Raw genomic sequence first — 94,247 nt, 5'->3', positions numbered from 1 at the left:
ATGCGTTGCGAGTCAAAAAGGCCATGAGCAAGGCGCAAAACGCAGGCGGGGTAGACCCCGCCAAGGCTTTGCAACGCCGCGCAGGGCCTTTTTGATCGCAACCCGAAGGGAATGGGGTGAAAACAGCGCCACTCTGCGTTGCGCTCCTAGCCCAGACGCCCGGTCTGGGCGTCGTCGCGCGCCTTGATTGGCGCTGTTTTCACCCCATTCGCATTTGCATAAATAGCGTTCACAGGCCCTAGTTCCAGCCGATCACGTCAAAGCCCTTTTCGCTCAGGCAGCGCTGCACGAAGCTGCGGTAGGTGGTGTTGGGCCGGTCGCTATGGAACGCACCCGAGACCGCACCGGCCGAGCCGCCCACCGCGGCCCCTGCAGCGCCAGCCCGCAACACGCCCTCGGTGCCGCGACCCGTGATCAGCGCCCCGACCGCGGAGGCGACACCCACTGTGGCCGCGCCCTCGCCGGCCCGGCGGCCCACTTCATTGCTCCGTTGCTCGGGCGTCAGGCCGGCCGACACGGCGCGCGACATGCAGGCGTCGGCCTCGGCCCGGCCTTGCACCTCGCCGACGCGGTTGAGCGTGGCATTGGGATAGAGCACGGGCCTGGCCGACGGGCTACCGGGCCCACTGGTCGCGCAGGCAGACAGCAGGGCCACGGCGGCCGACACGGTGCACACTGCAAAAATTCTGGCCGATGTGTTCATGCGTTCCTTCAACTGCTTCCTTCAACTGATTTGGCAGCCTGAAGATTACCGCAGGCAGGTAATTGCCGCTGCCCGGGCCATAAAGGTAAAATCCCAAAAGTTATCAAGACTTTCCAGGAACCACCATGTCCAGCTCAGCCAATCACACCACCAATGCAGCGCACAGCAGCCCCACCCCTGCCGAAGACCAGGATGTAGTGGATGCGATCGCGCCGCTGATGCCCCTGGTGCTGCCTGTCGTCGGTGGCGTGCTGATGTTCCTGCTGGCTTTCATTGCCGTATTCCTGGCCTGATACGCCCTCTCCCGGGAATATCAAAGTCCGCCGCAGGCGGACTTTTTCGTTAGGCAAGCCAGCAACCCCTTCAGCGCTTCAGCCCTGCCGCACCGGCATGATGTGAACGGCTTGCGGCGGAATGTGCAGGTGCAGCACGCTTCCGGGCTCGGCGCCGAGCTGCCGCAGGGCAGCCGTCGACAGGTTCAGCGTCAGGCATTGCGACGGCAGCTGCGATGGCACCAGGGTGCACAGGCTGATCTCGCCCAGCGGCAAGACTTCCTGCAGGGTGCAGGAAAAGGTGTTAACCGCCTGCGCCGGGGGCGTGACCGACAGGTCCAGCAACTCACCGGCAACCACCCAGGACACTTCGGCGCCATCATCCAGCCGCCCCTTGTCAATCACCGCCAGGCTGACGTCCACGGTACCCGGCAGGCCCTCCGGACTATCGCTGGCCGACGCCTCGCCATGCCAGACCAGGCGGCCAAAACCGGGCGTATCGGCCGGCCTGTTGGAAAAAAACCGTCCCTGGAAATGATTCTGGATACCCACCAGCTCGGCAACCCGGGCGTTGCGGGGGCTGGCAAAGACCCGGGCGGGCGGGCCCACCTGCAGCGACTCGCCGGCATCCAGGATCACCACCCGGTCGGCCAGCCGGCGCGCTTCGCTCAGGTCATGCGTCACCAGGACCATGGGAATCGCCACGCTCTGGCGCAGGGCCGCCAGCTCCCGGTACAGCGTCTGGCGTGTCGGCGCATCCACCGCCGAAAAAGGCTCGTCGAGCAGCAGCACCTGGGGCTCGCGCGCCAGCGCCCGCGCCAGTGCCACGCGCTGCTGTTGGCCGCCGGAAAGCTGGTGGGGCCGCCGGGCCTGCAGGCCGGCCAGCCCCATGCGCTCAAACAGGGCATCAAAATAGGTTTTGGCTCTCGCAGGGTGGGCGGCGAGCGCTACATTTTCAATGGCCGTCAGGTGCGGAAACAAGGCATAGTGCTGAAACACCAGGCCGACGCGGCGCTGCTGCGGCGCCCGGCGTATGCCGCCTGCGCTGTCAAACCAGACGTCCTCAACGCCCGTGCCGACACTGACGCGGCCCTGCAGGCCCGGGCTTCGCAGCAGACCCGCCACCGCGCGCAGCACGCTGGTCTTGCCGCTGCCCGAAGGACCGAGCAGCGCCAGCAACTCGCCAGGGGCGCAGTCAAAGCCGGCATTGAGCCGGATCGGACCGTGGTTTTGAAGTGATACCTGCAGCATGGGGTGTCGGGTGGGAGCGGGCAAGATGACAGCGCCAGGCGCTATCTGTCCTGCAGCGGGTGCGCCTTGCCGGCCGCAAAAACAAGCGCCAGCGCGCCCAGCGAAGCCAGCACCAGGGCCAGCGCCATCACGTGGGCGGCGGGCATGTCAAAGGCCTGCACCCGGTCGTAAATCGCAATCGACAGGGTTTTGGTCTCACCGGCAATGCTGCCGCCGACCATGAGCACCACGCCAAACTCGCCCAGCGTGTGCGCCATGGTCAGGGCCACGCCTGCCAGCAGGCCGGGCCAGGCCAGCGGCAGCTCGATTTTCCAGAAGGCGCGCCAAGGACTCAGGCCGCAAACCCAGGCCGCTTCGCGCAAGCTGCCGGGAATGGCGGCAAAAGCGCGCTGCAGCGGCTGCACCATGAAGGGCAGGTTGACCAGCACGCTGGCCAGCAGCAGGCCCTCGAAACTGAAGACCAGTCGCAGGCCGAGTGCGCGCGCCAGCCAGCCACCCACCGCCGAGCCCTGGCCCAGCGTGATCAGCAGGTAAAAGCCGATGACGGTGGGCGGCAGCAGCAAAGGCAGCATCAGCAGGGCCTCCACCACGGGCCGGCCGCGCCAGGGCGTGATGGCGAGCCAGCGCGCCAGCCACACGCCCAGCGGCAACAGCAGCACCGCCGAACAGACGGCCAAGGTCAGGGATACGCGAGCGGCTTGCCAGTCCATAGCGGCCTATTGTCGCAAACGGTTGCACACGGCAGGAAATGCCGTCAAAGAACACCAGGCAGGACACCGGGCGCGGCAAGACGGCAAAAGGCCTGAAAAGACCTGGTCAGGGCGAGCACCGGCCTCAAACGTAGCCGTAGCGCGAGAGCACGGCCTTCGCGCGCGCTGACTGCAGAAACTCGTAAAACGCGCGGGCGGCGGGCCCGGCATTTTTGAGCAGCACCATGCGCTGGCGCACCGGCGCGTGCAGGTCATCGGGCAGCAGCACATAACGCACGCGTGTCGCCAGCTCGGGCGCCAGCGCCAATGACAAAGCCGTGATGCCGGCCTGCGCGGCGCCTGTGCTGACGTACTGCGTGGTCTGGGCGATGTTTTCCCCGAGCACGATTTTTCCCTGCACGGCGGGCCAGAGGTCCAGCTTTTGCAGCACCTGCACCGCCGCCTTGCCATAGGGCGCCAGCTCGGGGTTGGCAATGGCAAATTTCTGGACCTGGCTCAAGCCGGCTTTGAGTCCGCGCAACTGCGGGTCCAGCGCCAGTGGAGAGTCGGCCGGCACCAGCAGCACCAGGCGCCCGGTGGCATACACCAGCCCGCGGTCCAGCGTCAGCCCGGCATCGGCCAGGCGCAGCGCGAAGTCTTCGTCGGCCGACAGGAAGAGTTCGGCCGGCAAACCCTGCTGGATCTGCCGCACCAGGTTGGCGGACGAGCCGATGTTGATCCTGACGCGGCTTTTCTGTTCACGCTCAAACAGCGGCACCAGTTCCGCCAGCACCGGCTGCAGGTTGGCCGCCGCCGCGACCAAGGCAGGCCTGGAGCCGTCCATGTCCTGCGTATTCTGCGTGTTCTGCGCCGACGCCGGACTCGCCAGTCCAAGCCCCAGCTGAAGCGCCAACGCCAGTTGCAGCAGCCCGGCCGCAGCATGCCGCGCCCGCACCTGAAGAAGCCCGAACCGGGCCCGGAACAAAGCCAGGCGTGCGCGGCCTGGCAGCGCGATCACCGCGTCGGGAAACGGGGGTTTCATGAAACGAATTCTCCTTTTTTTGAAGCATTCACCCGGCCAGGTCACGGCCGCCATGACCCCGGATATTTCACGCATAACCTCATGCAAGTTTTGCATATCTTTTGACCGTAACTTCTAGGTAACCCATCGCGATCTTCTTAAAATGAATTTTTGGTCGGCCCGTGCACCCCCCAAAAGCAGCCCACCAGCCGCTTTTTTGCCGCAGCGCCACCGCAGCTTCGGCTTGCGGTTCCGCTCGCCGACCGAGAGTGTCCGATGGTAGTCGCCGATTGTTTCGGGCCGGAGCCGGTCTCGCCTGAATCTGCAGCCAGCGCCATTTCGACAGACGCCCCGTGTCACAGCAACTGCTGCATTGCGACATCCACCGGCGTTTATCGAAATAGCGCTTTTTAACTTTGGAGTTTTTTCGATGAATCACCCCGTCATGCAAGGACTGGATCTGGGCACGCCCAGCTATGTCAAGAACGCAAAACTGATTGCCTGGGTCGCCGACATGGTAGTCCTGTGCAAGCCTGACCGCGTGTACTGGTGCGACGGCAGTGACGCCGAATACCAGCGCCTGTGCCAGCAACTGGTCGATGCCGGCACCTTTAAAAGGCTCAACGAAGCCAAGCGCCCCAACAGCTTCCTGGCGCAGAGCGACCCTTCCGACGTGGCACGCGTGGAAGACCGCACCTATATCTGCTCGGCCCGCAAGGAAGATGCCGGCCCGACCAACAACTGGATGGCCCCGGCCGAGATGCGCGCCACGCTGCAGCCGCTGTTTGACGGCTGCATGACGGGCCGCACCATGTATGTGGTGCCGTTCAGCATGGGCCCCCTGGGTTCGCCGATTGCGCACATCGGCGTCGAGCTGTCGGACAGCCCCTATGTGGCGGTCAACATGAAAGTCATGACTCGCATGGGCAAGGCGGTGTTCGACGTGCTGGGCGTCAATGGCGAGTTTGTGCCCTGCGTGCACACGGTGGGCGCGCCGCTGGCCGCTGGCCAGAAAGACGTGACATGGCCGTGCAACAAGACCAAGTACATCGTGCATTACCCCGAGACCCGCGAGATCTGGTCCTACGGTTCGGGCTACGGCGGCAATGCGCTGCTCGGCAAGAAGTGCTTTGCGCTGCGCATCGCGTCCAACATGGGCCGCGACGAGGGCTGGCTGGCCGAGCACATGCTGATCCTGGGCGTGACCAACCCCGAGGGCAAGAAATACCATGTCGCGGCGGCCTTCCCGTCGGCCTGCGGCAAGACCAATTTCTCCATGCTGGTGCCGCCCGCCGGCTTTGACGGCTGGAAGGTCACCACCATTGGCGACGACATCGCCTGGATCAAGCCTGCCGCCGATGGCAAGCTGTATGCCATCAACCCGGAAGCCGGCTATTTCGGCGTGGCGCCCGGTACCAACATGCTGACCAACCCGAACTGCATGCGCAGCCTGAACCGCGACACGATCTTCACCAACGTCGCGTTGACCGACGACGGTGACGTCTGGTGGGAAGGCATGGAGCAGGATGCACCCGGCAAGGCGCTGCCGGCCCACCTGATCGACTGGCAGGGCAACGACTGGACGCCGCAAATCGCGAAAGAAACCGGCGCCAAGGCCGCCCACCCCAACTCACGCTTTACCGTGGCCGCGACCAACAACCCGGCGCTCGACAGCGCCTGGGATGACCCGAAAGGCGTGGCCATCGATGCCTTCATCTTCGGCGGCCGCCGCTCGACCACCGTGCCGCTGGTGACCGAAGCGCGCAACTGGGTGGAGGGCGTCTACATGGCGGCCACCATGGGCTCCGAGACGACAGCAGCCGCAACCGGCCAGGCCGGCGTGGTGCGCCGCGACCCGTTCGCGATGCTGCCGTTTACCGGCTACAACATGAGCGACTACTTCCAGCACTGGCTGAACGTGGGCAACAAGCTCGCCAGTTCCGGCGCCAAGCTGCCGAAAATCTACACCACCAACTGGTTCCGCAAGGGCGCGGATGGCAAATTCGTCTGGCCCGGTTACGGCGAGAACATGCGCGTGCTGAAGTGGATGATTGACCGTATTGAAGGCAGCGGCAAAGGCAATGAACACATCACCGGCATCAGCCCCAGCTACGAAGACCTGAACTGGACCGGCCTCAACTTCAGCGCCGAGCAGTTCAGCAGCGTGATCAGCATGGACAAGGCGGCCTGGCTCAAGGAGCTGGAGCTGCACGCCGAGTTGTTCAAGCAGCTTGAGCATCATCTGCCGAAAGAGCTGGGCGAGACCAAGGCGGCGATTGAGAAACGCCTGGCCGCCTGACAGGAACGCCGGATACAAAAAAGCCACCTCGCGAGGTGGCTTTTTTTTTGGGGGCTTACCGCAACAGCGGCCTGACCCGGGGCTCAGAAGTTCAGATGTAGTTGCGCTGGTAAGCGCGCATCACCGAACTGCCCAGTTTCACCGTACGCTCTGCTGCCGTGACCGGTGTCGAAGCGGCGGCCGGTGCAGCTTGCGCGATCTCGGCGTTGGCTTCTTCACGCAGGATTGCGGCCTGCAGGTCGGCCATCACGCGTGGGTCATTCCTGGCCGCAGCCCACATGCGCTGGTCGGCGCGGGCCTGTGCCAGGCTCTGTGACCAGTCAGCCAGACCGGTTCTCAGCTGGGCTGCCAGGCTGCGCGCGGTGCTCGCAAACAGTGCCAGTGCAGCGAAGGCCGCGGCCCAGAGCGCGATCCACATGACCAGCAAATGGCCTTCCGTGACGCTGTCCATCACCTGGTAGGCCACCACCATCACTGCGGCGGCGATGGCGGAGAGCAGCAGCGTGGCGAGGCCGCGCGTGCCGGAGAAACTCTGACGCAGGTGCTTGGCGGCATCAATGGCCGACTCAACACGGGCGACGCCGGGGTGCTGGTTGGAATACTTGATATTGACAAAGCTGGTCATGGTGAACTCCTCCGTTGGTTAACTGCCCCGACTGGCAAGATTGGCAGCGGGTAAGAGGATATTAGGGTAATTACTGATGTTGTTCAACTTTATCTTTATGATAAACATCATTCACAATGGTGATAACCAGGCCCGGCCAAACCAAGCCACACCACCTCGCCCGGCCCGTTAATGAAGGAGCGCCCCTTGAGCCCAACCAACTTCCGTACCCTCGATCTGAACCTCCTGCGCGTGTTTGATGAGGTCATGGCCGAACGCAGCCTGACGCGGGCGGCGCGCAACCTGTCGCTGACCCAGCCGGCCGTGAGCAATGCCTTGCGCCGCTTGCGCGAAACACTGGGCGACGAACTGGTGCAGCGCAGCGGCCAGGGCATGGCCCCCACCCCGCGCGCGCGCGCCATCTGGCCGGCGGTGCGCGAGGCCTTGCAGCAGCTGCAGGAGTCGCTGCTCCCCAGCGAGTTTGTGCCGGGCAATGCCAGCACCACCTTTGTGCTGGCCATGGCCGACGCCACGGCGGCGGAACTGATACCGGGGCTGACCGAGACGCTGGAGCAGGAGGCGCCGGGGGTGTCCATGCGGGTGATACCGCTGACCACGCGCGACCCGCGGCGCCTGCTGGACGAGGAAGCCTGCGACCTGGCGGTCGGTTATTTCCCCTCGGTGCTGGCCGACCTGACGGCCCATGCCCAAAGCGGCGAGCCCATGCCCTTCCAGCACCGGCGACTGTATGACGGCGAGTATGTCTGCGTGATGCGCAAAGGGCATCCGCTGGCCAGCGGCCCCCTGACGCTCAACCGCTTCTGCGCCGCGCGGCACATGCTGGTGAGCTTTTCAGGCCGGCCGTATGGCTTTATTGACGAGTCGCTGGCCTCGCTGGGGCGCGAGCGCCAGGTGGTGCTGACGGTGAACCAGTTCTTTACGGCAGGGCGGGTGGTGGCCAATTCCAACCTCCTGACGGTGTTGCCACGCCATTTTGTCAGCGTCACCGGCATCGCCGAGCAGCTGGTGCTGCGCCCCCTGCCCTTTGACGTGTCGCCGGTGCATGTGGACGCGGTGTGGCATCGCCGCTCGCAGCAGCGCGCCGCCCACGTGTGGCTGCGCGAGGCCGTCTTGCGGGCGGCCGACAAGGCCTTTTCGAGCTGACCGAACTGACCATCGGCCGGCGGCGACCAGACAACTCTTTGGGACAAATCGGCGGAATAGCCCAATAATGTCCGGGAGTTCAGCTACTTTATTGATAGCGACTTGAACCTGACCGGGATGCCCCTTGCTCTGGGGCATGCTTTTTGCACCGCTTGTTGCACACAGTTTTTTCTGCTGTTTTCAGGAGCCTGCCATGCCTCATCCCGTCCTGCCTACCGGCCTCACCTCATCCCACCAGCGCCTGCCGCGCCGCACCGCACTGAAGGTGCTGGCTGCCGGCGCTGCCAGCGTGGCACTGCCGGCACTCGCCGCCTGGCCCGAGAAGCCGATCAAGATCGTGGTCACCTTCCCTGCCGGGGGCGCCAGCGACATCGTGGCCCGGGTCATGGCCGAACAGCTGGGTCGAAAGCTGGGCCAGGCTGTGGTGGTGGACAACCGGCCCGGTGCCGGCGGCAGCGTGGGCGGGCTGGTGGTGACCCAGGCGCCCGCCGACGGCTACACCCTGATGCTGAGCAATTCCACGCCGATTTCCATCGGCCCCTTTGCGCTGGAAAAGCAGCCCTACGACCCGGTGGCGGGCTTTACCCATATTGCGCTGATCGGCAACGCGCCCTGCGTGGTGATGGCCAACCCGGCCGCGCCGATCAAGACCATCACCGACGTGGAAGCACAGGCCCGCAAGGCCGGCCGGCTCGACTTTGGCTCGGGCGGCCCCGCTTCCATCGGCCATATCTATGGCGAGCTGATGAAAAAAGCCATGGGCGTGAACCTGGTGCACATTCCCTACCGCGGGGGTGCGCCCATGACGACCGACCTGATTGCCGGCGTGATCCCCATCGGCATTGATGTGCTGACAGCCTTTGTGCCCTACTTCAAGAGCGGCCAGCTGGTGCCCCTGGCCGTGACGTCGGCGAATCGCTCGCCCCTGGTGCCCGATGTGCCCAGCGTCGTGGAGTTTGGTTACCGCAAGCTGGTGCTGGACAACTTTTTCGGCCTCAGCGGGCCGGCCAACCTGCCCGCCGACATGGTGACGCGGCTCAATACCGCGTGCAACGAGATCCTGGCCAGCAGCGAAGTCAAAAAGAAAATGCTGGACCTGGGCATCACCACCAGCCCGGTCAGCAGCGCGGCCTTCACCGGCTTTGTCCGCGAGCAGGTGTCCGTGCTGGCGCCAGCCGTGAAAGGCGCAGGCGTCAAGCTTTAACGGGCGGTTCGACGCCGCGCGCGGCCCCCGGCGAGATTTACGGACGGCTTCAGCGAATCACGCTGAGGTAGGCACGGGCGGCGTCGCGCAGCTCCTGGGCCTGGCGCGGATGGCGGCCGGCACGGGATTCGGCACGCTCCATCAGGTTGTGCGCCACACCGTTGACCGGGGCAACACCCTGCGCTGAGGGCAAAAAACGGACTATCAGGGAAATCAGGCTGTACATGTCGACACCGCCCAAGGGGGCGAAAAGTTGCAATGAACCTAGATTAAGGGTTTTCCCTAGGTTTACAAGCCTAGACAGGCACGAAAACCATGCAAAACCCGCATAGTTAGGCCGGCAGCCGGACATGACCCCGGCGACGGGGCCCAGTGCCCGTTGACTTGCAGGCGCGGCGGAGGACGGATGTGCGGCCCGGCCAAGGCCTCATGGCCCTTCCCCTATTCCGTGATGCCGAATTGGGGATTCCAGGCGATCTCCCACAGGTGACCGTCCGGGTCCTGGAAATAGCCGGCGTAGCCGCCCCAGAAGGCGGGCTGGGCAGGCTTGACGATCTTCGCGCCCGCCCGATGCGCCTGCTCCATGACAGCATCCACCTCTTCCCGCGTTGCCACGTTATGCCCTATTGAAAACTCGGTGGCGCTGCGCGCCGACTTGGCCACGCCTGTGTCATGCGCCAGGGAATCGCGCAGCCAGATCGCCAACTTGAGGCCGGACTGCAGGTCAAAGAAGGCGACAGCACCGTGTTCGAATTGCTCGCCCACAATGCCTTGCGTGGCCAACCCGAGCCCGTCGCGGTAAAACGCCAGGGACGCCTGGAGGTTGTCGACAGCCAGGGTAATCAGGGTGATGCGCGGTTTCATGGCAGCTTCTCCGGTGATGGTCTGACGCATTCAGGAATGCATCAATGCAAGAGTGCAAGAGCGCATGAACCAGCCTATCACCCGGACAACTTTTTTCAAGCCCCGGTGCGTGGTCGGGGCGCAGGCGGCACGGGGAATGGCGAGGGATAGCGCTCTTCCCGCACAATCACCCTGTGAACATCCAGCTCCTGTCCGACCTGCACCTCGAATCCGATCCACATTTCAGGGCGCGGCCCCTGCCCGGCGCCGACCTGCTGGTGCTCGCCGGTGACATCGGCTCCTACCAGAATGGCTCCCAGCTGGGCAGCCTGAATATCAGCGACTTCGGCCTGGCGCGGTTTTCGCCGCTGCCGGTCAGCGAGGGGGGCGCGGGCTGGCCGACGCCGGTGTTTTTCCTGCCTGGCAATCACGAGTACGACGGGCTGGATTTTGACGAGACAAAGGCGCGGCTGCGCGCAACCTGCGAGCGGCTGGGCCTGATCTGGCTGGAGCGTGAAACCGTGGTGCTGCAGGGTGTGCGCTTTATCGGCTGCACGCTGTGGACCGATTTTGATGCGCTCGCCATCGCTGCGGCGCGGACGGGGACCGTCACCGATGAAGCGCAGCGCAAGGCCCGCGAAAAAGCCTTTCGCGCCGCCAATTTCTACCTGAACAGGCACCATGCGTTTCGCGGCGGCCAGCCCATGCTGGCCGAGGCCGTGCGGGAAGAAGGCCTGAAAAGCCAGGCCTGGTTGCGGCAGGCGCTGGCGGCGCCCTTTGACGGACCCACCGTAGTAATCACCCACTTCGCGCCCAGCCTGCTCAGTGCCGACCCACGCTACGGACTGGTACCGGGCACGGCAGGATTTTGCAATTCGCTGGACGAGCTGTTCGCCGGCGCGGATCTGTGGCTGCATGGCCACCTGCATTGCCCGGTTGATTACGTGAAGGATGGCTGCCGCGTGGTGGCCAACCCGCTAGGCTATGCGCGCAAAGGCGAGCAGCTGGCGTTCAAGCCCGATTTGCTGATCGAAATTGGCGACCAACCCTCCACTTACGGGGACAAGCCGCGACACCACTGACAGCAATCCCAAACAAACAAACAGGCAGGGAGGCAGCCCGGCAGACCCTCTCAGGGCCGGGGATGTGCGAGCGTGAAACAGAAGCTGGCGCCCTGGCCAATGGCCGACTGGGCCCAGATTTGCCCACCATGGCGCGCAATGATTCGGCGAATGTTGGCCAGACCCACCCCGGCACCGGGAAAGTCCATCGGGGAATGCAGGCGCTGGAAGCTGCGAAACAGCTTGCCGGCATGCGCCATTTCGAAACCGACCCCGTTGTCCTTGACCTCATACACCGTCTGGGCCGTCTCACCGACGGCCACCTCGCGCACGCCAAAGCTGATTTCAGCAAAGCTCTGCCGCGACGTGAATTTCCAGGCATTACCCAGCAGCTCTTCCATGACCAGCCTGAGCAGCATGGGGTCGGCCCGCGCCACCAGGCCATCCTGAATGCAGATACTGGCCACGCGCGTACCTTGCTGCTGCAGTTGCAGGTTGTCCATCACGCCGCGCGCGATGGCGCTAAGGTCCACCAGCTGTGGCCGCAGCTGTACGCGCGACAGATTGGCCAACGCGAGCAGGGCCTCGGTCAGCTCACCCGCCTGCTGAACACCCGCCTTGATGCGCGCGAGGTAGTGTTTGCCATGGGGATCGCTCACCATGCGTTCGAGCAAACCGCTGAAGCCGCCGATGGCAATGATGGGCTGGCGCAGGTCATGCGCCACCGAATGGGCAAACTCCTGCAAATCCCGGTTGGACGCTTCAAGCTGCGCGGTACGCCGCTTGACCCGCTGCTCCAGCTCGGTGTTCAGTTCGGTGATGCGCGCTTCCGAGCGCTTGCGCACGGTGATGTCGCGCAGCACAACGTTGGCGCAGGCCTCATTGCCGTGATCGAGGTACATCGACGAGGACAGTTCGCACTCAAAGTGGGAGCCGTCACTGCGCAGCATCCGGAGTTCGCCGTAAGCTTTGCCTTCGCGCTGGCGCTCCTCCAGCAGCGGCTCCAGGCGCGCGTCGTTGGGGTCGACCAGGCCGTGCCGGCCACGCTGCCGCAGTTCGTCCAGGCTCATGCCAAACAGCTCGCAGGCGGCCGGGTTGGCATGCAGCACCTGGCCATCGGGCCGGGTCTGCAAAATGCCGTCGAGGCTGGTTTCGTAGAGCTGGCGGAAATGCTCTTCACTGTTGCGCAGGGCCAGCTGGGCCGTCTGACGCTCGGTGATGTCCATCAGGGTGCCCGCCATCAGGTCAGGCCTGCGCTGACTGGTCCACTCCGATACCCGGCCCCGCGCCAGCACCCAGACCCAGCGGCCATCCTTGTGGCGCAGGCGCGCTTCGAAGTCATAGTAAGGCGTCTGGCCGGCAAAATGCTGCTGCAGCAATGCGTCGGAACGCGCCAGGTCATCGGGATGCACCTGGTTGCGCCAGGTCTGGATGCTGACGGGTTGCAACTCGCCCAGCCTGTAGCCGATGATCCCGGCCCAGCGCTCGTCCAGGCGGAGGTCGCCGGTCTGCACGTTCCACTCCCACGTTCCAACATTGGTGCCTTCCACCATGCTAAGCAGACGCTGCTGCTCATGGGCCAGGCTGAGCATCATGTGCTGGGCCGCAGCCAGGGCCCGCGCCCGGCTGCTTCCGAGCAGCCAGATGCATACCGCGAGCAACAGGCTCAGCGCCACACCGCCCAGGCCCAGCAGGGTCGGCACAGGGCTCGCGGCCTGCGCCTCGAAAGCGGCCGTCGTGCTGACATGCAGCGTGAGGATACGCCCGCCCGCTGAAATGGCGCGTGACGCGTGAATCAGGCGGCCGGTATAGTGCGCCGGGCCAATCTCGCCCTTGCTGGAGGCCAGATGCCCGTCAAAGTCATAAATCAGCTGATCCTTCGTGGCGCTGGCGCCGTCAAAGAGTTCAAAGTCAGCCTGTCCCTGTACGGCCGCGGCCGCACCGTCCATGACCTCGGCAACCACCAGGGGCGCAAACAGCAGCCCGATCAAGGCCGCGCTGCGTTGCGCCGGTGTTGAGGGGTCGGTGCCAGTCCGGAAAACCGGCAGCAGGTAGACAAATCCACGGTCCTGCCGGGAGGCTCCCAACAACAGGACTTCCTTGCTCAATGTCGGCGTGCCGGTCGCCACGGCCCGTTCGATGGCCTCGCGGCGCACGGCATCGGCGCCCAGGTCCTCACCGAGCAAGGGGTAGTTGTCAGCCTCGGGTTCGACGAATTTCGCGACATAAAGATCGGGCGCGTTGCCAGGCGCGTTGACCGAAAAGGCGGGTGCGCCATCGCTCCGTTCTGCGCTGACGAAGCGGCCCAGGTCATCACGCAGCACCCGCGCCAGCAAGCCAAAGCCGCGCACGCCGGGGAACTCGTGCTGGATCTGCGTGGACTCCACATAGGCGCGAAACTCCGCACGCTCCACCGAATGGCTGGCCGCATAAACACCGGCCGCACCCCTGAGGCCCACCAACGGCGCGTTCAGGCGGGTTTCCACATCGGCCTGGAGGCGGTCCACCTGGCGGCCAAAGCGCGCCCTGGCTTCGGCCTGGATACCGTCATTCACCCAGAACACCCCCAGCCCGGTGAACACCAGCCCCACCGCCAGCGCCAGCGCCGCCATGCCCGCGGCGGCACGCTGGCTGGTGATGGAGGGCTGTTCAGCGGGCAATACCTGCCGGCTCATGGCAAGACCAGGATCGGCCGGGGGAGGCGTCTACGGGGGGTCGCTTCGGCAGCAGGCGCCGCCGGAAAGGTTACATGGTGCAACGTGATTCCAGTCAGACGCGGCAGAATTACCGGCTGCTCAGCCCGTCAAAGCAGGTGCCCAGCACCAGCTCGACAATCTCTGCATCGCTGTGCTGTCCGCCTGCCTTCAGAAACTCCAGCACCGGGTCGCAGGCCCGTGCATACAGCGTATAAAGCACCAGCAGCGGTGGCCAGGCCGGGTTCAGGCTGCCATCCTGTTGAGCCCGCTCAATCCAGCCGCCAATCTGGGCGCTGATCACCATCAACCCGTCAAGATAAACCTTGTTGGCCATCAACGCGGCACGCAGGCTGGAGTTCTGGCTGGGCAGCGAGGGCATCTCCCCGGCCAGCTGCATCTGCATCATCCAGCGCACCACGGCCTTGAGCTGATCGAGGGGCCGCGCGCCGGCGGCCAGCCCGGCCAGAAATGTCCGGGCATGGCCCAACACCCGCACCATGGCTGCTGCCGCCAGGTCTTCCTTGCTGGAAAAGTGTTTGTAAAGGCTGGCCTTGGCAATACCCACGTCGGCGGCCACCTGGTCAACCGTCATCAGGTCGAAGCCTTTTTCGGCCAGCAGGCGATTGGCCGCCTGGACAATCGCCTCTTCGCGCGCCTGCAGCATCTGCACCTTGAATGGAACCCGGGCCGGGCTGGCCTTGAGTGCGCTGATTTTGGCTGTGACAGCTGCGGCGCTGCTGGCGATGACGGGACTGCGGGGAGACATGCGGCATTTTAGGCCACATGCGCAGCCACAGGCCGCGAAGCTGGACGCAGCAAATGTTTTGTGAACTTGTTGGCCAAGGTGCTACCCAACGGTAATCACACTTTGTTCCAATTGTTGATTTGCGCAAAGCCTGCGTTTGGATGTAATTTGCAGGAAAGGGATTGGAAAAGGTGCAGCGCAACATAATGTGAACCGGTCCCCAGGGAGAAGCGTGATGAAAAACACAACGTCGTACCTTGGCGCCTGGCTTGGAGCGGCAAGCCTCGCCTTTGCTTTTGCGCTGGTGGCGCCCAACGAGTCCAGCGTGATGGGCCGTTTGCCGGCCGCGATGACGCAGACGCTGCAGCAGCAACCCGTGACGATCCCGGAGGGGCTGCCTTCTGACCGCACCCTGGCGCTGATCACCTTCCAGCGAGGCCAGCGCGCCCAGGTTGAAAGCTGGATCCAGGGACTCGATTTGAGGAACGACCCGTCCATTGCCTGGATGCGCATGCCCGTCCTCCATGACCCGGGAACGCTGACAGGCCGCAGCGCGATCGAAAACAAGTTGCGGCAACACTATCCCGCAGATGCCGAGCGGGCCCGGCTGGTGCCGGTGTTCACCGACCGTGCCAGCTTCGTGCGGGCCGCGGGCCTGAATGGCACCGACCAGGCCTATGCCGTCGTTGTCAACCGCCAGGGAGACGTACTGGCCAGGGTCGAGGGGCAGTTTGATCCCGACAAGGCCCAGACCCTGCGTGAGACGCTGCTGGCGCATGGCCTTTAAGCCCTAAGAGCCGCAAACAAAACCCAGCGAAGCGGTCCTGGCTAGGAGTGCCGCCGCAGACAGTGCTGTAACGGCCAAGGCGGCACAACGACGCCAGGAGGGTTTTGTTAGCGGCTCTAAGCCCCCCGCCCGCAGGCCTGTCCGCTTAAAGCCTCGCCGCGCCCAGCGTGAAGTAAAACGTCGCGCCGCGGCCAAGCGCAGCCTCGCCCCAGACCCTTCCGCCATGGCGCGCGATGATGCGCTGGACCGTGGTCAGGCCGATGCCGGTTCCGGCAAACTCGGACGGCGAGTGCAGGCGCTGGAATGGGCCGAAGAGCTTTTCGGAATAAGCCATGTCAAAACCCGCGCCCTTGTCCCGCACAAAGTAAACCGTTTCGCCGGCGGTGCCGGCCTGCTGGCCAAAGGTGATCTCGGTACGGGCCGCTCCGGCGCTGAATTTCCAGGCATTGCCCAGGAGGTTTTCGAGCACCTGGTGGAGCAGCCGCGGATCGCCCTGAGCCGCCAGGCCCGGCTCGACATGCAGTTGCGCCACCCTGCCGGGTTCCCGGTCCTGCTGGCGGCCCAGCACGTCCAGCGCAAGGGCGCTGAGGTCCACCCGCTCCCAGCGCAGGCTGGCGCGCGACACCTGCGCCAGCGACAGCATGGCATCTATCAGTTCGCCCATTTGCGAGACGCCCGCACGGATGCGCGACAGGTAGTGCCGGCTGCGATCGGCCTGCGGACCAGCGACTGTTTTGGCGAGGGCCTTGTCCAGCAGATCGCTGAACCCGTCAATGGCGCTGAGCGGCGTGCGCAGGTCATGCGAAACCGAATAGGAAAAAGCTTCCAGTTGCTTGTTGGCAAACTCCAGCTGCGCGGTGCGCTGCTGCACGCGCTCTTCCAGGCTGGTATTGAGACGCAGGATTTCTTCATGCGCCCGCTTGCGCTCGCGGATGTCGGTGTTGATGCCGAGCACGCCGTTGACCTGGCCGTGCTCATCGCGCACCACCGTCCAGCGCGCCTCGATGTACACGATGGAGCCATCGCGCGCCACCTGCTCCAGCTCGCCGGTCCACTCGCCATGGTTGGCCAAAGTCCGGTTCATCGCGTTGATGAGCACTTGCGGGTCGCGGTACATGAGCTCCTCCATGGTCTTGCCCAGCACCTCTTCGGCAGTCCAGCCGTACAGCTGTTCCGCGCCCTTGTTCCAGTAACGCAGGGTTCTGTCAAGGTTGCGCACCATGATGGCATCCTGCGCACGGTCGAGCAGCGAGGCCTGTTCGCGCACCTTGGCCGCGACTTCACGCGCGGCCTCCTGCCCCCGCCGGCGCTCCAGCCGGGCACGCAGACTGATGATGCCAAAGGCCAGGTTGTCGGCAAGCTCCTGGAGGAGCTTGCCCTCGTCGCTGGAGAAATGCTGAACCTCGCCGGCATACAGCCCCAGCACGCCAAAAGTATGCGGCCCATCGCACAAGGGCAAAAACAGAGCGCTTCGGTAGCCCCGCTGCAAGGCGGCCGCCTTCCATTTGAAACGATGGTCGGCCTGCGCGATGTCACCAGTCTGCTGGGGCTGCCCACTGCGAATGGCGCGGCCTGCGGGGCCCTGCCCCAGCGCCTCGTTGTCCAGCCAGCTGAGCCGGATCGAGGACAGGTAGCCATCTTCGTGGCCGAAATGGGCCACGGGCAGGATGCTGCCTGCCTCGTCGTCCTGCGCATACCCCACCCAGGCCATGCGGTAACTGCCCGCCTCAACGGCCACGCGGCAAACCTCGGCCAGCAGGCCAGCCTCGTCATCGATCCGGTTCAGGGCCACGCTGGAGCGGCTGAGCATTTGCATCGCACGGTTGGTGCTGGCCAGCGCCAGGTCGGCGAGCTTGCGGTCGGTGATGTCGCGTGCCGTGCCCACCACGCGCTCGAGCTCGCCCGCGGCATTGAACACCGGGTAGGAGTTATCGCGTATCCAGCGCGTCTGGCCATCCGGGGAGGTGATGCGGTACTCCACATCGGAGACCTTGCCGGCCTCTGTGAGCTCGTCAGCGAGCTTCAGCACGGGCCGGTCTTCGGGCAGAACGGCACCGAGATAGGACTTGGGATCGGCGTAGAGGCTCTCGCAGCTATGCCCCCAGATCCTTTCGTAGCCCGGACTGACGTACAGCATGCGGCCGGTGCGGGCGTCGCGGTTGTAAAACACCTCCTGGATGTTGTCCGCCAGCTCGCGAAAGCGCGCCTCGCTGCCAACCAGCGCCGCCTGCGCGCGGGCATGCTCCAGTGCGATGCGGGCCAGGCGGGTTGCGGTATCCAGCAGATCCCGGTCCTTGTCCCGCGGCCGGCGGGGTGTGCGGTGGTAAACGGCGAACGTCGCCAGCACCTCGCCCTCGCCCGACACCACCGGCGTGGACCAGCAGGCCTGCAGGCCGTAAGTCCTGGCCACCTCGCGGAAGTCCTTCATCAGGGGGTCCGTCGCGATGTCTTCCACAATCACCGGCTGCTTCAGGAAAGCGGCCGTGCCGCAGGCGCCCACTCCCGGGCCGACGGGAAGCCCGTTGATCAGCTGCATGAAGCTCTCCGGCAAGCCGCCCGCAGCCCCATGCCGCAGCTGTGGGCCGTCCACCAGCAGGATGGAGCACAGACCGCCGGCCACCCGGCCTTCGATGAGCCGCACAATGGCCTGGAGCGATTTCGACAGTGGGGCGCCTCCGGCGATCAGCGCCAGCACTTCCTGCTGATCGCGGGAAAAACTTTCCGCAGCCTTCAGGTCGGTGATGTCATTGAACACCGCCACCGCGCCTATCAGTTGCTCGTCGCTGTCCCGCAGCGGCCTGGAGCTGACCCTCAAGACGCGGTCTTCAAGGCCCGGTTTGCGAAACAGCACATCCCAGTTATCGACCGTAGCGCCGCGCAGGGCCTGCGTCAGCGGCCGGTCCGCCGATGCGTAGACAGTTTTTCCGTCGAGCGTCAGCAATTCGTGGTCACGGCGCCACGCGTCCAGCGACGTGCCGGGCCCGGCGGTCGAAAAAAGCTTGCCCGCCGTGTCGTTGAAAAGCAGAAAGCGCCCCTCGGTATCGACCGCCGCCACACCCTCGCTCATGCTGTTGATGGTGAGGTCCAGCAAGGCGCGCTCCTTGTCTACCCGGCGCCATGCGGCACCCACTTCATCCTTGCGCGCCTGCAGGGACTCGGCCATGCGGTTAAAAGACGAGCCAATTTCGCCGAACTCGCCAGGGTGCAGCGGGCCGAGCTTGACGCGCGCCTCCAGATTGCCGCCGGTGATCTCGTGGGCTTTTGTCAAAATGGCGCCGGCCGGTTTGACAATCGAGCGGACACCCAGCCACCATGCGCAGCCCACGCCAAACCCCGTCATGCCCAGCAGGGCCAGCAGATTGATGAGAAACGCCTTGCGCGGACCGGCCATGATGACGTCACGCGGCGCGCTGACAGCCACGAACAATCCGTCGCCAGCCGTGCCACCGACCGGCGCATACGCATAGACGCGCTCAACACCGCCCGCATCCGCGGCCTCGCGCATGCCTGACTGCCGGGCCTGCGCGGCGTCCAGCACCACGGCATCGCGCTCCCGGCTGCCCTGCAGGCCGGAGCCGGCGGGGTGCACCGCCACAACGGTGCCGCGCCGGTCAATCAGCCGCAACCGGGCACCCTCCAGAACCGGGCCGGCGGCCAGAGCCTCCGTCATCCTGCCGATGTCCAGCGCGGCAAACGCAACGCCATTGAGGATGCCTTCGCTGCTGTAGACCGGCACGGCAAAGCTGATCCCCGTGCGTCCGCTGGCGCGCCCCGTGCTGTAGTCGCCCACCGAGAACTTCCGGCCGGCCAGCACCTGCCGGAAGAAGGACCGGTCGCCCGCATACACCTCGAAGCCGGCCTCCATCGCATGGCAGGAGACCTTGCCGTCGAGGTCCACCACCCCAAGGTTGACATAGGCTGAATCCTGCGACTGGAGGTTTTTGAGGTACTGCACGCACCCCCGGTTTCGCGTGTCCTTGACCGACGGCCCGCTGGCAATGTCGCCGAGCAGCTGTGCGACCCGGTCCACCAGGCGCTGCTGGTGTGCCGCCGCCAGCAGCACGTCGGACTGCAGCCTGGACCGTGCCAGCTCAAGCGCCGTCTCCCGGCTTTTGGCGGCCGAATAAGCGAAGAGAGCAAATACCGGCACCAGCGCAATCAGCGCCAGCAGCACCAGACGAAAACGAAGCCCTCCCCAACTCAGCATCCCGGTTACCTTGTGCCTTTCGCGGCGATGCAGCGCCACGCACGCATCTTGCCTGAGTGTGCGGAAAGCAGCGATGTTTGTAAATAGGCCGGTCCGCGGGCTATGGCTCGCCGGCTTGCAGACGCGCGCGGGCTACTGTTGCTACTGCTTGCGCTGCACAAACAGGTTGCGCTTGGCGTCCTCGGGGTAAGCAAACGTGACCGCGCCATGTCTCACCATGCCCATCACCAGCATGTTCTGCGTGGCGGCGTCCTTGTCCTGCTTGCTGAAAGGCTGGTCATAGGTAGCCACCACGCTGGTGGCAGGCTGGCGGCTGCCGCCCCGCGCATCAAGGCACCAGCGACAGGGCCGACGCCTGCCGCAGTGCCGCGGTGAGCGCATCCAGCACTTCGGACTCCAGATTCCAGCAATGCCAGTAAAGCTGGATCGGCAGCGTGCAGGTGGGCAGCACATTGACGAGCAGGCCCTGATTGATCAGCCCCTGCGCCAGCAGCCGCGGCACCACGCTGGCGCCCCAACCCGCCAGCACGGCACGCACCTGGCCTTCCGACGACGGCACAAAGAGCTGGTTGAGCGTGACACGCTTGAGCCCGAAGGCCTTGCCGACGAACTCGCTTTGCATGTCGTCCTTGCGGTTGAAGGCCACGAAGGGTATGTCGCGGAAATTGTGGGCGGTCAACGTCGAGTTGGCCAGCCTGTCCCGCGCGAACGCCGGTGCGGCCACGGCGACATATTCCATGGCGCCCAGAGAGACCACCTTGCACCCGCGCAAGGCCTGCCTGAGCGTGGTGACGCAGCCCAGCACCTGGCCTTCGCGCAGCCATTCCTGCGTGAAGTCCTGGTCGTCCGCGATGATTTCCATCGGCAGGCCCTGCTGCGCCAGATCGGTCAGCGCCTGCATGGCCCAGGTGGCAATGCTGTCGGCGTTGATGGCAATGGAGATGCGCTCTTCCTCGCGCGCGCCGCCCAGCGAGCTCGGTGCCAGCTCCTTGAGGTCACGCTCCAGGTCGGCGCGCAACAGACGCAGCATCTTGGTGTGCTTGAGCAGCAACTGGCCCGCGGAGGTCGGCTTGAGTGGCCGGCTCCGCACGATCAGCACGGTGCCGACCTGAGCCTCCAGCGCGCGCAGGCGCTGCGACACCGCCGACTGCGTGATCGACAGGCGCTGGGCGGCGCGCTCAAAACCACCCTCTTCCACAATCGCGGCCAGACACTCCAGCGCGTCCGGGTCAAACGTACTCATGGCAACTCCCTCACTATTAGCCAGGCTGATGTTTTCACTGATAGTTTAATTTTTCTTTTAATTGAAAGCAACATCCTTCACACTCCAACGCACGGAAAGGACGGAAAGGAACGGTCATGAAAGTTGTTGTTTTGGGCGCGGGAATTATTGGCGTGAGCACCGCCTGGCACTTGCTGGAGCGCGGACATGACGTGACCGTGGTGGACCGGCAAGCCGATGCGGCGCTGGAAACCAGTTTCGCCAATGCCGCGCAGATTTCCGTGAGCTATTGCGAACCCTGGGCCAACCGGGATGCGCCACTGAAGGCGCTGAAGTGGATGTTCCGCAATGATGCTCCGCTGCTGTTCCGCCCCAAGCTGGACATCCATCAATGGCGCTGGGGCCTGCAATTTCTGGCCCAGTGCAATGACGCCGCCTTTGAACGCAACGTGCAGCAACTGGTGGCGCTGGGCGCCTACAGCCACGCCGCCCTCAAGGACGTAGTGAACGCCACCGGCATTGAATACAAGCGGCTGGAACGCGGCATCGCGCATTACTACACCGACCAAAAATCGTTTGACACCGCCGGCGACGCCGCGGTGCTGATGCAGAAATACGGCGTGGCGCGGCGCGTGGTGAGCACCGCCGAGCTGCTCGCCATCGAGCCCGCCTTCCAGTCTTTTGCACACCGCATCGTGGGCGGCACCTACACCGCCAGCGATGAAAGCGGCGATGCGCGCATGTTCACCCAGGCGCTGGCCCGGCGCTGCGCCGACCGGGGTGTCCGCTTCCTCTACGGCCACGACATCGACCACCTTGAGAAGGCCGGCGGTGCGATCGAATCGGTCGCGGTTCGCGCCCGTACGGCAAACGGAAAACGCGGAAATATTGTTCACCTCCAGGCCGATGAGGTGGTGGCGGCCTGCGGCTCTTACACGGCGCCGCTGCTGCGCACGGTTGGCGTCGATCTGCCCATCTACCCGGGCAAGGGCTACAGCGCCACCTTCAAGTTGCTCAAGCCGGAGCTGGCTCCTTTCGTCAGCACCATTGATGACGAGGTCAAGTGCGCCATGAGCCGGCTGGGCAACCACCTGCGCGTGGCGGGCACCATCGAAGTGGGTGGTTACAACCTGTCGCTGGACACGCCGCTGGCCAAAGCCCGCTGCAGGATGCTGGCCGACCGCATTGAACAGGTGCTGCCCGGCGTCTGCGACACCCGGCTGGCGGAAGAAGGCGGCGAGCCGAATTTCTGGACCGGCCTGCGCCCTGCCACGCCGACCAACATTCCCTACATCGGCAGGACCAAAGTAGGCCGTTTATGGGTGAATGCCGGCCACGGCACGCTGGGCTGGACGCATGGTGCCGGCTCGGGCAAGGCCATGGCCGAACTGATCAGCGGCGAAACGCCGGCCATGAATTTCGGTTTTTACGGGTTTGACCGTCCCCGCGAGCCGCAAAGAGCCCTGGCCGCCTAGGGCCGGAACAAGCCCCAACGCCCTGGGGCGGCCCGTGCGGACATGGCGTGTCATGCCGCATGCTGGTCCAGCAGCTGTTGCGCCCAGGCACGCAGCGCCTCGCGCAGGGCAGGCGGCTCCTGAATTTCGAAGGCAAACGGCAGCCGTGCCAGCTGCCGCGCAAACCAGGGCACATGGTCGGTCTGGCTATGCAGCAACACCCCCTCTTCACTGGGCTGGAACACGCCGATGCTTTCGGGGAGCGCCTGTTGCGCGCACTGCAAATCCGCGTGCAACAAGACCCGGACCGTGATTGCCCGCGGCATGGTGGCCAGGCCCAGCGCCAGGTGCTGCACCGCATTGAAATCCGCCGGCGGCGTGAACACCGCATTGAGCGGCTGGACCTGCTGCACGCGGTCCAGCCGGAATGAGCGCAGTCCCCCACGCAGGTGGCACAGGCCGACGACATACCAGCGCCCACCACGGTAGGCCAGGCCGTAGGGATCAAAGTCCCGCTCGGTCACCACGCCGTCGGCCGACTGGTAGCTCAGGTGCACGCGCTGCCAGCCATGGGCGGCAGCACTAAGGGCCAGCAGCGCCGTGTTGTCGCCGGGCGCGACCGCCTGGGTGAGGTCCAGCGTCACCGTCTCGCCCAGGGCCCGTATCCGGTTTTTCAGTTTGCCGGGCATCACGCGTTCGAGCTTGGCCTGCGCACTTTGCACGGCAGGCGCCGCTTCGGCCAACCCGAGCCCGCGAGCGGCCACCAAGCCGATCGACAGCGCCAGCGCCTCGTCGTCCGTGAACATCATGGGCGGCAATTTGAAGCCGGCGACAAGGCTGTAGCAGCCATAACGACCGCGCTCCGCCACCACCGGAATGCCCAGGCTCTCGAGCTTTGCGATGTAGCGGCGCAGCGTGCGCCCATCCACCTCCAGCCGCCGGGCCAGCTCGGCGCCGCTCAGCCGGCCGTGGGCCTGCAGCAATTCCAGCACCGTGAGCACACGTGTGGTCGGGGAATACATGGTCAAAAAGTCTACTCCGTAATTAGGACTGAAATCGCCCTATTACTTCTTTAGACTGGATTTTTACGGTGCTTCACGACCAGCACTGCTCACCCACTGCTCACCGCTTCTTTCGGAAAAATCACCATGACGCAAACCGCCAATCCCGCTCAGGCCGCGCAACCCATCCAGCTCACCGATGGACGCCACGACTTCAATTTCATCACCGGGCGCTGGCTGGTCAGCAACCAGCGGCTGCTCAAACGCTTGCAGGGCTGCACCGAATGGGAGAGTTTCGAGGCCGTCCAGGACGGCGCCTTGCTGCTGGGTGGCCTGGGCAACATGAACGACCTGATGGTGGAGGGACAAGGCGTGATCGGCATGGCCCTGCGCTTTTTCAACCCGCAAACGCGGCAGTGGAGCATTTACTGGGTGAGCCGCGGCGACGGCTTGCTGCAGCCGCCTGTGGTCGGCGCCTTTGCCAAGGGCATCGGCCGCTTTGAAGGCGCCGACACGCACGAGGGCCGGCCGGTCCGGGTGCGCTTTCTGTGGTCGGAGATCACGCCGGGCAGGGCCCGCTGGGAGCAGGCCTTCTCGGCGGATGGCGGGCGTCACTGGGAAACCAACTGGGTGATGACCCTGACCCGGCCTGCCTACTACGCAGCCCGTTACTGAATTGCTGATGAATTGCTGATGAATTGCTGCGCTGCTGAAAAAGAAAGGGCACGTCACCCATGGACCACTTCTCCCATCTCTGGCTGTTTTTCCTGATGGTGCTGGGCATCATCGTCCTGCCCGGCATGGACATGGCGTTTGTGATGGCCAGCTCGCTGACCGGCGGGCGCAGGTCAGGCCTCTTCGCGGTCAGCGGCATTGTGGCCGGCGGCATGTGCCATGTGGTGGCCGGCGTGCTGGGACTGGGACTGTTGCTGCAACTCGTTCCCGGCATGGTCCACGTCATGCTGCTGGCGGGAAGCGCCTACATCGCATGGATAGGCTGGTCATTGATTCAAAGCACCTCCGTCTTTGGTGATTTGCCCGCCGTCCATTCGCACTCACCATGGCGCACCTTTCGGCAGGCAGCACTCACCTGCCTGCTCAATCCCAAAGCCTATTTGTTCATGCTGGCCATCTTTCCGCAGTTCCTGCGGCTTGAGTACGGCTCGCTGTGGCTGCAGGCGATCGCGCTGGGGCTGATCATTGCGATCACGCAAACCGGGGTTTATGGCTCGCTGGCGCTGGCGGCCGGCGGCACGCGCCGGTGGCTGGCCAGCCGCCCCGCGGCCAGCATTGCCCTGGCGCGCGCAGTTGGCGCCATGCTGATGCTGAGCGCGGCCTTCACCGCCTGGCAGGGCTGGCGCCAGCTGTGACCGTGCCGATGGTGTTCAGGCGGGCGGGCCTGGGGGGCCTTTCAGTTCCACGGTGTTGCCTTCGGGATCGGTGAGGTAAATCGAAGGTCCCTCGCCTTCCGCGCCGTACCTGGATTCCACCTCGCCCGCCTGCACGCCGTTGGCGGCCAGGTACCCGCGAATGGCAACCGCATCGAAGGGCTCGACGCGAAAGCAGAAATGGTCGACGTTGCGCGCTTGCGCGCCGGGCGCCGCACCACCGGCCCGCCCCAGCTTGCCGTCCACCGGCACCAGGTCCACCAGCGAGCGCCCGGCGCGCAGCTGCACCAGGCCGATGTCGTCCTGCCGGCGTTCAACGGTGCAGCCCAGCACGCCCGTGTAAAACCCGAGCATGCGCTGCAGGTCAATGACCCGAAGGACGATGTGATCAATCTCGCGGATATGGATCATGAAAGCCCCGAAAAAAAATTAAAGAAGGCCTGGATACCGATCGCGGTCATTCTGGCATGCACGGCCAGACCCTGCGCGCGCAAAGACCTGCCGGAGCCAGTACCATGGCCGCCATGCAGCAGAACCCCCATTTTCTTTTTCTGGCCACCTCGACCCGTGAACCCGGCGCGCAGGGCAACACCGAATGGCTGGCGCGGCAGGCCGCCGCCGCGCTGCCTCCCGGCACGCCGCAGGACTGGCATCACCTGTCCCGCATGCAGTTGCCGCTGTTCGTGGACCAGCGCCACACCACCGGGCAGTACGACATGCCGGCAGGCGACATGAAAACGCTGCTCGATGCCACCCTGGCCGCGACCGACATCGTGTTCGTGGCGCCGGTTTACTGGTACAGCATTCCGGCGCCGCTGAAAATTTACCTGGACCACTGGAGCGCGTGGATGCGCGTGCCGGGCCTGCCCTTCAAGGACGAGATGGCAAAGAAGAAGCTGTGGCTGGTCACCACCAGCGGCGACCGCGCCAAGGCGCAGCCCATGATGGACTCGATCAGGCTCTGCGCGCAATTCATGGCCATGGCTTACGGCGGCGAGCTGTGGGGCAAGGGCGGGCCGCCCGACGCGGTCAAGGCCGATGCGGCTGCCGTGGCGCAAGCCGCTACTTTCCTGGCCGGCTGATCCCGGAGCCCGTGCGGCTGCCGATGGTGTGCGGCAATGGCTTCATGCTTCGGCAACGTGGCTTTTTCCTACAGCCGGTGGCTTTTCGGGCTGACAGCAGCGCAACAACAGGGCGTCCAGACTCGGGCATATGCCCAGACACAAACCGGCCGGACCGCCCGGCGAACCTGTCGATCAACCCGCTGCCGGCAAAGGCATGCCCGGCAAATCGCCACGCGCCCAGCGGCCGCTACCCGATCAGCCCATCACACCGGCAGACCGGTCCGTGGAGAGCAGCCTGGAGTTGCCGCATGAGCGTGACGAGGCGGTCAACACGACCGGCGAACAGACCAGCCCCCTCATCGAGCAGGCCGAGCGGGATGTGCGCAAGGGGCTGAAGGACACCAGCAAGGCGCCCGAAATGGACCGGGCCTATAAGAAGCTCAAGTCCTGAGCGCCCGCCGGCGGGCGCCCCCTTCCCTTTCAGTGCACCCCGCACCTCCACCGTCCGCTCCCTCTCCTGCGCCGCCCTCCGGCACTCGGTCTGACCCATCAACCGGGTCCGCTACCCATCGCTTGCTATTGCTTTAATAGCACTCCACATCCTAATTACGCTGCCTATAGGCCATTTTCATCAAGAAACTGGCGCGCTGAACCGTGCCAACCCTCCAGCGCCGGTGTCTGAAGCCCGTCCCTTGAGCGAGGCCATTGCCATCGCCGGACAGCGCATCGCGGGGGTTGGTACCGATTCCAAATGATCAAAAATTTCGCTATCATGAGTCGTTTTGTAAATTTATATACATTCATTTCACGCCTGACCCTGATGACAACTGTTCCCGGCAACCCCTCGATGGCACAGCGCATTGCACGCGTGTTGCCGACGTTGACACGCTCGCACCGGCAGATGGCCGACTACGTGCTCGCCCACCCCTTGCAGGCCGCCACCATGCCCATCGACGAGCTGGCCGCCACGCTGGGGGTTTCGGTGGCCACCGCCAACCGGTTTGCGCGGGCGCTCGAATTTGACGGCTACCAGCAGTTCCGCGCAGCGCTGGTGCTGGGTTTTGAAACCACGCTGGCCCCGGTCGAGAAGCTGCGCAGCACGCTCGAACACCCCGCCACGGTGGCCGACGTATTTGCCACCGCCCTGGCGGAGAGCCAGCGCAACATCGAGCTGACGCGGCAATCGCTCGATGCCCACAGCTGCGAGCAGGCGGTGAATGCCATCCTGAGCGCGCAGCGCATTTACATCGTTGGCTTTGGTGCCAGCAGCTGGCTGGGCGGGCTATTGCTGCGCGGCCTGGATCAGTATTGCGACAACGTCCAGTTGCTGGCCGGCATGGAGGGCTCATCCCACGCCGCGCGCATCCTGACGCGCCTGCAGCCCACGGACTTGCTGATCGCCATCGCCTACCCGCGCTACATCGCCGACACCGTGTTGCTGGCGCGCCGCGCGCGCGACGCCGGCGTGCCGGTGCTGGCGTTGACCGATCGCGTGACGTCGCCGCTGGCGCCGCTGGCCACCGTCTCGCTCTACGCTCACACCGACAGCCAGTACTTTGCCAACTCCGAGACCACGGTCCTGGCGCTGATCGAGGCCCTGTGCAGCGCGGTCGCCCACCGCGCCAAGGGCTCGCTCAAGGCGGCGACGCAGCTGGCCGAATCGGTGCTGCCCTGGCTGCACGGCAGCCATAGCGGCCGGCTGCGCGCCGTGGCCGAGGCCGCAGCGCCTGCGCCCCGCAAGGCCAGCGCCAAATCGAAATCCTCAAAGGCCCCCAAGTGACACCGCCCAAGCCCCTCCCCCTCATTGCCATCCACGGTGGCGCCGGCACCATGAGCCGCAAGCACATCAGCACAGAGCAGGACGCGGCTTACCACGCCGCCCTGCACGGCATCCTGCTGGCCGCGCAGCAATTGCTGGCCGATGGCGGCAGCGCGCTCGACGCCGTCAGCCTGGCTGTTGACCTGCTGGAAGACTGCCCGCTCTTCAATGCCGGCCATGGTTCCGTCTTTACCCATGACGAAACCCATGAGCTGGACGCTGCCGTGATGGACGGCGCCACCCTGCGCGCCGGCGCGGTAGCCTGCGTGAGCCGCGTGCGCCGCCCTTTGCGCGCCGCCCGCGCCGTGATGGAGCACAGCGAACATGTGCTCCTGGTGGGCGCCGGTGCCGAAGCCTTCGCCGAAGGCCTGGGGCTGGAGATGGTTTCGCCCGATTACTTTTCAACCGAGGCCCGTCGCGAGCAACTGCGCCGCGCACTGTCCACCGACAAGGCGGTGCTGGACCATGACGGCGCGGCCCTGGTGTTCCGTCCCTCTGCAGCCGGCGCGGCGCCGCTGGATGATGACCGCAAATTCGGCACCGTGGGCGCTGTCGCGCTCGATGCGCACGGCAACCTGGCCGCCGCCACCTCCACCGGCGGCATGACCAACAAACGGCCCGGCCGCGTCGGCGACACGCCCCTGATCGGCGCCGGCACCTATGCCGACAACCGCACGGCAGCCGTCTCCTGCACCGGCACCGGCGAAATGTTCATACGCACCGCGGCGGCCTACGACATCTGCGCGCGCATGGCCTACGGCGGCCTGTCCCTGGACGCGGCCGCACAGCGGGTGGTGATGGACGTGCTGCCCGCCATGGGCGGACGGGGCGGCCTGATTGCCGTCGACGCGCAGGGCAACCTGAGTCTTCCCTTCAACACCGAAGGCATGTACCGCGGCCATGCCCGCGTCGGCGAGACACCGCAAACCGCGATCTTTCGCTGATCGCCATCTGCGGCACGCTCCTTGCACTTCCAACATATCTCCACACACCTCCACACAAAAGCGCACCGCAATGCAATCCACCGTGGCCGAAGCCTCTCAACCCAGCGCCCTGTACCTGCCCGACAACCGGGTGGTGGCCGTCAACGACCTGTCGGTGCGCTTCACCACCTCCGAGCGCACGGTCGATGCGGTGCGCAATCTCTCCTTCCACGTGGACCGCGGTGAGACCCTGGCCATCGTCGGCGAATCGGGCTCGGGCAAATCGGTCACCTCGCTGGCGCTGATGCGCCTGGTCGAACATGGCGGCGGCCGCATCATCCACGGCAGCATGGCGTTTCGGCGCCGCAGCGGCGAGGTGCTTGACCTGGCGCAGGCGCGCAACGCGACGCTGCGCAGCATTCGGGGCGCCGACATCGCGATGATTTTCCAGGAGCCCATGACCTCGCTCAACCCGGTGTTCACCGCCGGGGACCAGATTGCAGAATCCATCCAGGAGCATCAGGGGAAAAGCGCGAGCGCCGCACGCGCCGAAGCCCTGCGCATGCTCGACCTCGTACGCATTCCCGAAGCGCGCAATGTGCTGGACCGCTACCCGCACCAGCTCTCGGGCGGCATGCGCCAGCGCGTGATGATCGCCATGGCGCTGTCGTGCAAACCATCGCTGCTGATTGCCGACGAACCCACCACGGCGCTTGACGTGACCATCCAGGCGCAAATCCTGCAGCTGATACGCGCGCTGCAGGACGAGATGCGCATGGGCGTGGTCTTCATCACGCACGACATGGGCGTGGTGGCGGAAGTGGCTGACCGCGTGCTGGTGATGTACCGCGGCGACAAGGTGGAAGAAGGCGCCTCCGAAGAAGTTTTTGCCCGCCCTCGCCATCCCTACACCCGCGCACTGCTGTCGGCGGTGCCACGGCTGGGCGCGATGGAAGGCACCGAGCTGCCGCTCAAGTTTGAGTTGCTGCGCACCGAGGAAGCCGATGCCGCACCGCGCGAGGCGGCTCAGCCGCAAGACACGATCGAGCCCGGCAGCGCGCCGATTTTGCGTGTGCAGGATTTGGTGACACGCTTTGACGTGCGCAGCGGACTTTTTGGCCGCGTGGCACGCCGCGTCCATGCGGTGGAAAAAATCAGCTTTGACATCCGGCCCGGCGAAACGCTGGCACTGGTGGGTGAGTCAGGTTGCGGCAAATCGACCACCGGCCGATCGCTGCTGCGTCTGGTTGAAAGCCAGAGCGGCGTGATTGAGTTTGGCGGGCAAAACATTCGCGACCTGCCCACCAGCACGCTGCAAGGGCTGCGGCGCAATATCCAGTTCATCTTTCAGGATCCGTTCGCCTCGCTCGACCCGCGTGTCACCGTCGGCTTTTCCATCATGGAGCCGTTGCTGGTGCACAAGATTGCCAAGGGCAAGGAAGCGCAGGCGCGGGTTGACTGGCTGCTCAAAAAAGTCGGCCTGCCCACCGAGTACGCCCAGCGCTACCCGCACGAGTTCTCGGGCGGTCAGCGCCAGCGCATCGCCATCGCGCGTGCACTGGCGCTCAACCCCAAGGTGGTGATTGCCGATGAGTCGGTGTCGGCGCTCGATGTGTCGATTCAGGCCCAGATCGTCAACCTGATGCTGGACCTGCAACGCGAGCTGGGCATCGCCTTTTTGTTCATCTCGCACGACATGGCGGTGGTCGAACGCATCAGTCACCGCGTGGCCGTGATGTTTTTGGGCCAGATCGTCGAAATCGGCCCGCGTCGCGCCATTTTCGAGAATCCGCAGCACCCCTACACCCGCATGCTGATGGCGGCCGTGCCGGTGGCCGACCCGAGCCGGCGCCACCTCAAGCGCGAACTGTTGTCGGGCGAGATTCCCAGCCCGATACGCGCCGCCGGCGACGAACCCGTGGTGCCGCCGCTGGTGCAAGTCGGCCCCGGCCATTTTGTGGCGCAGCACCGCATTGCCGGCGCCTATTGATCCGCGTATCGACCCGCTTTCCCTCAATCATTTCCCTCAACCTGAACCAGGAGTTTTCCCCATGACAGAACGTATGACACCGCTGCGACCCAAAGCCCTGGCTGCCAGCCTGCTGGCACTGCTGGCTTTGGCGGCCACGGGCTCGGCCCTTGCCGCCAAGGATGTGGTGCTGGCCATTGGCGGCCAGCCCGAAACCCTGGACCCCTACAGCACCAACACCACGCTGACCACGGCCGTCACCAAGTCCTTCTATGAGGGCTTGTTCAAGTTCGACAAGGAGCTCAAGCTGCAGAACGTGCTGGCCGAGAGCTACACCGTCTCCAAGGACGGCCTGGTCTACACCCTCAAGCTGCGCCAGGGCGTCAAGTTTCATGACGGCAGCGACTTCAACGCCGAAGCCGTCAAGGTCACGCTGGACCGTGTCACCAACCCCGACAACAAGCTGCCGCGTTTCAACCAGTTCAACCGCATCGAAAAAGTTGAAGCGGTCTCGCCCTATAGCGTGCGCGTCACGCTGAAGGAGCCGTTTGCGCCCTTCATCAACTCGCTGGCCCATGCCTCGGCCGCGATGATCTCGCCGACCGCGCTCAAAAAATACGGTAACAAGGACATCGCCTTCAACCCGGTGGGCACCGGCCCCTTCAGCTTCGTCGAGTGGAAGCAGACCGATTTCATCAAGGTCAAGAAATTCGACGGTTACTGGAAAAAGGGCTATCCCAAGGTCGACAGCGTGACCTGGAAGCCCGTGCTGGAGAACAACACGCGCGCCGCCATGCTGCAGACCGGCGAGACCGACTTCGCCTTCCCGCTGCCCTACGAGCAGGCCGCCGATTTGCAGAAAAACGCCAAGCTCAATGTCACGAGCGGCCCGTCCATCATCACGCGCTACCTCAGCTTCAACATGCTGCAAAAGCCGTTTGACGACCTCAAGGTGCGGCAGGCCATCAACTACGCCATCAACAAGGAAGCGCTCGCCAAAGTGGCCTTCGGCGGCTATGCCTTTCCGGCCGAGGGCGTGATCCCCCAGGGCGTGAAGTACGCCCACAAGATGGCGCCCTGGCCTTATGACCCGAAGAAGGCGCGCGAGCTGCTGAAGGAAGCCGGCTACGCCAACGGCTTCGAGTCGGTGCTGTGGAGCGCCTACACCACCACCACGGCGCAGAAAACCATCCAGTTCGTGCAGCAGCAGCTGGCCCAGGTCGGCATCAAACTTTCGGTGCAGGCGCTGGAGCCTGGCCAGCGCACCGAGTGGGTGGAAGCCGCACAGGACCCCAAGACCGCCAAGATCCGCATGTACTACATCGGCTGGTCGGCTTCGACCGGTGAAGCCGACTGGGCGCTGCGCCCGCTGCTGGTCACCGAAGCCTGGCCACCCAAACTGAACAACACCGCCTACTACAGCAATGCCACGGTGGACGGCAACGTGATCAAGGCCCTGAAGTCGGTCGACGAAAAGGAAAAGACCGAGCTCTACCGCGAAGCGCAGGAGCAGATCATGAAAGACGCGCCCTGGGCGCCGCTGGTGACGGAAAAGCTGCTGTATGCCACCTCCAAGCGCCTGTCTGGCGTTTTCGTGATGCCTGACGGCAACATCAATGCGGACGAGATCACGGTCGCCGAGTAAGCCTTTCTTTTTGCATGCGTTTTGCACCGCCCCTGCGTGCGCCAGCCTTCGCTGGCGCACGCCCTGACCCGACTCCATCATGCTGAACTATTTTTTGAAACGGCTGCTGGGCCTGACGCCCACGCTGCTGATCGTCGCGGTGCTGGTGTTCCTGTTCGTCCACATGCTGCCGGGTGACCCGGCACGCCTGGCGGCCGGACAGGATGCCGACCAGAAAACCGTAGAGCTGGTGCGCCAGGAGCTCGGCCTGGACCGGCCGCTGCCCGAGCAGTTTGCGAGCTTCTTCACGCGCATGCTCAAAGGCGACTTCGGCACCTCGATGCGCACGCGGCGCCCGGTGTCGACCGAGATCGCCGAGCGCTTCATGCCGACACTGCTGCTGACGCTGACCAGCATGAGCTGGGCGGTGATTTTCGGCATGACCATAGGCGTGGTCTCCGCGGTGTTTCGCAATGAATGGCCGGACCGGCTGGGCATGACGGTGGCCGTCTCGGGCATCTCCTTTCCGGCGTTCGCGCTCGGCATGCTGCTGATGCAGGTCTTCTCGGTGCAGCTCGGCTGGCTGCCCACCGTGGGGGCCGACAGCTGGAAGCATTACGTCCTGCCGTCCTTGACCCTGGGCGCGGCCGTGGCCGCCGTGATGGCGCGCTTCACGCGCGCCTCCTTCGTCGAAGTGATCCAGGAAGACTTTGTGCGCACGGCCCGCGCCAAAGGCCTGAAAGAACGCACGGTGATTTTCAAGCACTGTCTGCGCAACGCGCTGATCCCGGTGGTCACCATGATGGGCCTGCAGTTCGGTTTTCTGCTGGGCGGCTCCATCGTCGTCGAGGCGGTCTTCAACTGGCCCGGCCTGGGTCGCCTGCTGGTCGATGCCGTGACCATGCGCGACTACCCGGTGATCCAGACCCTGGTGCTGCTGTTTTCGCTGGAATTCATCCTGATCAATCTAGCGGTGGACGTGCTCTACGGCTTCATCAATCCCACCATTCGCTACAAATGAGAACAAGCCAGCCATGACACAGACTATCGTCAACGAAGCCGTCGTCGCCCTCACGGCGCCGCCCGTGGCCATGCAAAACACCCGCGTACGCACGCCCTGGAGTGAGTTCTGGCGCAAGTTCAAGAAGCAGCACGTGGCCATGGGGGCGCTGGCCTTCGTGCTGCTGCTGGTGCTGCTGGCCCTGCTCGCGCCGGTCATTGCGCCCTACGACGCCGAAAACTTTTTCGACTACGACAAGCTCAACGCCGGGCCGTCGTGGCAGCACTGGCTGGGCGTTGACCCGCTGGGCCGCGACATCTTCAGCCGCATCCTGGTGGGTGCGCGTATTTCGCTGGCCGCCGGCTTTGCGTCGGTCGCCATCGGTGGCCTGATCGGCACCGCACTGGGTTTGCTGGCCGGCTATTACGAAGGCTGGTGGGACCGCATCGTGATGCGTATTTCCGATGTGCTGTTCGCCTTTCCCGGCATCCTGCTGGCACTTGGCGTAGTCGCCATCCTGGGCAGCAGCATGGTCAACGTGGTGGTGGCCGTGTCGGTGTTCAGCGTGCCGGCCTTTGCGCGGCTGGTGCGCGGCAACACGCTGGTGCTCAAGCAGATGACCTATGTCGAGGCGGTGCGCAGCATAGGCGCTTCGGACTGGACCATCATCATGCGCCACATCCTGCCCGGCACCATCTCGTCCATCGTCGTCTACTTCACGATGCGCCTGGGCACCTCCATCATCACGGCGGCCAGCCTGTCCTTCCTCGGCATGGGTGCGCAGCCGCCCACGCCCGAATGGGGCGCCATGCTCAATGAAGCGCGCGCCGACATGGTCAACGCACCGCACGTGGCGCTGTTTCCCAGCCTGGCGATTTTCCTGACGGTGCTGGCCTTCAACCTGTTGGGTGACGGCCTGCGCGATGCGCTGGACCCCAAAATTGACCGCCAGTAACAAGGCCTTTTCGTGATGCCTCGCCATCTGCTGCCCCGCATTGGCAATCTGCCGCCAGGGCCGCGCAATGCCATCACCGACGTGGCCGGCGTGACCGTGGGCCATTGCACGCTCGACGCGCAAGAAGTGCAGACCGGTGTGACGGTGATCCGCCCCCATGGCGGCGATCTGTTCCGCGACCGGGTGCCCGCGGCCGCGGTCGTGCTCAACGGCTTCGGCAAGAGTGTGGGACTGGTGCAGGTCGAGGAACTAGGCGTTCTGGAAACGCCGATTGCGCTGACCAACACCTTTTCGGTCGCCCCCGTGGCCGAGGCACAAATCCGCCAGTGCATCGCCGCCAACCCCGAAACCGGCCGCAAGCTGCCCACGGTCAATCCGCTGGTGTTTGAATGCAACGATGGGTTTCTCAACGACATCCAGCGCATGGCCGTCACCGGGCAGCACTACCTGCAAGCCTGCGCACAAGCGGGCACGGATGTCGAGGAGGGCTCGGTCGGTGCCGGCCGCGGCATGTCGAGCTTTGGTCTCAAGGGCGGCATCGGCACGGCGTCGCGCCGCGTCCCGGCACCCGGTGGCGGCGAACACACCGTCGGCGCGCTGGTGCTGGCCAACTACGGCCGGCTGCCGCAGCTGGTCATGGCCGGGCAGGCCCTGGGCGCCCGGCTGGCCAGCCAGTTGGCCGGCCCCTTGGCGCTGGAGGCTGACGAACCCGAGAAGGGCTCCATCATCCTGCTGATTGCCACCGATGCGCCGCTCGATGCGCGCCAGCTGCGCCGGCTGGCGCTGCGCGCCGGTGCCGGCCTGGCCCGCACCGGTTCCGTGTTCGGCCACGGCAGCGGCGACATCGCCCTGGCGTTTTCCACCGCCTACACCGTGCCCCAGCAAACCGGCAGACCCATGCCGGCCGTGGCCATGCTGCATGACGGCCTGATCGACCCGCTGTTTCAGGCCGTGGCCGACAGCACCGAGCAGGCCATCGTCCACGCCCTCTGCTGCGCCCGTGCCGTGACCGGCCGCAATGGCCACCACCGCCGCGCACTGGCCGATCTGCTGCCCGGCGGGGCCGCACCGACAGATCAACAAACACCCTGAACGAGTTCCCATGAAAGTTTTGATTTCCACCGACATCGAAGGCGTTGCCGGCGTTTTCCACCACGAGCAGGTGCGCGCCGGCAACCCCGAGTACGAGCGCGCCCGCCTGCTGATGACGCACGAGGCCAACGCCGCCATTGCCGGCGCTTTCGAGGCCGGCGCCACCGAGGTGCTGGTCAACGACTCGCACGGTGGCTTTCGCAACATGCCGCCGGACCTGCTGGACGCTCGCGCCCAGGCCGTCATGGGCAAGCCGCGCTACCTGAGCATGATGGCCGGCGTCGACAACGGCATGGACGCTGTGTGCATGATCGGCTACCACTCGCGCGCGCAGGGTCGCGGCATTCTGGCCCACACCATCAACAGCTTTGCTTTTGCGCGCGTGCGCTTCAACGGCGTCGAGCTGGGCGAAGCCGGCATCTATGGCGCACTGGCCGGCGAGTACGGCGTGCCGGTGGTGATGGCCAGCGGCGACGATGTGTTCATCGAGGAACACCGACCCGTGTTCCCGCATGCCACTTTTGTGCAAACCAAGCGCGCCACCGGCCACACCAGCGGCGTCAGCCTCTCGCCCGCGCAGGCCTGCAGCGCCATCCAGGTGGGCGTGGCGACCGCGCTGGCGCAGCTCGGCGCGGCCCGCCCCTTTGTGCTGGCGGGGCCCATCGCCGTGCGCATCCAGACCCAGACACCGGCGCTGGCCGACCTGTTTTGCCAGTGGCCCACCCTGCAGCGGCTGGATGGCGATGAAGTCGGCTTTGAAGCACCGACGGTGGAAGCTGCGGTGCGCATGGTCAACTGCCTGTCGGCCATGTCAACCCTGCTGCGCTAGCGCATCACAGACACGCCAGCCGGCCTGGCACATCAAGCCTGCTCGCGCAACCACTGCGCCAAGTCCGCCAGCACCTGCGGGCCAATGGAGGACACGGCGCTGAAATGGATGCAGGCGTGGATGGCGCTGGGGTAGTGCTGGTGCGCGACCACAACGCCTGCTGCCTCGGCACGCAGGGCCAGGGCATGGCCTTCGTCACGCAGCGGGTCATGGCCCATGGTGGCGACCCAGGTGGCGGGCAGCGCCGCCAGTTCGGACTTCAGCAGCGCCACATCGGGATGGTCTGGCGGCGTTGGTGATGGCCCGCCCAGATAGCTGGCGGTGAACCACTGCATGACCCCCTTGGTGAGGAACTTGCCTTCATTTTCCTGGTACGACGGGCTGGGCTCGTCCGGGTGCTGCGCCACGGGGTAAATCAGCCCCAGGGCTCGCACCACGGGGGACTGCACCCGCCGCACCGCCACCAGGGCCAGCTGCGCCCCGGCGCTGTCGCCCGCCACGGCGATGCGATGCGGGTCACCACCCAGGGTGTCCGCTTGGACGCAGATCCAGCGCAAGGCCGCTTCCACATCATCAGAGGCTGCCGGGAATGGATGCTCAGGAGCCAGCCGGTAGTCCACCGCCACGACAAGCATGCCCGTAAGGTGGCACAGGGTGCGGCAGACCTCGTCATGCGTTTCCAGGTCGCCCATCACAAAACCCCCTCCATGCACGTACAACAGCACGGGCCACGGCCCCTGGGTCGTGGGACTGTATGCCCGCAAAGGCAGCACGCCACCGGGGCCGGGAATGCTTTTATCTTCCATCTTGCCAATGGCCGGGCCGGGCAGGCCCAGGACGTTGGCCAGGTCCCGGTAGACCTGCCGCGCAATGGGCGGCGGCAAGGCCTCCAGAGGGGGAGCTCCCTGGGCCGCAGCTTGGGCCAAAAAACCTGCAAAGGCGGGATCGAGAGGCGTAGCGTCCAGCGTGGTGCGAACAGGAGATGTAGTCATGGATTTAAAGATTAGATTGATACAGGAATCGCGGCTGGCGCAACCACCGCCACCACTGGTTTGCGCAGCAAAAAGTGCCCCAACGCAGGCAGCAGCACCAGCGCCCCGACCATGTTCCAGACAAACATGAAGGCCAGCAAAATGCCCATGTCGGCCTGGAACTTGATGGGCGAAAAGGCCCAGGTGCCGACAGCCAGCGCCAGCGTGATGCCTGTGAGCATGACGACCCGACCCGTGAACTGCAGCGCATGGTGGTAGGCGTCTGACAGGCTGGCGCCCTCCCGCATGCGGGCCAGGGTAATGCTCAGCACATACAGCGCGTAGTCCACACCGATGCCCACGCCCAGTGCAATCACCGGCAAGGTGGCAACCTTCACGCCCATGCCCAGCCACACCATCAAGGCCTCGCACAAGATGGAGGTCAGCACCAGCGGCAGCACCGCCACCACCACGGCACGCCAGGAGCGGAAGGTGATCCAGCACAGGACCACCACCGCCGCATAGACCCACAGCAGCATCTCGTGCATGGCTTTGCCCACCACGATGTTGGTGGCCGCATCAATGCCGGCGCTGCCGGCGGCCAGCTTGAAAGTGACCTCGGGCGTGTTGTTGGCCGCGGCAAATTTCTCGACCTCGGCCACCACCCGCGACAGGGTTTCGGCCTTGTGGTCCTTCAGGTACACGTACAGCGCCAGGAAGGAGCAGTTCTGGTTGAACAGCTCACGCGGGGCACGGGTTTGCACGCCGCCCAGAGCGCCGTCGTTGGGCAGCAGCTCAAACCATTTGAAGTTGCCTTCGTTGTAGCCCACCATGGCCAGCCTGGACAGCGCGGCCATGGAGTTGGTGGACTCCACGCCCGGCAACTGCTCCAGGCCCCAGGCCAGGCTGTCCAGCCTGGCCAGCGTGCCGTAGCTGGTGCACTGGTCCACCGGCGTGGTCACCATCACGGTCAGGATGTCGGCGCTGGCGGCGTAGTGCGAGATTTGGTAGGCGTTGTCGCGGTTGTAGCGCGAGTCGGCCCGCAGCTCGGAGGCGCCGGGATCCAGGTCGCCAATCTTCAGGTTCAGGCTGACGGCGTAACCGCCCGCCGCCATCAAGCCTGAGACCACGATGGCCGCCGTGGCCCAGCGTTTTTGCGTGAAGTGGTCCAGCAAGGCCCACAGCCAGGGGCGCCTGGCGCCCTCTTGCACGGTTTCTTCGCGCAGGCTGCGCGCCGCTGCCGACGGGGCCACGCCCGTGTAGGACAGCAAAATCGGCAGCAGCACCAGGTTGGTGAAGATCAGCACGGCCACGCCAATGCTGGCGATCAGGGCCAGGTCCTGGATCACCTTGATCTGGATGATGACCAGCACGGCAAAGCCCACCGCGTCGCATAGCAGCGCTGTCAGGCCGGCCATGAAGAGGCGGCGAAAGGTATAGCGCGCCGCCACCACCCGGTGCGTGCCGCGGCCAATGTCCTGCATGATGCCGTTCATCTTCTGCGCACCGTGGCTCATGCCGATGGCAAACACCAGAAAGGGCACCAGCACCGAGTAAGGATCCAGCTCATAACCCAACAGCGCCAGCAGACCGAACTGCCAGACCACCGCCACCAGGGAACAAGCCACCACCAGCGCCGTGCTGCGGCCGCAGCGGGTGTAGGCAAACAGCACCATGGTGGTGATCGCCAGGGCCAGCAGGAAAAACAGCAACACCTGCTGCAGGCCTTCAATCAGGTCGCCCACCACCTTGGCGAAACCGGTCACGCCGATCTCCAGCGTGTCGCTGCCGTACCTGGCGCGCAGCACTTCGATCTGGCGCGACAAATCGCCGTAGTCCAGCGCCTTGCCGGTCTCGGGGTTGCGGTCCAGCAGGGGCACAAACACGATGCTGGATTTGAAATCGCCGGCCACCAGTTGCCCGATCTCGCCCGAGCGTTCCACATTGGCGCGCAGGTCGGCCAGGCTCGCAGGCGAGCCGTCAAAGGTGTCAGGAATCACCGGGCCGCCGTCCAGGCCCTCTTCGGTCACCGCCACCCAGCGGGTGTTGGAGGTCCACAGCGACTTCATGAAAGGCCGGTCCACGCCGGGGAGCAGGAAAATTTCGTCATTGATTTTCTGCAGCGCATCCAGATAGCGCTTGTCGAAAATCGTGCCCTGTTTGGCCTGTACCACCAGCCGCAGCGCGTTGCCCTGGCCCGCCAGGTCGCCCTTGTGCGCCAGGTAGTTGACGATGTAGGGATGCGAGGTCGGGATGGTCTTCTCGAAGCTGGCGTTCAATTTCAGTTTTGTCGCCTGCCAACCCAGCACCAGGGTCAGCAGCAGGCACAGGGCCATGACCCAGGGACGGTGGTTAAAAAAAGCGCGTTCGAGCAGCGTGCCGGAGCGCGTGTCGAAATCTTCAAGCCGCGCGACGACAGGCTGGCTGGATGCGTTGATGGAGGAGGAATCGGCGTGCATAAAAAATCTTCAGTTAACAGAGGGTGCCGAGAGCGCGGGCAGCCGCCGCATGCCACGCAGGCTGGCCAGCACCAGGCTGCCATCGGCGGCAATCGCAACACCGGAAACAGGAACCGGCTCGCGGGCGGGAAGGCGCTTGAGCGCGGGCCCATCGTCACGCCCCACCAATACGTCCCCGGCCTGGCCCATCAGCACAAAACCGCCATCGGGCAAAGCTGTGCCTGCGCCAATAGACATCGGCAGGCCGGTATCCAGTTTTTCCCAATGCGTGCCCGCGTCCGTGGAGCGGTAGGCCGTGCCGCGCAAGCCGTAGGCCAGCCACACATCACCAGCGGTGTGCAGCAAGCCAAAAAAGCTGCCTTTGTACGGCGACTCCAGCGCGGCAAAGCTGGCCCCACCGTCGGTGGAGCGCAGCAGCAAGCCCTGCTCGCCGGTGATCACCAGCGTGTTGCCATGGGCGCGCAGGCCGTATAGATGCAAGGACTTGGGATTGGGCAAACGCGGCCCCATCGCCGCCCAGGTCTTGCCGCCGTCCACGGTGGCGAACATCAGGCCGTAGGCTCCCACGGCAAAGCCGCGCTGCGCGTCGATGAATTCCAGGTCAAAAAACGGTTTGTCCGCGCCCTCTTCCACCAGGCGCCGGGCATTGGCAATCGCCTTTGCATCCCCCGTGCCCTGCGCGCCCTGCAATGCCAGCGCAGCGGCCTGGATGCCGTCGAGCTGCTTGTGCCAGGTGGCGCCGGCGTCAATGCTGCGCAAAATCACGCCCAAATGGCCTGCCGCCCAGCCGGTTTTTTCATCGGCAAAACGCACGCTCGTGAGGGTGGCTTGCACCGGCACGGCGGCCTGCTTCCAGCTGACGCCGTGGTCGTCCGACAGCAGCACGGTGCCGCGCTCGCCGACGGCCACCAAACGCTTGCCGGCGCGGGTCACAGCCAGCGTGGCCGCGCCCAGGGCCTTGGGCGTCATCAGGGCGGCTTGCGACAGCACGGCCGGGGCAGTGGCAGACCACGCGGGCAGCGTGGCCGTGGCCGCCATGCCGAGCAGCCCCAGCAGGGCAGCTCGCCGCGCAACGCCAGCTTGTGCGAATCCGCTCATCAACGCGCGCCTTCGCTGGACAGGGATTCAGCGCTGAAGAAGCTGCGCGGAATCGGAGGCACGATTTCATACTGCTTGGGCATTTCGTTGGAGGCCATGTTCAGGTAGTAAGAACCGTTTTGCATGTCGTAGCCGCCCCACAACACAAAATTCGATACGGCGGGAACATCTGGCAGGGTCAGCATCAGGGCGTAGTTGGTACGCCAGAGCTGGCCCTTGGCATCCCAGCCGTCAAACAGCGCGATTTGCCAGGAGTCCTCGTCAATGTAGTACTTGCGCTTGGGCACCACGTGGCGCTTGCCCGAGGCCAGCGTGGCCTCCACTTCCCACACACGGTGCAGTTCCCAGCGCACCTGGGCCGGGTTCAGCGTGTTGGGCGTCACCAGGTCTTCCACCTTGGCTGACGCAGCACGGTTGTTGTTGTAGGGGATGTACATCTCCTTCTTGCCCACCAGCTTCAGCTCATGCTTGTCGATCGGGCCAAACAGGGTGAAGGCTTCGTCGAACAAACCGATGCCGGAGGTCACCGAGTCCGGCGTGTCATAGGCCACCGAAGGCGCTTTGCGCACACGGCGCTGGCCCACCAGGTACTGCCACAGGCCACGCGGTGCGGCTTCTGAAACACCGTCCAGCGCCAGAATCGCTTCGCCCGCCTTGGAGCCCGGCGCGTTGGCGACGAACTTGCCGAGCGAGTAGTAACCGTCGAACTTCTCCAGGCTGCTGTCCTTGGCATAAAAAGCCTGGCTCAGGGTCTGCGTGCCACCCGAGGCCATGGCACGTCGGCCATCGGCCGTCACCACCCACACCCGCATCGGCAGGGTCACGTTGCCGCCACGCCAGGCGGTGCGCTGGTTCCACATGGCCTCATAGCCGTCCTTGGGGATGGGGAATGGCACGCCGCCAAAAGCACCTTCCATGCCGTAGCCGCCTTCAATGGTCTTGGCGCGGGTGGCGTTCTTGAAGGTGTTGTCGTACACCGACTGGGGGGCCGCAGCGGTGCGGTGCGTGGGGTACACGTCGATGCGGAAGTCAGGGTACTTCTTCATCAGGGCCTGCACACCGTCGCTCAACTTGTCGGCGTGCTGCGCCATGTTTTTGGCGCTGATCGACAGGGTGGGCTTTTCGTTGGGGTACAGGTCAGGGCGGGCATCGCCGCTCTTGTAGCCGGGTGTGGCCTTGCTCAGGCCGCCGTCCCAGGAGGGAATCGTGCCGTCCTTGTTGCCAGCCTTCTCCGCGCCCAACGGGGTCAGCGTGGTCTTGAGTTTGGCGGCCTCGTCCGCGCTCACAGCGGCTTGGGCGGTCAGGGCAGCGGTCAACAGGGCCGCCGCGAGCAATGGGGGTTTTGCAAACTTCATCATGGTGTATGTCTCGGTAATAGGTGTTTTCAGAAAGTGCGGGAAGCGGTGAAGGACAGGTAGTTGCGGTCTTTCAGCGTCTGGCCGTAGGACAGCATGCGGGTGGGCGTACTCGCATCGGTGACGGTGAAGGTGTTCTCCTTGCCGAAGAAGGCGGTGTAGTTCAGGCCCACATTCCATTCCTGGTACTTGCCCTTGACGCCGACGCTGAAGTCGCCCCCTTTGCTGACACCGCCGGCGAAGTTGAAGATGGCCGAGGAGCGGCCCCCAAAGTTGTAGCCCAGGCCGATCGGAATCGACAGGTCCAGGCCGGGCAGTACCTGGAAGTACTGCGGCTCGAAAATCATGCGAAAGGCCGCGGCATCGCGCGTGGTGTTGGGGTCAAGCCCGCCGAAGCCAACGGCGCTGGGGTTCCTGCTCACGCTCAAGACCCGGTTCCAGGCCAGCTCGGCCAAAAGGGCGCCGCCGTCCCACAGGCTGGACTTGGTGAGCACGTAGATGCCCGACAGGTTCAGGTGCGCCGTCTTGCCGATGGCGTGGCAGGGGTTGCTGGCCGATCCGTCGCAGTTGACCGGCGGCATGAAGGGCGCACCGCCCAACACAGCCGGGTCGCTGGCCAGCGGTGCGTCGGTGCGCACCGAGCCTTCCAGCGCCCAGTTGAGCTGCCCGACGGACGACGTGACGCTGGCGCCAAAGGTCTTGATGCCCTTGGCATAAACCTTGTGGACGTTGCCATTGATCAGGTCGAACACCGGTACCGATGGCGTTTTGTCGTTGTAGCGTGCGGCGTAGAGGCCGTATTCAAACGCGCTGCCTGCAGGCGACCAGCGCAGTTGGGCGCCGAATTGGCCGCTGTTGCCCGGCGTCTGGTCCTTGCTGTTGTCGGTGTTGAGTACCGTGGTCGGACCCAGGTAGACGCGGCCGCCGCCGATGTAGTCCTGGTTCGAGAAATAACTGCCCACACCAGGGATCTTGCTGGGCCGCCATTTGAGCTGGTAGTAGCCGCCCAAGGTCACCCCCTCCGCCACCTGCAGCGAGCCGGAAATCTGCTCCACCGGCAGCAGCACTTCCTTGAACTGCCAGTTGGGCACCGAGACGATCTTGGCGATGTCCACCGGGCCTTGCGCATTGGCAATGCCGTTCTGGCCGAAGAACAGGCTTTCGCCGTATTGCAAGGCATGCTTGCCGACGCGGATCGAGGCCGGCATGCTGCCCAGGTTGCCCTTGGCAAACGCAAAGGCATCGAGAAACTCGTTATCGCGGCCATGCTGGGCGCTGGTCGCTGGAATGAACTGGTTGGCGGGCTGGCCGACGAAATTGCTGACCCCCAGCGTGCCGTCGTTCGCATTGGTGCCCCGGTACTTCGAGTCGTACCAGGCGGAATGGCTGATGCGCAGACCGACGTTGCCGTGGGTCACATCGAACTCGGTCAGCAAGTCGACGCGGTTGGAGACGATGCCTTTTTTACTGAAGTTGGCATTGCCGTCGTTCTCATTGGCCACGCCGGCATCGGGCGACGGCACTGTCAGGGCCGCCGAAGCATCCTTCAGCCGATAGGCCGTGCTGTACTTGGGCGTGAAGTCCAGCCGTATCCTAGTGTCGGGGTCGGAACCTAACTCCATGGCTTGGGCCGACAGCGCGCAGAGCAGGCTGCTCGCCAGCGCCAGCGCCAGGGCGCCGGGTTGGAAGGGGGTGATTTTTTTTGTCATGCATGTCTCCTCAAGTTATGGTCTGTGGGGTCGGTGGGGGTCTATCGCTTGCTCAAAGATAGGTCGAGGCCAGGCCGCCATCGACCGGAATGTTCACGCCGCTGACCCAGCGCGCTGCATCGCTGCACAGCCAGGCAATCACCGCGGCCACCTCGTCGGCAAAGGCCGGGCGCAGCATGCGATGGGCATCTTTTTGAATCCGCTCTTCGCCCAGCATGGAGACGAAGTCGCCCAGGATGGGCGTGAACACCGGGCCAGGTGCGACGCAATTCATGCGCACCCCTTTGCCCAGGAACCATTCCTGCGACTGGGTGGCGCTCCAGACGATCAGGGCTTCCTTGAAATACTGGTAGCAGGTGGCGTGCGGCACGGGGTGGTCGCGCAGCCAGGCAGCGCCGGCCTCAAAGCCCTTCACGGCGGCGAGCTCCTTGTGCAGGTCCAGCCGCAGCGGCCATTCGGCACCCAGGATGGAGGCCACATTGACGATGCTGCCGCCACGCGGCATGCGCGGCAACACGGCTTGCGTCAGGTGCCGCAGGCCCAGGTAGTTCACGCGGGCCACCAGATCGCCGGCGGCCGTGCCGGGCACGCCGGCAACGTTGCAAAACGCGTCAATGTGCGCGGGCAGCCGGGCCACGGCGGCATCAATGGCGGCGGCGCTTCCCAGATCGGCCTTCACGAAATCATCCAGCGTCAAGCTGGGGTCGTTGCGGTCCATGCCAATGACTTGGGCGCCCTGGAAGCGGGCCAGCCGGGCCACCTCGGCCCCAATGCCGGACGAGGTGCCTGTGACGACGATGGTTTTTCCTTGCAAACTCATGAATCTCTCCTCAAAAATCTGACTTAAAACGGGTAGGTGGGAGCCGTGTCCTTGATCGTCATCCACTGCCACATGGTGTATTCCTCCAAGTCCGCCGGTCCGCCCACGCTGGTGCCGTTGCCCGCAATGCCGGGGCCGCCGAAGGGGTTGACGCAGTCGTCATTGACGGTCTGGTCGTTGATGTGGACCATGCCGGACTTCAGCTGCTGGCCCACGGCCATGGCACGGCCTACCGAGCTGGAGATGACGGCGGAAGACAGGCTGCCGGTGTTGTTGTTGGCCAGGGCAATGGCTTCTGCATCGGTCTTGTAAGTGATGATGTTGGCGACGGGGCCAAAGGTTTCTTCGTCATACACCCGCATGCCGGCCTTGACGCCCGTCAGCACGGTCGGCTTGTAGAACAGGCCGTCAAAAACTCCACCGGCTTCCAGCTTGGCGCCCGCTTTCACGCTGTCCTGCACGAGGGCGTGCACGCGGTCGCGCTGCCTGGCATCGATCAGCGGGCCCAGGGCTACCTGGCCGCTGGCACCGTTGCCCATCGGTAAATGCGTGGCCTTGGCAATCAGTCGCCTAGTCAACTCGGCGGCCATGCTCTCATGCACCAGGATGCGGTTGGAAGCCATGCAAATCTGGCCCTGGTGAAAGTAGGCACCCCAGGCGGCATTGCTGGCGGCCACATCCAGGTCGGCATCGTCCAGAATGATCAGGGAGTTGGCGCCGCCCAGCTCCAGCGACACCTTCTTCAGGTGGCGGCCAGCCAGCTCACCAATGCGGCGGCCCACAGCGGGCGAACCGGTGAAGGCAATCATCGGCACCAGCGGGTCAATGACCAGGGCTTCACCGGCTTCAGCGTCGCCCGGCAAGACCTGCAGCAAGTCTTTGGGTAAACCGGCTTGCGCGAAGATGCGGGCGATCATCAGGCCACCCGTTACGGGGGTGCGGGTGTCAGGCTTGACCACCACGGCATTGCCAGCGGCCAAGGCCGGGGCCACCGAGCGGATGGTCAGGATCATCGGGAAGTTGAAGGGCGAAATCACCCCCACAATGCCGTGCGGCACACGGCGCGCGATGCTGGTGCGGCCCGGCACACTGGGCAGCACATGGCCTTGCGACTGCAGGGGAATGCTGGCGGCCAGATTGCAGATCAGCGCGGCCTCGCGAATTTCATGCTGACCTTTGGCCAAAATGCCGCCCGTCTCGCGTGCGGCGAACAGCGCCAACTCATCACCATGCTGCTGAAACAGGGCGGCGGCACGGCGAAAAATTTCAGCCTTTTCACGCGGAGGCACCGCCACCCACGCTTTTTGCGCGGCAGCGGCAGCGGCAGTCGCGGCGGCCACGTCGGCCGCATCGGCAATGCCCACGGTGCACAACACCTGGCCCGTGGCGGGTTCGATCACATCGCGCGCACCGCCACCCAAGGCAGCTTGCTTCAGGCCGGAAAAATTAAAAAATGCTGTTACATCTGCTGCACCCATGGGAAAAGCCCTTTCGGTTGGTTTATCAGTTCGTCACTTTTTCTGTGACATACCGGATGCGTTGCAATGCACAGACCAACACCCGCAATCGCAACCGCCTGCGGCCCCGCATTGAGGTCTTTTCGAGAGGGGGACTAGGGACATACCCCAAGTCCAATTACTGCGGTGCAGCAAAGGGAAATCCCTGTTTTATTTTTTGATCAAATGGTTATAAACATGAACTACAGTTGCGCAATTGATCAAATAAAAAAAACAAAACCATGGGCAACACTTCGCGCATCTCCCTGGCCGACGTGGCCCGGGCCACGGGCACGACCCTTGGCAACTTCGACAGCGCATTGGTGGCCAAAGCCCTGGGCGGATTTGCCAGTGCCCACATGGGCGGCGATGCCCACCCCAACATTGCCGACATCAGCGAATGCCTGTTTTTTTCTCCGGGGGACGGACGCATCTGGCTGCAAGACCAGCGCATGGTCTTGTTGCACACGGAAGCCCTGGGCTCCCTGCGGCGTGAAATGATTGACAGCCTGGGGCTGGAGCAGGCCCGCGGACTGTTCACCCGTGCGGGCTATGTCAGCGGCGCCCGCGATGCCCAACTGGTGCGGCGGCAGTGGCCCGATGCAGATCCGTCGGCCATCGCCCTCGCGGGTACGCGCCTGCATGCGCTGGAGGGGGTGGTGAAAGTCGAAGTGGTGCGGGCCTCGTACAAGCCCGAAACGGGCAGCTATGAAGGCGAATTTCTGTGGCACAACTCCAGCGAAGACGATGAACACATCGCCGCCTACGGGATTGGCGGCTCACCCGCCTGCTGGATGCAGGTGGGCTATGCCACGGGCTATGTCAGCACATTGTTCGGCCATCTCGTCGTTTTCCGGGAAACACAGTGCCGCGCCATGGGCGAAGCGCATTGCCAGGTGATAGGCAAATCAGCCGACCAGTGGGACGATATCGCGGAAGACATGCGCTACCTCAACGTCAGGGAGTTTGTCGACACCGCTGCCTACGCCCGTCCAGCCCCCAGCGCCGCCGAACTGCCCCAGGTCGAGGCCTCCGCCGGTGATGCGATGGTCGGTGCCTCCTCGGCCTTCAACGCCGCCTGCCACCAGCTGAGCCGCGTGGCGCGCACCTCGGCCACCGTGCTGTTTACCGGCGAGTCCGGCGTGGGCAAGGAAAAATTTGCCCACATGCTGCACAAGATCAGCCCGCGCAAGGACCGGCCCTTTGTGGCGGTGAACTGCGCAGCCATCCCGGAAACCCTGATCGAGTCCGAACTGTTTGGCGTGGAACGCGGGGCCTACACCGGCGCCAGCCACTCGCGGCCGGGCCGCTTTGAGAGAGCCAGCGGCGGCACCCTGTTTCTGGACGAGATTGGCTCGCTGAGCTATGTCGCCCAAGGCAAGCTGCTGCGCGCCTTGCAGGAGGGCGAGGTGGAACGCGTGGGAGGCACGCGCAGCATTGCAGTGGATGTGCGCGTCGTGGCGGCGACCAATGAAGCGCTGCGTCAGGCCGTGCTGGAGGGACAGTTTCGCGAGGACTTGTTCTTTCGGCTCAATGTCTTCCCCATTCACCTGCCGCCCCTGCGCGAGCGGCGTGATGACATTCCCCTGTTGATGAACCACTTTCTGAACCATTACCGGCGCAAGCACGGCTGCAACACTGGCGGCTTCACGCAGGCCGCGGTTCGGTCCCTGCTGAACTATGCCTTTCCAGGCAACATCCGCGAACTGCAAAACCTGGTCGAACGCGCTGTGATCATGGCCGACATGGAAGGGCTGATCGATGTGCACCACCTGTTCACCAGTGGCGAAACCCTGAGCACCGACATCATGACGCTGCGGCTGAAGGGAAGCTCCGCAACTTTAAACTTCGCAGAGCCTGCAGGCTGCGCACAAGCCCTGGCGATAGCCACACCGTCAAGCGCGGCGCAGGCTCCGCAGTCTCTGGACCAGACCGAGCGCGAAACGCTCCTGCGGGCGATTTCCACATCCCAGGGGAATCTGTCCGCCGCAGCGCGGCTGCTCAACACAACGCGGGCGAAGCTGGCCTACCGCGCAAGAAAGCATCGCCTCCTGTGATTCGCGCACACTTGCCTTGAGGTTTCGGGCTGCCCCGCCAGCTTCGGCCCCCACCCGCTCACCCACCCAGCATCGCACCCAAGCGGGAGGGCCGCCAAGCCTGTGGCCGGTGCGCTTCAAGCGCTTCAGTTAAATTACCCGTCTATGCCGACCCCTTCCATTCCGCGCAAAGCGAGCAGTCCCAGCTTTTCCCAACGAGAGTTCCGGGCCTCGCTGGCCATGTTTGCCACCGGGGTCACCATCGTCACCGCGCGCACGCCGGCCGGCGTGCTGGTCGGCCTGACGGCCAACTCCTTTAATTCGGTGTCGCTCAACCCGCCCCTGGTCCTCTGGAGCCTGGCGCAGGCAGCGGGCTCCATGGCTGCGCTGAGCGCCGGATCGCACTACGCCATCAACATCCTGGCGGCGGACCAGAAAGCGCTGGCCGAACGCTTTGCCAGCCGGCGCGAAGACCGCTGGGCGGACGTGCTGTTCACCGAAGGCGCGAGCGGCTCTCCCCTGCTCAGCGGCGCGGCCGCCACCTTCGAATGCTTCAACCGCAGCCGCTACGAGGAAGGCGACCATGTGATCTTCGTCGGCGAAGTGGAGCGCTGCAGCCACCGCGCCGGCGCGGCGCCGCTGCTGTTTCATGGCGGCAGGTTCTACACCGAGCACCCTTTGTGAACTGGCGCCGAAGCGTCACCCACTGAACCTGCTGCGTCTTGTGACGCTGCACTTCACGGCACCGCACGATAGCGATCCGTGCCTCCTTCCACATTCCATCCTGAGCCCATGACCGCACGCAAAGCCCACCTCGATGCCCTCGCCATTTCCCTGCTGCTGGGCTGCTGCCTGTTCTGGGGCCTGCAGCAGGTGCTGATCAAGGCCACCATCAGCGAAATCCCGCCGATGTTCCAGGCCTCCTTGCGTTTGCTGGGCGCCACGGCCCTGCTGGGACTGTGGTGCTTGTGGCGCGGCATTGCGCTGTTTGGCCGTGACGGCTCCCTGCGGGCCGGCCTGCTGGCAGGTGCGCTGTTCGGCGCGGAGTTTGCCTGCATCTACCTGGGGCTGCAGTACACCAGCGCCTCGCGCCTGACGGTGTTTTTGTACACCTCGCCTTTCTGGGTCGCCCTGCTGGTGCCGCTGTGGGTCAAGGCCGAACGCTTGCGCGGCCTGCAATGGGTTGGCTTGCTCGGGGCCTTTGTCGCCGTGGTGTTTGCCCTGCGCGAAGGCTTCACGGCCGGCCAGGGATCGACGGCGCGCGGCGACCTGCTGGCGCTGCTGGCCGGGCTGCTCTGGGGACTGACCACCGTGGTCATTCGCGCTTCCCGCCTGACCAACATTGCGGCGGAAAAGCTGCTCTTTTACCAACTGGCCGTGAGTGCCGTGGCCTTCCCGGCGCTGTCACTGGCGCTGGGCGAGGTGTGGGTCTGGCAATTCAGCCCGTTTGCCATCACCTCGCTGCTGCTGCAGACCGTGATCGGCGCTTTTGCCAGCTACCTGGCCTGGATGTGGATGCTGGGGCGCTACCCGGCGACCCGGATTTCAGTGTTTGTCTTTCTCACGCCGCTGTTTGCGCTGCTGTTTGGCGCCCTGTGGCTCAAGGAAAGTGTGACGCCGGGTTTGCTCGCGGCGCTGGCGCTGGTAGCCGCGGGGGTGGTGCTGGTCAACCGCCAGCCGGCGACGGTGGCCTGAACGGGCCTGAAAAAGTCAGCGCTCAGCGCGCTTCAGGGTTTCGCCACCATGTGCAAGATCATCTCGACGCGGTTGCCGTGGCCTTGCGTGAGAACCAGGTAGAGCTTGTCGTTGATGAACAGCAATTTCCCGTTGCGCTGAATGCGTGCCGCGACCGCGTAGCGCATGCGCGGATCGATCTTGCCGGGCTCCACTGTCAGTTCAAACGGCAAGGGAACCTGGCTGCTGGCAGTGAACCGCTGCTCGGCCAATACGCCGGACGCGCTGTCCAGGCGCGAAATATCGCGCAGCTGAACGATGACATCGCTGTCGGGCGGCAAGGCGACGCGCTGCAGGTAAGACACGGTGCCGGTCACACGCAGCCCGGAGGCCGCAGATGGCGCACCCGATGCCGGTGCGGCGCCCGAAGGAGCGGTGCCCGGTCCGGTGGCGCACGCGGTCATCAAGGCAAGCAGACCCAGGGCGGCCAGCCTCATCAGTCGTCGTTTCATGCGCTCCTTTCGGCAAGGTAGTTTTTCGAGAACTGAACATACCACGCGAGACAGTCCGGGTTGGCCATGGCGTCCCGGTTCACCACCTTCTCCAGCGGTTGCCCCAGCAGCAACTTCTTGATCGGCAGCTCCTGCTTTTTGCCCGAGAGGGTACGCGGAATTTCAGGCACCTGAAAAATGGCATCGGGCACAAAGCGCGGCGACAGCGCGGTTTTGATCGCACCGTTGAGCCGGGCTTTCAGGGCGTCGTCGAGCGCCACACCCTCGCGCAGCACCACAAACAGCGGCATGTAGCTTTCGCGGCCCAGATACTCCAGGTCCACCACCAGCGAGTCCAGCACTTCGGGCAGCGCCTCTATCGCGCTGTACAGCTCGCTGGTGCCCATGCGCAGGCCGTGGCGGTTGATGGTGGCGTCGCTGCGGCCGTAGATGATGCAGCCACCCGCAGGCGTAATTTTGAGCCAGTCGCCATGCCGCCAGACGTTGGGGTACATGTCGAAGTAGCTGGACAGGTAGCGCGGGCCGGGTTCGGCGCTGGGCCGCCCCGAGCCGGTTCCGGACCCCCTCGGGGGGTAGGCGGCATCGCCGCCCGAGGGCTCCATTGCGCCGGTGTCGCCCCAGAAATACAGCGGCATCGACGGAATGGGCTGGGTGCAGACCAGCTCGCCGACCTCGCCAATCACCGGCTGGCCCTGTTCATTCCAGGCCTCGACCGCGCAGCCCAGCAGGCGGCACTGCATCTCGCCCGGCACCAGCGGCAGTTCGCGGTTGCCGCCGATAAACGCACCGGCAAAGTCCGTTCCGCCGGAAATATTGCACCACCATATGGGAGCCCCCACGCTTTTCACTTCGTGTAATGCGCTGCCCCCCGAGGGGGCTGTGCTTGCTTGGGGCGGCCCGGCGCTGCGCACGGCTGATGCCCCCACGCTTGCCACTTCGTGTACTACGCTTCCCCCCGAGGGGACTGTGCTTGCTTGGGGTGGCCCGGCGCTGCGCATGGTGGAGGTCCCCGTGCCTGCCGCATGCAGCTTGCGGAATTGCTCCGCCCCCCATCGCTGCGTGTCTTCGCTCAGCGGTGAACCGGTGCTGCCGAGTGCCCTTACCCTTGTCAGGTCGCCGCATTCCGCCAACTCAACCCCCGCCTTCATGCAGTTGGCAAAGAAGGCGGCACCGGCGCCGAAGAACGTCACCTCAAGGTCGGCCGCGAAGCGCCAGAGCGTGGTCCAGTCGGGCTTGTCCTTGCTGCCGCCGGGATTGCCGTCAAACAGGCAGCAGGTGGTGCCGTTCAGCAGGCCGCTCAGTTGTGCGTTCCACATCACCCAGCCCGTGGAGCTGTACCAGTGGTAGCGCTCGCCCCAGCTGTTGGCCTCGTAGCTGCAACCAATGTCGTTGTGCAGGGTCTTCAGCGCCAGCGCCACCAGCTGCGTGCCGCCGTGGCCATGCACGATGGGCTTGGGCAGGCCGGTGGTGCCGCTGGAATAGACAATCCACAGCGGATGGTCAAACGGCAGCCAGAGCGGTTCAAACGCCGCAGTTTGCGCATCGTCCTGGGCCACAGCGCTGTCGAACCGTGTGCAATCTGCCATTGAATTTGCAGCGCGCAGGTTGTCGTGCACGATCACGTGCTGCAAACTGGGCAGTGCGGCCCGCAGTTCCGCCACCACGCCGGTGCGGTCCAGATCACGCCCGCCATAGTGCACGCCGTCGCAGGCGATCAGCACCTTGGGCTCGATCTGCTTGAAGCGGTCCAGCACGGCGTGGGTGCCCATGTCGGGCGCGCAAATGCTCCAGACACCGCCGATGCTGACCACGGCCAGGAAGGCCACCATGGCCTCGGGAATGTTGGGCAAATAGGCGGCCACACGGTCGCCCGGCTTCACCCCCCGGGCCTGCAGGTGCAGCGCCAGCGACGCGACCTGCTGGCGCAGGGCGGGCCAGCTCAGTTCGCGGTGCCGGCCACTGGCAAGACTCTTTTCGTTGTGGCTGACCAGGGCCGGAAAACCGGCTGCGTGGGCCTTGTCCACATGCCGCAGGACCTGCCGCGCGTAGTTGACCTGGGCACCCGGAAACCACCGGGCACCGGGCATGCGCCGCTCGGCCAGCACGGCCGTGTGCGGCGTCGGCGACTGCAACTCAAAATAGTCCCAGATGCTTTGCCAGAAGGCCTCCAGGTCGGTCACCGACCAGCGCCACAGTGCGTCATAGCTGTCAAAGGACAGGCCGCGCGTGGCCTTCAACCAGTCCTGGTAGAGGCGTATTTGGGGAATATAGGGTGCGCTCATGGTGCGAGCTTAACGCCACGACCTTGGCGTGAGAAGGGTCAACGCGCCCCCGGAAATGCGGTATTTGCAATTTCGCACAATCGTGCTAATATTCACCGTATGGACGCCAAAACCCAGAAAAGCGAGATGACCCGGACCGCCATCATTGGCGCGGGAATTGATCTTGCAGCGGCGGAAGGCCTGGAGGCCATCACGCTGCAGGCCGTGGCCGACCGGATCGGCCTGTCCAAGAGCGGCGTGTTCTCGCGCATCGGCTCGCGCGAGGCTCTGCAAAAGGCTGTCATTGAAGAGTTTGGCCGGCGCTTTCTGGCCGACGTCTTTGTACCGGCCATGCAGCAGCCCAAGGGCCTGCCACGCCTCAACGAAATCGTGCGCCGCTGGATTGTGCGCACGCGCGACGTCGAAGTGCAGCAGGGCTGCATCTACACGGCCGGCGCGTTCGAGCTGGACGACAAGGAGGGCGAGTTGCGCAACACGCTGCTGCAGGAAGTGACGCGCTGGCGCGCCGCCTTGCGCCGTACCGTGTTGCAGGCCATCGAGGCCGGCCACCTGCAACCAGACACCGACCCCGAGCAGCTGGTCAGCGAAATCAGCAGCTTGTCCATTGGGCTGTTGCACGATGCGCGCTTTCTGCGCGACCCGCGCGCGGCCGAGCGCACCCAGGCATCCTGGGAGCGCCTGATTAACAGCTACAAAACCTGATTGTTGAGGGATGCCCACGTGCCCTTGTTTGTTGTGTTTGCTCTAATTTCGCACGATCGTGCGAAGAAAGGAAGATGCCATGTTGATCATCATTTTTTCGTTCATCGGTTTTCTGCTGGTGTGCGGTGTGACGGCCGCCCTGGCCTCGCTGCGCCAGCTGCCGCGCAGCAATGAAGACTGGATCTATTACTGAAACTGAATGACTGAAGCCGCCGGAGCCTGCCCCCTGCTGATTCAAAAACGGAGAGTCCCACATGACACGTACATCCCTGCAGGCCTCCACGGCCTACTACAACGCCAGCCCGCTCACGCGGGTGTTCCGCTGGGGCCTGGGAGCCTCGCAGCGCATCTGGCCGGCGCTGGCCGTGCGTGCGGCCTATCGCCTGTTTGGCACGCCGCTACCGCCCAAATGGCTGAGCCGCCGCAGAGCCTGGAGCCCTGCCTGGCACCTGGAGCAGTGGCCGTTTGAAGATGCCAGCCTGACGCTTTATTCACGCCCGATCGCGCCGCAGGGCCCGGTCGTTCTGCTGGTGCACGGCTGGGGCGGACACGCCGGCCAGATGCTGGCGCTGGCCGACACGCTGGCGGCGCAGGGCATGCGGCCCATGATCGTCGAGATGCCCGCGCACGGACGCAGCCGCGGCTCGACCAGCAACCTGCCGCAATTCGCACGCGTGATCGAGTACGTCTCGGCGCGCCTGCAGCAGCAGGGCTACAGCGTGCACGGCTTGGTGGCCCATTCGCTGGGCGCCAACGCCGGCGCCTATGCCGCCAGCCGCGGCCTGCCGGTGAACCGGCTGGTGCTGCTGGCCCCGCCCGCCTCGCCTTATGAGTACACGCGCCTGTTTGCCCACGTGTTTGGCCTGAGCGAGACCACGCGCGCAGCCATGCAGCGTCGCGTTGAAGCGCGCGAAGGCATCCTGATGCCGCAGTTTGAACCGGCGGCGGTGGGCCCGCGCATCCGCTTGCCCACGCTGGTGGTGCATGACCGGCAGGACAGCATCAACCGTTTTGCCGATGGCGTGGCGTACAGCGAGGCGATTGGCGGTGCTCGCCTGGTGGCCACCGAAGGGCTGGGGCACCAGAAGATCCTGAAAGACACCGGGGTGCTGCAACACGTCGCCTCGTTCCTGGCCTGAGGCCGGCCATCGCCGGCCGCAGATCGCAGGGTGCCCGTTCTGCCGGCACCCGGTCGCTCTTGTGGGATGCGTCCATTGCCCCTAGCATTGCCACACTTTACAAAGAGGAGAGAGTGATGGGAATGCTGGACTGGACAGAAAAAAGCAGCGCAGTGTTGCAGCAGGGAGGCGTGATCGCGCCGGACGAGCGGTTGCCGTGGCCGCAAACGACGATGATGGGCGTGCAGCACGTGATTGCGATGTTTGGCGCCACCGTGCTGGCGCCCATCCTCATGGGCTTTGACCCCAACATTGCCATTCTGATGAGCGGCATTGGCACCCTGATATTTTTCGCCATCACCGGGGGCAAGGTGCCAAGCTACCTCGGTTCCAGCTTTGCCTTCATTGGCGTGGTGATTGCCGCCACCGCCTATGCGGGCAAAGGCCTGAACGGTAACATCGGCGTGGCGCTGGGCGGCATCATCGCGTGTGGCGTGGTCTACACGCTGATAGGCGCCATCGTGCAGTTCGTGGGCACGGGCTGGATAGAGCGCGTCATGCCGCCAGTGGTCACCGGCGCCGTGGTGGCCGTCATCGGCCTGAACCTGGCGAGCATTCCCGTCAAGAACATGGCGGCGAGCAACTTTGATTCGTGGATGCAGGTGGTGACCTTCGTCAGTGTGGCGCTGGTGGCCGTGATGACGCGCGGCATGGTGCAGCGCCTGCTGATCCTGGTCGGCCTGATGGTGGCGAGCCTGGTGTATGCGGTGCTCACCAACGGACTGGGCCTGGGCAAGCCGATTGACCTGTCGGGCATCGCCAACGCGACCTGGGTGGGTGTACCCGGCTTTGCCGCGCCGGTCTTCAGCCTGAATGCCATGCTGCTGATTGCGCCGGTGGCCATCATCCTGGTGGCGGAAAACCTCGGCCACATCAAGGCGGTGACCGCCATGACCGGCAAAAACCTGGATGTCTACATCGGCCGCGCCTTCATCGGCGATGGTGTGGCCACCATTGTTTCGGGCAGCGCCGGCGGCACCGGCGTCACCACCTACGCCGAAAACATCGGCGTGATGGCGGCCACCAAAATCTACTCGACGGCGGTGTTTGTGGTCGCTGCGCTGATTGCCGTGATGCTGGGCTTCAGCCCCAAGTTCGGCGCTCTGATCCAGGCGATTCCCCTGCCCGTGATGGGCGGGGTGAGCATCGTGGTGTTCGGCCTCATTGCCGTGGCCGGCGCCAAGATCTGGGTCGACAACAAGGTGGATTTTTCAGACAACAAGAACCTGATCGTGGCGGCCATCACGCTGGTGCTGGGCACCGGCGACTTCACGCTGAAGTTCGGGCAATTTGCGATGGGCGGCATTGGCACCGCCACTTTCGGCGCCATCTTGCTGTACGCGCTGCTCAACCGCCAGCGACAAGCGCTGACGGTGCCGCAAGGCCCCACGTCGCAAAGGCCCTAAGCCCTAGCCCCTGGACCGCGTCAGCGCCAATTTGATCGCCGCCAGTTCACGCTCCAAAGCGACGCGTTCGCCGATTTCCTGCGCCAGGACCTGGTGAACCTGCGCCAGCTCGTCGGCAGACTCCTGAATCCTGCGTTCGATTTCGTCAGTTTTTTGCAGGGCCTGTGCCACGTCGCCGGTTTGCAAGGGGTCGGGAATTTCTTGTTTGAGTACGGTGTTGATCACCATCAGTTCATCGGCCGCCTGCTCCATCGTCTCTTTCGCCGTGTCATTCTGATCCAGCGCGCGCGCAAGCGGAGTGGAAAGGGGAGAGGCGGGCGGCTTTTGGGACATGGTCAGGACCTTGGGTTAGGCTGCAAGGACATCGACACCGGATATAGCCCGAATAGCGGATTGCCGCAAAGCTGGAGATTTATCGACTTAAAACTTTACTCCACTGGAATACCCCAAGGACGGCCAAGTTACGGGCCATTACGGCGTTAACCAAAATAAACACATGTGCGGGGCTTCGCGCCCGCCAGTTCGGGGAGTGGGGAGCCTCAGGGCTGCTTTCCGGGGGATCCGGTGCCGCTTCCGGGAACCGGCTTGCCCGCGGGATCCGGGCTGAAGATCTTGCCCAGCGTGGCGCCTACACGGGCACCAATCGCCGTGCCAACGCCGGGCAGTATCGCCGTGCCCACCATGGCGCCCGCCAGCGCGCCGCGGGATACGGACACCCTCACCTTCTCAAGAGGTCCGTTGATTTGCAAGGGTACGCCGACCACACCGTCCACGAGATCCACCGAGAGTTCAGCCTGGACTTGCTGGTTGGCCACCCGGGCCTTTCCCGACGCGGTCAGTGCACCCGACCCTGCCTTGATACCGGTGTAGTCGACCACCATGCCCTGCGGTGTGTTCTGCGTGTCGAGCTGCCCGGTGACTGATTCGAGCGCTGTCTGCCCGGCGAACTCCTGGCCCGCGCTGCGAATCGCCTTGTCGAGGTCAAAATGCAGCAGCTTCGAAGAGCCCATGGCGAACGTGGTCCTGGTGTGAAGCGACTGCGCCAGTTCGACAACGTTGTCGCCATGGGCGGACAGCACCGTATTGCCAGAGGCCTTGCCCGCGACGATGGAACGGCGGTTGAAGGCGGCCAGCGCACTCTGCACCTCCATATCCTTCGGTTGCAAGGTGCCTTCCAGGTGAAAGCGGCCGTTGGGACGGGTCTGCAGTTCCATCGTGCCGTGGGCCGTGCCGCCGCCCACGTTGATGCGGGCAGCCCACCGGTCATCCTGCCCCTCGCGGGTCAGCGTGAGGTCGGTGACGGGCTTGAAGCCGGGACGGCGCACCAGGGCCTGACGCGGCCGCCAGCCGGGATCAAAGTCCACCTCGCCGTCGTAAATGACGGGAATACCGTGCCGCGAAATCCAGGTCACGTCGCGAAACACCAGACGCACCAGCGGAATGTCGCCGGCGCTCAATTCGCTTGGCTCGCGACCGTGTTCCGGCCTCGCAAGCGCCCAACCCAGCGACAACTGCGGCACGGTAGCGCCCTGCAGGTCTACACGGTCTATCTTCACGCGGCGCTGCCAGAGCGCCAGCAGGTCCGGATAAGCGGTAAGTTTCTGAATGACGATGGGCTGCGGCTGCACCGTGACGATATGTTCGATCACCAGCGTCGGCGCCGGCAGCAACCGCCAGCGCAGCGCACCGACGTCGACCTTGACACCGAGCCACGCCTCCAGTTGCAGGGCCGCGCGACGCGCCAGCTCGTCATCGGAGGGCACGAGGCGCATCATCGCCACCCAGAGCAAAGCCGGCAGGCCCAGGACCAGGCCGAGCCCCACAAGCCAGCGGTGCGCGCGTGTCATGGGGATTGTGCTTTCGTGGCCATTTTTCCAGCCTACGCCCGGTCCTGGCAGCGGAAGGCGCGACAAGTTACCCAACGGGTGTAGGCGGCCACCTTATAGTGGAGGGCGCCCTGTCCCCGAATCAGTCTGGAATCACCATGCGCATCTGGAAACAGCCCATCTCCATCGAATTGCTCACCGCGTCCAACGCGAACTGCGCCGTCACCCATCTGGGCATCGAATTTCTGGAAGTGGGTGATGATTTCATCCGCGCCCGCGTGCCGGTGGACCGCCGGACGACCCAACCCTACGGCTTGTTGCACGGCGGGGTGTCAGTGGTGCTGGCCGAAACACTGGGCTCGTGCGGCGCCGCTTACACAGCGCCTGCAGGGCATCGCGCTGTGGGACTGGATATCAACGCCAACCACCTCAAGGGCACAACCAGCGGCTGGGTGACCGGCATCACGCGGCCCGTGCACATTGGCCGAAGCACCCAGGTCTGGCAGATCGAGTTGACCAACGACGCCGGCGAGCTGACCTGCGTGTCGCGCATCACCATGGCGATGCTGCAGCCGAAGCAGTCGTGATATCCAGGCTCGACGCTGCCGGCTTCAAGATACGCTCACTCCTCCGAGGCCGCCCTCGCCATGCGTTCGCTTTTCCAGTACACATCGTCACCGCCATTCATGCGGTTGAGCACGCGTGACAGCACGAACAGCAGGTCGCTCAAGCGGTTGAGGTACTGACGCGGCGCCTCCTTGAGGGGCTCGGCTGCGCCCAGGGCCACCACCGCCCGCTCCGCGCGGCGCGCCACGGTGCGGCACACATGCGCGAGCGCCGCGGCCCGCGAGCCAGCCGGCAAAATGAATTCCGCCAGACGCGGCAGCTGGGCATTGTGCTCGGCCAGCGCCGCATCGAGCAGGGCCACGGCTTCGGGCTTGAGGAGCTCATAGCCCGGGATGGACAGCTCGCCCCCCAGGTTGAACAGCTGGTGCTGCACTTCGACCAGCAGGTCGCGCACGCCCGGCGGCAATTCTTCGCAGAGCAGCACGCCGATCTGCGAATTCAATTCATCGACGTCGCCCATGGCATGAACACGCAGGCTGTCCTTGGAGACGCGCGTGTTGTCGCCCAGCCCCGTGGTGCCGTTGTCGCCCGTGCGTGTTGCGATCTGTGAAAGTCTGTTGGCCATATGGGTGAGATGTGAAGGGAGTGAGGCGCCGTGAAACCGGTGAAGCCTCGCGCGGCGTTACGCGAGGCAAGCAAATGTGTCCTGGTCCGTCACCATGTCAGCGGAGAAACACCCTGCAAGAGTGCTGGCCGCCTGACGCTCTTTGCGATGCAATCGGGCCCTGTTCAACCTTGAAGCAGCTTTGAAACAATCTTTGAAGGATATCTCTGCATGACGGTGAAAAACCATTCTATTCCCAACTTTGGCAACTTTGACTTTGGCAACTTTGAATTACGCAGCGTGGTGCTGATGGCGGCGTTGGCCATGGGCGCTGCCGCCGCCGCGCGGGCGCAAAACTCACCGCCCTCACCTACCAGTCCCGCCAGCCCCAGCAGTCCGTCGGCCCAACTGGCGCCTTCGGCAACAGCCGCTACCATTCCGCCAAACCGGGTGACCCGCAATGACCTGGAGGCGGCGTTTAACCGGGCCGACACCAACCGGGACGGCAAGCTGAGTCGCCAGGAAGCCGAGCATTTCCCGGCCGTGGCGCAGCGTTTCGAGTTGATCGACACCGATCACGACACCTTCATCTCGCGCAGCGAATTCAGCAGCGCAGCAGGCTCCTGACGCCTTCCGCATCTTCGCTCCTGGCGCGCCGCCGGCCTGCACCGGCGGCGTGACTTCCAGGTGCTCCGGCAACGCCCCGGCGTCCGGGAACTCCACAAGCTTTCTTTGGCAGACCCGACGCGCACGTCGTAAACTGTGCCATTGACCTGGAGACACCCATGAACGCACCCCTACCCGTCCATTTGCTGCCGGAGATTCACCAGCGCGAAACACCTGCCGCGCTGCTGGACGCACTCAAGGCCCGCTTCGCCGAGCGTTGCTCCACCGCGCTGGTGGTGCGCGAGCAGCACGGTCGTGACGAGTCCTCGTTTGCCGCCCCGCCACCCGCCGCCGTGGTGTTTGCCGAAAGCACGCAGGACGTGGCCGATGCGGTGAAGCTGGCCAGCCAATACAACGTGCCGGTCATCCCGTTTGGCGTCGGCACCTCGCTGGAAGGCCATTTGCTGGCCGTGCAGGGCGGCATCAGCATTGATGTGAGCCGCATGAACAAGGTGCTGTCCATCAATGCGGAAGACCTGACCGTGACGGTGCAGCCCGGCGTGACGCGCAAGCAGCTCAATGAAGAAGTGAAAAGCACCGGCCTGTTTTTCCCCATCGATCCCGGCGCCGACGCCACCCTGGGCGGCATGAGCGCGACGCGCGCCAGCGGCACCAACGCTGTGCGCTACGGCACCATGCGCGAAAACGTGCTCGCGCTGGAAGTGGTGACGGCCAGCGGCGAGGTCATCCGCACCGGCACCCGCGCCAAGAAATCATCGGCCGGCTACGACCTCACGCGCCTGATGGTGGGCAGCGAAGGTACGCTGGGCGTCATCACCGAAGTCACCGTCAGGCTCTATCCGCTGCCGGAAGCCATTTCAGCGGCGATCTGCTCCTTCCCCAGCATTGAAGCCGCCGTGCGCACCACGATTGAAGTGATCCAGATGGGCGTGCCGATTGCGCGCGTGGAGCTCATCGACCACAACACCGTACGCATGGTGAACGCCTATGCCAAGCTGGGCCTGCGCGAAGAGCCCATGCTGCTGATGGAGTTTCATGGCTCGCCAAGCAGCGTGAAAGAGCAGGCCGAGCTGGTGCAGGAGCTCGCCAGCGGCCATGGCGGCAAGGCGTTTGAATGGGCCAGCACGCCCGAAGAGCGCACGCGGCTGTGGACGGCCCGGCACAATGCCTATTTCGCCGCCATCCAGTCGCGCCCCGGCTGCCGCGCCATCTCCACCGACACCTGCGTGCCGATTTCGCGCCTGGCCGACTGCCTGCTGGAGTCGGTCGCCGAAGTCGACGCCAGCGGCATTCCCTACTTCCTCGTCGGCCATGTCGGCGACGGCAATTTCCACTTCGGCTACCTGATCGACCCGACCCTTCCCGAGGAACGCGAGATCGCCGAGGCGCTCAACCACAAGCTGGTGAACCGCGCGCTGAGCCTGGAAGGCACCTGCACCGGCGAACACGGCGTAGGCCTGCACAAAATGGATTTCCTGGTGACGGAAACCGGCGATGGCGCTGTCGAGATGATGCGCACCATCAAGCGCGCGCTGGACCCGAAAAACATCATGAACCCGGGCAAGATCTTCACGCTGTGAGCGTCGGGCACCACCGGTTTGCGCTCTTTTTGACAGCTGTTTTGTTAGCTGTTGATACGCAGCCAACAGGGGCCGAACCTCGTCCTGGACCTCGTCTTGAATCGCAGATTCAAGTACACAGTGCAACAGAAGACAGTTTGACTCGCAGCACGCGCGACAGCACCTACTCCACCAGGGCCAGCACGCGCAGCGGCGAGCCTGACCCGCCCTGAATCTTCAGGGGCGCGGCGACAATCATCGCGCCCTGTGGGGGCAGTTGGTCAAGGTTCATCAGGCATTGCAAACCGAACTTGTTGGCGCCGTGCATCAGCGTGTGGCACGGATAGGCGACCGGCCAGGCGTAGGATTGGCCGGCATCGGTATTGATGGTCTCAACGCCGAAGCCGCGCACGTCGCGATCGCGGATAAGCCATTCGACGGCCTGCTGCGTGGGGCCGGGCGTGTGAGCGCCGTCTTCGCGCATATTGACGAAAGCCGCAGGGTCTACCAGCCGCTGGCTCCAGTCGGTGCGCAGCAGCAGCCAGGCGCCTGCCGGGATGCGGCCGTGTTGCGCTTCCCAGGCTTCCAGGAAATCGACCGTCAGCAGCCAATCGGGATCGGCCGCCACTTCACGGCTCGCATCGACCACGCACGCCGGACCGATGAACTGACGCGCATCAATGGTGTCAACGGTATTGTTCGGATGGTTCTTTCCGGTCACCCAGTGCACTGGTGCGTCGAAGTGGGTTCCGGTATGTTCTCCGCAGGAAAAGTTGTTCCAGTACCAGCCCGGGCCGGCCGCATCGTATTGCGAGATACGCTCCATCCTGAACGCCCATACCTGTCCAAACTGCGGCGGCAGCTGCAATGCCGGGAATTCGGGAGAGAGCGTGTGCGTGAGATCAATCACGCGCAGCGCGCCTGTGGAAATATCACGTGCAAATTGCGCAAGCGAAGGTCTCATGCTGTTCTCCCATAGTGATCGAGGTGCTGGCAGTCTTGCAGCGCGGTCATGCGCCTTCAGTCCAACGCCTGGGTCAGCGCAACGGCATCCGGCAGGGTCACTTCCAGCAGCGTCAGGTCCGGCGATGTGTTGCCGAAAGCGTAGCGCAGCCCGCCGGGCACGGTGATGCTGTCGTCGGCCTTCAGATGCAGGCGCTCGTCGCCGTGGCAAAAGTCCGCCTTCCCCGACAGGACGAAGTAAAAACAGAACTCCGTGTCGTGCTGCTGCGGGGAAGACGCCGCCTCGGCACCGGCCATGCGCCGCACCACGCGGGCGCCTGCCAGACCCGAGGTCGCACCACCGATGCCGGTGTCCTGGTGCTCGAAGCCCTCCAGCCGCCAAGGCAACCACGGCGCCATGCTGGCGGTGTGACGCACAAACCGCTGGCCGCCGAACTCATGGTCCGGCGGCAGGTCGGCAGACGGCAGGGTGAGGGCATGCTCGGCAATGGTGATGTGCTCGGCTGGCGTGCCGATCTCGATCACCTCGGCACCGGCCGAACTCTCCAGGACCCGGTGCCGGATCATCGGCGGCTGCAGTACGCAGTCGCCGGCCCGCAGCACCATCGGGGCACCTTGCCCTTCGTAGAGCACGCGCACCCAGCCGGAACGGCAAAAGATCATCTGGAAGCGAACCTTGTGGTAGTGGACATAGTCCGGCACCGGGCCGCCTTCGAGGATGCGGATGTGCGACGCGATGAAGGCGCCGCCATGGCGCTGCGGCAGCAGGTCGCGGTAGCGCAGCCCGGCGCGCCCCACAGTCCAGTGTGTCGACTCACCCGCCTGGCTGATGACCAGGGCCTGGACCGTGGGCGGCAGCCTGTAGGCCGGATTCGCCTCGGCAAAGCGAACGACGGTTCCGTTGGGCGCCGTGAGCTGCCGCAGCCCCTGCGCGATGCGCGCGGGGTCATCGCAAAGCAGGGTGAGGCGCGGCGCGGCATTTGCCACGCCGGCCGACAACTGCAGCGCGATGCCATGGCCCGACACCAGCGCGGTCTTCGGGTCGTCGGCCGGGAAGATCGCGTCGATCCGGAACCCGAGCCGTTCGGTGAAGAAGGACAGCGTCGGCCCCAGGCTTTCACAACCCAGCTGGACCATCGCGCCACAGATGCCGTCGAGTACCAGCGGTACGTCCTCATGCATCGCCCTTGTCTCCATTGCCTCGCTCATGGGGAAACGTCTCCTTGGATGGTAAAAACGCGTCGATTCAGTCGAGCGATAGCTTCAATTGCTGCGCGACGCGCCTGAAGGTGGCGGTGTCCCGCTCGACAATGGCTTTCATCTCCGCAGGCCCTATCGTGGCGGGCTCCAGGTAGGCTGCGATGGCCTTCTCGCGCACATCGGGCTGGGCCATGATCGCCAACACTTCCCTGGTCAGGCGCGCCCGGACCGGCTCCGGCGTGGCCGCTGGAACCGCCATGCCGAAAAAAGGCTGCACGGCGGCCTGGGCATAACCGAATTCGGCCAGACCCGGCAGGTCGGGCAGCAGCGCGGTGCGCCCCGCGCCGCCGTGGGCCAGGGCCCGCAGCCGACCGGCCTTGAGCTCGCCTCCCACACTGGCCAGCGTCTCGAAGCTCAGGTCCACGTCGCCACGCAGCAACGCCAGCTTCGCATCGGCGGCCCCCTTGTAAGGGATGGCCTCCAGACTGATCCCCGCCGCGTGTGCCAACAGCTCGCCGCACAGGTGGTTGGCGCTGCCATCGCCGTAGGTCACATACCGGATATCGCCCGGCCTGGCCTTGGCGGCCTTCACCAGGTCGGCCAGCGTGCGGTAGGGCTTGTCAGCAGCGGTGACCAGGATGTTGGGTGTGTAGGTCACCAGGGCGATCAGCGCGAAGTCCTGGTCAATATTGAACGGCAGAGTCTTGCGCAGCGCTGGCAGCACGCCGAAGCTGCCCACGCCCGCGAGCAGAATGGAGTTCCCGTCCGGGACGGACTTGGCCACCGTGTCGACGCCGATGACGGTCGATGCACCGGGCTTGTTCTCGACGATCACTGGCTGGCCAAGCCGCCGCTGCAGCTGGTCGGCCAGGATCCGCGCAATCGTGTCCGAGGCGCCACCCGGCGCGAACGGCACCACGATGCGCAGCGGCTTGTTGGGCCAGGGCTGCGCCGCAGCATGGCGCAGCACGGAGGCGGACAGCAGGAAGCCGGCTGCGGCAAGCGCAAGGCGACGGCGCGAAGGGTTCGTAAGAGAGCTCATGCGGGCGATCTCCAGGGTGAGGAATAAAAGGCCATATGGGTTGTGCTGCCAGACGCTGCCAGACGCTGTCATATCTTGTGCCGGATGCCCACGCACATCAGCAGCTGCGAGTGGTCGCCGCCTGGCATGGCCAGTGGTTGGCAGTAGCCCGAACAGGTGGCATGGAGGCGTGCCGCGCCCCGTTGACAGGCGTCTCCGACTGTGAGAGTTCGCAGCACCATGCTCTATGCCCCGTGGCCCTTTCGGCTCGCACCTGCCGCACTTGCCGCAGCTGTTCGCCCTGTTCCCCGAGGTCCCAAAAGAGGCCCGCCATCAATTGCAGCGATTGGCGCGTGACGCTGCCCAGGACGTGTTCGTTGGGTGCGTGTTGCGCACAGCCGGGGTAGGAATGCGGCACCCACAGCGTCGGCAGGCCGAGGATCCCGGCGAAGGCATCGTTGGGTAGCGATCCGCCCAGGTTGGGCAGCAGGCGCGTGGTGCGCCCCGTCGTGCGCGAGATGGAGTCCAGGCACCAGCGCACCCAGGCATCGTCCGGATCCAGGCGCGTGGCCATGGCCTCGGTACCGTTCTGCGTGACTTCCACGTCCGTGTAGCCGCGCGCATCCAGGTGCTCCCGAATGTGCCGCAGGAATTGCGTGTTGTCGCTGCCGACCACATAGCGGATCTGGCACATCGCATAGGCATGCGCCGGAATGGCATTGACCGGCGCCTCTGGATTGCCGGTCTTGAAGGCGATCACCTCGAAAGTGTTCCAGCCAAACACTCTTTCGGCGGGCGACAGGCCCGGCTCACCCCACTGCGGGTCGATCTCCGGCGCGTCCGCGTCGGTGCCCACCGCGATAGTGCGCAGCGCGCTGCGCACGTTATCGGGCAGGCTGTTCGGCAGCAGGCCCGGGACCAGGATGCGACCGTGTTCGTCCACCATGCTGGCGATCGCATGCGCCAGACGCACGCCCGGGTTGCGCAGCAGGCCGCCCCAGTTGCCCGAGTGGTGCGCGCCTTCGCGCAGCCGGATGTTCAGGTCGAAGTTCAGGCCGCCACGGGCTCCCAGGAACACGGTCGGCTCGCTGGCAGCAAGGCGCGGTCCGTCGGAAGCGATGAAAACGTCGGCGGCGAGCGTCTCCCGGTACTGCCGGCAAATCGTATGCAGGCCGCGGGAGCCGGCCTCCTCTCCCATCTCCAGCAATACCTTGACATTGAACCCCAACCGGCCGCGGCGAGCCCGTACGACCTGCGCCAGCGCAGCCAGGTTGATGGAGTGCTGCACCTTGTTGTCGGCGGTGCCCCGGCCATACCAGCGGTCGCCCTCGACCGTGAGCTTCCAGGGGCCCAAGCCGTCGCGCCACTGGGCGTCATAACCGTTGACCACGTCGCCGTGCCCGTAAGTCAGCAGGGTACAGGCGGCGCCCTCCTCAATCCGCTCGGCGATGAGGAATGGGCTGCCATCCGGCTCGGGGTTGTCAACAATGCGGCAGATGAAGCCCATGGCTTCCAGGTCGGGCACCACGAGATCGGTGAGGTAGCTGTAGAGCAACGGCAGGCTCTCAGGCTTCTGGCTTTCCGTGCGCACGGCGACACGGCGTGCCAGGGTTTGCATGAAACCACCTTCATCGAAATGGCGCTCGGCCAAGCGGATAGCGTCGTCCCTGCTCACCGTATCGCTCCTTGCGGAAAAGCCCAAGCGCGCTCGGTGGCGCATGTGCTGGATAGCATCCCGCAGATCAGCACGAACAGGGTGTCAAGGAAATCGCAAGGCATCGCAAAAAGTGGCGGTTTCATCGTTCGGTTCTGGCCCCGCTAAAGGGTCGAAATTAGGCTGTCATTCAGCGTTTAAACGGAGAATAAGACAGAATTTCTATTGCTACCATTAGAGAATTAACATCCAATCGTTGCCGTTTCAGCATGGCACGGGTAAACCTATGAAGTCCGACCACCTCAAGGAAACATCGCTTCGGTACTTTTTGGAAGTGGCGCGATGCGGCTCGATCAGCGAAGCGTCGGAACGGCTTTTTGTCGCCGCTTCTGCCATCAGCCGTCAGATCAGCAGCCTGGAACATGTGCTGGAGGTGCAATTGTTCGAGCGCAGGCCTCGCGGCATGGTGTTGAGCGCTGCGGGCGAGGTGCTGGCAGCCCACGCGCGTCACTCAGCACTGGAAGCCGACCGTGTCGTGGCCGATATCCTGGCGCTGCAGGGACTGCACAAAGGCCATGTGAGCCTCGCCTGCACCGAAGGATTTGCGATCGACTTCCTGCCTCGATTGATCATCGACTTCCAGCAGCGCTACCCAGGCATCCATTTCAGCCTGAACGTGGCTGGGCCGGCCGACGTTTCTGACATGGTGCGCAACGGCGATGCCGACATCGGGCTGACCTTCAACCGGCTGGCGCAAAAGGAAATCAAGGTCGAACATCGCCAGCCCGCGCCGGTCATGGTCATCATGCGGCCGGACCACGCCCTGGCACGATCGAAAAGCATCACCTTGAACCAACTCGCTGCGTATCCGCTGGCGCTGCCCACCGCGGAGAACAGCCTTCGTCAGATCTTCGACATCGCCTGTAGTCGTGTGGGCCTGGTGATAGAACCACACGTTGCCAGCAACTGCGCCACTGCGCTGCACCGTTTTGTCCTTTCCGGGGGAATAGCTTCGGTGGCGGGCGAGGTGTCAGTGCGCCGGTTTCTGGCGGATGGCACCATGGTTGCAGTGCCGTTGCGCGAGCGACATCTGGATAACCGCAACATCGAACTTCAGACGCTGGTGGGCCGCACGCTGCCCGGTGTGGTGAAAACGTTTCTTGACTATATCAAGGGCCGACTGGGCGACGCGGAGGTTTGACGGCCGGCTGCCTGCCTGCCTGCCTACCAATGAGTGTCATGCGCTGTCCTGCGCCAATGCTTGCAGTGCAGCCACGTCGCGGACAATCACCCGCCGGGCATCCCGCAACACCAGGCCACGCCCGGCAAGCTCCCCGAAAGCGGTGGAGACACTGACCCGGGAGATGCTGCAAAGACTGGCCATTTCTTCCTGCGTAAAGCCGATGCGGATGCGGCGGCCGCGAGCGTCCGGCACGCCGTAGACGTGCACAAGCCCCAGCAGGGCAAAGCTCACACGCTTGATCGCGGCGCCCGCGCGGAGGAGGTCATGGTGATGCATCATGACCTGAAAGCGCTGGTCCGAGAACGCCAGAACCTGGCGCAAGATGGTGCCCTCGGCCTGCATGGCCTTCAGCGCCTCGGGTACCGGTACCTCGTACACCATGGCATCGGCCGAAACCACCGCCGAAGTCAGGTGCCGACCCGGGTCCACCATGCCGCAGTCGCCCACCAGGCCATTGGGACCGATCACTGCCAGATGGCGCTCCCTGCCCGCAGCGGAATACGTCACCAGGCGAACCCTCCCCTGCACCACCACATACAACGTGGAGGCAGTTCCGCCCTGGTGAAACAGCACCGCCTCCTTGGCCAGCCTTCGTTGCGGGCGGCCGCGGGTAAGCGCCTGCCAGTCGTAGCCCAGGTCTTCAAGCCAGAACGCGCGGCAATGGCTGGCCACGCCGTTTGCCGGGGGCAGCGCCGCGGTCATGGTGCACTCGCCACGGCGCGGGACCGGCCCCCACGCCAGTTCAGCACGCGCGCTGTTGTTGTTGGCCCGCAATGTAAAGCGCTTTGCAGAATTGCGCGTGACTCGCAGCTACGCTGCAAGCTATCCGCATTCAAACCAAACCCAAGGAAAGAATCCATGCGCCACCCTTTCGAACACACCCGCGAACTGTTCCCGATTCTGACTTCGAAGGCACAACTGTCGAGCTGCTCGCAAAGCGCCTTGAGCCTTCCGGTCGAGCAGGCTATCGGGGATTATCTGAAATCCTGGCGCGACAGGGGCATGGACTGGTCGGGCTGGATGGATGCGGTGAACGAGGCCAAGGCGGCTTTCGCCCGTCTGATCAACGCCCACCCCGACGAGGTCGCCGCGATGTCGTCCGTGTCCGACGCCGCCTCGTCCATCGGCAGCGCCATGAACTTCACCCCGGAGAAGAACGGCATTGTCGTCGGCGACATCGATTTTCCGTCGGTCGGCCATGTCTGGCTGGCACACCAGCGCAAAGGCGCGCACGTAGACTTTGTCGAAGCTGACGAAGGCCATTGCATCAGCCTGGACGCCTACGCCAGACAAATCAATGAGCGTACGGCCCTGGTGAGCGTGTCACACGTGTCCTATTACAACGGCTTTCAGCAGGACATAGCCGGCATTGCCGAACTTGCGCATGCGAAGGACGCGCTCGTCTTTGTCGATGCATACCAATCCGCTGGCGCGGTGCGCATTGACGTGCAACGCGACGGGATCGACATTCTGGCCTCGGGCGCGCAAAAATTCCTGCTCGGCTGCCCGGGCATCGCCTTTATGTACGTACGCCGCACAGTGGCAGAACAGCTGTTTCCTAGCAACACCGGTTGGTTTGGCCGCGTTAATCCGTTCGCGTTCGATATCCGCCAGTTGGATTTCGCGCCTGGCGCCTCACGCTTCAACACCGGGACACCGCCCATGATCAACGCCTTTGCGGCGCGTGCGGCGCTGGGGCTCATCGGTTCGATGGATGTGAATTTGATCGAAAGTTACCTGAAGCACCTGTCTGGCGTCGCCCTTGATGAAGCGAAGCGCCTGGGGCTTCAAATCGAAAGCCCCCGCGACCTTGCGCGCAAGGCATCAACGACTGCCATACGCGTGAGCGACGCCTCCGCAGCGGAGCGTCAACTTCTCGCGCAGGGTTATGTCGTGTCAGCCCGCAACGACGTCATCCGGATCGCACCGCACTTCTACAACACCGAGCTGGAGGTGATCAGTGCCATTCGTGCATTGGCCGCGCTGAGTGGTGTGCGGTAAGCGCATTGGGAGCACACGGTGGCGCCGTCACGGTTGTAGCGGAAAGATGCAGGGCGCTGGGTATCCGTTGTATCCGTCCCCCCAAAGAAAAAAAGACCCCGAAGGGTCTTTTTTCTTGCCAAGCAACAGTGTTGCTAAAGAATATTACTTCTTGGCAGTCGGCTTTGCCGCTTTCTTTGGCGCTGCAGCTTTAGGGGCTGCCTTGGGGGCAGCCTTTGCCTTTGGTGCTGCAGGCGCAGGAGCCACTGGAACCACTTTCAACGCAGCACGTTGATCACGCAGGACTTTGATTTCTGCATTGATTTTGTCTTTGCGTTCGGTCAGCTTCGCGATGCTTGCGCCAAGTTTTGCAACAGCCTTGGCTGTCTTCGACACGGGGGCTTTTTTCACAGCGGCCTTGGCAACGGGCTTCACCACTTTCGCAGGAGCCGTTACTTTCTTTGGAGTTGCCGCAGCCTTTGGAGCCATTTTTTTCGCAGTTGCCATTTCAGAATTTCCTTTTTTATTTACCTGGCTGAGATATTTCGCCAGTACCGTATTGTCTCCAATATTTTGGTTCGTTCTCCACGCCGGCATTCAATCGAGAGGAATCTGCCCGGAAATTTGTTGTCATTGAGCAATTGAGCAGCCGGTCGCACCATGCCCGACTGCCATCAATGCCGCTCGCATGCCCAGAGCAGTCAGATACGATTTGCAGCTCGAATGAGCACCATGCAGCGATGCCAGAAGGGGACGGTGACATTGACAGCCCGACCTGCTGGACCCGGCCAGGAGGCTGGAAGCTGGAGCGAAGCTTGGTGAATCGCGGACGTTCAGGCGGCTACGCTGGGCCCGCCCCACGCCCCGCCTGTGCCAACGCCAGGGCAAGGGCCAGCCTTGCCCCCACCTCGGCGTTGTGTTTCACCAGCGCGATGTTGGTCGCCAGGCTGCGCCCACCGGTCAGCGCCTTGATGCGCGCCAGCAGAAAGGGGGTCACGGCCTTGCCGGTGACGCCTTGCGCCTTGGCCTCGGCGAGCGCCTGCTGCGTCAGCGCGTCGATCTCTTCGCGCGGCATCGCGGCCGCTTGCGGCACCGGCGTGCTCAGGATCACGCCGCCCGCGAGGCCCAGGTCCCACTTGGTGCGGATGAAGCGTGCCTGCGCCGCAGCGTCGTCCAGCCTGAAGTCCGCGCGAAAGCCACTGTCACGCGTGTAGAACGCGGCGAAGTTGTCCTGCTCGCAACTGAGCACCGGCACGCCGTGCGTTTCCAGGTATTCCAGTGTGAGTCCGATGTCCAGGATCGACTTCGCACCGGCACAGACCACCGCCACCGAGGTCTTCGCCAGTTCCTGCAGGTCGGCCGAGATGTCAAAGCTCTCCTGCGCGCCGCGGTGCACGCCACCAATGCCGCCGGTGACGAAGACCTCAATGCCGGCCAGCGCGGCACAGATCATCGTGCCGGCCACCGTGGTGGCGCCGAGCCCGCCACTGGCCAGCACGGCCGGCAGGTCGCGGCGGCTGACCTTGTGTGCCTGACCCGAGCGGCCGAGCAGCTCCAGCTCGTCGTCCGAAAGGCCGATGCGGATGCGCCCGCCGATCAGCGCGATGGTTGCTGGCTCGGCCCCCAGGTCGCGGATCAAGGCCTCCACTTCGCGCGCAGTGCGAATGTTCTCCGGGTAGGGCATGCCGTGGGCGATGATGGTCGATTCCAGCGCCACGAGCGGGCGGCCGGCGGCCTGTGCAGCGGCCACGGGCGCGCTGCGGATCAGCCAGGAGTGGGCAAGGTTGGCAACCATGGCGATGCTTTCAACGATGTAGTTCACCCAAGTGTGCAGCATAAGGCTGGTCTGGGGTTTGCTGGGCAGGCGCGGGGTGCTTGTTCAAGGTGCCAATGGTGCAGCGAGCGTGAATCGCACGGTTGACTCAAGAACCCACTGGATTGCCGCAGCAGGTGGGCTCAACTTCGGGAGTCGGCCAACAGCTGCCGGTCAAACGTGTGTCGTCGAATGCCTGCAAGAGACTGACAGCGGCTGTAGAGATTTCCGAAATACTCGCTCCATACCCGGCGTTGACATCGGCAGGTTGGGTGTCGGCAATGTGGCGTCGATTTCGCTGATCGCTGCACCCGCACCCGGCCCAATTCCGGACATTGGCGAAGCGCTACCTCAATAGAATAGCCCGGGAAGTTCGAGCGCGACTCGGGTCCTCAATCCGGGCAAAAGTGGGCACCACTGGGTGTTAAGAGCACCGCTCGGCGAATGGCTTTCTAAGCCCGGCCCGAAGCTGTGATCTGCACACTATGAGCCTTTGGTTACCGCATCTGCGCTCAAGTTACACCGGTACAAGGTTTCTTTTGACCTGCCAGGCGTAGCATGAATACTTTGGGCCGCCGCGCGTCTAGCCTGATTCCTTGGAGGAAGCCATGGACCACAAAAGCGTTTTTCTCGCAATCGGTGCGTTCATGCGTCATAGCGGAAATCCATGTTCATATCAAAACTCCTGGTCTCATCTTTTCGTTCTGCTCTCAGGGCGCGTTATGACAGTGGCAGCCTGGCCCTGCTTCGCGGCCCTGCTACTTGTTGTTACCGGTTGCACGGCCTCCCTCCCGGCAGACTCACGTAACGTTGCGCAGCCCTCTGGGCTCGAGAAGATCCGACACGTCATCGTGATCTTTCAAGAGAATTGGAGCTTTGACGGCCTGTATGGCAAGTTTCCCGGGGCCGATGGCTTGGCGAATGCAGGGGAGCGCATGAGACAGATGCAGAAGGACGGAACGCCTTACACGACACTTCCGCAGCCGCTCGATACGTCAAAGAAACCACCAGCCCCGGACGCGCGATTCCCAACGAATTTACCGGTCGCTCCCTATGACGCGGCCCGGTATGTTTCGCCTGACCATAAGACGGGGGACATCGTAAATCGGGCCTTTCAAGAGCGGCGCCAGATCGACGGCGGCCGCATGGACGGGTTTGCGGCCTGGAGCGAGAATGGCGGGCTGGCGATGAGCTACTATGACGCAACCTACTTGCCCGTTGGCCGCTTGGCGCAGCAGTACACCCTGGCGGATCATTTTTTCCACTCGGCCTTTGACGGGTCACTCATCAACCACTTTTGGCTGATCTGTAGCTGCACCCCCGTCTGGCCGAACGCACCGGCCAATTTGGTCATTCAACTCGACGCACATGGCGTCGTTGTCAAGGATGGGTCGGTCACTCCGGACGGCTATGTCGTCCATACCGTTTATGCAGCGAACCAGCCGTATCCCGCGACCATCCACGATCCAGCCCAGTTGATGCCGCTGCTGACCATGCCGACGATCGGGGACCGGCTGAGCGAAAAGGGGATCTCCTGGGCCTGGTACTCAGAGGGCTGGAACGACGCTGTCGCCGGACGCCCGGAGCCGCTCTTTCAGTTTCATCATCAGCCGTTCAACTACTTCGCCCGCTACGCCGACGGAACCGCCGCCCGTGCCGAGCACTTGAAGGACGTGCAGGATTTCTTCGCTGCCCTCCGGTCCAACAACCTGCCGGCGGTGGCGTTTGTGAAGCCCATCGGTGCGCACAACGAACACCCGGGTTACACAGATTTACTGTCAGGCCAGCGGTACGTAGCCGACATGGTGCAAGCGGTGCAGGACAGTGCCGTCTGGAAGGACAGCGTGATCATCATTACCTACGATGAGGGTGGCGGGCGCTGGGATCACGTTCCGCCGCCGCAGGGCGATCGGTGGGGTCCAGGAGTCCGGGTACCCGCCATCATCATCTCGCCCTACGCCAAACGCCACTTCGTCGATCACACGCCCTCTGAGACCACTTCGATCTTGAAATTCATCGAAACCCGCTGGCAGTTAGCGCCTCTAGGGAGTCGAGACGCTGCCGCGAACAACCTACTTAATGCCTTTGACTTCTCGCAGACCCCATGACGTCGGGCTAGGTTGGTGGGTGCTTCGGGAGAGGTGGGCAGATGACGAAAGCTGGACCAGCTTGGGCGGCGCGAGGCCAACGATCCGGTCAACGAAGCCGGCAATCAGAATAGCCAACGCTAGCACGTAGGTTGGGCTGAATGAAATGCAGCCCAACATATTCACCGTACCCATGTTGGGCATCGCAACGCTCAGCCCAACCTACCAGATGACGGCTTTGGGCACACTGCGGGCTGCCACGGACGACTGCTGACCGGAGGGAGATTGGGCAACCAGAAAGCTGCCATTGGCGATCGGCAGCTCTCGCTGCTTTGCGGTCCGTCGAGAAACAAATCGTCTCTAACCGCTCAGGGTCGACAAAGGTAGTCCGCCAGTAACTTGAGCCCGCCAGCTGCCGCTTACCATCATCAGCGGAAGTGGTCAGAACTTTCCTCCAGCGCCCGCCCCCTCCTGGGTGGCGATACCGGGGTTGGGCCGTTGCGAACTGCCGCCGCCGCGGCATGGGTGGCCGCATCGGTCGCGCGGTTTGCCGGAGGCGACCGGGTCGTGGTGCGTCAGACCACGTAGCGCGGGGTGGTGTCGCGCCCTTGCTCGAAGCGCGTCTGGCACACGATGCAGCGTGACGCGCTCGGCTGCGCCTTCAAGCGCTCGAAGGGAATGGGCTGGCCGCAGTCGATGCAACTGCCATAGCTGCCGTCGGCCATGCGCTCTTGCGCCTGCTGGATGGCGCGCAGCTCTTCCTCGTCACGCTGCAGGTCGACATGTTCGAGCCCGTGACGGAAACGCTCTTCCGCGTCCTCGCCCGGGTCCTGCACCTCGCGCGCGGTCGCGGGTGGTCGCTCGGCGGCCGCCTCCCTGGCCGCGCGCACATCGACCTGCAACTGCGCGTCGCGTTCGGCGAGGGCGCGGCGCAGCAGGTCGAGCTGTTCGTTTTTCAGGGTCGTCATGGTCGGGTGCAGCAAATGTAAATGTCGTGCCTGTCAGGTGGCTCCAGCGCTACCGGCGACCGGCGACCGGCGACCGGCGACCGGCAGCACGATGCCTGTGATGTAGACATAGCATACAGGTGTGGCGAAAAAACGTACACCGACGAGAGTTTCGCCAGCGAAAGTGGCGCGTGATTTCATAAATCGGGTCACGAAGCAAAAATCGATATGCCATTTCGGCGCATTTTTCCAGGGCTGTTGAGTCCTTTAACGGTCGGACACCTTAAAACCGCCGGAGTTCCAGACCGGGCCCGACCGCAGCATGTGGCTGGGCGCCTGCACAGTCCGACGGCTAGGCCTTCCTCAGGTAGCAGGCTTTCAGCATGAAGCTGCCGGCGTCCATTTTGCAGTCCACCTCATGGTCGCCGCCGACCAAGCGAATGCTTTTGACCTTGGTTCCCATTTTGAGGGTGATGGACGAGCCCTTGACCTTCAGGTCCTTGATGAGCACCACGGCGTCGCCATCGGCCAGCACGTTGCCATTGGCATCCCTGACCATGGCGTCTGCGCCGTCATCAGCGTCCGCGGCCTCCAGCATGGGCCATTCATGGCCGCAGTCGGCACAAACATAGTTGTCACCGTCAGGGTAGGTGTTCTCCAAAGCGCACTGGGGGCAGGCTGGGATGGTGGGCATGATTCCGTTCAAATCGCAGGTGGTTGAGACAACCTGAAGTATCCATCACGGGCCGGGGCGACCCCTGCCTGCCTGCTTTGTAGAGATCTCTGACCAGGCCGAGCATTCGTATTCATACTAGCCCTATCCGCTCGCCGGGCGTACGATGGCACAAGGCATGTCACTGGCGGAATCGAACCATCTGGCACGGAGGCTTTTTTGAAGAGTCGGGGCAGATGTGACTTTCCCCAGTCGACACGCCGCCTCGGTGATCGAACTGGAGGACAAGATGCGCTACCTACTTATTGTGCTTTGGATGCTGCTTGGGTCAGTGACTTCGGCCATTGCCCAGGTGAGCATCGGGATCCACCTGCAGTTGTTCCCGGATCTCGTCCGGGTGCCGGGCTACCCGGTCTACTACGCTCCGCGGCTGAATTCCAACTTCTTCTTCTACGATGGCATGTACTGGGTATACCAGTACGACACCTGGTACGCGAGCTCCTGGTACAACGGGCCCTGGTGGTTGGTGGAGCCTCAATTTGTGCCGGTGTTCATCCTGCGAGTCCCGGTGCGCTACTACCGGGTTCCGCCTGGGTACTTTTATGGGTGGCGGCCGGATGCGCCGCCGCGCTGGGGTGAGCACTGGGGCAATGAATGGGAGCGGCATCGGAGAGGATGGGACAAGTGGAACCGGAGTGCTGCTCCAGCGCCCGCCCCGCTGCCTGTCTACCAGCGGCAGTATTCAGGGGATCGGTATCCCCAGGTGGTGGCGCAGCAGCAGGCCCTGCACAACCGAAATTACCGTTACCAGCCGCGCGACACCGTAGTGCGGCAGCACTATCAGGGTCAGGGGCTGGCAGCGCAAAAAGCGCCCGCGCCTTCTGAGCGGGAACAGCCGGGAGCGCAGCAAGAGAGGCAGAGAAGTGCCAGGCAGCAGGATATCCAGCGGCCTGATCAGCCACCGCAGCAGCAGCAGGGTCGGCCGGTCACCCCACGTTCACAGCCGCCGCAACGGGGAGGCGAAGAGGATCAGCGGGCAGCCCCCAGCCAGGCCCGTCCTCAACAAAGAGGCCCAGCAATGCAGGATCAGCGTCGGGAGCCGCCGCAAGGGGCGGCCCCGCATGAGCAGCAGGCGCCAAGGGCAAGCCAGGAAAATGCGCCGCGAGGCAAGGGAGCGCCGCAGGAGCCAAGGCGCAAGCAGGGACAGGGGAAAGACCGCGACAAAGATGAGGATCGAGGGCAGGAACGCAAATGAGAAGTGGACTGCACAGATCAAGGTGGCGCACCGGCTGCTCGGCCTGATCAAGGTGAGCCAACCACTGGCTGCTGCGCTACTGGGAGGCGCCATGCCACCGGGCCGGGCAGCCCGGTGACGAAGTCAAGGGCTCCTCCACCCCTCCACCCCTCCTCTGCGGATGCGCCGGGCATGGCCGCAGCACCGCTGCGCGAGGCTTGCGCGACGCACCGATGTGCGGCAAACTCCAGCGAGCCCGGGGAAGCCCCGGGCGGAGGGAGCGGCCATGGAATCCTTGCTCACTGATGAACGGCTGTATTCCGACACGGCCGGCGAGCCTCATTTCGCCCACCTGCAAATCGGCCTGTCCACGCGTCACTTTACGCCGCCCGCCCCGCCCTTTGGCGTGTCTGAATTGACCGCCGTCTCCCGCTGCGGATTCCTGCGTGTGCCGGCCGGGTTTGTCGGAGATTTGCCTCCCTCACCCCTGCACATGTGGATTTTCTTCCTCAACGGTGAAATGGAATTCGAAGCAAGCGATGGCGAACGCCGACGCTACGCCCCGCGCAACGCGCGGTTGCTCGAGGACACGACGGAAAAAGGACACCGCAGCCGGGTGCCGGGGGCCGCCGACGCGGTTCTTGCGGCTGTCCAGCTGTACACCAAGTTTTTTCAACGAGGAGGACTCCATGGGCAATCGCTTTTTACGTCTGGCCGTTATTTATCTCTTGCTTGGCGTATCGCTGGGCATCGCCATGGCCGCAAGCCATAACTACACGATGCGACCGGTTCATGCCCATCTGAACCTGCTGGGCTGGGCCAGCATGGGCTTGTTTGGGCTGTGGTACCGGTCTGCGCCTGCGGCGGCCGACACCCGGCTGGCCAAGGTTCATTTCTGGCTGCACAACCTCGCCCTGCCGGTCCAGATGATCACGCTGGCCATGTTTATGGGCGGCAACCAGGCCGTGGAACCGGTGCTGGCGCTGGCCTCGGTGGTGATCGGCGTCGGCCTGGTGTGCTTCGCGATCAACCTGTGGAAGCACACCGGTAGCTGACGCAGGTCGGCATGCGCACCACCGACTGGTGAGGCCTCCTGTGAACAGGCCCTGGCCCCAATACGGTTCAATTAAGGATCCGTGAAGCTCCCGCCCCTTCCGGGGAGGGCTGGGTGGGGGCCAGCGACGACCAGGTAAGCACGGTGGCCCGACGCCCACGCCGTGAGCCCCCATCCCGGCCTTCCCCCAGCGGGGGAAGGAGATGACACCTCATGCTCCTTCACGCGCTTTGCACCGTTGAATGAATTGCCTAGGCTGCAGCCCGCTTGCGCAACGTGGGCAGACCTACGCCGGCAGCGTCGAAGCCGCCGTCCGCGGCCACGACCTGGCCGTTCACATAACTCGCGGCAGCACTGCAGAGGAAACCGGCGACCGACGCGATCTCCCCGGTTGTGCCGTAGCGGTTCAGCGGGATTGCATCGTAGTAATCCGATCGGATGGCCACGCTGTGAACCAGCTTGGCCATCTCGGTCTCTACGGGGCCGGGAGCGATTGCGTTCACCCGGATGCCGACATTGCCCAGCTCCACGGCCTGCTGCTTGGTAAGGTGTATGAGCGCAGCCTTGCTGGTGCCGTACGCAACGCGCAGTGTGCTCGCGCGCAGTCCGGAGATGGACGCGATATTGACAACGCTGCCACCGCCAGTTTTTTGCATGACCGGCGCGCAGGCCTGGGTACACAGAAACGCACCGTCAAGGTTCGTCGCCATCACGTTGCGCCATTCCGCAAAGGTAGTTTCAGCAATGGGTTTGAACACCGCCACACCGGCGTTGTTGACCAACGCGTCAATCCGGCCGAAGGCAGCCCCTACCTTGTCCACGGCAGCTTGCACCTGCTGCGGGTCGGACACGTCACAGTGGACGGCGAGCACGTGATCGTCATTCAGCCTGGCGGCCGTTTGGGCCAGCGTGTCGCCGTCGATGTCGAGCAGTGCGACCCGATGCCCGTGTTCCAGGAACCACTGACCAATCGCCAGGCCGATGCCGCGGGCACCGCCGGTGACCACTGCTACCGGCATGGATGAATTCATTGATGAATTATCAGACGTCATAAGTTGCTCCATAAAAAAGATGATCCCTTGTTATTGTTGTGATTGCATACCGGCCGGCAGCCATTCTCCAACGTGATCGAACGTCATGCAGATCGGATGGAAGCCTGCCACGAAAGGCCCCCGTAGACCTTCGATATCCGCGACAACGCCCGAGAGAAAGCCTTGAGCGACCTGTCGTCTTGCGAACGTACTTCGCCGGCGAGGCTGACGATCTCAACAGCCGGCCCCGGCCTTGGCTAGCCCGACGCGTCCAGCTGGCGGTAGAGCTCATTGGCCCGCGTCAGGTGCTCCCGGATGGCAGACTCTGCCGCTTGTGGATCGCGCGTGGCGATGGCCTCGACGAGTCGCGCGTGTTCGGCCAGGGTCAGCTGCTCGGCACCGGGCGCGCGGACAAAGGGGTGGTAATACTCGATCGCCCAGCCGAACAGGGCCTCGAGGATGGCGGGGAAGATCGGGTTGCCGCTGATGCGCGCAATCTCGCGGTGAAAAGCCATGTCGAGCTGGATGAACTCGTCGACCTTGCCGACCGAGGCCCGGTGTTCGGCCAGCCGCTGCCGCAGTTGCGCAATGTCTTCGTCGGTGGCGCGCTCGGCCGCCACGCGGGCCATGCCCACTTCCAGAAAGACGCGCGCGTCCTTCAGGTGCTCCAGCATGTCGGGCTGGCTGTGCAGCAGGTGGCGGGCGCCGCCGGCGAGCTGCTCGATCAGCCGCCCGGCCGTGGGGATGACAACACGCGCCCGCTCGCCATGGGTGATCTCGACGATGCCCGAGCGCTCCAGCGCCTGCAGCGCCTCGCGCACCGCCGGCCGGCCCACGCCGTAAAACTCCATCAGCTCGCGTTCGGAAGGCAGGTGGGCACCGGGCGGAATTTCGCCGCTGCGGATCCGCTCCTGCAGCCGGTCGAGCACTTCCTGGTACAGCTTGCGGCGCTGAATCTGTTCGGTGGTCATGGTGGCGGGTACGGATGGAGACGAAAAAACTTCGGGCGGGGTGAGTTTTTAATTATCACTTAGTCGAGCAATCAGTAGAAGGGTTAGTCGAGCAAGCGGCCGGCGCGCACGGCGCCGAAAAACGAGGCCGTGCCCATCTGGCCGCCCTTCAGCACAATCTCCAGGCCGTCGCGTTCGCGCCGCTCGGACCAGACCTTGCACAGCGGTGCGCCCGGCGCAAGCCCGGCCACCACGCTGAGCGCGGTGATGTCGAGCGCGCTCGCCACCTCACCCGAACTGTCGCCGCCAGCCACCACGATGCGCTGCAGGGGCACCCGCTCGAGCAGCCGCCGCATTACTTCGGCGAGACCCGCACCGACGCGCTGGGCCGCCTCGCCGCGCGCCAAGCCGGCTTGCGCCGCCGTCGCATCGAATCGGCGCACCGCCGCATCGTCGGGCCCGGCGGCCGAATACACCAGCGGGCTGATGCCCTGCGCTATCGCCCGCACGGCGGCGGCCACCACGCGCTCAATCTCTGCCTCACTCTCGCGCGCATCGAGCAGGCGCGGCAGGTCCAGGCGCTCGGCCTGAAAGCCCTGCCCTTGCGCCCAGGCAATCTGCGCCGCCGTCACCGGCGAGCAACTGCCGCTGACCACGGCAATCACCGGCACGGGCGCCGCCACCGACAGCGAGGGCTGCTCCGGCAACAGGCCCTGGCTGCGCCAGTGCGCGGCCAGCGCGTACTGCAAGCCGGACGACGAAGCGGTGAACAGGCCACGGCCGCGCTGCGTCCAGACCAGCCGGCCGGCTGCGGCCAGTGTTTCTTCGTCGAGCACGTCGAGCAGCACCACCGGCACGTCGGCGCCAGCAAGCGCCTGCACGCGCGCGGCCGCGTCGCCGGTACGCAGCTGGACCATGTCGATCAACTCGCTGCGGCGCGGTGTCTGCGCCGCCAGATGCAGGCGCAGGTCAGCCTCGGCCATGGGCGTGACCGGGTGGCGCGACATGGTCGGATGCCGGTCGAGGCGGTAGCCCACGCCGTCGACCGCCGCGAACAGGTTGCCAAAGGCCTGGTAGCGCTTCAGGCGCGGCGCGCCGACCACCATGGGCGACCAGTTGCCCGGCATCAGCGGCACGCCGATATCGATGGCGCGGCCGATCGAGCCGACCGCGGGCGAGGAGTCGAAGGTCGAGCAGACCTTGTATTGCAGAATAGGCGCGCCGAGTCCGGCCAGGCTGGCGAAGGCCTGCGGCAACTCGCGGTCCATCCAGTCGGGGCTGCGGCCGCGCGACTGCCCGGCCAGGCCGACGCAGCGCACGTCGGGAAACCGCGTCAACCAGTCTGCCGTGGGCGGGCGCAGGAACAGCACGGTCGGCACACCGGCGGCCGTGAAGGCCTCCATCACATCGGTGGAGCCGGTGAAATCGTCACCGTAGTAGGCAAGCAGCAGGCCGTCCGGCCAGCGGTTGTCGGCCACGGCGTTCACCAGAACTCGAGCGCGCTGCGCAGCTCGGCATGCGTTTTGGCATGCTCGTGCAGCGGCGTGCCGGCCATGGCCGCCTCCCAGGCCTGGCGAAACGCGCTGACGCCGGCGGCGATGCCGCCCGGGTGGCCGAAAATGCCCCCGCCGGCGGCATGGATCAGGTCCGCGCTGCCGAGAGCGGCATAGGTGCCGGGCGCCTGCAGGCCGGTCTGGCCCGAACTGAAAACCGGCATCGCCGGCATCGGCTGGTGGGCGAACAACGGCTTGAGCACCGCGCGCGCGGCGGCGATCACACTCGCGTCGGATTCGCTGAACTTGTTGGCCAGGCCGTTGACATGCAGGTGGTCGGCACCCGCCAGGCGCCAGATCTGGTGCCATGGCGCAAAGTCCCAGCCCAGAGCCGGGCTGCGCGAGAGATAGCCCCAGCCGCAGCGGTGCGCATGGATGGGCAGGCTGGCATGGCGGCGCAGCTCCAGCAGGCCGACCAGGCCGATGGAATTGAGGCTGGCCATCACGCAGGTGCCGCCCAGCGACTGCACGAGGTCATGGCGCCGCCGCATCTGGTCCAGGTCGCCGGTCAGGTTGAAGGCCACCATCACCTTGCGCCCGTGGCGCTGGGCCGCGTCGTTGACCACCTGCATCACGGCGCGCACACGCTCGTCAAACGGGCAATGCGGCCCGTCGGCCTGCAGCTCGTCGTCCTTGATGAAGTCGATGCCGCCGGCTATCAGCTGGCGCACCTGCTCGGCCGTCTGCGCGGGGTCCAGGCCGACGCTGGGCTTGATGATGGTGCCGATCAGCGGACCCTTGGCCACGCCGGACAGGCGCCGCGTGCCTTCGATGCCGAAGGCAGGGCCGGGGTAGGCATCGGCGAAGGACGGCGGCAGTTTCAGGTCCAGCACACGCAGGCCCGACACCTGGCGCAGCTCGAACAAATTGCCGGCCACCGTGGCCATCAGGTTGGGCAGCGAGGGGCCGAGGTTCTCGATCGGCCACGACAGCTCCAGCGTGCAGCGGGTGTAGACCTTGGCCGGCGTGGCGACCGGCAGGCTGGGCTGGCCGACCTGCTCCAGCACCTCCAGCCGTTCGATGCGCGCGCCGGAGCGCGCCTTCAGGGCCGGTGTCTCGTTGGGCAGCGTGATGAAAGTGCCGCTGGACTGCTCGCCGGCAATCACCTCGGCGGCGCGCCGCGGGTCATCGCCGGTTTCCAGCCAGTAGGTCGCGTGAATGCGTTCGCTCATGGGTTTCCTCTCCTTCAATTCGGCAGCGCCTGCACGATGGCGTCACCGAGCTCGCGGGTCGTGGCGCGGCCGCCGAGGTCGGGCGTGCGCGGTGTGCTCGCCGTGCCCAGTACTTTTTCTATCGTTCTGACAATCATTTGGCCGGCTTCGACCTCGCCCAGGTGGTCCAGCATCATCGCGGCCGACCAGATCTGGCCGATCGGGTTGGCGATGCCGCGGCCAGCGATGTCGGGCGCCGAGCCGTGCACCGGCTCGAACAGCGAGGGGTAGGTTCGCTCGGGGTTGATGTTGCCCGACGGTGCGATGCCTATGGTGCCAGTGACACCAGGGCCGAGGTCGGACAGGATGTCGCCAAACAGGTTGCTGGCCACCACCACGCCGAAGCGCTCGGGCGTCATGACGAAACGCGCGGTCAGGATATCGATGTGGTCCTGGTCGGCGCGCACGTCGGGGTACTCCGCCCGGATCGCGGCAAAACGTTCGTCCCAGAACGGCATCGAATAAAACAGGCCGTTCGACTTGGTGGCCGAGGTCACGTGCAGCTTGCCGCTGCGGCGCGCCAGCTCGAAGGCGTAACGCATGATGCGGTCTGTCGCGCGGCGCGTGAAGACCGACTGCTGCACCACGATCTCGTGCTCGGTGCCGGCATTCTGCCGGCCACCGATCTGCGAGTACTCGCCTTCGCTGTTTTCGCGCACGACCCAGAAGTCGATCGGCTGCTCGCGGTCGCGCACCGCGGGTGTCATGCCGGGCATCAGGCGCACCGGCCGCAGGTTCACGTACTGCTCAAACGCGCGGCGGATCGGGATCAGCAGGCCCCAGGCCGAGACATGGTCCGGCACGCCGGGAAAGCCGACCGCGCCGAGGTACAGCGCGTCGTGGTCGCGCAGGCGCGCCAGGCCATCGTCCGGCATCATGCGGCCGGTGGCCTTGTAGGTCTCGCAGCTCCAGTCGAAGCATTGCTGCTCAATGCCGAAACCGAAGCGCGCCGCAACGGCCTCGAGCACCCGCAGGCCCTCGGGCACGACCTCGCGGCCTATGCCGTCGCCGGGAATCACGCCGATGCGGTAGGTCTTCATCTTCAGCGGCTTCAGATGCAGCGGCCGCCGTCGACTTCGAGCGCCACACCGGTGATGAAGTCGGCTTCGTCGCTGGCCAGAAAAGCGGTCGCCTTGGCGATGTCGATCGGCTTGCTCAGGCGACCGAGCGGGATCGTCGCGATGATCTTGCGGCGCACTTCCTCGCTGTCCTCGCCGGGCAGGAAGTCGGCCAGCAGGCCGGTCTCGCCCATCACCGGGTTGATGGCGTTGACGCGGATCTTGTCCGGCGCGAGCTCGACCGCCATGGCCTTGGTCAGCGTGATGGCCGCGCCTTTGGTGCCGGCGTACCAGCTCAGGCCCGGGCGCGGGCGCAGGCCGGCGGTGGAGGCGATGTTGATGATGACGCCACCGCCCTGTTGGCGAAACTGCGGCACCGCATGGCGCGCGCCGAGGTAAATGCTTTTCACGTTGGTCGCATAGACGCGGTCGAAAGTTTTCTCGTCGGTCTCCAGCATGGGCTGGTTCTTGTGCGTGGTGCCGGCGTTGTTGACGAGGATGTCCAGGCGGCCGAAGCGCTTGACCGCGGCGGCCACCATGTCGGCGACCGACGCATCCTGCGTCACGTCGACGTGCACCGCCATCGCCTGGCCGCCGCCCGCCTCGATGGCAGCGGCGACCTGCTGCGCCGCCTCGGCGCGCAGGTCGGCCACGACCACCTTGGCACCGAGTTCGGCGAAATGCTTCGCAATGCCTTCGCCAAATCCGCCGCCGGCGCCGGTGATGATGGCGACGCGGTCCTGAAGTTTCTTCATGTCTCTGTCTCCTGAATGATTAGCTTGAAAAGTTCAGCCGTGCTTGATGGCAATGGTCTTGATGGTCGTGAAACCGCGCAGGCCCTCGAAGGCCTTCTCGCGGCCATAGCCCGAATGTTTCATGCCGCCGAAGGGCAGCTCGATGCCGCCACCCGCGCCGTAGTTGTTGATGAAGACCTGACCGGCCTCGATGCGGTGCGCGACGCGCAGCTGGCGCGCGCCGTCGCGCGTCCACACCGCGGCCGTCAGGCCAAAGGGCGTGCCGTTGGCGATGTCGACCGCTTCGTCTTCGCCGTCAAACGTCATGGCCGCCAGCACCGGGCCAAAGACCTCCGACTGCGCAATCGTGTGCGCGGCCGGAACGTCATCGAGCAGCATGGGCGGAAAGAAGAAGCCGCCTGAAGACGCGCCAGGCGCAAGCCGTGCGCGCGCCGCCACCCGCACGCCGTCGCCACGCGCCGCCTCGACCATGGTTTGCACACGCTCCAGCTGCTTGCGGTTGATCAGCGGGCCGCAGTCAAGGCCCTGCAGGCCGGGGCCGGTAGACAGCGCCTCGAAACGTTCCTTCAGCAGCGCCATGACCTGCGCATGAATGGCGCGGTCTATCAGCACCCGGCTGCCGGCGGCACAGGTCTGGCCGGCGTTCTGCACGATTGCATTGACCACCACCGGCAGCGCCTGCTCCAGGTCGGCATCGGCGAACAGGATCTGCGGCGACTTGCCGCCGAGCTCCAGCGTCACCGGCACATGGTTGACGGCGGCCGCCTGCGCAACGGCGGTGCCGGTCTGCGGTGAGCCGGTGAAGGAAATATGGTTGATGCCGGTATGGCTGGCGAGCGCCGCACCGGCTTCGATACCGAGGCCGCAGACGATGTTCAGCGCGCCAGCGGGCAGGCCAGCCTCCAGGCCCAGCGCGGCGATGCGCAGCGGTGTCAGGCAGGCATCTTCAGCCGGCTTCACGACGCAGGCATTGCCCGCGGCCAGTGCGCCGCCGACCGAGCGGCCGAAGATCTGCGCCGGGTAGTTCCACGGAATGATGTGGCCGGTGACGCCATGCGGCACCCGCGCGGCCATCACGGTCGTGCCCTGTGCATACGGAATCATTTCGCCGTGCAGCTTGTCGGCCGCACCGCCGTAATACTCAAAGTAGCGCGCACAGGCCGTGATGTCGGCCTGCGCCTGCTGGATGGGCTTGCCGGTGTCGCGGCACTCCAACTCCGACAGCGCGGTGTGGTGCTGCAGGATCAGCGCCGACAGACGCATCATGATGCGGCCGCGCTCAGTGGCCGTGGTGCGACCCCAGGCGCCGCGGAAGGCGGCGCGTGCAGCCGCCACGGCGGCGTCGATGTCGCGCGCGTCGCTGCGCGGCAAGGTGGTGAAGTCCTCGCCGGTTGACGGGTCGAGCACGGCGATGGCCAGCCCCGAAACAGCGGCGCAATGCTCGCCATTGATCAGGTTGCGCTGGGGTGCAAGCGGGTTCATTTCTTTCCTTTGATTTGAGATCGGATGGAGGGGAAGAAGGGGGAAAAGGCGGTTTATTTGAAGCCCATCGCGCGCGGCAGCCAGGTGCTCAGTGCCGGGATGAAGGTGATGACAACCAGGATGGCGGCGTGGGCGACGAGGAAGGGTTTGAGTTCGCGCACCAGCGCGGCCAGCGGCACCCGCGAGACGTTGGAGGTCACGAACAGCAGCCCGCCCACCGGCGGCGTGATCATGCCCAGCGTCAGGTTGTAGATCACGATCATGGCGAAGTGCACCGGGTCCACGCCCAGCTTGAGCGCCACCGGCGCCAGGATCGGCACCAGCACCATGACGCCGGGCAGCGGCTCAATGAAGATGCCAAACAGCAGCAGGAAGACGTTGACCACGATCAGGAAAACGGTGGGCGTGAAGTGCTGCGCGATCATCCATTCGGCCAGCGTCTGCGGCAGCCCTTCGATGGTCAGCACCCAGGCGAAGGCCGCCGACAGGCCGATGATGATCAGCACCGAGGCCGTCAACAACGCCGAGCGCTCCAGGATATTGGGCAGCGCCTTCCACTCCAGCGTACGGTACACCCACTTGCCGCAGACCAGCGCGTAGAAGACCGCCACCACCGACGCCTCAGTCGGCGTGAACCAGCCGGCGCGCATGCCGCCCAGGATCAACACCGGCAGCAGCAACGCCGGCAGCGCCTTCACGCTGGTGCCGACGATTTCGCGCCAGCCCGGATGCTCGCCGTCACCGCGGTAGTTACGCGCCGTTGACACGCGCCAGTTGACGATGCACATGCCGACCGCGATCAGCAGGCCCGGCAACAGCCCGGCCGCGAACAGCGCGCCCACCGACACGCTTTCGTCCTGCAGCGCGTAGATGATCATGATGATGGACGGCGGGATGATGGGCCCGACGATGGCGGTGGCCGCCGTCAGCGCCGCGGCGTAGGCGCGGTCGTAGCCGGCCTTGTCCATCATCTTGATCATCATCGAGCCAGGGCCGGCGGCATCGGCCAGCGCCGAGCCGGAGATGCCTGAAAAGAAAGTCAGACCGACCACGTTGGTGTAGCCCAGGCCACCACGCTTGTGGCCGACGAACTGGCTGGCAAAGCGCAGCAGCACTTCGGTGAGCGAGCCGCCGCTCATGAGTTCGGCCGCGAGGATGAAAAACGGCACCGCCATCAGCGGGAAGCTGTCGATGCCGGTGAAGGTTTCCTTGAGCAGCACAAACAACGGGTAGTCGCCGCCCAGCAGCAGCGAGGTCAAGGTCGACAAGCCCAGCGCGAAGGCCACCGGCACCCCGACAGCCAGGTAGGCGCAGGCACTAATCAACAGGATGAGGCTTGCGCTCATAAGGCCCCCACGCTTGTCACTATGTGTACTGCGCTACCCCCCAAGGGGGCGCGAGCTTGCTTGAAGCGGTTCTGCGCGGCGCTCATAACGATGCACTCGCGTTGGCGTCAAAGTGCGCGTCCGAGGCGAAGACACGCTCACGCATATAGCCGCGCACGACCAGCAGCCAGTGCGCGATCAGCAGCACCCCGCCGATCGGCATGGCCGCGTATATCCAGGCAAAGGATATCTGGGTGGCTGCCGTGGTCTGGAACTGGGCGCGCTGCAGGTAGAGCCAGCCGTACCAGACCATGAAGGCAAAAAAGCCGAGCAGCAGCAGCGCAATCACGCAGCGCAGCGCCACGGCCAGTCCGCGCGGCAGGCTGTCCTGCAGGTTGTCCACCGCGATGTGCCCGCCGTAACGCAGCACCGGCCCGGCGCCCAGAAAGGTCAGCCAGATCATCAGGTGGCGCGCGACCTCTTCGGCCCACTCGATGGACTCGTTGGTGAGGTAGCGCAGCCCCACATTGGCGAAGATGATCAGCGCCATCACCGCCAGCAGCACGATCAGCACCCAGCGGTTGCCCGCCAGCAGCCAGCGTTCAAAAGTATCCATGCCCAGCTCCTGGCGGATGTGCACTTACTTGACGGCCTGGATCGCGGCGATCTTGTCGGCGCCGAATTCCTTGGCGAACTGCGGATAGGCCGTGGCGACCGCCTTGCGGAAGCTGTCGCCGTCGACCTTCTCGATCACCTGCATGCCATCTTTGCGCAGCTGCGCAATGCCCATGTGCTCGTCGTCATTGACCCTCTTGCGCTGGGTGATGGCCGCCTTTTGCGCGGCCTCGACGAAGAGCTTCTTGTCGGCGTCCGACAGCTTGCTCCAGACCTTGGTCGAGAGGAGCAGGGCCGCGGGCGAATAGACATGGGCCGTCAGCGACAGGTGTTTTTGCACCTGGGAAAACTTCGACGACAGGATTACCGGGATCGGATTCTCCTGGCCGTCGACCGTGCCCTGCTGCAGGGCGCCGAAGAGCTCAGGAAAAGCCATCGGTGTCGGCAAGAGGCCAAAGGTCTTGTAGCCCTCCATGTGCACCTTGTTCTCCATGGTGCGCACCTTGAGGCCGCGGGCGTCGTCGGCGGTGTTGATGGCCCGCTTGTTGTTGGTCATGTGGCGAAAGCCGTTTTCCGTCCAGGCCAGGCCGATCAGCCCCTTGTCCGGCATCTTCTTCAGCAGGTCCTGGCCGATCGGGCCGTCCATGACCTTGCGCGCATGGTCGTAGTCGCGGAACAGGAAGGGGATGTCCACGACCTTGACCTCGGGCACGAAATTGCCGAGCGGACCCGTGGAAGTGTTGACCATATCCTGGGTGCCGAGCTGCACCGATTCGATCATCTCGCGTTCGCCACCGAGAGCCGAGGACGGGAAGTGCTGGCACTTGTAGCGGCCTTGCGTGCCCTTCTCCACCTCGTCGCAGAACGCCGTCGCGCCCACGCCGTAGTGCGAGTCCTTGGGCGGCGTGTAGCCGATCTTCAGAATGGTCTGGGCGCCGGCGGTGCCGGCGAGGCCCATCAGGAGGGCGGAGGCGGCGAGTACCGCGCGGGAAAGGAGGGATGAGCGGGAACGTGAGGTCATGTTTGTCTCCATGAGAGGTTTGCAAGGGGAAACCGAAGGAACGCAGCCGCGCCGCTTCTGTGGCGGCGTCGGCCGGGCGGGGAACGCGAAAACTCAGGTGATGCGGCGGATGCTGTCAGCAATCTCGTCGTGGTCGAAGACTTTTTTCCAGTCGTCGCGCATCAGGCGCGGCTTGCCGAAGGCAATCGCCTTGTTGCAGGCATCGGAGAACTGGCCCGGGATCTCCTTGAAGATCACCGCGCCCAGAATGGTCATGTGGCCCAGCAGGAAGTCGCGGGCAGCGTCCTTGGGCACGCCGCGCGCCACCACCTCGTCCATCGCTTCGCGCATCACGTCGAGCAGCGTGGCGCAGACGGTTTCGGACAGGCCGGGCTCCAGCAAGGCCATCTGCTCGACCGTGAGGCGGTAGGAGCGCAGGATGGGCTGGTAGATCACCTTGGCCACCGCTTCGCCGAGTGCGAAGTCCGCGTCCGTGCCCTGCATCAGCGCGCTGACGATGGACTGCTTGGCATACGCGCCACCGAAAAAATCGCGCCGCGCTTCGCTCGTGCTTTCGTCGTTGAAGATGGGCGGGTGGCAGGGATGGGCGACGAAGTAGACCAGGTCCGGCCGGTCCGGCAGGTGGCCGGCAAAGGGCGCGGCGGCGTCCAGCGTGATCACCATGGTGCCGGGCAGCAGTTTGGGCGAGATCTCGGCGGCGACCTTGCCGATCAGGGTGTCGGGGACGGCCAGGATCACCACCTGGGCGCCATCCAGCGCCGCATCGACCGAGACACATTCAAGGCCCAGCTCGTCCTTCAGACGCTGCCGGCCAACGGTGCCAACCTCGACATGACGCACCCGGTAGTCCGAGCCCTGCAGGTTCCTGGCCAGCCGAACCCCCATTTTCCCGCCCGCGCCGAACAGCGCGATTGTTGTCTTCATTACCAAGCTCCAGTCTGTTAGTGAGTGGGAGCACCCCTTCCCACCCCCTTTCGGGTGGAGAGCGCCAAGGAGGTGTGATGGTATGATGAGTACATCAGCACATCAACATGGGACTAACCCTAGGTCGTTAGAAAAAGGGTCTGGACAGGGTTGCACGCTGCATTGCGCAGGAAGGGCGAGCGCAGGCACGCCGCGCCGGTGTGGCGCGGCCGTTGGATTGGCCATGCAATTGATTAATAGCTGCTCATGCCCGTCGTTTACGGGCCAGAGGCATTTTTGGCTTGCAAAAATCCCCTGCAGGAGTCAGCTTCAGGCGCTGTTATGCGTGATCCACTGAGAACCCGAAAATTGGAGCCAGGACAGGACTGAAGTCAGCGCCCACACACAGCCCGCATGAATATGGCTCTGGCATGTGCGCGAACCCATGAGTGCTACGGTGCCGGGCGGCGGTGAGCCGCGCCGCCCCACAGACGTCAGTGTGTGGGGCGCGGTGGAGCTCAAACGTTCATGATCGACACGGCCCGCGTGTTCAGGTAGGCCTCCAGAGCTTCCGGCCCGCCTTCGGAGCCGTAGCCGGAATCCTTGACGCCGCCAAAGGGCATCTCGGGCCAGGGCGCGGCAGGCTGGTTGATCCACAGCATGCCGACCTCCACGTGCTGCGACAGCGCGTGTGCATTCTTCAGCGAGCGCGTGAACGCGTAGCCCGCCAGACCAAAGGGCAGCCGGTTGGCTTCGGCGATGGCTTCGTCCAGCGTGTTGAAGCTGCGGATGGCCGCCATGGGGCCGAAGGGCTCGTCGTTGAACACCTTGGCGTCCAGCGGCACGTCGGTCAGCACCGTGGGCGCCCAGAAGTTGCCCAGGTCACCGATGCGCTCGCCCCCTGCGGCCACCTTGGCGCCGCGCTGTACCGCGTCCTGTGTGAACTCGGCCATGGCCGTCAGCCGGCGCGGATTGGCCAGCGGCCCCATCTGGATGCCTTCGCCCAGGCCGTCGCCGACCTTGAGGCCTTGCGCGTGCTTGACCAGCGCCGCCGCAAAGTCGTTGCGTATGCTTTCATGCACCAGAAAGCGCGTGGGCGAAATGCACACCTGCCCAGCGTTGCGGAACTTGGCGCCGCCGGCGGCCTTGACCGCCAGTTCGACATCGGCGTCTTCGGCCACGATCACGGGCGCGTGGCCGCCCAGCTCCATCGTCACGCGCTTCATATGCTGGCCCGCCAGGGCCGCGAGCTGCTTGCCCACCGGGGTGGAACCGGTGAAGGTGATTTTGCGGATCACCGGGTGCGGGATCAGGTAGCCCGAGATTTCGGCCGGGTTGCCGTACACCAGGCCGATCACGCCCGCCGGAATGCCCGCGTCGGCAAAGGCCTGGATCAGCGCGGCCGGTCCGGCCGGCGTTTCCTCCGGCGCCTTGACGATGATCGAGCAACCCGTGGCCAGCGCGGCCGACAGCTTGCGCACGGCCTGGTTGATCGGGAAGTTCCAGGGGGTGAAAGCGGCCACCGGCCCGACGGGGTCCTTCAGCACCAGCTGGCGCGTGGCCAAGTTGCGCGACGGCACGACGCGGCCATAGACGCGAAAGCCTTCCTCGGCAAACCACTCGATGATGTCGGCCGAGGCCATGGCCTCGACCTTGGCCTCGGCCAGGGGCTTGCCCTGCTCCTGCGTCAAAACCGCCGCGATCTCGCCGGCGCGCTCGCGCATCAGGCCCGCCGCCCGGCGCATGATCTTGCTGCGCTCGAACGCCGGAACCTTGCGCCAGGTTTCAAACCCCTGCTGCGCGGCCGCCAGGGCACGGTCCAGGTCGGCTTTGGCTGCGTGGGCCACGCGGCCGATTTCCTTTCCGGTGGCCGGGTTGAAGACGGCCAGACTGCGGCCATCGGCTGCATCCAGCCACTGGCCGGCGATGAACAATTGGGTGTTGGGGTAGGTCATGAGATTCGGGTCCTGGCAAAGTATCTGGGGGACAGTCATTGTCTGGCAATTCGATGCAGCGTGCTTGGCCTGCTCAGCGCGCCCCGCGCAGCACGGGCCACAACAGAGCCCACCACAGATGCGGATATACGACTGCAGGCGCTTCCCCAACAGCCCATCTATCGATCAACCTCTTGCCGTTGAGGGGGAGTCCATATACGAGGGGTTAGGCGTCATTTGAGTGGCGGTTCAATAGGGTCACTCTCGGCGCGGGCTCTGGTGAGGGGAGTGGCTATTGGCCTGGACTTTGATCTGTTATGTAGTCAATGCGAAACGACTTGTTCGTAATGAACAGCGCAGTCATGTCTCCGTCTGGAGATGCGCCATGCTCCATTGCTTCACCCTCTGGAAACCAAACGAATGTTCCCGGACCGAACTCACCCCGGTGAGTTACAAGCTTGCCCTCAAGGACGTACATTCCGTGACCGCAAGGGTGTTTGTGATGAGGGTTCATCAGTCCAGCCGGATACCGCAATAGCGTCACACTCATCCCGGTTTCAGGTTCGTTAAGTAGGTTTTTGACATGAAACGGTCTTCCGATTTGCTCCAGTAGCCTTTCAGTCCATTCCATCTCAGAGGGGTTTACTACCACTATGCTTCCGGTGATCATTTTCTCTCCTTAGCGAGTTTCTCAGCGTTTTTTTGCCCAACGTCACGTTGCTCTGGTGGATAAGTTGGTTGCTTCCTTCGCAGCAGAACAGCGACTGGTATCTCTTTGTAGCGGAAACGAGTAATGGAAGCAATCGGCGTCGTAGTGTGCGCTGATGACGCCTAACGTTTGACTTAAGCGGCCTGCCGTAGGCAGGTCCGCTTGAAGGAAGGGTTAGGCATCACGTTTTCTGCGGACGCCATAGTGATTGGAGAGTAGCTCCAAAACCCATGCACGGACGGCACCTGGCAAGGCAATGAACGTCATTGCCACTGCCCCAATTGTGAAGATGAGGCTGAAACCGGGGTGAACCACGGCAACATCGATTGCGACAAAGAACGCGCTAACTATCAGCCCGACAAAGAACATGCCTACCCAATCTTGCCATGAGGGCGGCGAAGGTACGTCCGCCGAGTTGCGTTTCCAGAGAGAACCGCTCCATGCTGAGATGGCGAACGGAACAGTAAACAAGTATCCGGCGATAGCTGTGACCCAGAAGTGATGGTCCGAAGAGAACAGGAATGCAGCAGCCGACACCATGGCAATCAAGAGCACCACACCTATCGTTGACGCAACTGCATCGATTGTTCTATCTCTCATGACTGCCCCACGGTTCGACGTTGTGATGCCTAACGTGAAGATGACCGGACCACCACCCTTCGCGGCGAAGCCGCCTCCTGCAGGTGTGGGTCCGTGTCGATTGCCCAGTTAGACCGCATTGCCCGCCCCGACGCCCTGCGGCTCAATGATGACGCGGCCGCGAAACTTCGGGTCGGCAATCCGCACCCGCCCGTGCTGCATGAACTCTTCAATGTATTCAAAGGCTCGCTCCCGGTTCGAAGGGGCACAGTGATTCCGATCGACAAAGATCAGAACCTCGTCACCCGGAATGTAGCGATCTAGGAGCGCGTCTACTCTCGCACGATCTAATTTTTCTTCCACCATCAGATGCACGTAGTCCGCGGACCCAATGTCGCCACGAAACAGCCGATGCATGAGCGTGGTGATCTCGCGGTTTGTCATGCGGTCTAACGTAAAGGTAACCGGCGCCCACTCAAGGTGGGCCGCGCAGCGGCCAGACGCCCTTGGGCGTCCGTGTTGACCGACAAGTTAAGTCTCATTCTTGACGGCACATCATTGGAACAACTTTGCGGGGAAAACCTTGACATTTCCAAGTGACAGAACCGTTGTCAATAGTGGGCGACATGATGAACGCAACCGGAGGATCCTCGCCAACGACTAGTACAACCCCGTCGTCTGAAACGTGTCCGCCTCGAACCCGACCAGAAGGCACAAGGACAGTACCACGCCCGGAGCCAACTGTGCTCCCACTCGCACGAGCTCGTGCTTCAACCTCGGTCCTCAGGGTCGATATCCCCAGCAGTACTTCGCTTGCCTTCGCACGTTCCGTGTAGCACTGGTAGGTCGGTGTCGCGACAGCAAGTGGAAAGCCGAGCACTACGAACCACAAGAAAAGGAGCAAGCTGTCCTTCAGAGAACGACCTGCGACCCATGCGACTGCTTTCCCACTTTCGACAGGTGCCTCGCGAAGGTGGTTTGACCAAATGACCAAACTGCCGGCCAGGACTGCCCAAATGACTTCGGCGTAGTAAGGGCCTTCTCTACAAGGCTGGCCAAAAAGCAATAGCAGAGCCGAAATGACAATTGCCGCGGGCAGCGACCAATGCGCGCTTGGCAGCGGTCGTAGTCGTGATCTCCACTTTGCGTTAGCGGACATGAGACTTAACGCAAAAATGACCGGACCACGAACACGAGCGGCGAAGCCGCCTCCTGCTGTTGTGGGGGAACTTGCTTCACTTTAATTGACACAGGCTTGCTCGGCCTGCTGCACTTCAAATGCGGCAGGGGGAAGGTAGCGCAGCGACGAATGCAGTCGCTGCTGGTTATAGAAGGCGATGTAGCTGCTCAAGGTCTTCCTCAGTTGCTGTTCGTCGTCAAATGTCTTGCCATACAGCTCCTCGGTCTTCATCGAATGGAAGAACGATTCCATGTGCGCGTTGTCGTTCATCTTGCCAGCTCGGTTCATGCTCTGCAACATTCCCAGCCTTGCGAGTTGGTTGCGGAACTCAAAGGCGGCGTACTCAATGCCGCGATCGCTGTGGAACAGAACGCCCGGCCCCGCGTTGCGGTTGCGCGCCGCCTGCAGCAGCGCCCGAATGGTCAGTGCCGCGTCGCGTCGATGGCTCAAACTCCAGCCCACAATGCGCCGCGAATGCCGATCCATCACCGCGGCCATGTAGCGCCACTGTCCGGCGACCTTCAGGTATGTCACATCACCCACCCACACCTGGTTGCTCTCCTGCGTTTGGGCTGTATCCTGCCTGTAGGGGACGCTGGCGAAGAAGGCGCGCTGCAATACCTTGGAGTTCCGGTACAGCCGGGCGCTGCGGCCCTGCAAACCGGCCAGGCGCATCAATCTTGCCACTCGACGGCGACCCACGGCAACGCCATCCAGGCGAAGTTGGCCGGTGACCCGCGGGCTGCCATAGAAGCCGCGGCTGCGTTCGTGCACCGCTCGCACTTGCTCCAGCAGCTGCGCATCCTCGCCCGATCTCGCACTGGGCTGGCGTTGCTGCCAGGCGTAGAAGCCGGCACGCGTGACCCTGTACAGGGTGCACATCATTTGGATGGGCCAAGTTTGCCGGTTTGCCGCGATGAAGGCAAAGACTTCGCCTTTCGTTCGGAGGCAAACCGGATGGCTTTTTTTAAGAGATCGTGCTCCATCTGCAGGCGCTTGAACTGCTTCTCCACCTCGCGCAGGCGACGCAGTTCCGCAACCGCATCAGCCTCGATCGGTGGCGCCCTTCCGGCCAACTCGCCGTCTCGCACTTGCTTGCGCCACTTCGAAAGCATGAAAGGATGAATGTCCAAGGACTCGGCCACATCCTTCACCAACACGCCCGGCTGGTTGCTCAATTGAACGGCTCTGAGCTTGAATTCAACGCCGTAGTTCTTGATTTTTACTGGCCCTTGTCGTTTTGCCATTGACCACTCTCTCCGTTAGGTAAGAGTGTCAACTAAAACGAGACAAGCTCCAAGCTCC

Annotated in this window: 85 protein-coding genes and 1 pseudogene; 34 read left to right on the top strand and 52 right to left on the bottom strand. The window is 64.4% G+C overall.

The features are described from left to right. Nucleotides 1–238: 238 nt before the first annotated feature. A complete protein-coding gene (locus tag AC1DUR_RS19780) occupies nucleotides 239–703 on the bottom strand; it encodes a glycine zipper family protein (RefSeq protein ID WP_477719407.1) in 465 nt (154 codons plus the stop codon). A gap of 125 nt (nucleotides 704–828) precedes the next feature. On the opposite strand from AC1DUR_RS19780, the gene AC1DUR_RS19775 reads away from it, so the two are divergent. Beyond that, nucleotides 829–996, top strand: coding sequence for a hypothetical protein (locus AC1DUR_RS19775; protein WP_477719406.1), 168 nt, complete (start codon nucleotides 829–831; stop codon nucleotides 994–996). A gap of 78 nt (nucleotides 997–1,074) precedes the next feature. On the opposite strand, the gene AC1DUR_RS19770 is transcribed toward AC1DUR_RS19775, so the two are convergent. From AC1DUR_RS19770 to modA, 3 genes are all read right to left on the bottom strand, one after another. Further along, nucleotides 1,075–2,250: an ABC transporter ATP-binding protein gene (locus AC1DUR_RS19770; protein WP_477719405.1), complete on the bottom strand. Its 1,176-nt coding sequence runs from the start codon at nucleotides 2,248–2,250 to the stop codon at nucleotides 1,075–1,077. A 17-nt stretch (nucleotides 2,251–2,267) separates the two neighbouring features. Next, nucleotides 2,268–2,936, bottom strand: a complete 669-nt coding sequence (modB, locus tag AC1DUR_RS19765) for a molybdate ABC transporter permease subunit (protein ID WP_477719404.1) — start codon at nucleotides 2,934–2,936, stop codon at nucleotides 2,268–2,270. A gap of 124 nt (nucleotides 2,937–3,060) precedes the next feature. Then, entirely contained in the window at nucleotides 3,061–3,957 is an 897-nt protein-coding gene (modA, locus tag AC1DUR_RS19760) for a molybdate ABC transporter substrate-binding protein (protein WP_477722008.1), read from the bottom strand. A gap of 409 nt (nucleotides 3,958–4,366) precedes the next feature. On the opposite strand from modA, the gene AC1DUR_RS19755 reads away from it, so the two are divergent. Further along, nucleotides 4,367–6,235 carry a phosphoenolpyruvate carboxykinase (GTP) gene (locus AC1DUR_RS19755; protein ID WP_477722007.1) on the top strand — a complete coding sequence of 623 codons (1,869 nt, stop codon included), beginning with the start codon at nucleotides 4,367–4,369 and terminating at the stop codon, nucleotides 6,233–6,235. Between the two features lie 91 nt (nucleotides 6,236–6,326). On the opposite strand, the gene AC1DUR_RS19750 is transcribed toward AC1DUR_RS19755, so the two are convergent. Beyond that, entirely contained in the window at nucleotides 6,327–6,860 is a 534-nt protein-coding gene (locus tag AC1DUR_RS19750) for a hypothetical protein (protein WP_477719401.1), read from the bottom strand. 171 nt (nucleotides 6,861–7,031) lie between these two features. Between AC1DUR_RS19750 and AC1DUR_RS19745 the strand changes: the two genes are divergently transcribed. Both AC1DUR_RS19745 and AC1DUR_RS19740 read left to right on the top strand, forming a co-directional pair. Continuing rightward, entirely contained in the window at nucleotides 7,032–8,003 is a 972-nt protein-coding gene (locus tag AC1DUR_RS19745) for a LysR family transcriptional regulator (RefSeq protein ID WP_477722006.1), read from the top strand. A gap of 193 nt (nucleotides 8,004–8,196) precedes the next feature. Next, entirely contained in the window at nucleotides 8,197–9,207 is a 1,011-nt protein-coding gene (locus AC1DUR_RS19740) for a Bug family tripartite tricarboxylate transporter substrate binding protein (protein WP_477722005.1), read from the top strand. 49 nt (nucleotides 9,208–9,256) lie between these two features. Here the strand turns inward: AC1DUR_RS19740 and AC1DUR_RS19735 are convergent, their stop codons facing one another. Together AC1DUR_RS19735 and AC1DUR_RS19730 are read right to left on the bottom strand one after the other, a co-directional pair. After that, nucleotides 9,257–9,433, bottom strand: coding sequence for a hypothetical protein (locus AC1DUR_RS19735; RefSeq protein WP_477722004.1), 177 nt, complete (start codon nucleotides 9,431–9,433; stop codon nucleotides 9,257–9,259). Nucleotides 9,434–9,648: 215 nt separating this feature from the next. Then, nucleotides 9,649–10,071, bottom strand: a complete 423-nt coding sequence (locus AC1DUR_RS19730; RefSeq protein WP_477719397.1) for a VOC family protein — start codon at nucleotides 10,069–10,071, stop codon at nucleotides 9,649–9,651. A gap of 173 nt (nucleotides 10,072–10,244) precedes the next feature. Between AC1DUR_RS19730 and AC1DUR_RS19725 the strand changes: the two genes are divergently transcribed. Then, complete coding sequence (locus tag AC1DUR_RS19725) at nucleotides 10,245–11,132, top strand: metallophosphoesterase (protein ID WP_477722003.1); 888 nt, start codon at nucleotides 10,245–10,247, stop codon at nucleotides 11,130–11,132. Nucleotides 11,133–11,182: 50 nt separating this feature from the next. Here the strand turns inward: AC1DUR_RS19725 and AC1DUR_RS19720 are convergent, their stop codons facing one another. Next, the gene (locus AC1DUR_RS19720) at nucleotides 11,183–13,786 is read right to left on the bottom strand and encodes a CHASE domain-containing protein (protein ID WP_477722002.1); all 2,604 of its coding nucleotides are present in this window, start codon (nucleotides 13,784–13,786) and stop codon (nucleotides 11,183–11,185) included. A gap of 109 nt (nucleotides 13,787–13,895) precedes the next feature. After that, nucleotides 13,896–14,471, bottom strand: a complete 576-nt coding sequence (locus AC1DUR_RS19715; RefSeq protein WP_477719415.1) for a TetR/AcrR family transcriptional regulator — start codon at nucleotides 14,469–14,471, stop codon at nucleotides 13,896–13,898. Nucleotides 14,472–14,787: 316 nt separating this feature from the next. Here AC1DUR_RS19715 and AC1DUR_RS19710 point away from each other — a divergent pair, with 316 nt between their 5' ends. Beyond that, nucleotides 14,788–15,339: a hypothetical protein gene (locus AC1DUR_RS19710; protein ID WP_477719394.1), complete on the top strand. Its 552-nt coding sequence runs from the start codon at nucleotides 14,788–14,790 to the stop codon at nucleotides 15,337–15,339. Nucleotides 15,340–15,484: 145 nt separating this feature from the next. Here the strand turns inward: AC1DUR_RS19710 and AC1DUR_RS19705 are convergent, their stop codons facing one another. The 3 genes and pseudogenes from AC1DUR_RS19705 to AC1DUR_RS19695 all read right to left on the bottom strand — a co-directional run bounded on the left by AC1DUR_RS19705 (nucleotide 15,485) and on the right by AC1DUR_RS19695 (nucleotide 20,789). After that, nucleotides 15,485–19,546: a PAS domain S-box protein gene (locus AC1DUR_RS19705; RefSeq protein WP_477722001.1), complete on the bottom strand. Its 4,062-nt coding sequence runs from the start codon at nucleotides 19,544–19,546 to the stop codon at nucleotides 15,485–15,487. Between the two features lie 141 nt (nucleotides 19,547–19,687). After that, nucleotides 19,688–19,840, bottom strand: a pseudogene (locus tag AC1DUR_RS19700) (ABC transporter substrate-binding protein); the annotation flags it as partial. Between the two features lie 34 nt (nucleotides 19,841–19,874). Continuing rightward, a complete protein-coding gene (locus tag AC1DUR_RS19695) occupies nucleotides 19,875–20,789 on the bottom strand; it encodes a LysR family transcriptional regulator ArgP (RefSeq protein ID WP_477719392.1) in 915 nt (304 codons plus the stop codon). Nucleotides 20,790–20,905: 116 nt separating this feature from the next. Between AC1DUR_RS19695 and AC1DUR_RS19690 the strand changes: the two genes are divergently transcribed. Further along, a complete protein-coding gene (locus tag AC1DUR_RS19690; protein ID WP_477719391.1) occupies nucleotides 20,906–22,243 on the top strand; it encodes a D-amino acid dehydrogenase in 1,338 nt (445 codons plus the stop codon). A gap of 50 nt (nucleotides 22,244–22,293) precedes the next feature. Here AC1DUR_RS19690 and AC1DUR_RS19685 read toward each other — a convergent pair whose 3' ends face one another. After that, on the bottom strand, nucleotides 22,294–23,244 hold the full coding sequence (locus tag AC1DUR_RS19685; RefSeq protein ID WP_477719390.1) for a helix-turn-helix transcriptional regulator: 951 nt from the start codon (nucleotides 23,242–23,244) through the stop codon (nucleotides 22,294–22,296). Nucleotides 23,245–23,370: 126 nt separating this feature from the next. Between AC1DUR_RS19685 and AC1DUR_RS19680 the strand changes: the two genes are divergently transcribed. Beyond that, a complete protein-coding gene (locus tag AC1DUR_RS19680) occupies nucleotides 23,371–23,898 on the top strand; it encodes a hypothetical protein (protein ID WP_477719389.1) in 528 nt (175 codons plus the stop codon). A gap of 59 nt (nucleotides 23,899–23,957) precedes the next feature. Continuing rightward, nucleotides 23,958–24,593, top strand: a complete 636-nt coding sequence (locus AC1DUR_RS19675) for a LysE family translocator (protein ID WP_477719388.1) — start codon at nucleotides 23,958–23,960, stop codon at nucleotides 24,591–24,593. Between the two features lie 15 nt (nucleotides 24,594–24,608). Here AC1DUR_RS19675 and AC1DUR_RS19670 read toward each other — a convergent pair whose 3' ends face one another. After that, a complete protein-coding gene (locus tag AC1DUR_RS19670; protein ID WP_477719387.1) occupies nucleotides 24,609–25,022 on the bottom strand; it encodes a VOC family protein in 414 nt (137 codons plus the stop codon). A 104-nt stretch (nucleotides 25,023–25,126) separates the two neighbouring features. Between AC1DUR_RS19670 and AC1DUR_RS19665 the strand changes: the two genes are divergently transcribed. The 10 genes from AC1DUR_RS19665 (at nucleotide 25,127) to AC1DUR_RS19620 (ending at nucleotide 35,886) form a co-directional block, all read left to right on the top strand. Then, nucleotides 25,127–25,693 carry a flavodoxin family protein gene (locus tag AC1DUR_RS19665; protein WP_477719386.1) on the top strand — a complete coding sequence of 189 codons (567 nt, stop codon included), beginning with the start codon at nucleotides 25,127–25,129 and terminating at the stop codon, nucleotides 25,691–25,693. A 130-nt stretch (nucleotides 25,694–25,823) separates the two neighbouring features. Then, entirely contained in the window at nucleotides 25,824–26,126 is a 303-nt protein-coding gene (locus AC1DUR_RS19660) for a hypothetical protein (protein ID WP_477719385.1), read from the top strand. Between the two features lie 369 nt (nucleotides 26,127–26,495). Beyond that, nucleotides 26,496–27,455: a MurR/RpiR family transcriptional regulator gene (locus tag AC1DUR_RS19655; protein ID WP_477722000.1), complete on the top strand. Its 960-nt coding sequence runs from the start codon at nucleotides 26,496–26,498 to the stop codon at nucleotides 27,453–27,455. 50 nt (nucleotides 27,456–27,505) lie between these two features. Continuing rightward, nucleotides 27,506–28,438 (top strand): isoaspartyl peptidase/L-asparaginase family protein, encoded by a 933-nt coding sequence (locus AC1DUR_RS19650; RefSeq protein WP_477721999.1) that lies wholly within the window; start codon nucleotides 27,506–27,508, stop codon nucleotides 28,436–28,438. A 70-nt stretch (nucleotides 28,439–28,508) separates the two neighbouring features. Then, nucleotides 28,509–30,407, top strand: a complete 1,899-nt coding sequence (locus AC1DUR_RS19645; RefSeq protein ID WP_477721998.1) for a dipeptide ABC transporter ATP-binding protein — start codon at nucleotides 28,509–28,511, stop codon at nucleotides 30,405–30,407. A gap of 61 nt (nucleotides 30,408–30,468) precedes the next feature. Beyond that, nucleotides 30,469–32,031, top strand: coding sequence for a glutathione ABC transporter substrate-binding protein GsiB (gene gsiB, locus AC1DUR_RS19640; RefSeq protein ID WP_477721997.1), 1,563 nt, complete (start codon nucleotides 30,469–30,471; stop codon nucleotides 32,029–32,031). Nucleotides 32,032–32,110: 79 nt separating this feature from the next. Then, nucleotides 32,111–33,031, top strand: a complete 921-nt coding sequence (gsiC, locus tag AC1DUR_RS19635; protein WP_477721996.1) for a glutathione ABC transporter permease GsiC — start codon at nucleotides 32,111–32,113, stop codon at nucleotides 33,029–33,031. A gap of 13 nt (nucleotides 33,032–33,044) precedes the next feature. After that, nucleotides 33,045–33,965 carry a glutathione ABC transporter permease GsiD gene (gsiD, locus tag AC1DUR_RS19630; protein ID WP_477721995.1) on the top strand — a complete coding sequence of 307 codons (921 nt, stop codon included), beginning with the start codon at nucleotides 33,045–33,047 and terminating at the stop codon, nucleotides 33,963–33,965. 15 nt (nucleotides 33,966–33,980) lie between these two features. Then, complete coding sequence (locus AC1DUR_RS19625) at nucleotides 33,981–35,057, top strand: DmpA family aminopeptidase (RefSeq protein WP_477721994.1); 1,077 nt, start codon at nucleotides 33,981–33,983, stop codon at nucleotides 35,055–35,057. A gap of 10 nt (nucleotides 35,058–35,067) precedes the next feature. Then, nucleotides 35,068–35,886 (top strand): M55 family metallopeptidase, encoded by an 819-nt coding sequence (locus AC1DUR_RS19620; protein ID WP_477721993.1) that lies wholly within the window; start codon nucleotides 35,068–35,070, stop codon nucleotides 35,884–35,886. A 32-nt stretch (nucleotides 35,887–35,918) separates the two neighbouring features. Here AC1DUR_RS19620 and AC1DUR_RS19615 read toward each other — a convergent pair whose 3' ends face one another. From AC1DUR_RS19615 to AC1DUR_RS19585, 7 genes are read right to left on the bottom strand one after another with little or no spacing between them, the layout of a single operon-like run. Beyond that, nucleotides 35,919–36,878: an alpha/beta hydrolase gene (locus tag AC1DUR_RS19615; RefSeq protein WP_477721992.1), complete on the bottom strand. Its 960-nt coding sequence runs from the start codon at nucleotides 36,876–36,878 to the stop codon at nucleotides 35,919–35,921. Nucleotides 36,879–36,889: 11 nt separating this feature from the next. Beyond that, nucleotides 36,890–39,316 carry an efflux RND transporter permease subunit gene (locus AC1DUR_RS19610; RefSeq protein ID WP_477721991.1) on the bottom strand — a complete coding sequence of 809 codons (2,427 nt, stop codon included), beginning with the start codon at nucleotides 39,314–39,316 and terminating at the stop codon, nucleotides 36,890–36,892. Nucleotides 39,317–39,325: 9 nt separating this feature from the next. Next, nucleotides 39,326–40,414 (bottom strand): WD40/YVTN/BNR-like repeat-containing protein, encoded by a 1,089-nt coding sequence (locus AC1DUR_RS19605; protein WP_477721990.1) that lies wholly within the window; start codon nucleotides 40,412–40,414, stop codon nucleotides 39,326–39,328. Further along, nucleotides 40,414–41,769, bottom strand: coding sequence for a DUF1329 domain-containing protein (locus tag AC1DUR_RS19600; RefSeq protein WP_477722010.1), 1,356 nt, complete (start codon nucleotides 41,767–41,769; stop codon nucleotides 40,414–40,416). The genes AC1DUR_RS19605 and AC1DUR_RS19600 overlap by 1 nt, the downstream gene beginning before the upstream one ends. A gap of 29 nt (nucleotides 41,770–41,798) precedes the next feature. Beyond that, a complete protein-coding gene (locus tag AC1DUR_RS19595; RefSeq protein WP_477721989.1) occupies nucleotides 41,799–43,478 on the bottom strand; it encodes a DUF1302 domain-containing protein in 1,680 nt (559 codons plus the stop codon). Between the two features lie 52 nt (nucleotides 43,479–43,530). Continuing rightward, nucleotides 43,531–44,298, bottom strand: a complete 768-nt coding sequence (locus tag AC1DUR_RS19590; RefSeq protein WP_477719372.1) for a coniferyl-alcohol dehydrogenase — start codon at nucleotides 44,296–44,298, stop codon at nucleotides 43,531–43,533. Nucleotides 44,299–44,321: 23 nt separating this feature from the next. Then, entirely contained in the window at nucleotides 44,322–45,776 is a 1,455-nt protein-coding gene (locus tag AC1DUR_RS19585) for a benzaldehyde dehydrogenase (RefSeq protein ID WP_477719371.1), read from the bottom strand. A 260-nt stretch (nucleotides 45,777–46,036) separates the two neighbouring features. Here AC1DUR_RS19585 and AC1DUR_RS19580 point away from each other — a divergent pair, with 260 nt between their 5' ends. The 3 genes from AC1DUR_RS19580 (at nucleotide 46,037) to AC1DUR_RS19570 (ending at nucleotide 49,525) form a co-directional block, all read left to right on the top strand. After that, nucleotides 46,037–47,851: a sigma 54-interacting transcriptional regulator gene (locus AC1DUR_RS19580; RefSeq protein WP_477721988.1), complete on the top strand. Its 1,815-nt coding sequence runs from the start codon at nucleotides 46,037–46,039 to the stop codon at nucleotides 47,849–47,851. A 144-nt stretch (nucleotides 47,852–47,995) separates the two neighbouring features. Further along, nucleotides 47,996–48,514 (top strand): flavin reductase family protein, encoded by a 519-nt coding sequence (locus AC1DUR_RS19575; protein WP_041388150.1) that lies wholly within the window; start codon nucleotides 47,996–47,998, stop codon nucleotides 48,512–48,514. 108 nt (nucleotides 48,515–48,622) lie between these two features. Further along, a complete protein-coding gene (locus AC1DUR_RS19570) occupies nucleotides 48,623–49,525 on the top strand; it encodes a DMT family transporter (protein WP_477721987.1) in 903 nt (300 codons plus the stop codon). Between the two features lie 32 nt (nucleotides 49,526–49,557). Here AC1DUR_RS19570 and AC1DUR_RS19565 read toward each other — a convergent pair whose 3' ends face one another. Next, a complete protein-coding gene (locus AC1DUR_RS19565; protein WP_477719368.1) occupies nucleotides 49,558–50,016 on the bottom strand; it encodes a YbaY family lipoprotein in 459 nt (152 codons plus the stop codon). After that, nucleotides 50,013–52,298, bottom strand: coding sequence for an acetoacetate--CoA ligase (locus AC1DUR_RS19560; RefSeq protein ID WP_477721986.1), 2,286 nt, complete (start codon nucleotides 52,296–52,298; stop codon nucleotides 50,013–50,015). Before AC1DUR_RS19560 ends, AC1DUR_RS19565 begins: the two co-directional genes overlap by 4 nt. A 99-nt stretch (nucleotides 52,299–52,397) precedes the next feature. Here AC1DUR_RS19560 and AC1DUR_RS19555 point away from each other — a divergent pair, with 99 nt between their 5' ends. The 3 genes from AC1DUR_RS19555 (at nucleotide 52,398) to AC1DUR_RS19545 (ending at nucleotide 55,584) form a co-directional block, all read left to right on the top strand. Further along, the gene (locus AC1DUR_RS19555) at nucleotides 52,398–53,000 is read left to right on the top strand and encodes a TetR/AcrR family transcriptional regulator (protein ID WP_011481094.1); all 603 of its coding nucleotides are present in this window, start codon (nucleotides 52,398–52,400) and stop codon (nucleotides 52,998–53,000) included. A gap of 254 nt (nucleotides 53,001–53,254) precedes the next feature. Next, nucleotides 53,255–54,139: an alpha/beta hydrolase gene (locus tag AC1DUR_RS19550; protein WP_477721985.1), complete on the top strand. Its 885-nt coding sequence runs from the start codon at nucleotides 53,255–53,257 to the stop codon at nucleotides 54,137–54,139. Nucleotides 54,140–54,255: 116 nt separating this feature from the next. Beyond that, entirely contained in the window at nucleotides 54,256–55,584 is a 1,329-nt protein-coding gene (locus tag AC1DUR_RS19545) for a solute carrier family 23 protein (RefSeq protein WP_477719365.1), read from the top strand. Between the two features lie 3 nt (nucleotides 55,585–55,587). Here AC1DUR_RS19545 and AC1DUR_RS19540 read toward each other — a convergent pair whose 3' ends face one another. After that, complete coding sequence (locus AC1DUR_RS19540; RefSeq protein ID WP_477719364.1) at nucleotides 55,588–55,917, bottom strand: hypothetical protein; 330 nt, start codon at nucleotides 55,915–55,917, stop codon at nucleotides 55,588–55,590. A gap of 206 nt (nucleotides 55,918–56,123) precedes the next feature. Then, nucleotides 56,124–57,431: a hypothetical protein gene (locus AC1DUR_RS19535; protein WP_477721984.1), complete on the bottom strand. Its 1,308-nt coding sequence runs from the start codon at nucleotides 57,429–57,431 to the stop codon at nucleotides 56,124–56,126. A gap of 137 nt (nucleotides 57,432–57,568) precedes the next feature. Between AC1DUR_RS19535 and AC1DUR_RS19530 the strand changes: the two genes are divergently transcribed. Further along, complete coding sequence (locus AC1DUR_RS19530) at nucleotides 57,569–57,997, top strand: hotdog fold thioesterase (RefSeq protein WP_477719362.1); 429 nt, start codon at nucleotides 57,569–57,571, stop codon at nucleotides 57,995–57,997. Between the two features lie 35 nt (nucleotides 57,998–58,032). Here AC1DUR_RS19530 and AC1DUR_RS19525 read toward each other — a convergent pair whose 3' ends face one another. Continuing rightward, a complete protein-coding gene (locus tag AC1DUR_RS19525) occupies nucleotides 58,033–58,602 on the bottom strand; it encodes a cob(I)yrinic acid a,c-diamide adenosyltransferase (protein ID WP_477721983.1) in 570 nt (189 codons plus the stop codon). A 210-nt stretch (nucleotides 58,603–58,812) separates the two neighbouring features. Here AC1DUR_RS19525 and AC1DUR_RS19520 point away from each other — a divergent pair, with 210 nt between their 5' ends. After that, nucleotides 58,813–59,208 carry an EF-hand domain-containing protein gene (locus AC1DUR_RS19520; RefSeq protein WP_477721982.1) on the top strand — a complete coding sequence of 132 codons (396 nt, stop codon included), beginning with the start codon at nucleotides 58,813–58,815 and terminating at the stop codon, nucleotides 59,206–59,208. Between the two features lie 158 nt (nucleotides 59,209–59,366). After that, entirely contained in the window at nucleotides 59,367–60,788 is a 1,422-nt protein-coding gene (locus AC1DUR_RS19515) for an FAD-binding oxidoreductase (RefSeq protein ID WP_477721981.1), read from the top strand. 163 nt (nucleotides 60,789–60,951) lie between these two features. Here the strand turns inward: AC1DUR_RS19515 and AC1DUR_RS19510 are convergent, their stop codons facing one another. From AC1DUR_RS19510 to AC1DUR_RS19495, 4 genes are all read right to left on the bottom strand, one after another. Further along, on the bottom strand, nucleotides 60,952–61,731 hold the full coding sequence (locus tag AC1DUR_RS19510; RefSeq protein ID WP_477721980.1) for a cyclase family protein: 780 nt from the start codon (nucleotides 61,729–61,731) through the stop codon (nucleotides 60,952–60,954). A 56-nt stretch (nucleotides 61,732–61,787) separates the two neighbouring features. Further along, entirely contained in the window at nucleotides 61,788–62,939 is a 1,152-nt protein-coding gene (locus AC1DUR_RS19505; protein WP_477721979.1) for a cupin domain-containing protein, read from the bottom strand. 37 nt (nucleotides 62,940–62,976) lie between these two features. Then, entirely contained in the window at nucleotides 62,977–63,972 is a 996-nt protein-coding gene (locus tag AC1DUR_RS19500; protein WP_477721978.1) for a Bug family tripartite tricarboxylate transporter substrate binding protein, read from the bottom strand. Nucleotides 63,973–64,069: 97 nt separating this feature from the next. Then, nucleotides 64,070–65,626 (bottom strand): M20 family metallopeptidase, encoded by a 1,557-nt coding sequence (locus tag AC1DUR_RS19495; protein ID WP_477721977.1) that lies wholly within the window; start codon nucleotides 65,624–65,626, stop codon nucleotides 64,070–64,072. Between the two features lie 265 nt (nucleotides 65,627–65,891). Here AC1DUR_RS19495 and AC1DUR_RS19490 point away from each other — a divergent pair, with 265 nt between their 5' ends. Then, on the top strand, nucleotides 65,892–66,806 hold the full coding sequence (locus AC1DUR_RS19490) for a LysR family transcriptional regulator (RefSeq protein WP_477721976.1): 915 nt from the start codon (nucleotides 65,892–65,894) through the stop codon (nucleotides 66,804–66,806). 36 nt (nucleotides 66,807–66,842) lie between these two features. Here the strand turns inward: AC1DUR_RS19490 and AC1DUR_RS19485 are convergent, their stop codons facing one another. Beyond that, nucleotides 66,843–67,550 carry a Crp/Fnr family transcriptional regulator gene (locus tag AC1DUR_RS19485; protein WP_477721975.1) on the bottom strand — a complete coding sequence of 236 codons (708 nt, stop codon included), beginning with the start codon at nucleotides 67,548–67,550 and terminating at the stop codon, nucleotides 66,843–66,845. A 156-nt stretch (nucleotides 67,551–67,706) separates the two neighbouring features. Between AC1DUR_RS19485 and AC1DUR_RS19480 the strand changes: the two genes are divergently transcribed. Then, complete coding sequence (locus AC1DUR_RS19480; RefSeq protein WP_477721974.1) at nucleotides 67,707–68,849, top strand: aminotransferase class V-fold PLP-dependent enzyme; 1,143 nt, start codon at nucleotides 67,707–67,709, stop codon at nucleotides 68,847–68,849. 144 nt (nucleotides 68,850–68,993) lie between these two features. On the opposite strand, the gene AC1DUR_RS19475 is transcribed toward AC1DUR_RS19480, so the two are convergent. Then, nucleotides 68,994–69,335, bottom strand: a complete 342-nt coding sequence (locus AC1DUR_RS19475) for a histone protein (protein ID WP_477721973.1) — start codon at nucleotides 69,333–69,335, stop codon at nucleotides 68,994–68,996. Between the two features lie 334 nt (nucleotides 69,336–69,669). Then, nucleotides 69,670–70,623, bottom strand: coding sequence for a pseudouridine-5'-phosphate glycosidase (locus AC1DUR_RS19470; protein ID WP_477722009.1), 954 nt, complete (start codon nucleotides 70,621–70,623; stop codon nucleotides 69,670–69,672). 626 nt (nucleotides 70,624–71,249) lie between these two features. Between AC1DUR_RS19470 and AC1DUR_RS19465 the strand changes: the two genes are divergently transcribed. Next, nucleotides 71,250–72,749 (top strand): alkaline phosphatase family protein, encoded by a 1,500-nt coding sequence (locus AC1DUR_RS19465; RefSeq protein ID WP_477721972.1) that lies wholly within the window; start codon nucleotides 71,250–71,252, stop codon nucleotides 72,747–72,749. 554 nt (nucleotides 72,750–73,303) lie between these two features. On the opposite strand, the gene AC1DUR_RS19460 is transcribed toward AC1DUR_RS19465, so the two are convergent. Continuing rightward, complete coding sequence (locus AC1DUR_RS19460; RefSeq protein ID WP_477719342.1) at nucleotides 73,304–73,696, bottom strand: TraR/DksA family transcriptional regulator; 393 nt, start codon at nucleotides 73,694–73,696, stop codon at nucleotides 73,304–73,306. A 331-nt stretch (nucleotides 73,697–74,027) separates the two neighbouring features. Next, nucleotides 74,028–74,369, bottom strand: a complete 342-nt coding sequence (locus AC1DUR_RS19455; protein ID WP_477719341.1) for a zinc ribbon domain-containing protein YjdM — start codon at nucleotides 74,367–74,369, stop codon at nucleotides 74,028–74,030. 217 nt (nucleotides 74,370–74,586) lie between these two features. Between AC1DUR_RS19455 and AC1DUR_RS19450 the strand changes: the two genes are divergently transcribed. The 3 genes from AC1DUR_RS19450 (at nucleotide 74,587) to AC1DUR_RS19440 (ending at nucleotide 76,637) form a co-directional block, all read left to right on the top strand. After that, the gene (locus tag AC1DUR_RS19450) at nucleotides 74,587–75,603 is read left to right on the top strand and encodes a hypothetical protein (protein WP_477721971.1); all 1,017 of its coding nucleotides are present in this window, start codon (nucleotides 74,587–74,589) and stop codon (nucleotides 75,601–75,603) included. 265 nt (nucleotides 75,604–75,868) lie between these two features. Next, nucleotides 75,869–76,354 (top strand): cupin domain-containing protein, encoded by a 486-nt coding sequence (locus tag AC1DUR_RS19445; protein WP_477721970.1) that lies wholly within the window; start codon nucleotides 75,869–75,871, stop codon nucleotides 76,352–76,354. Next, nucleotides 76,338–76,637: a hypothetical protein gene (locus AC1DUR_RS19440; protein ID WP_477721969.1), complete on the top strand. Its 300-nt coding sequence runs from the start codon at nucleotides 76,338–76,340 to the stop codon at nucleotides 76,635–76,637. The genes AC1DUR_RS19445 and AC1DUR_RS19440 overlap by 17 nt, the downstream gene beginning before the upstream one ends. A 250-nt stretch (nucleotides 76,638–76,887) precedes the next feature. Here the strand turns inward: AC1DUR_RS19440 and AC1DUR_RS19435 are convergent, their stop codons facing one another. The 17 genes from AC1DUR_RS19435 to AC1DUR_RS19355 all read right to left on the bottom strand — a co-directional run bounded on the left by AC1DUR_RS19435 (nucleotide 76,888) and on the right by AC1DUR_RS19355 (nucleotide 94,189). Beyond that, nucleotides 76,888–77,667: an SDR family NAD(P)-dependent oxidoreductase gene (locus AC1DUR_RS19435; protein ID WP_477721968.1), complete on the bottom strand. Its 780-nt coding sequence runs from the start codon at nucleotides 77,665–77,667 to the stop codon at nucleotides 76,888–76,890. Nucleotides 77,668–77,924: 257 nt separating this feature from the next. Continuing rightward, nucleotides 77,925–78,638, bottom strand: coding sequence for a transcriptional regulator NanR (locus tag AC1DUR_RS19430; protein WP_477721967.1), 714 nt, complete (start codon nucleotides 78,636–78,638; stop codon nucleotides 77,925–77,927). Between the two features lie 83 nt (nucleotides 78,639–78,721). Beyond that, nucleotides 78,722–80,095, bottom strand: a complete 1,374-nt coding sequence (oiaK, locus tag AC1DUR_RS19425; RefSeq protein WP_477721966.1) for a 3-oxo-isoapionate kinase OiaK — start codon at nucleotides 80,093–80,095, stop codon at nucleotides 78,722–78,724. Nucleotides 80,096–80,100: 5 nt separating this feature from the next. Then, nucleotides 80,101–81,342: a ribulose-bisphosphate carboxylase large subunit family protein gene (locus AC1DUR_RS19420; RefSeq protein ID WP_477721965.1), complete on the bottom strand. Its 1,242-nt coding sequence runs from the start codon at nucleotides 81,340–81,342 to the stop codon at nucleotides 80,101–80,103. 14 nt (nucleotides 81,343–81,356) lie between these two features. Continuing rightward, a complete protein-coding gene (locus AC1DUR_RS19415; RefSeq protein ID WP_477721964.1) occupies nucleotides 81,357–82,421 on the bottom strand; it encodes a tartrate dehydrogenase in 1,065 nt (354 codons plus the stop codon). 11 nt (nucleotides 82,422–82,432) lie between these two features. Further along, nucleotides 82,433–83,194, bottom strand: a complete 762-nt coding sequence (locus AC1DUR_RS19410) for an SDR family oxidoreductase (RefSeq protein WP_477721963.1) — start codon at nucleotides 83,192–83,194, stop codon at nucleotides 82,433–82,435. Between the two features lie 33 nt (nucleotides 83,195–83,227). After that, nucleotides 83,228–84,676, bottom strand: coding sequence for an aldehyde dehydrogenase family protein (locus AC1DUR_RS19405; protein WP_477721962.1), 1,449 nt, complete (start codon nucleotides 84,674–84,676; stop codon nucleotides 83,228–83,230). Between the two features lie 53 nt (nucleotides 84,677–84,729). Then, nucleotides 84,730–86,022, bottom strand: coding sequence for a TRAP transporter large permease (locus AC1DUR_RS19400; RefSeq protein ID WP_477721961.1), 1,293 nt, complete (start codon nucleotides 86,020–86,022; stop codon nucleotides 84,730–84,732). An 82-nt stretch (nucleotides 86,023–86,104) separates the two neighbouring features. Beyond that, nucleotides 86,105–86,617: a TRAP transporter small permease gene (locus AC1DUR_RS19395; RefSeq protein ID WP_477721960.1), complete on the bottom strand. Its 513-nt coding sequence runs from the start codon at nucleotides 86,615–86,617 to the stop codon at nucleotides 86,105–86,107. 24 nt (nucleotides 86,618–86,641) lie between these two features. Then, the gene (locus AC1DUR_RS19390) at nucleotides 86,642–87,637 is read right to left on the bottom strand and encodes a TRAP transporter substrate-binding protein (RefSeq protein ID WP_477721959.1); all 996 of its coding nucleotides are present in this window, start codon (nucleotides 87,635–87,637) and stop codon (nucleotides 86,642–86,644) included. 93 nt (nucleotides 87,638–87,730) lie between these two features. Further along, on the bottom strand, nucleotides 87,731–88,561 hold the full coding sequence (locus AC1DUR_RS19385) for a phosphogluconate dehydrogenase C-terminal domain-containing protein (protein WP_477721958.1): 831 nt from the start codon (nucleotides 88,559–88,561) through the stop codon (nucleotides 87,731–87,733). A gap of 497 nt (nucleotides 88,562–89,058) precedes the next feature. Continuing rightward, nucleotides 89,059–90,495 (bottom strand): NAD-dependent succinate-semialdehyde dehydrogenase, encoded by a 1,437-nt coding sequence (locus AC1DUR_RS19380; protein WP_477721957.1) that lies wholly within the window; start codon nucleotides 90,493–90,495, stop codon nucleotides 89,059–89,061. A 271-nt stretch (nucleotides 90,496–90,766) separates the two neighbouring features. Further along, complete coding sequence (locus AC1DUR_RS19375; RefSeq protein ID WP_477721956.1) at nucleotides 90,767–91,144, bottom strand: cupin domain-containing protein; 378 nt, start codon at nucleotides 91,142–91,144, stop codon at nucleotides 90,767–90,769. A gap of 213 nt (nucleotides 91,145–91,357) precedes the next feature. Then, the gene (locus AC1DUR_RS19370) at nucleotides 91,358–91,783 is read right to left on the bottom strand and encodes a hypothetical protein (RefSeq protein WP_477721955.1); all 426 of its coding nucleotides are present in this window, start codon (nucleotides 91,781–91,783) and stop codon (nucleotides 91,358–91,360) included. Between the two features lie 108 nt (nucleotides 91,784–91,891). Continuing rightward, nucleotides 91,892–92,206: a hypothetical protein gene (locus tag AC1DUR_RS19365; protein ID WP_477721954.1), complete on the bottom strand. Its 315-nt coding sequence runs from the start codon at nucleotides 92,204–92,206 to the stop codon at nucleotides 91,892–91,894. Nucleotides 92,207–93,002: 796 nt separating this feature from the next. Further along, on the bottom strand, nucleotides 93,003–93,860 hold the full coding sequence (locus AC1DUR_RS19360; RefSeq protein ID WP_477720598.1) for an IS3 family transposase: 858 nt from the start codon (nucleotides 93,858–93,860) through the stop codon (nucleotides 93,003–93,005). After that, nucleotides 93,824–94,189, bottom strand: a complete 366-nt coding sequence (locus AC1DUR_RS19355) for a transposase (protein ID WP_477720575.1) — start codon at nucleotides 94,187–94,189, stop codon at nucleotides 93,824–93,826. Before AC1DUR_RS19355 ends, AC1DUR_RS19360 begins: the two co-directional genes overlap by 37 nt. Nucleotides 94,190–94,247 lie beyond the last annotated feature (58 nt).

It is taken from the genome of Polaromonas sp. P4_F4, assembly GCF_056401355.1.
Note: the sequence above shows the minus strand (reverse complement) of the source record. Positions and strands in the feature narration are given on the sequence as shown.

Bases quoted from the DNA above. Each gene is read 5' to 3' on its own strand.
- AC1DUR_RS19780 (WP_477719407.1), bottom strand. From the start codon at position 703: ATGAACACATCGGCCAGAATTTTTGCAGTGTGCACCGTGTCGGCCGCC.
- AC1DUR_RS19775 (WP_477719406.1), top strand. From the start codon at position 829: ATGTCCAGCTCAGCCAATCACACCACCAATGCAGCGCACAGCAGCCCC.
- modB (WP_477719404.1), bottom strand. From the start codon at position 2,936: ATGGACTGGCAAGCCGCTCGCGTATCCCTGACCTTGGCCGTCTGTTCG.
- modA (WP_477722008.1), bottom strand. From the start codon at position 3,957: ATGAAACCCCCGTTTCCCGACGCGGTGATCGCGCTGCCAGGCCGCGCA.
- AC1DUR_RS19755 (WP_477722007.1), top strand. From the start codon at position 4,367: ATGAATCACCCCGTCATGCAAGGACTGGATCTGGGCACGCCCAGCTAT.
- AC1DUR_RS19750 (WP_477719401.1), bottom strand. From the start codon at position 6,860: ATGACCAGCTTTGTCAATATCAAGTATTCCAACCAGCACCCCGGCGTC.
- AC1DUR_RS19745 (WP_477722006.1), top strand. From the start codon at position 7,032: ATGAAGGAGCGCCCCTTGAGCCCAACCAACTTCCGTACCCTCGATCTG.
- AC1DUR_RS19740 (WP_477722005.1), top strand. From the start codon at position 8,197: ATGCCTCATCCCGTCCTGCCTACCGGCCTCACCTCATCCCACCAGCGC.
- AC1DUR_RS19735 (WP_477722004.1), bottom strand. From the start codon at position 9,433: ATGTACAGCCTGATTTCCCTGATAGTCCGTTTTTTGCCCTCAGCGCAG.
- AC1DUR_RS19730 (WP_477719397.1), bottom strand. From the start codon at position 10,071: ATGAAACCGCGCATCACCCTGATTACCCTGGCTGTCGACAACCTCCAG.
- AC1DUR_RS19720 (WP_477722002.1), bottom strand. From the start codon at position 13,786: ATGAGCCGGCAGGTATTGCCCGCTGAACAGCCCTCCATCACCAGCCAG.
- AC1DUR_RS19715 (WP_477719415.1), bottom strand. From the start codon at position 14,471: ATGCTGCAGGCGCGCGAAGAGGCGATTGTCCAGGCGGCCAATCGCCTG.
- AC1DUR_RS19710 (WP_477719394.1), top strand. From the start codon at position 14,788: ATGAAAAACACAACGTCGTACCTTGGCGCCTGGCTTGGAGCGGCAAGC.
- AC1DUR_RS19705 (WP_477722001.1), bottom strand. From the start codon at position 19,546: ATGCTGAGTTGGGGAGGGCTTCGTTTTCGTCTGGTGCTGCTGGCGCTG.
- AC1DUR_RS19695 (WP_477719392.1), bottom strand. From the start codon at position 20,789: ATGAGTACGTTTGACCCGGACGCGCTGGAGTGTCTGGCCGCGATTGTG.
- AC1DUR_RS19690 (WP_477719391.1), top strand. From the start codon at position 20,906: ATGAAAGTTGTTGTTTTGGGCGCGGGAATTATTGGCGTGAGCACCGCC.
- AC1DUR_RS19685 (WP_477719390.1), bottom strand. From the start codon at position 23,244: ATGTATTCCCCGACCACACGTGTGCTCACGGTGCTGGAATTGCTGCAG.
- AC1DUR_RS19680 (WP_477719389.1), top strand. From the start codon at position 23,371: ATGACGCAAACCGCCAATCCCGCTCAGGCCGCGCAACCCATCCAGCTC.
- AC1DUR_RS19675 (WP_477719388.1), top strand. From the start codon at position 23,958: ATGGACCACTTCTCCCATCTCTGGCTGTTTTTCCTGATGGTGCTGGGC.
- AC1DUR_RS19670 (WP_477719387.1), bottom strand. From the start codon at position 25,022: ATGATCCATATCCGCGAGATTGATCACATCGTCCTTCGGGTCATTGAC.
- AC1DUR_RS19665 (WP_477719386.1), top strand. From the start codon at position 25,127: ATGGCCGCCATGCAGCAGAACCCCCATTTTCTTTTTCTGGCCACCTCG.
- AC1DUR_RS19660 (WP_477719385.1), top strand. From the start codon at position 25,824: ATGCCCAGACACAAACCGGCCGGACCGCCCGGCGAACCTGTCGATCAA.
- AC1DUR_RS19655 (WP_477722000.1), top strand. From the start codon at position 26,496: ATGACAACTGTTCCCGGCAACCCCTCGATGGCACAGCGCATTGCACGC.
- AC1DUR_RS19650 (WP_477721999.1), top strand. From the start codon at position 27,506: ATGAGCCGCAAGCACATCAGCACAGAGCAGGACGCGGCTTACCACGCC.
- AC1DUR_RS19645 (WP_477721998.1), top strand. From the start codon at position 28,509: ATGCAATCCACCGTGGCCGAAGCCTCTCAACCCAGCGCCCTGTACCTG.
- gsiB (WP_477721997.1), top strand. From the start codon at position 30,469: ATGACAGAACGTATGACACCGCTGCGACCCAAAGCCCTGGCTGCCAGC.
- gsiC (WP_477721996.1), top strand. From the start codon at position 32,111: ATGCTGAACTATTTTTTGAAACGGCTGCTGGGCCTGACGCCCACGCTG.
- gsiD (WP_477721995.1), top strand. From the start codon at position 33,045: ATGACACAGACTATCGTCAACGAAGCCGTCGTCGCCCTCACGGCGCCG.
- AC1DUR_RS19625 (WP_477721994.1), top strand. From the start codon at position 33,981: ATGCCTCGCCATCTGCTGCCCCGCATTGGCAATCTGCCGCCAGGGCCG.
- AC1DUR_RS19620 (WP_477721993.1), top strand. From the start codon at position 35,068: ATGAAAGTTTTGATTTCCACCGACATCGAAGGCGTTGCCGGCGTTTTC.
- AC1DUR_RS19615 (WP_477721992.1), bottom strand. From the start codon at position 36,878: ATGACTACATCTCCTGTTCGCACCACGCTGGACGCTACGCCTCTCGAT.
- AC1DUR_RS19610 (WP_477721991.1), bottom strand. From the start codon at position 39,316: ATGCACGCCGATTCCTCCTCCATCAACGCATCCAGCCAGCCTGTCGTC.
- AC1DUR_RS19605 (WP_477721990.1), bottom strand. From the start codon at position 40,414: ATGAGCGGATTCGCACAAGCTGGCGTTGCGCGGCGAGCTGCCCTGCTG.
- AC1DUR_RS19600 (WP_477722010.1), bottom strand. From the start codon at position 41,769: ATGAAGTTTGCAAAACCCCCATTGCTCGCGGCGGCCCTGTTGACCGCT.
- AC1DUR_RS19595 (WP_477721989.1), bottom strand. From the start codon at position 43,478: ATGACAAAAAAAATCACCCCCTTCCAACCCGGCGCCCTGGCGCTGGCG.
- AC1DUR_RS19590 (WP_477719372.1), bottom strand. From the start codon at position 44,298: ATGAGTTTGCAAGGAAAAACCATCGTCGTCACAGGCACCTCGTCCGGC.
- AC1DUR_RS19585 (WP_477719371.1), bottom strand. From the start codon at position 45,776: ATGGGTGCAGCAGATGTAACAGCATTTTTTAATTTTTCCGGCCTGAAG.
- AC1DUR_RS19580 (WP_477721988.1), top strand. From the start codon at position 46,037: ATGGGCAACACTTCGCGCATCTCCCTGGCCGACGTGGCCCGGGCCACG.
- AC1DUR_RS19575 (WP_041388150.1), top strand. From the start codon at position 47,996: ATGCCGACCCCTTCCATTCCGCGCAAAGCGAGCAGTCCCAGCTTTTCC.
- AC1DUR_RS19570 (WP_477721987.1), top strand. From the start codon at position 48,623: ATGACCGCACGCAAAGCCCACCTCGATGCCCTCGCCATTTCCCTGCTG.
- AC1DUR_RS19565 (WP_477719368.1), bottom strand. From the start codon at position 50,016: ATGAAACGACGACTGATGAGGCTGGCCGCCCTGGGTCTGCTTGCCTTG.
- AC1DUR_RS19560 (WP_477721986.1), bottom strand. From the start codon at position 52,298: ATGAGCGCACCCTATATTCCCCAAATACGCCTCTACCAGGACTGGTTG.
- AC1DUR_RS19555 (WP_011481094.1), top strand. From the start codon at position 52,398: ATGGACGCCAAAACCCAGAAAAGCGAGATGACCCGGACCGCCATCATT.
- AC1DUR_RS19550 (WP_477721985.1), top strand. From the start codon at position 53,255: ATGACACGTACATCCCTGCAGGCCTCCACGGCCTACTACAACGCCAGC.
- AC1DUR_RS19545 (WP_477719365.1), top strand. From the start codon at position 54,256: ATGGGAATGCTGGACTGGACAGAAAAAAGCAGCGCAGTGTTGCAGCAG.
- AC1DUR_RS19540 (WP_477719364.1), bottom strand. From the start codon at position 55,917: ATGTCCCAAAAGCCGCCCGCCTCTCCCCTTTCCACTCCGCTTGCGCGC.
- AC1DUR_RS19535 (WP_477721984.1), bottom strand. From the start codon at position 57,431: ATGACACGCGCGCACCGCTGGCTTGTGGGGCTCGGCCTGGTCCTGGGC.
- AC1DUR_RS19530 (WP_477719362.1), top strand. From the start codon at position 57,569: ATGCGCATCTGGAAACAGCCCATCTCCATCGAATTGCTCACCGCGTCC.
- AC1DUR_RS19525 (WP_477721983.1), bottom strand. From the start codon at position 58,602: ATGGCCAACAGACTTTCACAGATCGCAACACGCACGGGCGACAACGGC.
- AC1DUR_RS19520 (WP_477721982.1), top strand. From the start codon at position 58,813: ATGACGGTGAAAAACCATTCTATTCCCAACTTTGGCAACTTTGACTTT.
- AC1DUR_RS19515 (WP_477721981.1), top strand. From the start codon at position 59,367: ATGAACGCACCCCTACCCGTCCATTTGCTGCCGGAGATTCACCAGCGC.
- AC1DUR_RS19510 (WP_477721980.1), bottom strand. From the start codon at position 61,731: ATGAGACCTTCGCTTGCGCAATTTGCACGTGATATTTCCACAGGCGCG.
- AC1DUR_RS19505 (WP_477721979.1), bottom strand. From the start codon at position 62,939: ATGAGCGAGGCAATGGAGACAAGGGCGATGCATGAGGACGTACCGCTG.
- AC1DUR_RS19500 (WP_477721978.1), bottom strand. From the start codon at position 63,972: ATGAGCTCTCTTACGAACCCTTCGCGCCGTCGCCTTGCGCTTGCCGCA.
- AC1DUR_RS19490 (WP_477721976.1), top strand. From the start codon at position 65,892: ATGAAGTCCGACCACCTCAAGGAAACATCGCTTCGGTACTTTTTGGAA.
- AC1DUR_RS19485 (WP_477721975.1), bottom strand. From the start codon at position 67,550: ATGACCGCGGCGCTGCCCCCGGCAAACGGCGTGGCCAGCCATTGCCGC.
- AC1DUR_RS19480 (WP_477721974.1), top strand. From the start codon at position 67,707: ATGCGCCACCCTTTCGAACACACCCGCGAACTGTTCCCGATTCTGACT.
- AC1DUR_RS19475 (WP_477721973.1), bottom strand. From the start codon at position 69,335: ATGGCAACTGCGAAAAAAATGGCTCCAAAGGCTGCGGCAACTCCAAAG.
- AC1DUR_RS19470 (WP_477722009.1), bottom strand. From the start codon at position 70,623: ATGGTTGCCAACCTTGCCCACTCCTGGCTGATCCGCAGCGCGCCCGTG.
- AC1DUR_RS19465 (WP_477721972.1), top strand. From the start codon at position 71,250: ATGGACCACAAAAGCGTTTTTCTCGCAATCGGTGCGTTCATGCGTCAT.
- AC1DUR_RS19460 (WP_477719342.1), bottom strand. From the start codon at position 73,696: ATGACGACCCTGAAAAACGAACAGCTCGACCTGCTGCGCCGCGCCCTC.
- AC1DUR_RS19455 (WP_477719341.1), bottom strand. From the start codon at position 74,369: ATGCCCACCATCCCAGCCTGCCCCCAGTGCGCTTTGGAGAACACCTAC.
- AC1DUR_RS19445 (WP_477721970.1), top strand. From the start codon at position 75,869: ATGGAATCCTTGCTCACTGATGAACGGCTGTATTCCGACACGGCCGGC.
- AC1DUR_RS19440 (WP_477721969.1), top strand. From the start codon at position 76,338: ATGGCCGCAAGCCATAACTACACGATGCGACCGGTTCATGCCCATCTG.
- AC1DUR_RS19435 (WP_477721968.1), bottom strand. From the start codon at position 77,667: ATGAATTCATCCATGCCGGTAGCAGTGGTCACCGGCGGTGCCCGCGGC.
- AC1DUR_RS19430 (WP_477721967.1), bottom strand. From the start codon at position 78,638: ATGACCACCGAACAGATTCAGCGCCGCAAGCTGTACCAGGAAGTGCTC.
- AC1DUR_RS19420 (WP_477721965.1), bottom strand. From the start codon at position 81,342: ATGAGCGAACGCATTCACGCGACCTACTGGCTGGAAACCGGCGATGAC.
- AC1DUR_RS19415 (WP_477721964.1), bottom strand. From the start codon at position 82,421: ATGAAGACCTACCGCATCGGCGTGATTCCCGGCGACGGCATAGGCCGC.
- AC1DUR_RS19410 (WP_477721963.1), bottom strand. From the start codon at position 83,194: ATGAAGAAACTTCAGGACCGCGTCGCCATCATCACCGGCGCCGGCGGC.
- AC1DUR_RS19405 (WP_477721962.1), bottom strand. From the start codon at position 84,676: ATGAACCCGCTTGCACCCCAGCGCAACCTGATCAATGGCGAGCATTGC.
- AC1DUR_RS19400 (WP_477721961.1), bottom strand. From the start codon at position 86,022: ATGAGCGCAAGCCTCATCCTGTTGATTAGTGCCTGCGCCTACCTGGCT.
- AC1DUR_RS19395 (WP_477721960.1), bottom strand. From the start codon at position 86,617: ATGGATACTTTTGAACGCTGGCTGCTGGCGGGCAACCGCTGGGTGCTG.
- AC1DUR_RS19390 (WP_477721959.1), bottom strand. From the start codon at position 87,637: ATGACCTCACGTTCCCGCTCATCCCTCCTTTCCCGCGCGGTACTCGCC.
- AC1DUR_RS19385 (WP_477721958.1), bottom strand. From the start codon at position 88,561: ATGAAGACAACAATCGCGCTGTTCGGCGCGGGCGGGAAAATGGGGGTT.
- AC1DUR_RS19380 (WP_477721957.1), bottom strand. From the start codon at position 90,495: ATGACCTACCCCAACACCCAATTGTTCATCGCCGGCCAGTGGCTGGAT.
- AC1DUR_RS19375 (WP_477721956.1), bottom strand. From the start codon at position 91,144: ATGATCACCGGAAGCATAGTGGTAGTAAACCCCTCTGAGATGGAATGG.
- AC1DUR_RS19370 (WP_477721955.1), bottom strand. From the start codon at position 91,783: ATGAGAGATAGAACAATCGATGCAGTTGCGTCAACGATAGGTGTGGTG.
- AC1DUR_RS19365 (WP_477721954.1), bottom strand. From the start codon at position 92,206: ATGACAAACCGCGAGATCACCACGCTCATGCATCGGCTGTTTCGTGGC.
- AC1DUR_RS19355 (WP_477720575.1), bottom strand. From the start codon at position 94,189: ATGGCAAAACGACAAGGGCCAGTAAAAATCAAGAACTACGGCGTTGAA.